Origin of the sequence: Kitasatospora sp. NPDC101447 (assembly GCF_044767225.1) — a bacterium.
Lineage (GTDB): Bacteria > Actinomycetota > Actinomycetes > Streptomycetales > Streptomycetaceae > Kitasatospora.
The window spans coordinates 143,216-256,366 of sequence record NZ_JBIWNL010000009.1 but is presented as its reverse complement, the minus strand read 5'-3'; the positions used below and the strand labels follow the sequence as shown (position 1 = coordinate 256,366).

Genomic DNA, 113,151 nt, shown 5'->3' with positions numbered 1-113,151 from the left:
GGCGTCAGGCGTCAGAACGTGACGTCGGTGCAGGAGTAGAAGGCGTTCCCGGTGTCGGCGATCTCCCAGACCGCGACGACCACCTGGTGGCCGGTGCGCCCGCCCGGGACGGTCGCGGTGTGGCTGAGCGTGCTCGGCACCTGCTTCCCGCCGTACGGGACGGTCAGGAAGGGCGTCAGCTCCAGGCTCGCCCGGGTGACCGGTCGGCTCGCGTCGTAGCCCGGCTTGGTCAGGTAGTACGTGAAGTTCGTGGTGGCGTGCCGGGCGGTGAACCGCCAGGTGAAGGTGAGCTGTCGGCCGGCCGTCACCGGTGTGGTCGGCCAGGCGCCGCCGTGCGGATCGTCCAGCTCGGCGAAGCGCGCGTTGCCGCCGGCGCAGATGGTGCCGTCTGACGGGCCTGCCGACGGGAAGCCCTTCGGCCCCTCGACGCTCTGCGGCTCCCACTGGATGTCACCGCAGTCCCAGGCGACCGCGTCCGCGGCGCAGAGCGCGGCCCGGCTGGGCGGGGTCGAGATGTACCCGTGCGAGGACGCCGGAAGGGCGAAGGTGAGCGGGATCGCCAGTGCGGCGACCGCCGCCCCGACGATGTGACGTGTGCGCATGGTGCTCCTCCGTGGGGGTGGATGGAGAGTGCACCGGGGCGCGGACGCGCACGTGGGGGTGCGGGCCCGGACGGGGAGGTCCATGGCATGCCCGCGCCGGCCCGGTGCCCTCACGGTAGGAGCCACCGCCACCACCCGTCAATGGTCTGAACCACTTTCGGATCCGCCCAACTCGCCTGCCGGACAAGCCCGTTGAACGCAAAAGGCCCCGCCCCGGCGAACCGGGTGGCGGGGCCTGCTCGCCCTCTCGGGCGCGCTGCTCGGGCTTACTTCTTGCCCTGGTTCTTGACCGCCTCGATGGCCGCCGCGGCGGCGTCCGGGTCGAGGTAGCGGCCGCCCTTGGTGACGGGCTTGAAGTCGGCGTCCAGCTCGTAGACCAGCGGGATGCCGGTCGGGATGTTCAGGCCGGCGATGGCCTCGTCGGAGACGCCGTCGAGGTGCTTGACCAGCGCGCGCAGGCTGTTGCCGTGGGCGGTGACCAGGACGGTCTTGCCGGAGGCGAGGTCCGGGACGATGGCGTCGTACCAGTACGGCAGCATCCGCTCGACGACGTCCTTCAGGCACTCGGTGCGCGGACGCAGCTCGCTCGGGATGTCGGCGTAGCGGGCGTCACCGGCCTGCGAGTACTCGGAGTCGTCGGCCAGCACCGGCGGCGGGGTGTCGTAGGAGCGGCGCCACAGCTGGAACTGCTCCTCGCCGAACTCGGCCAGGGTCTGGGCCTTGTCCTTGCCCTGCAGCGCACCGTAGTGCCGCTCGTTCAGGCGCCAGCTGCGGCTGACCGGGATCCAGTGGCGGTCGGCCTTGTCCAGGGCGATCTGCGAGGTGCGGATGGCGCGGCGCAGGAGCGAGGTGTGCAGCACGTCGGGGAGCAGACCCTCGGCGGCCAGGAGCTCGCCACCACGGGCGGCCTCCTTCTCACCCTTCTCGTTGAGGTCGACGTCGACCCAACCGGTGAACAGGTTCTTCTGGTTCCACTGGCTCTCGCCGTGACGGAGCAGGATGAGTCGGTACGTCGTGTCAGCCATGGGCCCCAGCTTAGTGGAGGGCCCGAAAACCCCTGGTGGGGACCTTGCCGAGCTGTGTAACGTGTGCTCCGCGCATCTGCCACTTACATGCGTCGGCTGACCGGGCCTGCCCGCGCCGCTCAGCGGACGCCTGCCCTCGGGAGCCCCCACATGCTCGTCGCCGCCCGGTTCCGACGAATGATCCAGGAGACGGCGGGCGGACTGCCGCGCCGGTTCTGGTGGCTCTGGGTCGCGACCCTGGTCAACCGGCTCGGCGCCTTCGTCGTCACCTTCCTGGCGCTCTACCTCACCAGCAGCCGCGGGTACTCCCCCGCCTACGCGGGCCTGGTCGCCTCCCTGTTCGGCCTGGGCTCGGCGGCCTCCTCGATCGTCGCCGGGGTGCTGACCGACCGGATCGGGCGCCGGCCCACCCTGCTCGCCGCCCAGCTCGGCACCGCACTGTTCACCGTCGTGCTCGGCTTCACCGACGGCCGGGTGGCGATCGCGGTGGTGGCCTTCCTGGTGGGGTTCTGCAACAACGCCACCCGGCCGGCCATCTCGGCGATCATCGCGGACATCGTCCCCGCCGCCGACCGGGTCCGCGCCTACTCGCTGAACTTCTGGGCGATCAACCTGGGCTTCGGCCTCTCCTCGGCGGTCGCCGGCCTGATCGCCAGCCACGGCTACCTGATGCTCTTCCTGCTGGACGCGGTCTCCACGGTGCTGTGCGCCGTGGTGATCTTCCTCAGGATCCCGGAGACCAAGCCCGACACCCCGGCGGGCGCCAGGGCCGACGAGCCGACGGTCGGCCTCGTCACGGTGTTCCGCGACAGCCGCTTCATGGCCGTGGTCGGCCTCACCCTGCTGCTCGCCCTGGTGCTGCAGCAGGGCGCCACCACCCTCGCGGTGGACATGGACCGCCAGGGGATCACGTCCTCCGAGTACGGCCTGGTCATCGGACTGAACGGACTGCTGATCGTGCTGCTGCAGATCCCGCTCACCCGGTGGGTGGAGAGCCGCAGCCGCTCGGCCATGCTCGCGGCGGCCTCGCTGTTCATCGGCTGGGGATTCGGGATGACGGCCCTGGCCGGGTCGTCCGCGTGGTTCTACGCCTTCACGGTGGCGGTCTGGACGGTCGGCGAGATCCTCTACACCCCGACCCTGATGGGCCTGATCGCCGAGTTGTCGCCGACCCACGCCCGCGGGCGCTACCAGGGCGTCTACGGGCTCTCCTGGTCGCTCGCCTCGTTCCTCGGCCCGGCCGTGGGCGGTGTGCTGCTGGAACGGGCCGGCGGCGGGGCGCTGTGGGGCGCGTGCGGGGTCGTCGGCACGGTCGCCGCGGTCGGCTACGTGACGATGGGCGGGCGGACCGGTACCGCTGTCGCCGCCCGCTCCGGCGAGGTCGTCGCGGTCGCGGCTCCCACGACGGAGGCCGTCCCGGCACCTGCCGCGGAGCCCGCCTCGGAGGCCGCGAAGGCCCCCGCGGGCGCCTGAGCCCCGGCGGCCGACCCGCCGTCAGCCGGCGGCCGGGGCGGAGCCCGGAGCGCCGTCCCGGGTGTCCGGGGCGGCAAGGTGGGCGAAGGCGGCCAGGTTGCGGGTGGACTCCCCGCGCTTGGTGCGCCACTCCCACTCGCGCCGGATCGCCGAGGCGAAGCCCAGCTCCAGCAGCGTGTTGAAGGGCTCGTCGGCGTTCTCCAGCACCGTCCCCAGCAGCCGGTCCACCACCACCGGGGTGAGCGCCTCCAGCGGCAGCCGGCCCGCCAGGTAGACGTCGCCGAGCGCGTCGACCGCGTAGGCCACGCCGTACAGCTTGGTGTTGCGCTCCAGGAGCCAGCGGTAGACGGCCTCGTGGTTCTCGTCCGGGCGGCGGACCACGAAGGCGTTCACCGACAGGGTGTGGTCACCGACCCGCAGGGCGCAGGTGGTGCTCAGCTTCCGGGTGCCCGGGAGGGTCGCCACCAGCGTGTACGGGTCGGTGGCGGCCGGCTCCCAGGCCACCCCGGCGTCGTCCAGGGCGGTGCGCAGGAGGGTCAGGGCCTCGTCCTTGGTGCGGATTGCCATGAAGGTGACGTTACTCGCCGGTACCGGGCGGGCGCAGCCTCAGGTGAGCCAGTCCGGGCGGACGCAGCCTCAGGTGAGCCAGTCCGGGCGGGCCCAGTCTCAGGTGAGCCGGCGCCGGGCGGCGGCCAGCCGACCGGCCGGGCGGGCCAGGCTGCCGGCGTACACCTCGGCGGTGGTCGCGGCGGCGGTGTCCCAGCCGAAGCCCGCCGCGTGCCGGGCCGCCGCCGCACCGCGCCGGGCCACCAGCGCCGGATCGGTGACGTACGGCTCCAGCGCGTGCGACCACTCCAGCGGGTCGTGGCCGCGCACCAGGCTGCCGGTCTCGCCCTCCCGCACGGCGACCGGCAGGCCGCCGACCGCGGCCGCCACCACCGGGGTGCCGCAGGCCTGGGCCTCCAGCGCCACCAGGCCGAAGGACTCGCTGTACGAGGGCATCACCAGGGCCGTCGCCGCGCGGTACCACTCGGCGAGCCGCTCCTGGCCGACCGGCGGGTGGAAGCGCACCACGTCGGAGATGCCGAGCTGGGCGGCGAGCTTGTGCAGGCTCTCCGGCCGGGCGAGCCCCGTGCCGGACGGCCCGCCGACGACCGGCACCACCAGGCGCTCGCGCAGTTCGGGGCGGCGGGCCAGCAGCGCGGCGACCGCCCGCAGCAGCACGTCCGGGGCCTTGAGCGGCTGGATCCGGCCGGCGAAGAGCAGCACGGCGGCGTCCTGCGGCAGGCCCAGTCGGGCCCGGGCGGCGGCCGGCGCCGCGGCGCCGGCGGGGCGGAAGACGTCCAGGTTGACCCCGGGGTGGACGACGGCCAGCTGGTCCGGCCGGGCGGAGTAGTGCAGCGCCAGCTCGGCGGCCTCCTCGGTGGTGTTGGCGATCAGCCGGTCGGCCGCCTCCACCACCTGGGTCTCGCCGATCACCCGGGCCACGGGCTCGGGCGTGTCACCCTCGGCCAGCGCGGCGTTCTTGACCTTCGCCATGGTGTGCATCGTGTGCACCAGCGGGACGCCCCAGCGCTGCGCGGCCAGCCAGCCGACCTGGCCGGAGAGCCAGTAGTGCGAGTGCACCAGGTCGTAGTGGCCGGGGCGGTGGCCCGCCTCCGTGCGCAGCACCCCGTGGGTGAAGGCGCAGAGCTGGGCCGGCAGGTCCTCCTTGACCAGGCCCTCGTACGGCCCGGCGGTGACGTGGCGGACCAGCACGCCCGGCGCCAGCTCGACCGTCGGGGCGTCGTCCGAGCAGATCGCCCGGGTGAACACCTCGACCTCGATGTTGAGGTCGGCCAGGCGCTTGGCCAGCTCGACGATGTAGACGTTCATCCCGCCGGCGTCCCCGGTGCCGGGCTGGTGCAGCGGCGAGGTGTGGACGCTGAGCATGGCTATCCGGCGCGGCCTGCGGCGGCCCGGGACGAGCGACTGGAGCCGGCCGCGCGCGGGCACGGCGGACTGGGCACGGCGTACCGAACGGACGGGGTGCTGGATCACCTGGCTGAAGCCTCCTCTGTGCGGCCCGTCTAAGCGGTCCGCGCCGGGCCGCCCGTTGTCCGGTGTGCGCTGCCCCGTCCGGGCACACATCACCACCAGTGTGCCAACCACGCGGGCGGCGCCCGGCATTCCCGCTTCGGCCCACGAGCATCACCGGACCGTCCGGCCGGCCGAACGGACCGGCATCACCCCAGGTCAGCACGGTGCCGCCGGGCCCCGACTACCCTTCTGGGCATGGCTGCCTCCTTCGACCCCGCGACCGCCGCGCCCTCCCGCGGGCGGACCGGGCGCCCGGTGGGGACCGTCACCCGGGGCACCACCAACACCAACCGGCTGCGCCGGATGGACCGCTGGATCGCCCACACCCTGGGCCGCACGCTGCGCGCCGCCGCGCTCCCGCCGGTGGCGGTGGACCTCGGCTACGGCGCCGCGCCGTGGACGGCCGTCGAGCTGGCCGCCCGGCTGCGCGCGGTGCGGCCGGACGTCCGGGTGGTCGGGATCGAGATCGAGCCGGAGCGGGTCGCGGCCGCGCTGCCGTACGCCGAGCCGCCGCTGCTCACCTTCCGGCGCGGCGGCTTCGAGGTGCCGCTGGACGGCGCGCCCGCCCGGCTGATCCGGGCGGCCAACGTGCTGCGGCAGTACGACGAGGCGGCGGTGGCCGGGGTCTGGGAGCGGCTGTGCGCGCGGCTCGCTCCGGACGGCCTGCTGGTCGAGGGCACCTGCGACGAGATCGGGCGGCGGCACGTCTGGGTCGCGCTCGGCCCCGAGGGGCCCCGGACGGTGACCTTCGCGGCCCGGCTCGGCGGCCTCGGGCAGCCCTCCGACCTCGCCGAGCGGCTGCCGAAGGCGCTGATCCACCACAACGTGCCGGGCCGGCCGGTGCACGCCTTCCTGGCCGACTTCGACCGGGCCTGGGCGGCGGCCGCGCCGTACGGGGCGTTCGGGGCCCGGCAGCGCTGGGTGGCGGCCTGCACGGCGCTCGCGGGCAGCTGGCCGCTGGTGGACGCGCGCGGGCGGTGGCGGCAGGGCGAGGTCACGGTGCCCTGGTCGGCGCTCGCCCCGTAGGCACCGCGGCTGCCCGTGGCGGTCGCGGTGGTGGCGGCCGCGGTCGCGGTGGTGGGTGTGGGCGTGGGGCCGCGGTGCCGGCGGGAGCTGGTGAGCGACCCGATACATTCACTCGAACGAGTTATCGAATATCTCTGGCGTGTTGACGCCTCGTCACGCCACGATGGACCCGACCGAGCGGCGACACCACACGCCGCCCGGTGCGCACCACGCCCCGCCGTCAGCCGTCAGTCGTCCCGCCCGAGCAGCTCCCGCCGGGCCCGCTCGAACACCTCGTACATGTCCGACCCGAACAGCACGAACCGCGCCTCCACCGGCTGCGCGCCCGCCTCCGCGTCACCGCTGTCCAGCACCTCCGCGACGGTGCCCAGCGCGATCCGGGCCGCGTCCGCCGGCGGCCAGCCGTAGATCCCGGCCGACACGGCCGGGAAGGCCACCGTGCGCGCGCCCAGCTCCGCCGCGACGCGCAGCGACTCGCGATAGCAGGAGGCCAGCAGCTCCGCCCGCTCCTCGTACTCCTCCGCCCGGTACACCGGCCCGACGGTGTGCACCACCCACCGGGCGGGCAGCCGTCCGGCCGTCGTCGCCACCGCGCGCCCGGTGGGCAGCCCCTTGCCCCAGTGCGAGGCGCGCAGCCGGCGGCACTCCTCCAGGATCTGCGGCCCGCCCCGGCGGTGGATCGCACCGTCCACCCCGCCACCTCCCAGGAGGGACGAGTTCGCGGCGTTCACCACCGCGTCCACCTGCTGTTCCGTGATGTCACCCTCGACCAGGGTGATCCGTGTCACCACCGTCTGCCCCCTTCTCCGCCCCGCGCGGCAGCCGCCGCACCGGGCATCCGAGCCGTCGTCCGAGTCCGATCACCACACCGCCACCGGCGTGGCAATAACCACAACGGCGCCGGTCGGCCGAAGAAATCCCCGGAGATCACGTTATGGTCGCGAGAAGTTCCCCGACGCACGGTGCCAGCCGGGCACTGCGGACGGACGTCGACCGTTACGCAGTCGGGGAAAGGGAGGAACCACCGATGCCCGCAACGGGAGACGGGCGGGCACCTGGTGCCGCGGACCTGCCGGGCGCCCACGGCGCCCCCGTCGGCCATGCCCGCAAACGCCCGGCCACGACCGGCCCGGTGACGGCTCCCCCGATACCTCACCCCCGCTCGCAGGCGCTCCGGGCCGCGCACGCCGCCCACCCCTCCCACATCGCCGAGGTGGCCCCCGCACCGGGCCCGGAGGGCCCCGCCGACGGCGCCGCGCCGCTGCGGCTGCTGGTCATCGAGGACGACGCCTCGGACGCCCAGCTGATCAAGGCGGCGGCGGCCGACAGCGGCACCTCGATCGAGATCCACTGGGCCCGCGGGCTCGACCAGGCCATCGCCCAGCTGGCCCGGCCCGCGCTCGCGAACCGGCGCGGCCGCTCCCGCGGCCCCGAGTTCGGCTGCGTGCTGCTCGACCTCGCCGCACCGGCCGACCTGCCGCACCCGTCCGACTCCTCCGACGGACTGGAGGGCCTGCACGAACTGCTCCGCCGGGCCCCGCACATCCCCGTCGTGGTGCTCACCGACGCGGCCGGGGCCGAACTCGGCGCGGCCGCCGTCGCCGCCGGCGCCCAGGACTTCCTGATCAAGCACGAGACGGACGGCCCGCTGCTGGCCCGCGCCCTGCGCTACGCCGTCGAGCGCAAGCGCGCCGACGAGTCGCAGCGACGCCTCGTCGAGGCCGAGCTGCGCGGCCAGGAGAACGCCCGCCTCCAGCGCCACCTGCTGCCCACCCCGCTGCTGGACGGCGCCGGCCTCTCCTTCACCCGGCGCTACCGCCCCGGCCGCCGCCGCGCCCTGCTCGGCGGCGACTTCTACGACGCCGTGCGCACCGACGACGGCACCGTCCACGTCGTGATCGGCGACGTCTGCGGGCACGGCCCGGACGAGGCCGCGCTCGGCGTCGCCCTCCGGATAGCGTGGCGCACCCTGGTCTTCGCCGGCCTCACCGGCGAGACCCTGCTCACCACCCTCCAGCACGTGCTGGAGCACGAGCGGCGCAGCGACGAGATCTTCGCGACGCTCTGCATGCTCGTCATCGCACCGGGCGGCTCCGACAGCGCGCTCGACTCGCTCGGCACCGGCGAGACGGCCCGGCTCTACCTCGCCGGGCACCCGGCCCCGCTGCTCCTCGGCCGCGACCACGAGCCGGTCACCCTGCCCGCCGACCTCGCCGGGCCCGCGCTCGGCCTGCTGCCGTGCCACGACGGGCAGGCCGCCTGGCCCGCCCACGAGGTCGAACTCCGGCCCGGCTGGCGGCTGTTGCTCTACACCGACGGCCTGATCGAGGGCCGGGTCGGGGCCGGCTCCCGCCGGCTGGGACAGGACGGGCTCGCCGGGCTGGTCGGCGACCACCAGGCCGCCGGGCTGACCAGGGGGCGGCTGGTCGACAGCGCCATCGCCGAGGTCGAGGAGCTGAACGGCGGCGCACTGACCGACGACGTCGCGGTGCTGCTGCTGGAGCGCAACCCGGTGCAGCTGATCCTCGGCTGACGGACCGACAGATCGACAGGCCGGCAGCTCGACGGACCGGCAGACCGGCGGACCGACGGGGCACCGGACACGCAGCGGCCCGGGCGGGTGAACTCCCCGCCCGGGCCGCTGCGTTGTCGCTTTCCGGCCTACCAGGGGCCGTACGGGCCGGTGTTGCTCCGGCCGCCCCGGCCGCCGCCACCGGTCAGCGCCCGGATCGCGGGGCGGACGTCCACCACGTAGACGATCGAGGCGACCAGACCGGCCAGCGTGCCGATGCCGGTGAAGAAGTTCACCCCGAACAGGAAGTCCCAGCCGAAGGAGATCGCGAGGATCGCGACCCAGAACCCCTTGGTCTTCTTGTCCGCCGCCCGGTACGCGTCCTCCCGGCGGGTGGCCGCGTCGACCAGGGCGAACAACTTGTAGGCCAGGATGGCGATCGTGGCCCACCAGATCGGGTTCAGGTAGGAAAAGGCCAGAATCTGGAGCACTCCGACCATCACGATCTCCTCAGTCTCTCGATTCCGGCGTCACGACCGCCGTCCATCCTGGCACGGCGGCCACCCGCGCGGGTGTCAACGTTCCGTGGCCACCGGATGTGCCCTCCGTGGAGGGCCGTGCTCACTCCGCGTCGGCGGCGACGGACTTGCGAGCCCGGGCGGACTTCTTCGGCGCCGGCTCGGCGGCCCCGTCCGCCACCGGTTCGGCCTCGACGACCGGCTCGTCCTGCACCGGCTGCGCGGCCGGTTCGGCGGCCTCGGCCGGCGCGGCCGGGCGGGCCTTCTCCACCACGACCTTGCCGCGCTCGGCCAGCTCGTCGTACGTCTCCTTGGCCTTCACCGCCAGCTCGACCGCGCGGCCCACCTGCTGCAGGGCGAAGCCCTGGGCGCGCTCCTGCAGGGCCTTGAGGTCGGTGGGCAGGGCGTTGACGGCTTCGCCGACCTTGGCCGGAGCCCCGATCAGCAGTGACTGCGCCTCCTGGAGCCTGGCACCGGCCTTCTCCTGGGTGCCCTTGCGGTCCGCCGCCAGCGCCTCGACCTTGCCCGGCACCTCGCGCAGCTTCTCGTACGCGAGGTCGCCGGCGCCGGCCAGGGCGTACAGCGGGGTCGGGTCGCTGAGGGTCTTCTTGATCTCGTCGGTGATCGGCATGGTTACCGGTCCTCCCGGTGGGTGTTCTGGGTGGCTGAGCCGTCGGTCGTCGCACCGGGGACCGGAGCGGCGTTCTCCTTGAGGAAGGCGTCGTAGACCGCGAGCAGCGCCTGCTTCTGCTGCTCGTTGATCAGCGGATCGGCCAGGATCGAGGCCCGCAGTTCCAGGCCCTCACCCCGCCGCTCCTCCAGGATCCCGGCCTGGACGTACAGCGTCTCCGCCGAGATCCGCAGCGCCTTGGCGATCTGCTGCAGGATCTCCGCGCTCGGTTTGCGCAGCCCGCGCTCGATCTGGCTGAGGTACGGGTTGGACACGCCGGCGGCCTCCGCCAGCTGCCGCAGCGAGTACTGCGCGCTGCGGCGCTGCTCCCGGATGTACTCGCCGAGCGAGCCGACGTTGAGTGAGGCCATGCGGACAGCGTGCAGCACCCTGCTTGCAAATGCAAGCAGGGTGCTAGCGCGAGCAAACGTGTCGGGCCGGCGGGCCGGTCAGGACAGGTGGGCGAGCAGCAGCTCGGTGAGCCGTTCGGGGGTGCGCAGCGGGAGGTAGTGGTCGGCGGCCGGGACGAGGTGGCCCCGGGCGCCCGGGATGTCGGCGGCGAGCCGCTCGGCGATCGCCGCGATCTCGGGGTGGTCCCGGTACCCGTGGACGACCAGGGTGGGGGCGCCGACCTCGCCGAGGCGGGACTCCGCGGACCGCTCGGGCGCGCCGGTCAGGTGGCGCTCGCTGACGATGCGGCGGGCCGCGTTCTCCTCGACCATCGCCGCGATCAGCTCGCCGCCCGGCGCCGTCCGGCCCATGGCGGCCCAGACGGACAGCTCCAGTTCGGCCAGGGCCGCCGCGTCGCCCCGTCGGCGGGCCTCGGCGTAGGCGGTGGTCCCGGGCGACGCTGGCCAGTCGTGGCCGCTGACCGAGGCGCCGACCAGCGCCAGGGCGGTCACCCGGCCCGGATGGGCGAGGGCGAAGTCCAGCGCCGTCTCCCCGCCCATGCTGAGGCCGACCAGCGCGGCGCTCGCCAGGCCGAAGTGGTCCAGGACGGTGCGCAGGTCCTCGACGTCGTCGAACGGCCGCTCCGGCTCGGTCGAGCGGCCCAGCCCGCGGGCGTCGTAGCGGATCACGTCGTGGTGTCGGGCGAGTTCCGGGAGGACGGCGTCCCACAGCCGGGAATCCATGCCGGAGCCGTGCAGCAGCACCACCGGGCTGCCGGAGCCGTCGCGCGCCGCCCACATCCGGCCTCCGCCGGGGGCGGGGACGTGGACCTCGGACCCGGGGCGACCGGTGCGCTGGCTCATGCGGCGATCCTCTCAGAGCTCCGCGCGGCCGGACCGGTCCGGCCGGGCGCCCCCGACCGGGCAGGCAGGCACGCATGCAGAGCCTGACCGGACCGGTCAGGCGGGCTCGGGGAGCCGGATGGGCATCAGGACGGAGAAGGTGCCCTCCCGGCCTGGGGTGCGGATCGCCAGCGGGGCGATGGGGCCGCCGAGTTCGAGCCGGAGCTGCTCGGGGCGCCCGGCGTCCAGTGCGTCGAGGAGGAAGTCCCGGTTGACGGCCACCCGGAACCCCTCGGGGGCGTCATCGTCGGCGACGGCCAGCCGGCCGTCACCGGTCAGGGTGAGGACGGTGACCTCGCACTCGGCGCCGTGCGGGCCGGAGGGCAGGGTCCGCGTGGCCCCGGCCTCGACGGCGGCGCGCAGGTCGGCGGCGGGGAGGGTGATCCGGTGCTCCGGTTCGAACCTGGTGACGGCCCGGTGGTCGGGATAGTCGAGGTCCGGGGCGGCGCCCTCGATGCGGTGCCCGCCCGTCTCGGCGCGGACCAGGCCGCCGCCGAGGGTGAGCGCGACCTCGGCGTCCCCCGGGCCCAGCAGGGCGCGCAGCGCGTCCACCAGTGGGGTGGGGACGATCGTGCCGGCCACGGGCTCCTCCGGCACGTCGCCGGAGGCGGGCACCTCGGCGAAGGCCATCCGGTAGCGGTCGGTGGCGACCAGGCGCAGTACCGGGCCGTCCGGCTCGAACAACACCCCGGCGAGGGAGGGCAGCTCGGGATCGCCGCCGACTGCGAAGCGGACCGCGTCCAGGGCGGCGGCCAGCGCACCGGCCGGGACGGTGAGGCGCGGGGCGGCGGGGCCCGGGGTGGTGGAACTTGGGGCGGTGGAGCGGTGGTCGGCGGGGTCGGTGGTCATCGGCTGCTCCCTCTGGTCGATCATCGCGCGGATCAGGGAGAGCTCGCGGCGGGCGTCGGCAAGGCCGTCCTCCAGCCGGCGCAGGTGCGCGTCGAGCACCCGGCGGGCGTCGCCGCTGCCGGGTGCGGCGCCGAGCACGGCGCGGATGCCGGCCAGCGGCAGGCCGACCCGGCGCAGCCGGGCCAGCAGCCGGGCGTCGGCGAGCTGGCCCGGCCGGTACCAGCGGTAGCCGGTCTGCGGGTCGACCCAGGCGGGCGCGAGCACCTCGGCACCGTCGTAGTAGCGCAGGGTGCCGACGCCGAGGCCGCTGGCGCGGGCCAGCTCGCCGATGCTGTGCAGCTCGCTCTCCATACCGGTGACTCTGCGGGCTCGACCTGGTCGAGGGTCAAGCCCGCTCGGCGCCGGTGCCGGGGACGGCCAGGTGGGTCAGCTTCTGCGGGTTGCGGACGGCGCGGATCGCGGAGATCAGGAGCGTGCCGTCCGTCCCCGCGACGAAGTCGAACACCGAGACGGAGTCGACCGCGCCGTCCACGGTGACCAGCAGGCCGGGCTCGCCGTTGACCAGGACCGGGTGCACGGCGGCGTCCTCGCCCAGCTGGCGGAGCACGCCGAGGGTGAAGCGGGCCACGTTCTCGGCACCGGTGACCGGGCGCAGCGCGGCGCGGATGACGCCGCCGCCGTCGCTCCAGGTGGTGACGTCCGGGGCGAGCAGTTCCAGCATCCGGTTGAGGTCGCCGCCGACGCAGGCCGCCAGGAACCGGTCGGTGGCGCGCCGGCGCAGCTCGGGCGGGGCGTCGTAGCGGGGCCGGCGGGCGCGGACGTGCGCCCGGGCCCGGCTGCCGACCTGCCGGCAGGCGGTCTCGGTGCGGTCCAGGGCCTCGCCGATCTCCTGGTAGGAGAAGCCGAAGGCCTCCTTGAGGACGAACACCGCCCGCTCCAGCGGGGACAGGCTCTCCAGCACCACCAGCAGGGCGAGCGACACGGTCTCGGCCCGCTCGACGCCGTCGGTCGCGTCCGGCTCGGCGACCAGCGGCTCGGGCAGCCACGGGCCGACGTAGGACTCGCGGCGGACGACGGCCGAGTCCAGCCGGTTGAGGGCGAGGTTGGTGACCGTACGGGCCAGGAAGCCGCCGGGGCTGGCGACCTCGCCGGTGACCCGGCTCCAGCGCAGCCAGGTGTCCTGGACGAGGTCCTCGGCGTCGGCGACGCTGCCGAGCATCCGGTAGGCGATGCCGAAGACCATCCGCCGGTGCCGCTCGAAGTCGGCCAGCCGGGTGTCGGCCGGCCGGCCGCCGGACGGCCGGGTGTCGTTGCTGTCGGTCACCCCCGGGACGTTACCGCACGGTAGCGGCGGCCCTCAGTCCCGGAAGGCCTCGTACGCGGGGGCGAGCAGGACGGCGAGGTCCCGGCCGTGGACGGTGATGCCGGAGCGGCCGAGCCGGCGCGGCGAGGGCTCGTCCGGCCGGTCCGGGCCGTCCTCGGGAGGGGCCGGGTTCAGGGTGAAGTCGCCGCGCCAGTAGGCGGCGACGTTGACCACGGGGGCCGGCTGCTCGGTCACGCGTCCTCCTCGGTCACGGAACCCCGGGCTGCGCTGTCCCGAGCTGCGGCGCCCCGGGCCGGGGCGCCCAGGGCTGCGGCGCCCAGGGCCGGAACGTCGAGGGCCGGGGCGTCGTCCTCGGCCACGGCGTCCTCCCGGGCGAGGGCGACCAGTTCGCGCAGCGCGTCGGTCGGCAGGTCGGTGAGCCAGTGCTCCCCCTCCCCCACCACCGTCTCGGCCAACGACCTTTTGGCGGTGAGGAGTTCGTCGATCCGCTCCTCGACGGTGCCGACGCAGACCAGTCGGCGGACCTGGACGTCCCGGCGCTGGCCGATCCGGAAGGCGCGGTCGGTGGCCTGCTCCTCGACCGCCGGGTTCCACCAGCGGTCCACGTGGATCACCTGGTTGGCGGCGGTCAGGTTGAGACCGGTGCCGCCGGCCCGCAGCGAGAGCAGGAACACCTGCGGCCCGTCCGGGGATTGGAAGCGCTCGACCAACTCCTCGCGACGCGCCCGGGGCACACCGCCGTGCAGGTAGAGCACCTCCTCGCCGAGCCGGCGCTCCAGGTACGGGCGGAGCATCGCACCGAACTCGGCGTACTGGGTGAAGACCAGCGTCCGGTCACCCTCGGCCGACGCCTCCTCCAGCAGCTCGGCCAGCCGGGCGACCTTGCCCGAGCGCTCGCCCAACGCCGAGCCGTCGTGCAGCAGTTGGGCCGGATGGTTGCAGACCTGCTTGAGCTTGCCGATCGCCGCCAGCACCGTGCCGCGCCGCTCCACGCCCCGGATCCCCTCGACCCGGCGCAGCAGGTCGGCGACCACGGCCTGGTAGAGGCCGGCCTGCTCGGCGGTGAGGTTGCACCAGACGGTCATCTCCTGCTTCGCGGGCAGCTCGGCCGCCACCGCCGGGTCGGACTTGAGCCGCCGCAGCACGAACGGCGCGGTGCGGCGCCGGAGTTCGGTGGTGCGCTCGGGGCTGCGGTGCAGCTCGACCGGGATCGCGTAGCGCTCCTTGAAGCGCTCGGCCGGGCCGAGCAGACCGGGGTTGGCGAAGTCCAGGACGGCGTGCAGTTCGGAGAGCCGGTTCTCCACCGGGGTGCCGGTGAGCGCGATCCGGTGGCGGGTGACGGGCAGGGCGCGGATCGCCCGGGACTGCGCGGTGCCGGTGTTCTTGATGTGCTGGGCCTCGTCGGCGACCACCCGGCGCCAGCGGATCGCCCGCAGGGCGGCTAGGTCGCGCTGGACCAGCCCGTAGGTGGTGATGACGAGGTCCGCGGACCGTACGGCGTCGGCGAGTTGCCCGGCGCCCAGGCGGCCGGCGCCGTGGTGGACGTACCGCCGCAGGGAGGGGGCGAAGCGCTCGGCCTCGCGCTGCCAGTTGCCGACCAGGGACATCGGGCAGACCAGCAGGGTGGGGCCGGCGCTGCCCCCGGACGGCTCGGCCTGCTCGGCCCGCCCGGCCCGCTCGGCTTGCTCGGCCTGCTCGACGGCCAGCAGGGCGAGGGTCTGGACGGTCTTGCCGAGCCCCATGTCGTCGGCCAGGACGGCGCCGAGGCCCAGCCCGGACATCGTCCGCAGCCAGGCCAGCCCGCGCTCCTGGTACGGGCGCAGCACGGCCCGGAAGTCCGGTGGCAGCACCGGTGCGGGCGCGGCGTCGGCGCGCCCGGCGAGCAGGTCGCCGAGCGGGCCGTCGAGCTGCACGGACACGACCGGCAGCCCGGCGACCGAGGCCTGCGGGTCGAGGGCGAGCCGCAGGACGTCGGCGGTGGCGGGCACGCCGTCGCGCCGGTCGGCGAGGAAGGCGAGCGCGGCGGCGATCTGGGCCGGGTCGGCCTCCAGCCAGGTGCCGCGCACCCGCACCAGCCCCTGCTTGGCGGCGGCCAGTTCGGCCAGCTCCTGCTCGGTGAGCGGGGCGCCGTCCGGGCCGAGCGCGGCCTGCCAGCGGAAGGCGACCACGGTGTCCCGGTCGACCTGGGCGGAGACCGCGAGCGAGCCGGGCGCGGGTGGGGTGGTGGCGCGCAGGGCGAGCCCGAGCCGGGGGCGGCGGCGCCACCAGGCGGGCAGCAGCACACCGAAGCCGCCCTCGGCGAGTTCGGGCGCGCCGGTGCGCAGGAAGTCCAGTGCGCCCGCCCGGTCCAGCGGCAGCGCGGACGGGCGGGAGCGGTGGCGCAGGGCGTCCAGGGCGGGCCAGCGGTGGGCGGCGCGGGCGAGTTCGGCGACCAGGACGTCGGCCGGGTCGTCGGCCTTGCGGGCGAGGGCGGCGTGCGCGGCCCCGCCCTCGTGCAGGTCCGCGGCGCGGACCAGCAGGGACGGCTCGTCCACCGCCTGGAGCAGGAACTCCAGCCGCCAGGCGTCGTCGGAGGGGCTGCCCGCGGGGTCGTCGGGGTCGGGGCCGAGCGGCTCGACCAGGCGGAAGCAGAGCCGCAGCGCGGGGTCGGTGGGCTCGGCGGCGGCGTACCAGGCGGCGACCCGGCGGCGCAGCTCGGCGAAGCCCTCGGCCGGGACGTCGCCGAGAAGGCCGTCGGGGGTGGTGAGGGCGTGCAGCCAGCGCTCGGCGACGGCTTCCCGGGGGGCCGTCCCGCCCTTGCCCGGGAGGAGGGGCGGCGCGGAGGCCAGGGCGGCGCGGGCCTCGGCGTCCACCAGCGCACCCAGCGCGGCACCCAGCAGTGCCTCTCCGGTGCCGGCGCCGTGCGGCCACTCCCCCAGCAGGACGGGCGGGCAACCGGCGGCGAGCGCGGCGGCCTCGCGGCGCCCGGCCGGGGTGGGGTCGGGCCGCCAGCGGGCCTGCGGGCGGCTGTCGGCCAGGACGGGCAGCGGCAGCACCCGGCCCCGGCCGACCGCCCGCCAGGCGAGGTCGTGCACCCCGGTGAGCCAGCGCAGTGAGGGGCCGTGGACGACCTCGACGCGCCCGGCACCGGCCAGGTCGGTGCTGGTGACGGCCCAGTGCGGGTCGAAGACCTCGCCGAGCAGCTGGGCGGCGGCGCCGGCGTCGAAGAGCAGGGCCGGCACCCGCCAGGGGGCGAGCACCGCACCGCCGCGCGGCGGGGTGACGGGCAGGTCGGGCGAGGGCGCGGGGGCCGAGCCGACGGTGGGCAGCAGCAGGGTGGCCCAGCGCTCGGGGGCCTGTCCGGCGAGCCAGCCGAGGCCGGGGCCGATGCCGCCGAGCACGGCGGCCAGTTCGCCGGGCGGGCAGGCGTACGGGTGGGCGCGCGGGAGGGGCCGGTCGGGCGGCGACTCGGCGGTGCCGGGGTGGGCGGCGGCACCGGGGTGGGCGGTGCCGGGGTGGGCGGTGCCGGGGTGGGCGGTGCCGGGGTGGGCGCGGGCGTCCTCGGCCCAGAGCGCCAGCTGCCCGTCCGTCCGCCAGAGCGCGTGCAGGACGAACATCGGGGGCCTTCCGGGCGGGTGGGGACCGTCCTTCGCAGCCTAGTCGGGAGGGCTGACAGAGCCGGTCCGCTGGGCCGTTCGGATGAAGTCCGGGACTCGCCCGAGACTCATGGTTGAAAGTTGAACGAAACTGCCCTACGCTGGAGCCAACAAGTTGAAGCCTAAACAAATGGCTTCGGACCCGAGGAGGAGCCATGGGCCTTTTCAACCGCACCAAGACCGCCGTTCCCGCCACCGCCGCCGCTGTCCAGACCCCGGCCGGCACCGACCTCGCCCACCTCACCGGCGACTGGGCGGTCGACACCACGCACAGCGAGATCGGCTTCTCGGTGCGCCACGCCATGGTGACCAACGTCAAGGGCCGCTTCACCGAGTACGACGGCAAGCTGCACCTGGACGGCACCACGCCGCACAACTCCTCGGCCGACCTGGTGATCAAGGTCGCCAGCATCGACACCAACCAGACCCAGCGCGACGAGCACCTGCGCACCGGCGACTTCTTCGCCGCCGACGCCCACCCGGAGATCCGCTTCCGCAGCACCTCCGCCGAGCCGCTCGGCGACCACGCCTACCGGATGACCGGCGAGCTCACCATCAAGGGCACCACCCGCCCGGTCGTCCTGGACCTGGAGTACACCGGCAGCGCCACCGACGCCTACGGCGCCGAGCGGGTCGGCTTCGAGGGCAAGGCCGTCGTCGACCGCACCGAGTTCGGGCTGACCTACAACGCGGCGCTGGAGACCGGCGGCGTGCTGATCGGCGAGAAGGTCAAGCTCAACTTCGACATCTCCGCCGTCAAGGCCGCCTGACCCGGGCCCCCACCGGCGGGCCCAGCCCGCCCCCGTACGCCGCCCCTGCCCCTCCCCCCGAGGCAGGGGCGGTTCCCTTGTCCCGGTCGGGGCCCGTGCCCCCGTGCCCCTGCCGACTCCCTCGTGCCCGCCGGCCCCCGTGTCCCGGTCGGATCCGGCGCGGGCCGGCTCCCCGCGACAGGCCGAGCCGCGTCACCCGGCCGGGAGCAGCGCCGCGTCGGCGTCCGGCAGCCAGCTGCCCGGCGGGCGGCGCAGCCAGCCCTCGACCGCGCCCAGTCGGGCGGCCGCGTCGGCCAGCGCGCGCAGCCCCGGGTGGTGCTCGTCGGGCCGGTGCACCAGGCTGACCAGGCTCAGCGGCACCGGGTCCACCAGCGGCACGTTCACCGTGCCGGGGATCCTCGGCCCGCCGACCGTGGTCAGCATCGGATCGCCGTGCCGGGCGAGGTAGCGGGCGGTCTCGTCCACGCCGACCGGCGGGACGTACGGGTCCGCCGCCGTCAGGCCGTGTTCGCGCAGCAGCCGGGCGCCGAGGTCGGCCCACTCGGTGGTGGCCGGGTTGCCCGCGCAGATGTCGACGGGGTGCCCGACCAGGTCGGCCGGGCGCAGTGCCGGGCGGTCGGCCAGCGGATGGGTGTCCGCCATCATCACCGAGACCCGTTCCAACCGGACCGGCAGCTGGACGAGTCGGCCGCGCACCGGGGCGGGCAGCCCGGCGAACCGGCCGAACGAGGCGTCCAGCCGGTGGGCCAGCAGTTCGGCGGCGGCCGCGGCCAGGCCGCCGTGGAAGCGGGCCAGCAACTCGCCCTCGGGCCAGACGGCGCGGGCCCGTTCGAGCACCCGGTCCGCGGTGAGGTCCGGGCCGGTGACGTCGCTGTTGAGGTCGAGCAGCAGCGGCCGGGCCGCGGTGCCTCCGCCGGCGTCGGCGAGGATCTCGTCGTGCAGGGCGAGGAGCCGGCGGACCCGGGGCAGCAGTCGCTGTCCGGCCGGGGTGAGGTCGACGCTGCGGGTGGTCCGGGTGAACAGCGCGGTGCCGAGCAGCCCCTCCAGTGCGCGGATGTCCCGGCTGAGCGCCTGCTGGGCGATGTGCAGCCGCTCGGCGGCCCGGCCGAAGTGCAGGGCCTCGGCGGTCGCGACGAAGCCGCGGAGCAGGCGGGGGTGCAGGTCACGGGGCATGGGCGGCAGATTAACAACAGCGTGTTGTCAGTGCGGCGGAACAGGTGTTGGACGGCGCCCGTCCGCTGCCGCGAGGCTGTGGGGCATCCCCCCTTCTTCCTGTTCAGGAGCCCGATTGCCCCCGCGCGCCGTCCCCGCCGGTCCCCGCCCCGCCCGTACCTCCTACCGGCGGCTGTTCGCGGCCCCCGGCGCCGCCGCCTTCACCCTGGCCGGGCTGTTCGGCCGGGTCGCGCTGTCGATGACCGGCGTCTCGCTGGTGGTGCTGCTCTCCGAGCGGCGCGGCTCGTACGGGCTGGCCGGGACGGTCTCCGCGGCCGGACTGGTCACCGGCGCGATCGGGATGCCGCTGATCGGACGGCTCGTGGACCGGTACGGGCAGGCGCGGGTGACGGTGCCGGCCGCGCTGTACAACGCCGTCCCGCTCACCGGGCTGCTGCTCTGCGTCCGGTTCGGCGCGCCGGACTGGACGCTGTACCTCTGCTCCGCGGCCTGCGCCGCCACGCCCAACCTCGGCGGCATGGCCCGCTCCCGGTGGGCGCACCTGTACCGGGACGACCCGGCCGCCCGGCACCTGGCCAACTCCTTCGAACAGGCACTGGACGAACTCTGCTTCATGGCCGGGCCGGTGCTCGCGATGCTGCTCTGCACCACGCTCGCCCCGGAGGCCGGGCTGGTCACCGCCGGCACGCTCGGCACCGCCGGCGCCCTGCTGTTCGCCGCCCAGCGGCGCACCGAACCGCCGCTGCCCCCCGCCACGACCGCGCGGCGGACGCCGGCCGGGCAGCGGCACGGCTCTCCGCTGCGGGTGCCCGGGCTGCGCGTCCTGGTGCTGACCTTCCTGGCGACCGGCATGGTCTTCGGCGCGACCGAGATCACCACCGTGGCGTACGCCGACGCGCTGGGGCACAAGGCGGCGGCCGGCGCGCTGCTGGGCCTGGTCGCGGCGGGATCCTGTGTGGCGGGGCTGCTGTTCGGGTTGCTGACGCCGCGCCGGGCGCCGGGCACGCGCTTCCTGGCGGGGGCGTCGGCGATGGTCGGGGTGCTGCTGCTGCCGCTCGCCGCCGGGCTGGGCGGGGCCGGGCTCGGCGTGCTCGGGGTGGTGCTGTTCGCGGCCGGCACGGCCACCGCGCCGACCATGGTGACCGGGATGACGCTGGTCCAGGAGCTGCTGCCGCAGCGGCAGTTCAACGAGGGGATGGCGATGGCGGTGTCCGGCATCGTGGTCGGCATCTCGGCCGGCGCGGCGCTCGCCGGAACGATCGCCGAGCACGCCGCCCCCGGCACCGGCTACGCGCTGCCCGCCTCGGCCGCCGGGCTCGCGTTGCTGATCGCGCTCGCCGGTCGGCGACACCTGCGGACAGCCCGGCCGTCGACGGCGGCTCCGGAGGACTCGGCCCCGGAGGGCGCGACTCCGGGTCGCGCGGCTGACGCCGCGACGAAAAATCCCGAGCGGGTTGTCAGTGCCTCCGTCTAACTTCGAGTCATGGCGGAAATCACCTACGTCCGAGGCGATGCCACCACGCCCCTCGGCAAGGGCGTGAAGGTGATCGCGCACGTCTGCAACGATCTCGGCGGCTGGGGCAAGGGCTTCGTGCTCGCGCTCTCCAGACGCTGGCCCGAGCCCGAGGCCGCGTTCCGACGCTGGCACCGGGAGCGGGCGAAGAACGACTTCGGCCTCGGCGCCCTGCAGTTGGTGCAGGTCGAGCCGTACGTCTGGGTGGCCAACCTGGTCGGCCAACGCGGCATCCGGACGGGGCGCTCCTCCGGGGTGCCGGTCCGGTACGAGGCGATCGACACCGGGCTGGCCGCCCTGGCCGAGCACGCGCTCGGGCTCGGCGCCTCCGTCCACATGCCGCGGATCGGCTGCGGACTGGCGGGCGGGCGCTGGGCGAAGGTCGAGCCGCTGGTCACGGCCCGGCTGACGGCGCGCGGCGTGCCCGTGACCGTCTACGACGTCGACTGACCACCCCGCTCGGGGCCCTTCCCGACCCTGAGCCCCGTCCCTGAACTCCCGAACTCCGCCCCTGTCTCCGGCGGCCCGGCTACGACTCCGACCGACCCGGCCAGGCGTACACGTACTCGGGCAGCAGGAAGCCGCCCGGGAAGACACCCTCCTGCGCCCGGACCCGCACGGCGCCCTCGCGCTCGTAGAAGGCGATCGCGCGGGTGTTGTCGCGCAGCACCTCCAGGAACAGCTCCGCCCCGGGGTGGCGCTCGGCGACGAAGGCACGGGCCGCAGCCAGCAGCACGCGGCCGATGCCGCCACCGGTCAGACCGGGGCGCACGTGCAGGTTGTCGATCAGCACCCGGCCGTCCGGCTGCGGGACGAGGTAGACGAACCCGGCCGGCTCCCCGTCAGTTTCGGCCACCAGCAGTTCGGGCGTGTTCTCCGGCTCGCCGTAGTCCGCGTCCAGGCGCAGCTCCCACAGTTCGCGCCGCTGGCCGACCATCCCGTCGCCGAGCGCCTCCTCCGGGACGATCCCCAGGTAGGCGGTACGCCAACTGTGGGCGTGCAGCTCGGCGATCGACTCCGAGTCCTGCGTCCCGCCGCGCCGGATGACGACCTCTCCTGCCCTGATCATGTGACCACCCTCCCACACAGATGGAGTTGAACATGTTCAACCGAAGCGTCTACAGTTCTGCCAACCTTTTGAACGTGTTCGAATCACGGGGGGTGGTGGTCGTGGCACCGGGTACGGAGGGGACACCCGGTGCCACGAACACCGACACCGGCTGGAACCTGGTCTCCGGCTAGGCTCGTTCCCGTGGACGACCTGGCAGCGACGAACCGAACGGACGGCGAGAACGGTACGGCCGAGGACTCGGCCGCGCCCGGCACGGAGGGCGGGCCCATGCCCGGCGGCCGGGCGCAGCCGAAGACCGACAAGAGTGAGGCGACCCGGGCGCTGATCCTGGAGACGGCCATGCGGCTGTTCCAGGAGCGGGGCTACGAGAAGACCACCATGCGCGCCATCGCCACCGAGGCGGGCGTGTCGGTGGGCAACGCCTACTACTACTTCTCGGCGAAGGAATTCCTGATCCAGGGGTTCTACGACCGGATGACCTACGACCACGCGGAGGACGCCAGGCGTCGCATGGCCCACACCCGGGACTTCTCCGAGCGGCTGCAGATCGCGCTCACCTCCTGGCTCGACACCGCCGCGCCGTACCACGAGTTCTCCGCGCAGTTCTTCCGCACCGCCGCCGACCCGACCAGTTCGCTGAGCCCGTTCTCCAACGAGTCCCACCCGGCCCGGGCCACGGCGGTCGCACTGTTCCGCGAGGTCCTGCAGGGCTCGGAACTGGCGCCCAAGCTGGACGCCGAACTGGTCGAGCTACTGCCCGACGTGCTGTGGCTGCACCTGATGATCGTGGTGCTCTACTGGGTCTTCGACCGCACCCCGGACACCGAGCGGACCAGGGAGTTCGTCCGGCGCTCCACGCCGCTGGCGGCCCGGGTGATCAACCTGTCGCGCTACCGGGTCTTCCGGCCGATCGTCCGGGACGCCAAGGGCCTGATCCAGGACTTCATCCTGCCGACCATCGGCAAGACGGCCGTCAAGTAGCGGCCGACGGAGGCGAATCGGAGACGACGGAGGCCGGCCCCACGACGGAGGCCGGCCCCACGGCGGGGCCGGCCTCCGTCGCGTCCCGCCGGATTCCCGGGATGTCGCGTCCCGGCGGATCGGGGGTGATCGATGCGGCTCAGAAGTTGTCCGGGTTCCAGGCCTGCAGCGGAGTGCGCAGCAGCAGGTCCGCTGCGGCGGCCGCCCCCGGGCGCAACTCGGTGACCAGCGCAGCAGCGGCCAGTCTCGGGGCCGTCTCCGCGCCGAGGTAGAGCGAGCCCAACTCCGTCGCCCCGAGGGCGAGGTCGGCGTCGTCCGTGGTGCGGGTGCAGCGGCCGGTGCCGTCCGCAGCGGCCTCCAGCGCCCAACGGCCGGACGCGAAGCCGAGCTTGTCGTCGACCTCCAGCACCACCCGGCCGGGGGCGGCGTACGTCCGGGCGGCGAAGGCGGCCTCGACGTCCAGCACACGCAGCCACAGGTAGTCCGAGCTCTCCTCGTGCGGGGTGGCCGCGCGCCGGTCCCGGAGCAGCAGCGGCAGCGGGTCGTCCGGGGAGGCGTTGGCCACCGCGATCCGGGCCACCCAGTCGACGGAGAACAGGAAGCGCCAGAGCTCGACCGTGGTGGGCAGGTCGAGGGCGGTGAACTCCTCGACGGTGAGCGTGCAGTCGGGGTAGTCGCCGTCCCACTTGTCGTCGACCCGGTAGACCACCAGACCGGTGACCGCGCCGTCGGCGTCCCGGTGGACGGCCGCGAACGGCTCCTTGAAGTCGAAGCCGGGCACCCGGAGCTCGCCGGTGCTGCGCTGCCACCACAGCTCGTCGCGGTCGATCGCGCCCGGCTGGGTACGCCGCCAGCGGTCGTGCAGGCCGGGGCCCAGTTCGCGCAGCTCCGCCATGGTGACGAAGTCGATCCGGCCGCCGGGGACGCCCGGCAGGCCCTCGCGCAGGCCGCGGGCGCGGCGCAGGTCGACCCGGAAGCCGGCGCCGCGGGTGGCCGGGCCGAAGCCGAACCGGCCGTAGATGCCGTACTCCGCGGCGATCAGGATGGCGACGGCCGTACCGCGCCCGGCGGCGGCCGCGAGGTCCCGGCGCATCATGGTGCTGAGCAGGCCCCGGCGGCGGTGGGTGGCACTGACCGTGACGTGGCTGATGGCGTCGGCCGTGATGACGGCCCCGCCGGGGACGGTCAACTCGGCGTCGAAGCTGCGGAAGGTGGCGATCTGACGGTCGCCGTCGAAGCCGGCCAGCAGCCGGCCCGGCTGCCACTGCCGACGGCGCACGTCCGCCGCGCTCGCCACGTGCGGGCGCAGGAATCCGAGGGCCAGCGCGCGGTCCCAGGCCGGCACCTCGTCCTCGGAGACGGCCCGAACCCGGAGCCCGTCCACGGTGTCGACGGTCGCGTGATCGATGCTGTTGCCCATGGGGCCACGGTACGGCGGCCCCCCGGCGGCAGCACCCGATTTATTCCGTGTCCGACCCGACGTGCTCCCCCGGCACCACCACCCAGTGGTTGGTCCGCAGGACCCGGTCCGCGAAGCCCAAGTCCCGCTCGCCGAGCAGCCGGAAGCCCAGCGCCCGGCAGATCCCGTTGGACGGGCCGTTGGCCACCCCGGGGTTGGCGTGCACCTCGCCCCAGCGGCCGTCCGCGGCCGCGGCGTCCAGCACCCGGCGGACGGCCCGCTTGGCGAGCCCGCGGCCCTGGTAGGCGGGCAGCACCATCCAGCCGATCTCGGAGACCGTCTCGCCGTCCTCCTCGCCCGACCAGAGGTTGACCGTGCCCGCGGCCTCGCCGTCCCCGGAGCCGTCCGGGACGATCATCTTGACCCAGCAGCGGTCCGCCGCCGCCTCGACCACGTCCTTGCGCAGCCGCTCCTCCACCCTTTCCCGGGGCAACGGCCCGCCCAGCTCGGCCATCATCACCGGGTCGCAGCGCATCCGGATGTAGGCCTCGACATCCTCCGCCCGAACATCGCGCAGCAGCATGACGCCTCCTCAGAACGGTCGAGCGACCACGCTAACCCCGACCACCGACATTGGTGGCGGGGATCGCCTTCCTGCCATCCTCGTGCCCTCATCCACGTGACGGACGGACGATCTCCCGAGGGGGGAGCCATGGACGACGAGTACCTCCGCAGGCTGAAGGAGTACGAGGGCCGGAGCACCACCGTGAAGGCGCTGGGCGCGCTGACGGTCGCCGGCTGGCTCTGGGCGGCCTGGCTGCTCCTCTCCTCGGCCGGCGGGGACTGCGGCTCCCCGGCCTTCTACGCGCCGGGCAGCTTCCACCTGCAGGAGGTCTGCGACTCCGAGGTCATCGGCCGGATCGGCGGGGCGGTCGCGGTCGTCCTGCTGACGCTCCCGCTCTGCGCGGCCTGGATCTGGACCGGCCTCGGGCTGCGCGCCCGCCGGGAGGAACTGGGCGTCCTGCTCGACCGATGACGCGCTCGGTGATCACGGTCGGTGCTCACGGCCGGTGCTCACGGCCGGTGCTCACGGCCGGTGCTCACGGCCGGGCGTAGAAGTCCGGGGTGCCCATGATCCAGAGGCTGGCCTGCTTGATCGGCATGCCCGCCCGCGGGGCCTCGATCATCTGGTCGTCGCCGATGTAGAGCCCCACGTGGTAGATGTCGGCGGCCTGTCCGGTGTCCGTCCAGAAGACCAGGTCCCCGGGACGCAGCTGGCGGTAGCCGATCCGGGTGCTCCGGGCGTACTGGTCGGCCGCGAAGTGGTTGAGCTGCCGGCCGCCCTCGCGCCAGGCCATCATGGTCAGCCCGGAGCAGTCGTAGCCGCCCGGCCCCTCGCCGCCCCAGACGTAGGGCAGGCCGATCTTGGACTTGGCGAAGGCGACCGCCGCGGCCGCGCCCTCGGCGGACCACGGCCGCTCGGCCGGCGGTTCGGCGGACGGCATCGCGGACGGCTCGGCGGAGAGCTCGGCGGACGCCGGTGCGGGCGGAACGGCGGGCGCCGGTGCGGGCGGCTCGACCGGCGGCACGGCGGAGGCCTTGGCGGCGGCTGCCGCGGCGTCGGCGGCCTCCGCCTCCCGGGCGGCCTGCTCGGCGGCGGCTCGGGCGGCGGCCTCGGCCCCGCGGGCGGCGATCGCCTCCAGCGCCTCGCGGCGCCTGCGTTCCAGCTCGACGGTGGTGTTCCGGGCGCCGGCCAGCTCGGTGAGCAGCTGCTCGCGGTGCCGGGTGGCGGCGGCCACCTCGCCCTGCTGGGCGGCCAGCCGTTCCTCGGCCCGGGCCCGGGCCGCGCCGACCTCGGCGGCGGCCTTCTCGGCTGCCCCGGTGGCGGTGCGGGCGGCGGCGGAGGCGCTCCGGGCGACGGCGGCCGTCGAGGTGGCGGCGTCCAGGACCTGCCGGGTGCGCTCGCTGGCCTGGCGGACCGCAGCGGCGCGGTCACCGGCCTCGCGCGCGCCGTGGGAGCCGAGCAGCGCGTTGAGCGCGGACAGTTCGGCGCCCGCGCCCTGACGGTACGTCTCGGCGGCGAGCCGGGCGGCGTCCTCGGCGGCGGCCGACCGTTCGGCCTCGGCGACGGCGGCGCGGCGCGCGGCGGCGCTCTCCTCCGCCCGGGCCCGGGTGAGGGCGAGCCGGGCGCCGTTGTAGGCCTCGACGGCGTGTCCGGCGCTGCGCCCGGCCCGGTCCAGGTCGGTCCGGGCGGCGGTGAGCGCCGTCTCCAGAACGGCGACCGAGGAGGCCTTGCCGTCGGCCTCGGCCCGGGCGCGGTCGATCGCCTCGGTGCTCGGGTACGGCTCCTCGCCCCGGGCCCGGCCGACCGCCGGATCGCCGTCGGCCGCGACGGCCTGGGCGGTGGGGAGCAGCCCGAACAGGGCGGTGAGCGACAACAGGAGGGTCGGCAGGAGCCTGCGCGCCACGCGACGTCCCTTCTCACGGGTCCGGAGGGGGCGGCGGCGGACGGCGCACGGCGCACGGGCGGCGGGCGGCCGGCCGGCAGGAGTCCGACGAATCATCCCCTCATGTGACAGAACAGTCACATGGCGTCATGTTCTCAATTCCGGCGGCCTGCGCATCGGCAAAGCGCTCCGCCGGTCGAGTGACCATCAGATGATCCGATCCGAAGGCGACTCCGACCGGACGCCCGCGGTGCACGAACTACCGGCGGACCCGGCGGGTGTGCGTCCGCAGCCGGGGGTGTCGCTCGGGGCGGCGCTCCAGCCCGGTCGGACCGACGGCGTAGGTCCGGCTGCGCCCGGCCCGGACCGTACGGCGGCGCTGCTGCGCCCGGTGGGTGCGGACCGGACCGGCCGTGGACGTCTGGCCGTCCCCGGTCGGGGGCTTGGCCGTGGCGCCGGCGGCGGCCGCCGAGCGGCGGTCGGCCAGCCTGGCCCGGCGGCGGGCCAGCCCCCGCGCGGCGTGCGCGTCGAGGTGGGCGGTGGCCCGGGCGGCCATCCGCTCGGCGACCCGGTGGGCGGCGGGGTGGTTGGCGGGCACCTTGTCGGGGGCGCCGGCGATCAGGTCGAAGAGCCAGGTGCGGGCCCGGTCGGCGCGCCGGTGCAGCAGGCGCTCGCGCCGCAGCGCGCGCGCCCGGCGGCGGGGGCGCGCGGAGTAGCGCCAGCGGGCCCAGGGGCTGCTCGGCCGGGCCAGCCGGATCGCGCCGATCCAGGACAGACCGGGGACCATGATCCCGAGCAGGCCGGTCCACATCTTCCCCTTGATCAGGGTGATCACCGAAGCCAGCGCGTTCACCGAGATGACCGTGATCAGGCCCCACCTGGTGTCCTCGCCGGGCAGCGCGCCGAACGGCACGTACCCGATCAGCAGCAGGGCGGTGAACAGGATCCCGAAGATCACCGCGTCCACCGACTTGCGGCCCTGCTCGCTCCAGTACACGTCGTCCAGGTGCAGGATCAGCGCGAACTCGTCCAGCACCAGGCCGCAGCCGATGCCGAAGGCCAGCCCGAACCAGTCCATCCATGGCTGCCCGCCGTAGGTCGCGAACACCCCGATGCCGCCGAGCAGCAGGAAGCCCAGGCCGAACACCATGTGGTGGATGTGCAGGCCGCCGGGGGTCACGTTGCCGGGCCACCAGCGCACCTGGGCGCGGATCATCCGGACGCTGAACCGGATGAAGACGAACGACGTGATGAAGCCGACCAGCAGCAGGAACAGCGGTTGCTTGTGCGCGTTGACGATGTGCTCGCGGTAGCTGTCCAACAGTGTGGTCATGCGACTTACCTTCGTTCCTGGTCCTGCGTCCTGCCTGCGGTGACATGGCCCGGGGCCCAACGGGCCTCCAACACGGGTCAACGCACGGTCAGAACCCCCGGGTGCGCTTGGCCGCCCGGCGCGGCACCGCCGGGTAGAGCGACGGGAGCTCGGCACCCACCGGCAGCTTCAGGAACAGCCGGGCTATCTCCCCGCCGAGGTTCACCCCGACCGCCAGCGCCATCGCGATCGCCGCCGCCCGGAAGACCGACACCAGACCGGCGCTGGAGTGGCCCTGCGCGAAGGCGAGCATCCCGAGGTAGAGCGCCGAACCCGGCATCAGCGGGCCGATCGCGGCGGTCACGTACGGCAGCGCCGAGCCGTTGCGGTAGCGCGCCATCAGCTGCCCGAAGAGACCGACCAGGCCGGCCGCCACGCCGGTCGCCGCGATCGGGTTGACGCCCGCGTTGTAGACCAGCGCGCCGTAGCTGGCCCAGCCGATGCCGCTGTTGGCCGTGACCAGGGCGAGCGTGCGGCGGTCGGTCTGCAGCAGCATCGCGAAGGCCAGGGTCAGCACCATCGCGGCGACCATCTGCACCGGCGGGTAGCTGATCCCGACCAGGCTCTCGTCCGGCCGGAGCTTCGCCTCGAAGCCGACGCCCAGGTAGAGGATCACCATGACGCCGATCACGATGCCCGCGACCAGGTAGATCACTTCCAGCAGGCGGGCCGCGGCGGTGATGTAGAAACCGGTCAGGCCGTCCTGCACGGCGGCCACCAGGGCGCGCCCGGGCAGCAGGGCGAACAGGCCACCGGTGATCACGACCGAGCCGCGCAGGCCCCAGTCGTTGAAGGACAGGATGATCCCGGAGGCGGCGGCCGGCATCGCGGCCGCCACGAACTGGTAGAACTCCGGCAGCCGGCGCCGGGCCAGCCCGGAGGCCATCCGGTCGCCCAGGACGGCCGCGATGAAGGCGCTGGCGAAGACCAGCCAGGCCTTGTCGTCGAGCCGGCCGCCGACCAGGAAGGTCGCCGCACCGGCCAGCAGACCGGTGGTCAGGGCGAGCAGCCAGGCCGGGTACGGGTGCCGGTTGCGGCGGATCAGGGCGAGCCGGCGGTAGGCGTCGTTGACCGACGTCTTCTCCGCGGTGATGTCCGCGACCAGCTCGTACACCGCGTTCAGCCGGGTGTAGTCGGAGGTGCGCCGACGCACCACGCGGTCGGCGGTGACCGGCGGCTCGACCAGCGAGGGCTGGTGCGAGATGCCGATCAGGGTGAAGGTCACCTGCGGCTCGCAGCGGTCCAGCCGGTAGGCGTGCGCGATGCCGAGCATCGCCGCCTCGACGTCCTCGGCGGCCTCACCGCTGGCCAGCAGCAGCTCGCCGAGGCGCAGGGTCAGGTCGAGGATGCGGGGGACGTTGCGGGCGGTGCCCGCCGAGGGGTGCAGCTCGCGGGCGGTCCGCTCGAAGGACGGGCGCTCGGACATCGGGGTGCGCAGCAGCGTGCGCATCCGGTCCGGCCAGGGCGCCTCGCCGGGCGCGCCGGCGGTCAGGTCGGGGATCGGGATGCCGGTCGGCGGGGTGTACCCGGCCGCCCGCCACTCCTCGGGCGTGAGGGTGTCCTCGGCGACCGAGCGGCGGCGGGCCGGGCGGGCGGCGCTCCCCGGGGCGGCCTCCCCGGGAGCCGCGGCCCGGTCGGCCGCCTCCCGGGGGCGCACGTCGACGGTGAGTTCCGGGTGCGGCCCGGCGGACGCCGGGGGCCCGGGGAGCGGCGCGGGCTCGACGGGCGGCGCGGGCTCGACGGGCGGGGCGGGCTCGACGGGCGGGGTGGGCTCGGGCGCCAGCAGGCCCTTGGTCTCCGGGACGGGCGGGAGGAGCGGGACGACGGTGGTGTGCTCGACGGGCGGAGCGGGGTGGCCGAGCAGGCCCTCGGTGGGCGGGGCGTCGGCGGGGTGCACCGGCTTCGGGGGTGTCTGCCGTGCTTGGCGGACCGCCCGGCCTCCCCTCGCCCGCTTGCCCGCACCCGGTCGGCCCCGCTTAGGCACTTCCGCTCCTTGCCGCCCCTGGGGGCCACCGGCCACCCACCGCTCGATCTCGGGTTACACCTTGCCTGATCGAACAGCCGGACGCACATGTACGCGACGTCCCGTGGCCCGGGCCACGGGCGCCTACCCGGCGCGGTGGCGGGTGGCGGGTGCCGTGCCGGACCGGCGGGCCCGCAGCAGCTCGATCGCCACCGGGACCACAGAGAGCAGCACGATGCCCACCAGGATCGCCTCGATGTTGTCCCGGACGAACGGGATCTGCCCCAGGAAGTAGCCGAGCACGGTGACCCCGCCGCCCCACAGCACGCCACCGACCAGGTTGAACACGACGAAGCCGCGGTAGTTCATCCTGCTCACCCCGGCGACGATCGGGGTGAAGGTGCGGACGACCGGCACGAAGCGGGCCAGCACGATCGCCTTGGGCCCGTGCCGGTCGAAGAAGGCGGCGGCCTTCTCGACGTTCTCCTGCTTGAAGACCCGCGAGTCGGGGCGGCGGAACAGGCTCGGGCCGACCTTCCGGCCGAAGAGGTAGCCGACCTGGTCCCCGGCCACGGCCGCGGCCACGATCAGCACGCAGACCAGCCAGAGCGGCTGGTGCAGGTAGGTGCCGCCGGCCACCAGTAGACCGGTGGTGAACAGCAGCGAGTCGCCGGGCAGGAAGAACCCGATCAGCAGGCCGGACTCGGCGAAGACGATGGCCAGGATGCCGAGCAGGCCGAAGGTGGAGATCAGGGTGGTCGGATCGAGCCAGGACGGGCCGAGGGCGAGGCTGGTCACGGTGCGGGCACTCCCGGAGGTCGAGTCTTGGCAATGCAACGGTAAAGCATTGACAAAGACTCGGGTGGGGGCCGGATAGTTCCCAACGGAAGCCAGGCCAGGACCGCACGACGGAGCCCGGCGCCGGAACCGCCCGGCGAAGGCCGGAGCCGGGAATGCCCGCGGCCCCGGCGGGGCCCCGGAGGGCCGGCCCGCCGGGGCCGGGTGGTCGTACGGAGTCGAGCGGAGTCGTGCGAAGTCGTGCGACGTCGGTACGACGGGTCAGAGGCCGTAGCGCTCGACGATCTCCTCGTGCCGGGCGACGTCCGCGCCGGCCGCCTCGGCCAGGGTCGGCCAGGCGAGCGGGTGCGGCCAGTCGCCGGTCAGCCGGTGCAGCAGGGCGTCGGCCTCGGCGGCCGAGGCGGTCGGCGGCACACCGACGGCCGCGTAGATCCCGGGCAGCGTCGCGTCCTCGTCCCCGTCCGCCGGGTCGGTGATCCGGTAGTGGTCCCCGCTGTACGCCCACAGCGCGTAGCCGGACTCCTGCAGCCGCTCGCGCAGGGCGCCCCACGGTTCGTCGCCGGGCCAGCCGCCGTCGATCCAGTAGGTGGTGTACCCCGCCGGGTCGAGCATGGTGAGCAGTTCGAACACCGGGCGCCAGCGCCGCTGCTCCTCCTCCGGGGCGTCCTCGGCCGGCGGGCGCTCCAGCAGGGCCGGGGCGAAGACCACCACGTCGCCGTGGTTGAGCGTCAGGTCGTCGCCGAGCACCGGCAGGATGCGGGCGGTGGCCGGTCCGGTCCGCACCGCGGGCAGGTCGACCGTCGCACCGTTGGTCCGGGCCGCCCGGACGGTGACCAGCTGCCACTCCTCGTCCACCGGGCCCTCGGGCTCGTCGAACTCGATGTCGAGCAACGCCCCGGCGGAGCGCACCACGGCCCAGTCCCGGTTGGCACTGGCCGCGGTGATCAGGTGCCAGAGGTCGGGCTCCCGGACCACCCGGTGGTCCTCGTCGTCCGGGGCGCCCTCGGCGGGCAGCGCCCGCTCCAGCAGTTCCTGGTAGAGCCGCTGCGCACCGGCGTGGTCCCCCAGCTCGGTGGCGGCCCGGGCGGCGAGGCGCCGGGTGTTGAGCACCTCGTCGTCCAGCGCCAGGATCGCCTCGCACCGCTCCAGCACTTCCGTCCACCGGCTCTCGGCGGCGGCCCAGCGGGCGCGTATCCAGTGCCCGTCGGCCGGTGCCGTGGCGGCCAGCCGGTCGGCGAGGCGGCGCACGCCCTCGGCGTCCCGGGCGGCGATCAGCAGCTCGCCGAGCGTGCCGGTCAGCTCCCGGTCCTCCGGGTCCGTCTCCAGCCGCTGCCACAGCAGGTCGGCCGCGGCCCGGGCGTGGCCGAGGCCGCCCAGCACGGTGGCCAGGAGCACCGTCAGCCCGGTGGCGCCGGCCTGCTCACCCCGGTACCGGTCCAGGGCGACGGAGAGCAGGTCGGCGCCGGTCTCGAACGGCACCTCGGCCTCGGCCAGGTACGCCGTCAGCTCGCCCGGCGGCACGGGCAGCCCGGGCTCCGGCAGCGCCTCGGCGGCCGCGCGCAGGGCGGCGACCTCCGCGGACACGCCGTCGGTGCGACGCAACCGGGTGAGCTTACGCTCTCCGGTCGTGGCCAGCGTCAGCGCCACCGTGCGGGCGCCGCGCGCGACGGCGAGCCGACCCGCCGCCAGCAGCAGGTCCACGCAGGGGCGGTGCGCACCGGCGTCGTCCAGGTACCCGACCCAGCCGGCCAGCACGGCGCCCAGCTCTGCGTCGTTCTCCCACGCGCCGGCCGCGACCAGCAGCTCGACCGTCTGCGTCCAGGTGGGCCGCAGGTCGGCGTGCTGCTCGGCCTCGGCTCGCTCGGGGAGCAGGGCGAGCGCCTCGTCCGTGCGACCGAGTGCGGCGAGCGCGCGGGCCCGCAGCAGGGCACCCCAGCGCTGGTCGCGCTCGTCCAGCTGCTGCCCCGGCTTCTGCTCGGCCCGCTCGGCGGTGTCCAGCAGCTCCAGCACCTCCTCGTACCGGCCGAGCAGGTGCAGGGTGCCGGCCCGGGCCTGGTGGAAGCGGAGCGAGACCCGCTGGCCGGCCGCGCGCATGCGGTTGGCGGCGCCGTCCAGGTGGTCGAGCGCCTCGGCGGCCCGGCCGTCGTCCTCCAGGGCGTCGGAGTACTCGCGGGAGAGGCAGTCGTAGCAGGCCCGGCCGGGCTCGATCCGCTCCAGCGTCTCGCCGACCACCTCCAGCCGCTCGGTCACGTACCCGGGCCCGTCGACCCGGGCGTGGCAGATCGCGAAGTCCTGCACCACGCAGACGGACTGCGGGCAGCCGGCCGTCTCGTCCCGGTGGGCGAACTCCAGCAGGTCGATCACCTCGGGCATGACCGCCTCGCCCTGCTGGCGCTTGTTCAGCAGGTTCTGCATCCGCCAGTGCCGCAGGTAGACCTCGACCCAGGGCAGGTCGAGCGACCGTGCGGCGGCGACCGCCTCCGGGTACAGCGCGTCCAGCTGGTCGTTGCGGCCCTCGGTGGCGTGCTCGGGCAGCTCGACGATGGCGTCGGCCAGCCGGTGGTGGCCGGCCTCGACCAGCTGCCGGTGGGCGTCCCGCACCCAGGACCAGATGTCGGTGGTCATGCTCGTTCCCCCTGCGTCGTGCTGATGAGTTGTCTACCGCGGACCACTGACAATCCGTCCGTCACGCTTCGTCCGACAGCGCGCCGGGGCTGTCCGGGACGTCCGGCAGCCCGGCCGGGACGGCGGCGGTGAGTGCGGAGACCGCCGTGCCGATACCGGTCAGCGCGGCGGTGAGGTCACCCTCGGCGGGGCCGGAGGAGGCCGCGGCCATGATCACCTTGAGCGAGCGGAGCAGCCCGGCCGCGGTGGCGCTGCCGGTGTGCCCGCTGCGGTAGGCGGCGAGCAGGTCCTCGACCGCCGGGCAGGCCAGGTTGAGGTAGAGCCGGGCCTTGACCTCGCCGTCGGTGCGGGCGGTGAAGGCGCGGGCCAGCCGCAGCGCGGCGGACGGGATCCGGGCGTCGGCCTGGTCGTCCTCGATCCGGGCCTTCAGCTCGGCCTCGCGGTCCGGGACGAGCACCAGCGGCAGGCCGGGCGGGTCGAAGCGGGCCGGGACGAGCTGCTCGCCCGGGTCGGCGAGGGCGGCGGCCAGCCAGGCCTCCTCGCCCTCCGGCAGCGGCCGCTCCGGGTCGCGGAACAGCTCGCGGTTGCCCTGCTCGCTGCCCAGCTCGACCAGTCGGCAGCCGCGCAGCCCGGCGTAGCGGCGCAGGAAGGGCAGCACGGCGTAGCGGTCGCCGCGGGCGATCGGCACCCGCATCGCCCGGTAGAGCATCTCCTCGAAGCCGCCGCCGGTGCCGAGCGCGACGTGCACCGCTCCGCCTCCCGCCGCGCGCAGCGCGCCCGCGGTGAGGTCGCCCTGCGAGGTGGGCACCGGGACGTCGTCGGCGAGCAGGGTGAACAGCCGGTCGTCGCAGAGCGCGGCGCCGAGCAGGTCCTGGCCGTGCCGGGTGAGGATGCGGCGCCAGGCGGCGGGCCGCAGCCGGGCCGTCTCGTAGAGGCCGTCCACGATGGCGTCGGTCAGGGCCTTCTGGAGCGCGCGGTAGTGCTCGTCGCGCTGGAGGTCCTCGCGGCTGGCGGTGGGGGTGAGCCGGCCGGACTCGACCACGCCGCCGATGAAGCCGGCCCAGCCGGGCAGCAGGTCGCGGGCGTCCTCGGCGAGCAGCATGCCGCGCAGGTACACCGCGAGGTCGCGGTTGTCGCTGCTGCCGTAGGTGCCGCCGTCCTGGACCCACAGCAGGCCGATCGCGTCGGTGGCGCCGTCGACCGGCTGCACCGGGAAGGCGGTGAGCGGCTCGAAGCGGCGGCCGAAGGCGGTGGCGAAGCGCATCCGGGCGGCGTGCTGGTCGCCCCCCACCGCCTGGCGCCAGGGCACCTCGACGGAGTTGACGGGGTGTTCGTCGTCACCGACGTGGACCGGGATCGGGAGCAGCACGCAGTACCGGGCGAGGACCTCGCGCAGGGTGTCCTCGTCGGCGAGGTGGGAGTGCTCGGCCTTGAGCGCCAGCTCGACCACCGTGCCGGGGCGGGGCCGGGCGGGCACCGGCTCGACCCGGTACTGCTCGCCGCCGCGGCTGCGGTAGCGGTGGCCGAGCTGCGGCTCTCGGTGCGAGGTGGTGGTGACGGTCACCTCGTCGGCGATCGAGAACGCGGACAGGAAGCCCAGCCCGAAGGCGCCGATCAGCTCCTGGTTGCCGGTCAGTTCGCGCAGCATGCGCGTGTAGCCGGTGCCGACGGTGGCGAGGTAGGAGTGGATCTCGGGCTCGGTCAGGCCGGCCCCGGTGTCCTCGATGGCGACGGTGCGCCGGGCGGCGTCCGCGCGCACCCGGATCAGCGGGCGGTGCTCGCCCTCCGGGTCCTCCAGGAGCCGTCGGGTGTGCGAGTCGTGCGCGTTCTGGACGAGTTCGCGCAGGGCGACCAGCGGGGTGGAGTAGAGGTGGGTGGCGAGGACGTTCACCAGGCCGCCGAGATCGACCTCGGTCGTCCGCAGTTCCTCGACGGGGGTGGGCTCGGACTGGGCACCTTCAGACATGGGTCCTCAGTGTGCCAGTGCGACAATCTGCCCACCATTTCTTTCTTCTCGACGGAATGACGGATTGCGGTCAACTCGCAATTGACCGGGCCTCCACCATCGGAGGAATTGCCACCCGTTCGGTGGAGTTCGCGCGATCACTGGTGAATGCTGACCGGGCGACGTCAGGCAACGGCGCTCCGGAGCGGCCACTCCGGAACGCGCCACAATTCGCACGTCCAGTCAGGGAGATCAGCGTGTCCCGTATTCGCGCAGCCGCCGCCGTCGCCGCCCTCGGCGCGTTCCTCCTCGTCGGCTTCGGTGCCGCCACCGCGCACGCCGACAACGGCGCCGGCGCGATCGACCACTCCAACGGCAGCGTGGTGAGCAACGTCGGCTCCGGCAACGTCATCGGCACCGTGAACGGCAACGTGGTCGACACCCAGCAGACGGCCACCGGTTCGGGCGCCGCCAACCAGAACAACGGTCTCGCCGTGGCCGGCAACGGCGGGAACGTCGGCGCGCTTCAGGGCAACGGCAACGTCGACGCCCGGGTGTACTACCCGCACGTCCTGTACTAACCAGGGCCCGCAGCTCCGGCACCAGGGCCTGCCCGCCGGGCCGGGTGCCCGTCCCGTCACGGCGGGGCGGGCACCCGGCCCGTTCCGCGTCTCAGGACAGCCCCAGCACCGCCCGGCCGAGGCGCAGCAGGCAGTCCTCAAGGTCCGGCCGGGCGCTGTGCGGGCGGTTCCGCACCCCGTCGTTGACCAGCGCGAACAGGGCGTGCACCCGGATCCGGGCGGTGGCCGCGTCGCACTCCGGGCGCACCTGCCGCAGCAGACCGACCCAGGTGCGCAGGAAGTCCCGCCGGAAGTCCACTGCGGCCCGCCGGTCCGGCGGCGCCAGCCGGTCCGTCTCGCTGAGCATCGCTCCCAGGTAGTCGCCGTTGCGCAGCGCGAAGCCGACGTACGCGCCCAGCCCGGCCGCCAGCGCCGCACCGGGCCCGGCCGCGGCGGTGATCGCGCCGTCCACCTCGTGCCAGAGCCGCTCGCGGCTGCGCACCAGCGAGGCGGCGAGCAGGTGGGCCTTGCTGTCGAAGTGCCGGTACACGCTGGGGCCGGAGATGCCCACGGCGGCGCCGAGTTGGTCGGTGCTGACGTTGTCGAAGCCGCGCTGGTGGAACAGCCGGACGGCGGCCGCGAGCAGTTCCTCCCGGCGCGCCTGCGGCCTCGGCCCCGGCACCGGTCCGGCTGCGGGCACGGACTCGGGCTCGGCCCGGGACTCGGGCCGGGGCACGGGCACGGTGGCCGTGCCGGCCGGCGTGACCGCGAGGACGGCCGCGACCAGCTCGCGCAGCAGCGCCTCGGCGCGACGGGGCTGCGGCGCCGCCGACTGGTAGGAGAGCCCGGCGCAGGCCGAGAGCGCCGCCCAGCAGAGCAACTCGGCATCGGCTGCCGGGAGTTCGGGGCGCTCCGCGCGCAGTACGGCGGTCATCAGCGCGACGTCGGCGCGCAGCTCGCGGCGCAGCGCGGCGCGCCGGGCCGGCGGCAGCAGCCGGGCGTCGCGCTGCACCAGGGTGCCGAGCGGGCGGTGGCCGACCGCGACGGCGGCCAGCACGGCTCCGACCTCCTTCGCGGTGCCGGCCGCACGCAGTCCGCCGGCGAGCTCGTCGAGCCCCAACCGGACGGCCCGGTCGAGCAGTTCGGGCTTGCCGCGGAAGTGCCGGTAGAGCGCGGGCGCGGTGATGCCGACCCCGGCGGCGACCTCGGTCATCGACACCTGGTGGTAGCCGCTGCGGTGGAATCGGTCGGCGGCCACGGCGAGGATCTGGGCACGCCGCCCGGGCGGCCGTCGGACCACCATGGCGCACCTCCCTCCCGTCCGGCCGGGTACCCGCCGCCCGGTACCGGCCGAGCGCCGATCCGGGCCTCGATCCGCGCGTCGAGCGGCCGCCGAACGGGCATCGGAACCGGTGTGTCACCGCCCTCGAACCGGCGTCGAACCGGCGTCGAAGCGGCATCGAAGCGGCGTCGAACGAAGGCTAGCAAGGATTCACTCGGCACCGCCGCCGACCGTGTCCCCCATGCCCGTCGACTCTGGACAGCCGAAGCTACCCGGGATTAACTTGTGGGGCCATCACCTGGCACGTTCCGCCCCGCCGGCAGCTCCGGCCGGCACCGTCGAAGGGAGCGCCGCCGTGCGCCGCACCGTGTTCAACGAGGACCACGAGGCCTTCCGGGAGACCATCCGGGACTTCATCGCCAACGAGGTCGTCCCGGTCTACGAGGGCTGGGAGGCCGAGGGCCACCCGCCGCGCGACTTCTACCGGCAGCTCGGCGCGCTCGGCGTGTACGGCATCGAGGTCCCGGAGGAGTACGGCGGCGCGGGCGAGAACGGCTTCAAGTACCAGGCGGTGATCGCCGAGGAGACCGCCCGGGCGGGTGTCAGCTTCGGCTCCTCCGGCGTGCACACCGGGCTGGTGCTGCCGTACCTGCTGGAGTACGCGAACGACGAGCAGAAGCGGCGCTGGCTGCCCGGCTTCGTCTCCGGCGACATCATGACCGCGATCGCGATGACCGAGCCGGGCGCCGGCTCCGACCTCGCGGGCATCACCACCACGGCGCGGCTCTCCGAGGACGGCACCCACTACGTCCTGAACGGCGCCAAGACCTTCATCACCGGCGGCGTGCTGGCCGACCTGGTCCTGGTGGTCTGCCGCACCGCCCCGTACGACCCGGCCGACCGCCGGGCCGGCCTGTCCATCCTGTGCGTGGACACCACCTCCCCGGGCTACACCGTCGGCCGCAAGCTGCAGAAGATCGGCCTGCGCACCTCGGACACCGCCGAGCTGGCGTTCAGCGACGTCAAGGTGCCGGTGGAGAACCTGCTCGGCGAGGAGGGCAGGGCCTTCGCCTACCTGACCCACAACCTGGTGCAGGAACGCCTGGCGATCGCCGTCGGCGCGTACGCGGCGGCCGCGGCGGCGGTCCGGTTCGCGGTGCAGTACGTCAAGGACCGCAAGGTGTTCGGCAAGGCCGTGGCCGAGTTCCAGAACACCAAGTTCACCCTGGCCGACTGCGAGGCCCAGGTGGTCGCGCAGCAGTCGATGGTGGACCGCGCGCTGGAGCTGTACCAGCGCGGCGAGCTGACCGTGGCCGACGCGGCCGCGGCGAAGCTCTTCTGCACCGAGTCGGCCTCCACCGTGATCGACAAGTGCCTCCAGCTGCACGGCGGTTACGGCTACATCCTGGAGTACCCGATCGCCCGGCTCTACACCGACAACCGGGTGTTCCGGATCTACGGCGGCACCAGCGAGGTCATGCGCAGCATCATCGCCAAGTCGATGGGGCTGTAGGCCCGTCCGGGCAGGACGGCGCGGCGGGCCGTACCCCCATGGCGGCCCGCCGCGCCCTTGCCGGCCCGGTCAGTTCGGCGAGGCCTGCTCGGCTCGCCAGGCATCCCAGCCCGCGGCGGACGCCGCCTTCGCCCCGTGGTACGCCCGGTGGGCGATCGCGGTCGGCGGCGCGTCCATGTTCCGCATCCAGTTGCGGCCGGCCGTGGCCAGCGCCGCACACACCATCACGGTCCCGGCCGCGCCGAGCGCCGCACCGATGCCGGTGAGCACCACGCCACCGGCCAGCAGCGAGCGGTTGACCTGGAACCCGCTGAAGAAATTCTCGTTGGTCGCCATGCCTCCACGATGAGCGCAGTGGGCGCGGGCTGCACGTCGAGCGCCTCCGGGTGCGCGACCCGGGTGCGTCCGCGACCCTGGCAGCAAGGGTCAGGAGGACGCGCGATGTCCGATCTCGAACAGCTCGCCGTGGAGCACGCCGCCCTCGCGGCCGAGAGCCCGCACGGGCGCAGCGCCCACCTGGTGCTGCACGACGGCGTCCTGCGGCAGACCGTGATCGCGCTGACCGCCGGGACCGCGCTGGACGAGCACAACCCGCCCACCGCCGGGAGCGTCCAGGTGCTGCGCGGCCGGGTCTCGCTGACCATCGCCGGCCGACGGCTGGAGCTGTCGGCCGGGCGCCTGGAGCCCGTACCGCAGGAGCGGCACGGGCTGCTGGCGCACGTCGACTCGGTGGTGCTGCTCACCGCCGTCACGACCTGACCCCCCGGCGGGCGGCTCAGCCGGGGTTGAGCACGCTGCCGCTGACCAGCCGCAGCCCGCGCAGGAAGTCCTGCCCGCTGGGCGCGAGGTCGGGCGCGGCCAGCCACTGGGCGGCGTAGCCGGCCAGCAGGGTCTGGTAGAAGGCGCCGCGGACCTCCTCCTCCTCGGAGTCCACCACCTCGGGCAGCCCCTGGAACAGGGCGGAGAGCCCCAGTCGGCCTTCCTTCTGCGCCCCCGCGAAGGCCTGCGCCAGTTCGGGGGCGTGCGCGGCCTGCGCGAGGGCCTCGAACTGGGCCGCCCAGAGTCCGCGGTGCTCGACGAAGACGTCGCGGAGGCCTTCCCAGACGGCGGCGAAGCGCTCCTCCGGGTCCTCCGACACCTGGTTGGCGGCCACCACCACCTCGCCCAGGGACGCCCCCATCTCGCCGATCGCCTCGATCATCGCCGCGTTGAGCAGCGCGTCCTTGGAGCCGAAGTGGTAGCCGATCGCGGCCAGGCTGACACCGGAGGCGGTGGCGATGTCGCGGGCGGTGGTGCGCCCGTAGCCCTTCTCGTACAGGCAGCGCTTGGCGCCGGCCATCAGGTCTTCGCGGTTTCCCATGCCCCAGATCCTACGGAAGGACTGGACAGATGTCTTGCACGATCGTCTTGCACGAGCGATTTACACATCTGTACTAGACAAGCGTCTGACACGCCCGTACTGTCTTCCTCATGACCGCAACCACCGGCCGCGCAGGCCGTCGCGAATGGATCGGCCTGGCCGTCCTCCTGCTCCCGACCCTCGTCCTCTCCATGGACATGGGCGTGCTCTTCTTCGCCGTCCCGTTCATCTCCACCACGCTGGCACCCAGCGGCACCCAGCAGCTGTGGATCATGGACATGTACTCGTTCCTGCTGGCCGGACTGCTCATCACGATGGGCTCGCTGGGCGACCGGATCGGCCGCCGCCGGCTGCTGGTGATCGGCGCCACCGGCTTCATCGGCGCCTCGCTGCTGGCCGCCTGGTCGCACGACGCCAACCAGCTGATCGCGGCCCGCGCCCTGCTCGGCGCCGCCGGGGCCACCGTGATGCCCTCGACCCTCGCGCTGATCCGCAACATGTTCCACGACCCCAAGCAGCGGCAGGTCGCCCTCGGCGCCTGGGGCGGCGTCCTCACCGCCGGGGCCACCCTCGGCCCGGTCGTCGGCGGCCTGCTGCTCGAACACTTCTGGTGGGGCTCGGCCTTCCTGCCCGCCGTCCCGGTGATGGCCCTGGTGCTGCTGTCCGCGCCCGTCCTGCTCCCCGAGTACCGCTCCACCGCCCGCACCGGCCGCTTCGACCTGCTCGGCGCCGCACTCTCGCTGGGCGCGATCCTGCCCCTCGTCTACGGGGTCAAGACCATCGCCGTCGACGGCTGGAGCCCGCTGCCCGCGCTGGCCGTCGCGGCCGGCCTGCTGCTCGCCGCCGCCTTCGTGTGGCGCCAGCGCACCGCCGCGAACCCGCTGCTCGACCTGAGCCTGTTCAAGATCCGCACCTTCAGCGGCGCCATCAGCGTCAACACGATCGCGATGTTCGCGATGATGGGCTTCTCCCTCTTCACCTCGCAGTACCTGCAGCTGGTCAAGGGCATGAGCCCGCTGACCGCCTCGCTGTGGTCCCTGGTGCCGAGCGTCGGCGTCGGCGCGGCCGTCGGGATCAGCTCCGCGCTGGCCGGCAAGGTCCGCCCGGCGGCCCTGATGGGCGGCGGGTTCCTGATCGGCGCGGCGGGCTTCGCGATGATGACGCAGGTCGGCGCGCACTCCCCGCTGGCGCTCATCCTCACCGCGGCCGGCGTGCTGGCCGCCGGGACCGTCGGCACCATGACGATGACCGCCGAGATGGTCGTCTCCGCCGCCCCCGTCGAGCAGGCCGGCGCCGCCTCCGCCACCTCGGAGACCGCGGTCGAGCTCGGCAGCTCGCTCGGCATCGCCCTGCTCGGCGCGGCCGGTGCCGCGGTCTACCGCCACCAGCTCGACGGTGCCGCCCTCCCGGCGGGCGTCCAGGGCGAGGCCGCCCACGCGGCCCAGGACACCCTCGGCGGCGCGGTCGCCGTCGCCGCCCAGCTGCCCGGCCGGCTCGGCGCCGACCTGCTGGAGACCGCCCGCACCGCCTTCACCGACGGCCTGCACGTCGCCGCGGGGGTCGGTGTGGTCCTCGCCCTCGGTGCCGCACTGCTGGCCTACCGCCTGATGCGCCACCTCCCGGCCGCCGCTCCCGCCCCGGCCCCCGAGGCCGAACCCGCCACCGTCTGACCCCGTCCCGGCCCGATCCACGCGAGTCATCGAGAGCCCCCGCCCATCCCGGGCGGGGGCTCTCCGCCGTTCGGGGCACTCCGGGCCCCGAGGCGCCGCGGCAGACCCCTGCGACGGTCGCGGGGCACGGCGGCCACCCGGCACTCGCCCGCGACGCCGTGCCCCGGTCCGGCCGGCCTTCTTCCGTCGACTCGCACCCGTCGCGGGCCCGGCGTGCCAGGGTGGGCACATGAGTGCTGATCGGGCGCGGGTGCGCGGGAGTTACGACACGGTGGCCGAGGAGTACGCGGGGCGGATCGGGGGTGAGCTGGCGCACAAGGCGGTGGACCGCGCGCTGCTGGGGGTGGTCCTGGAGGAGGCGGCCGGCGGGGTGGTGGCCGACCTGGGGTGCGGGCCCGGGCACGTGGCGGGGTGGCTGGCCGGGCACGGGGCCGAGGTGGTCGGGGTCGACCTCTCGCCGCGGATGGTCGAACTGGCCCGGCGCGAGCAGCCGGAGGCCACGTTCCGCACCGGCGACCTGCTGGCGCTGCCCGCCGCCGACGGGGAGTTCGCCGCCGCCGTCGCGCTGTACTCGGTGATCCACCTGGAGCCGGACGAGCTGGCGCCCGCGTTCGCCGAGGTACGGCGGGTGCTGCGGCCCGGCGGGGTACTGCTGGTCTCCTTCCACCTCGGCACCGAGGTGCGGCGGATGGAGGAGTGGTGGGGCCACCAGGTGGACGTGGACTTCCACTTCCTGGAGACCGGGGCCGTCGCCGACCACCTCGCCCGCGCCGGATTCGGCGTCGAGGTGCGGATGGAACGCGAGGGCCTGCCCGAGGAGGCCCCGACCCGCCGCGGCTACCTGCTGGCGCGACGGACGGAGTGACCGTCCACCCGGGGGTGGACGGAGCCGCGTCCACCCCCGGGTGCGTGCCCCGGCGGCCCCGGGGAAGGACCGTGAAGGGGTCCCTCCGACCGACGGGAGCCGCCCCGTGTCCCTGCCCGCCCTCCTCTCCCTCCTCGGCGTCCTGTGCTGGGTCGCCTACGAGTTGCTGCTGCGCCGACGCGAGGACGCCGCCGCCGGCACCTGGCGAGCGGACCGCCGCGACCGCGGCTCGACCCGGCTGCTGCTCGGCTGCTACCTGGCGTCGGCCCTGGTCGTGGTGGTGTTCGACCGCGGCTCGATCGGCCGACTGCCGCTCTGGGCAAGCTGGTTCGGTGTCCCACTGGTCGCCGCCGGGCTGGCCCTGCGGGCCTGGGGCATGCGCACCCTGGGCGCGTACTACACCCGCACGCTGCGCACCGTGGACACCCAGCACGTCGTGCGCACCGGCCCGTACCGGCTGATCCGCCACCCCGGCTACGCCGGCAGCCTGCTGGTCTGGATCGGCTACGCCCTCGGCACCGGCAGCTGGGCGGCCGCCCTGGTGGTCGCCGGGCTGCTGTTCGCCGCGTACGGCTGGCGGATCACCGCGGAGGAGCGGCTGCTGCTGGCGGCGCTCGGGAGCGAGTACGCCGAGTACCGCCGGGCGACCAGGCGACTCGTGCCGTTCGTCCACTGATCGCACCGGGGCGGGCCTCGGAGGCCGACTCCGACCGGCCCCGGGCCGCCGACCGTCCTCGATCTCGCGGCCCGCTTGAGCGGCACCTGGTTTTTGGCCAGCGTTTCCCGGCCGGTGTATCCGTTCGCCGTGAGGGCCAGGCATACTGGCCAACACGGGCGCGCGCGCCCGCCATGACTCTCGACAAGAAGGGACCGGTGGCCAGGGATGCTGCGGAACGGTCTTGAGCCCTGGCACATCTTCGTGGTGCTGGCGGTCGTAATCCTGCTGTTCGGATCGAAGAAGCTGCCGGAGATGGCTCGTGGCCTGGGCAAGTCCATGCGCATCCTGAAGGCCGAGACCAAGGCCATGCGCGAGGACGAGACCCCGGCGGACGCCGGCACCGCCCAGAGCACCGCCGCTCCCCAGCAGAGCGCGGACCGTCCGGCCGTCACGCCGACCAACGTGACCAAGGCCACCGAGAACAAGCGGCCCGAGACGACCGCCTGAGTCTCCCCTTCCTTCGGAACGCCCCCGGTGAGCCCACCGGGGGCGTTCCGCTGTCCGGGGGCTCCTCCGTCGTCCGGGCCCTCGCGTTCCGACGGCTCCCGCACTCCGACGGATCCCGCACTCCGACGGATCCGCGCCCCGTCGGCCGCCGGGCCGGTTCGTCCGGTCGGCGTAGGCGGGCGGGCGCCCGGGGCTCCGTCGGCACAGGCTGGGCGGGATGTCCGACAACTCGCCACCGTCCGCCGACGTACGGGCCTGGTGCTGGCTGCTGCTGGCATTCACGCTGCTGATGGTCGGGTACTTCACGCTGCCGCTCGGGTGGTTGGGCGATCGCCACCCGGTCGTCAGCTGGACGGCCTTCACCTGCGCGCTGGCCGGACTGACCTGGCTGATGCTGGCCAAGATCGTCGGGGTGATGCAGGGGACGGCGAAGCGGCCGGTGGTCTGGCTGGTGTTCCTGATCGGACTGACGGCGACCATCTTCTCCGCCACGTACTACGCGATGGGCGCCCACAAGTCGGAGTTCGCCGGGCTGGAGACGCGCCTGGACGCGCTGTACTTCACCGTCGTGACGATGTCGACGGTCGGGTACGGGGACATCACCCCGGCGGGGCAGTCGGCACGGCTCGTGGTGATCCTGCAGATCCTGTACAACTTCGTGATCCTGGCGGCGGCCGCCGGGACGGCGTCCCGGGCGGTCCGCAGCAACGTGGAGCGACGGATCAAGCGCCAGGACTGAACCGGCGCGGGCGCACAGGATTCTCCACAGGCTGTGGACGACGCAGCCCGCCGACCCACCGACCGACCGGCCGGAGGCCCGACGCGATCGGACCGGGAGTCAGCAGGCCGCCGCTGCCGCCGTCCGGGCGCCACCGCCGGGCCCGGGAACGCACCGGTCCCCCGCCGGCAACGGACGGGGGACCGGGTGGAGCGTCAGGGAGCCGGTCGGTCCCGGATCGTGGCGTGGCCGACGACCGTGGTGCCGGACCGCGGCACGGGCCCGTCCCGGACGGTGCCGGCGGATGTCGCCCCGGGGGCGGCGGCCGTCAGCCGTCCTGGAGGTCGGCGGCGGTGTGCAGGGTGGCGAACAGGGCGGAGAGCCGGGCGTTCCAGTTGGCGCTGGTCGGCGGGTTGATGGCGTGCCGCTTGGCCATGTCCTTGACCACCTTCTGGGCGCTCTTGAGCTCCTGCGCGGCGGCGTCCGGGTCCCCCGCGTCGAGGCGGGTGGAGGCGGTGTCGAGGAGCTTGAGCAGTTCCGCCTGCTTGTCCCGGTCCTTGCCCACGTCGGCCTGGGCCACGGCCTGCCGGAACGACTGGAGCTGCAGCTCCGCCGGCTGGTTGCGCGGGACGGCCTGGGTGGGCGTCGGGGGCGCCGACGGGGTGGCGGGGGCGGCGGAGGTGGCGGTCGCGGCGGGCTTCGGGCCGGTGGCGGGCGTCGTGACGGGCGCCGTGGCCGGGCCGGAGGACACGGCCGGTCTGGCGGCCGACGGGTTGCCCGCCGGGCCGTCGAAGGCGGTGAGGGCCAGTGCGGCGACGCCCGCCAGGCCCGCCACGCCCAGCGCGCCGAGCACGAGGGGCTTGCGGCGGCCGGTCCGGGCCGGCGCCTCCGGCCCGGGCCCGGCCGGCGGGGCCGCGGGAACGGGCGCCATCACGGAGGTGGCGGCCGGGGGCTGCGGCGGGAGCAGGGTGGTGTGCTGGTGGTCCGAGGACGCCGGGGGCACGGCCCGCGGGAGCGCCTGGGTGGCCGCCGCGGTGGTCGCGAGGAGTTCGGCCGTCGGATCGCCGACGATCAACCCCGGTACGGTGGCGAGCAGTTCGGCCCGGGCGGCGGAGGCGTCGACGGGCCGCCCGGCCGGGGCCTTGGCGAGCAGGCGCAGCACCACCGCGTCCAGGGCGGGCGGCAGGCCGGGGCGCCGCGCGGACGGCGGCAGGGGCTGCTCGTTGACGTGCTTGAAGGCGATCGCCACCGGGGTCTCGGCGGTGAACGGGGCCGCGCCGGTGAGCATCTCGGTCAGCACGCAGCCGACCGCGTACAGGTCGGTCCGCCCGTCCAGGGCCGAGGCGGTGGCCTGCTCGGGCGAGAGGTAGGCGGCCGTGCCGAGCACGCTCGCGGTCCGGGTCAGGTTGTCGGAGGAAGCAGCCCGGGCGATGCCGAAGTCGACGACCTTCACCCCGCCGTCGTCGGTGATCATGATGTTCCCGGGCTTGATGTCCCGGTGCACCAGCCCCGCGGCGTGCGCCACCGCCAGCGCCTCGCAGACCGCCGCCGCGATGCCGACGGCCCGTTCGACGGGCAGGGCGGGCTGCTGCGCCAGCACGGCGGCCAGCGAACGTCCGCTGACCAGCTCCATGACGATGAACGGGGTGCCCTCGTCCACGCCCGAGTCGAAGACCATGGCGATCCTCGGGTGCACCAGCATGGCCGCGTGCTGCGCCTCGCGGCCGAAGCGCTCGGCGAAGCGCGGATCGTCGGCGAGACCCCCGTTGAGGACCTTCACGGCCACCTGGCGGCCCAGCACGCGGTCCACGGCGCGCCAGACGGTGGCCATGCCGCCGACGCCGAGCATCTCGACGAGTTCGTAACGCCCGTTCAGCGCCCGTCCGATCACCTGGAGCTCCCCTCACGTGCCCTGCCCGGGGTTCCGGGCCGCCTCGTGCACCTGTGCACGATAGCCGTACGGCCGTGCGACCCGGCCGGGGGCGGAGGGGTGGCGGTCGGGGGACCGGGCAGCGGTCCCCCGGCCGCCGGCGCGGGGGGGGGGGGCCCCGCCCGGGGGGGGGGGGGGGGGCCCCCCACGTTTCCGGGCCGGCCGGGCCGGCGGCGCGTCCGGGGTGACGCCTTGCCGGTCCGGCCGGGGCCGGCCGGGTGGACGGTGGGCACGGGGGAGCCGACCGGCCACCCGGGGTCTTCGGGTGGTACTGCTTCCTGCTGTCCCGCGGGTGGTGGTGCGTCCCGCGGGTGGTGCGATCCGGGTGGGCGGCGAGCCCGGGGGGAGTCGCTCGCCGCTCACCCGGAGTTCTCGGGGTTACCTCTCGGTGTTCTGGTCGTCGGCGTGACCGGGCTTGCTCGCCCGGACGTCGGGTACCAGGGGTGTGGCGGGCACGGCCGGTACGGGCACCCCGCCCTTGCCGGGCTTGACGACGCCGCCGGTGTCCTCACCGTTGCTGCCGCCGTTGGCGTTGCCGCCCCCGCCGTTCCTGCCGTCGGTGTTGCCCTTGCCGGGGCCGGTGCCGGGCGCGGCACCGGTCCTGGCGGGGTCGCGCGGCTGCGCGCCGGTGCCCTGGTGGTCGTCGTCCCCCGCGCCGGCGGCGCCGGCGCAGAAGTCCGCCACCCGGTCCGCGCCCCCGGCCGCCGCGACCAGCGGGCCGTAGACCGGATCGGTGACCAGCCGGGCCTGGCGCTCGCCCTTGGCCGTCCGGTCGGCGAAGCTCCGGCACAGGCCGAGCAGCGCGGGCGGGACGACGGGACGGTCGCCGCGACCCTCGGCCGACGGGGTGCCGGGGGTCGGGCTGCCGGACGGGGCGACCGTCTGCGGGCCCGCGGAGGCACCGCCGGACGGGCGGGACGACCCGGACCCCGGGGCGAACGGGGCAGCGCCGTGCGAACCGGCGGCCGACGCGCCCGGCGAGCTGCCGGAGGCGCCCTGGGCCCCGAGCGTGTGCTCCGGCTCGGCGAGTCCGCCGCCCAGCGCGGACGACAGGTTGCCGGTGCCGGCGGCGACCGCGACCCCGCACAGCGCGGTGGCGCCGAGCACGACGGCAGCGGCCTTCGTGCTGAAGGCCCTGGCCAGCGCGGCGGTTGCCATCGATCGTCTCCGGACGGGGGTCACTACGGGTGCGGGCGTGAGACTCGCCTCCCGGAACGCGGCCAGCGCGGCCTCCTCCCCGGCCAGTTCGCCGACCGTCGCGGGAGCGGCGGCCGCGGCGAGCACCCGGGCGAGCTGCCCGGGACCTCCGTCCGGTCCGGTGAGCGAGGCGCCCTGCCCGGCCGACGGGGCGGCCACGGCACCGCCGAGCAGCTGCTCGGCGGTATCACGGTCGATCCGACGGGATCGGTTGGTGCTCATCTCATGTCCTTCAGCGTCGCGGCCCGGCGTTCTGTCACACCCTGCGGAGAAATTTTTTTCGGCGGTTTCCCCGCGGGTTGTCCGGAGGCCTTCCCGACGCTCCCTCCGGCGGTCCCGCCGGGGGCCGGATCCCGGCCCCCCGGCCGCGCGGCCGGGATCCCGCCCCCGGACGCGAAGGGCTGCTCCAGCAGCTTGGCCAGCCGGCGCAGCCCCCGGTGGGCGGCCATCCGGACGCTGCCGGCCCGCTTGCCGAGCACCCGGGCGGCGCTCTCCGCATCCAGCTCCATGACCACCCGCAGCAGGACCGCCTCGGCCTGGTCGCGCGGCAGCCGGGAGATCAGTGCCAGCGCGTCGGCGGTGCCGACCGTGGCCAGCGCGGCGCCCGCGGTGTCGTCCCCGGCCGCCAGCTCGACGAGGTACTCGAAGGGCAGGTCGGCGACCGGACGGCGGCGGCGGGCGCGCAGGTGGTCGAGCGCCCGGTGGCGGGCGATCGTCGCGGCCCAGCCGCGGAAGCCGTCCCCGTCGCCGGAGAAGCCGCGCAGGTCGCGGGCGATCTGCAGCCAGGCCTCCGAGGCGATGTCCTCGGCGTCCTGCATGTCCTCCGGCCGGCCGCCGACCAGCACCCGCAGGTAGCGCAGCAAGCCGGGCTGGACGGTCCGGAACAGCAGCCGGAACGCCTCCTCGTCCCCGCCCTGCGCGGCTCGGACCGCCTCGGTCAGATCGACGGGAGCGGCGACCGGTCCCGGGGGTGGGCCGGTGGTCGGTACTGGTCCGGACCGGCCGATGTGGCTGCCGGTGCCCGCTCCGGGGCGCTCTGCACTCTGCACCCGCCACATGATGCGCCATTCGGACGATCAGGTCGGCTCCGACCGAAGGACCGGACCACCCCGGGGCCGGGCTCCCGCGCACTGCTGCCCTTCGTCCGCAGCCCCTGCTGGCCTGCCCCGCCCGTGCCGTCCGTGGACGAATCAGTCCGGGCCGCCGCCTCGGCCGGGGGCGGGGCGCCGGAAGCCCGGTCCGGCCACGCGCCCCCGCGTGCTGCGACCCGCCCGCAGCGCCCTGCCCGCCGGGGTCCGCCCGCAGCGCCCCGCCCACCGGGATCCGCCTGCCGGGATCCGCCTGCCGGGATCCGACGCTCCCCGCCGCCGGCCGGGTGCCGCCCGCCTTCGCCCCCCCAGCCCGGTCCGGTCCGCCGCTGCCGACCCGACGGCCGCCCGCCCTGCCCGCCGGGGACGAGCGGTTCGGCACCGTCCGCCGCCCGGCCCCGTGCGCCACGAGCAGTGGACCTCCCCCCGGTGGTCGGCCGGAAAACCGCAGGTGGGGCGGGGTCTCACGGCGGGCGCCATGACAACTGTCATGCGGATCCCGCAACGGACGGCACTGCTCCGGCGGAGGGCCGGACGGAAAGACTGGAGGCACGACGCGGGCAGCAGCCCGCGGCCACCAGCCGGGGAGGAACCCACCGTGAGCCAGACCGTCAGCGCCGCCGCCGTCACCGTCGCCGCTCCCGCGCAGGCCGTCACCGCCGGCGCCGCCCACGCCAAGGCCCCCAACCCGCTGGCCTCCGGCCTCCGCCCGCTGGCGCTCGACGTCGCCGCACCGCTGGCCGGCTACTACCTGCTGCACTCGGCCTGCGGCCTGAGCGAGTTCGCCGCACTGGCCTGGAGCAGCGCCTTCCCGGCCGCCCGCACCGTCGTCGGCCTGCTGCGCGAGCGCAAGCTCAACCTGTGGGCCACGCTGATGCTGACCGTCAACCTGGCGGGCCTGGCGCTGACCTTCGTCACCGGCGACGCCCGGCTGATGATCGCCAAGGACGGCGGACTGAGCGGCACCGTGGCGCTCGCGATCCTGGTCTCCGCGCTGATCGGCAGGCCGGTGATGAGCCCGATGCTGATGCCCTTCGTCACCAAGGGCAAGCGGGACCGCGCCGCCGCCTGGCAGCGGCTGGCCGAGGGCCGGGCGGCCGCGTCGCGGTCCTTCCGCCGCCACGAGCGCCTGTTCTCGGGCATCTGGGGCACCGCCCTGCTGGCCGAGTGCGTGGCCCGGGTGGTCGGCGCCTTCACCCTGCCGGTGTCGACCATGGCCTGGCTGTCCACCGTGTTCCTGATCGGCGCGATCGTGGCCGGTTCGATGCTCGGCCGGATCGCCGTCGAGCCGATGGAGAAGCTGGTCGGCGCCGAGGCCGAGGCCCCGACCGCCGCCTGAGCACCCGCCCCCCGACCGGCACGTGAACAAACGGTTCCGGGCGCTCGAACGGCCAGGAACCATCCGGATCGCCCGGGAGTCCTTACATAACGAGGGGGTAACGGGACCCCCGGCGAGGAAACGGGGAGCCCCATGCACCGGACGACGGACGCGCTGACCACCATCGAGGACCGCACCCTCGTCTGGGACGGCTGCCTGAACGTCCGCGACCTGGGCGGGCTGCCCACCGCCTCCGGCCGGCTCACCGCCCGCCGCGCGATCGTCCGGGCGGACAACCTGGACCGCCTCACCGCCGAGGGCTGGGACGCCCTCCTCGACCACGGCGTCCGCACCGTGATCGACCTGCGCAACACCGAGGAGTACAAGCCGCTCCTCCCGCTCCCCGACGGCGTCGACCTCGTCCGCGTCCCGCTGGACGAGCTCGCCGGCCCCGCCTGGTGGGAGGCCCACGGCCGGCTGGACGGCACCCCGCTCGCGCTCCGCCCGTACCTGGACCACTGCCCGCACGCCGCCGCCGCGCTGATCGCCGCGATCGCCGGCGCCCGTCCCGGAGGCGTGGTCGTGCACTGCGGCGCCGGCCGTGACCGCACCGGCCTCGCCGCCCTGCTGCTGCTCGCCCTGGCCGGGGTCGACCGGGCCGCGATCGCCGAGGACTACCTGCGGAGCGCCCCCAACGTCCGCCCGCTGTACGGGATGCTGGGCCTGCCCGACCCGTACCGCAGGATCGACGCGGTGCTCGCCGAGGCCGGGACCACCGCCGAGGCCGCCCTGGAGGCCGCGCTCGACGGGTTCGACCCGGCCGGCTACCTGCTCGCCGCGGGCGTCACGCCGGCCCGGATCGCCGCCGTCCGCGGCCGGCTGCTGCCCGCCGCCTAGGACGGCCGCCGGACGCCGCACCGAGCGGGCCGCCGGGAACTCCACGACAATCGTCAACCGATGGTTGACGGCCCCCGGGTCGACAACCTACGGTTGACGCATGGAGAATCCCGTTGTTCCCAACACCACTCCGCTGCGCCTCGACGACCTGATCGCGGCGATCAAGCAGGTCCACACCGACGCGCTGGACCAGCTCTCCGACGCGGTCATCGCCGCGGACCACCTCGGCGAACTCGCCGACCACCTGATCGGCCACTTCGTCGACCAGGCCCGCCGCTCCGGCGCCTCCTGGACCGACATCGGCCGCAGCATGGGCGTCAGCAAGCAGGCCGCCCAGAAGCGCTTCGTCCCCAAGGACCCGGCCACCCCCAACGACCTCGACCCCAGTCAGGGCTTCAGCCGCTTCACCCCCCGGGCCCGCAGCGTCGTGGTCGCCTCCCAGGAGGAGGCCCGAAAGGCGGCCAACGCCGAGATCACCACGGCCCACCTGCTGCTCGGCCTGCTCGCCGAGCCCGAGGGCATCGGGATGAAGGCGCTCGCCGCCCAGGGCGTCACCTCCGAGGCCCTGCGGGCGGCGGCCACCGCCGCCCTGCCGGCCGCCGCCGACGAGCTGCCCGCACTGATCCCGTTCGACGCGGGGAGCAAGAAGGTGCTGGAGCTGACCTTCCGCGAGGCGCTCAGGCTCGGCCACAACTACGTCGGCACCGAGCACGTCCTGCTGGCACTGCTGGAGCAGGACAACGGGCAGGACGTCCTCACCTCGCTCGACGTGGACAAGTCCGAGGCGGAGACCTTCGTCTCGGAGGCCATCGCCGCCCTCGTCGCCGCCCGGAACACCGAGTCCGAGCAGCAGGGCTGAGGACCCGACGCCGCGCCCCGGACGGAACTCCCGACCGGGGCGCGGCACTTCCTCCCGAAAACCGGATCCAGTCAGAAACCGGATCCGGCCGGAAACCGGATCGGATCAGAAACCGGAGACGTTGGTGGTGACGATCCGGACCCGGCCGTCCTCGGCCGCCTCCAGGGCCGCCCGCAGCCGGGCCGAGCGGGCGGGGCCGAGCAGCTCCAACGCCTCCTCGACCGGGGCCCAGCGGTGGTCGTCCAGTTCACCGGCCGGGACGGTCACGGGGGTGCCGTCCGGGACGGTGCCGAAGTCGAACATGAAGTGCTCGGCGGGGTGGTCGAGTTCGCCCGACGGGTGGGTCCAGGAGATGGCCAGCAGCTCGCCGGCCTCCCCGACGATCCCGGTCTCCTCCTTCAACTCCCGTACGGCGCACTCGACCGGGCCCTCGCCGAGGTCGATCGTGCCGCCGGGGAACTGCCAGTGCTCGCGGTACCCGGCCTTCACGATCAGGACCCGGCCGGACTCGTCGCGCAGCAGGCAGCCCGCCGCCGCGTAGATCCTGGGCAGGGACGCCAGCCATTCCTCGCGGGACTTCAAGGGCTCTGTCGTCACGGTGGTCCTCCTGGGGCGCATGGGTTCGACGACCCCACTCTGCCACCGGATTTCGGGCCGGACCGATGAGTCGGCGCCCTCACGCCGGTCCAACCCGCATGACGACCGCCACCGGGACGACACCCGGCACGACGCCCGGCCCCACACCCGCCGCGACCGTACTGACCTGCGACCTGGGCGCGCTGAGCGCCCCCGACCTCGCCGTCGTCGACGCCCTCGCCAGGCTGAGGCTCGCCGCCGCCCGGCACGGGGTGGGCGTGGTGCTGCTGAACGCGAGCGGCCAGCTGCGCGAACTGCTCGCCTTCAGCGGGCTCGCGGCGCTGCTGCCGGACGCGGCCGATCCGCTCGACCCGACCGATCCGCTCGACCCGGCCGGACTACGCGACCCCGCCGGACCACTCGGTGTCGCCCTCCTCGGCGTCCAGCCGGGGCGGCAGGCCGAACAGCGGGAAGAGCACGTCGGTGTCCAGGAAGTTGGTGAACCCGGTGATCCGGCCCCCTGACACCTCCGGCACGATCAGCGCCCACGGCTCGTGCCCGCCCGCCGGGCTCGGCCGGTACTGGGCGAACGCCGGCCCGCCGTTGGCCGTGACCGGGAGCAGCCGGGAACCGCGGCAGCCGTTCCCGGGGCCCAGCATCCAGGCCCTGATCTCGTCCTGCCCCTGCAGCCACATCGCGAACGGCGGCATGTTGAGCGTGACGTCCTCGTGCAGCAGCGCGGCCAGGCCGTCCATGTCGTAGGCCTCGAAGGCGCGGACGTAGCGGTCCAGCAGCGCGCGGTGGTCCTCGTCCAGCGCGGGGGCGGGCCGGGCGGCCGGGGCGTCCGAGGCGAGCACCGCACGGGCCCGCTGCAGTGCGCTGTTGACCGAGGCCACCGTGACGCCGAGGAGTTCGGCCACCTCGGCGGCCTTCCAGCCGAGCACCTCGCGCAGGATCAGCACCGCGCGCTGCCGGGGCGCGAGCCGCTGCAGCACGGCCACGAAGGCCAGCTTCACCGATTCGCGCTGGGCGGCCACCTCGGCCGGGTCCCCCGTCTCGGGCAGCACCCGGCCGTCCGGGGCGGGGCCGATCCACGTCACCTCGGGCAGCTGCGTGCCGTGCGCCGCGGCCACCGTGACCGGGCCCGCCAGGTCCATCGGACGGGCCCTGGCGTTGCGGCCGTTCAAGGCGTCCAGGCAGACGTTGGTGGCGATGCGGTACAGCCAGGAGCGCAGCGCCGCCCGGCCCTCGAAGCCCCGGTGCCCGCGCCAGGCCCGGACCATGGTCTCCTGCACCGCGTCCTCGGCCTCGAAGACCGAGCCGAGCATGCGGTAGCAGTAGCCGGTGAGTTCGGTCCGGTACCGCTCCAGCTGGAGCTCGACCGGCTCCTCCGTGATCACGTCGGCCATGGTGTGCCCCCGTCGTCCTGCCGTGCGTGCTGAACGGGACGAACCTAGCGCAGAGCACCGACAGTCCGGTCCGCCGCGCTCCGGCCGCCCCCCGCAACGCCCCTGACCGCACATCAGGGGCGGGCGCCGACGGCCCGGCGCCCGCCCCTCGGCGGAACGGCGCGCCGGGCGGCCGCTCAGTGCGCGGAGTGCTTCTCCGCGCCGCGGTGCCGGTGGCCCTTGAGCTCACCGTGCATCGCGGGGGCGGCGTGGACGGCGGTGGTCGGCGCGTCGCGCCCACCGTGGCGGAACGCGTCGCCGCTGCCGTAGCCGGTGCCGGCCGCGGACGTCGCACCGGTGCGCAGCTTCGGCGCGATCCGGGTGGGTGGGCTCGCCATGCCGCGGCGTTCGAGCAGTTCCTGGGTGCCCTGACGGAGCTGGGCGGTGCTGCCCGGGGCTCGCTTGGTCATCGTCGGCCTCCCTTCGGCGGTCACCGGCCGGACGGCTGTCGACCGGAGGGGCCGCGCGGTCGCTATGTCCGGATTTTATCCGGCTTGCGCGCCCGTGCCACCGGGGGCGGCCCGCAACCCGCGACCCGTGCGAGGGCCCGCCCCGGCCCACGGCCTCCCCCGGCCCACGGTCTCCCTCAGCCCACGGCCTCCCTCAGCCCATGACCTCGTGGACGAAGCACCAGCGCCAGTCCTCCCCCGGCTCGTACGAGCGGATCACCGGGTGGGAGGTGTTGTGGAAGTGCGCGGCGGCGTGCCGTTGCGGCGAGAAGTCGCAGCACCCGACGTGGCCGCAGTCCAGGCAGATCCGCAGGTGCACCCAGTCCCTGCGGCCCTGCGCCAGGCACTCGGCGCAGCCGCCGGCGGGCGGGAGCGGCTCGATGTCCTGAGGGGCCAGAGCGAGGTCTTCGCAGGCACTCATGAGTGCAGGCTAAGCCGCTCGGGGCCGCTCCGCCCGCTCAGGGACGGGCCGCTCAGGACGCCTCCGACGCCCCGGAGGGGCCGGCCGCCCCGGCCGCCCCGGCCGGGGCCGTCCAACTCGCCAGCAGGGCCAGCTTCTGCGCGGTCGGCGACCCCACCGGGGCGGTGTAGACGACCAGCAGTTGGTCCGGCGAACCGTTGACGCCCAGGGTCTCGTAGCCGAAGTCCAGGTCGCCGACCAGCGGGTGCCGGACCAGCTTGCCGCCGTGGGTCTTCTCCCGGACCAGGTGGTCCGCCCAGAGTCGGCCGAACTCCTCGCTGCGCACCGACAGTTCGCCGACCAGCGCGCTCAGCACCGGGTCGTCGGGGTGCAGTCCGGCGTCCCGGCGCAGGTAGGAGACGGTCTCCGCGGCGACCGCGTCCCACTGCCGGTAGTACTCCCGGGCCGCCGGGTCGAGGAAGGCGTGCCGGGCCTGATTGGGCGGGCCGTCCGCGCCGCCGTCCGGACGCGTGGAGAAACCGTTCACCGCCTCGCCCAGGGCGTTCCACGCCAGGACCTCCATCCGGCGGCCCAGGACGAAGGCCGGCACCCCGGTCATCAGGTCCAGCATCAGCCTCGTCCCCGGCCGGACCTGCTGCCGCGCCCGTCCCCGGCCGGCGGCCGTCCCGGCCGGGGCCTTGGGCGGTCGGGCGAGCGAGCGCAGGTGCGCCGTCTCCACCTCGTCCAACCGCAGCACCCGGGCCACCGCGTCCAGCACCGCGTCCGAGGCGCTGCCGCCCCGGCCCTGCTCCAGCCGGACGTAGTAGTCCACGCTGACGCCCGCGAGCTGCGCCACCTCCTCCCGGCGCAGGCCCTGCACCCGGCGGCGGCCGTGCGAGGGCAGGCCGACCTCCTCGGGCAGGATCCGGGCCCGGCGCGAACGGAGGAAGTCCCCCAAGGTGTTCTCCATGCCCGGCAGGTTAGTCGCGTGCGGCGGAGCGAGGGTGGTACTGCCGTTCCCAGGAAAGGCCGTCCCCGGAAGGGAGTTCCCAGGACGGCGGTACCCGGGAAGCACACGGCCCTGGGTCGGCCGTCGCGGTCCGCGCAGAGTGGTCGACGTCAGCCCGACCGCACCAGGAATCCGGAGCCCCCGATGAGCCTCGCCCCCCTCACCGCCCGCACCGCCGTCGTCACCGGAGCCGCCAGCGGCATGGGCGCCGCCACCGCCCGGACGCTCGCCGCCCAGGGCGCCCGGGTCGCCCTGCTCGCCCGCCGCACCGAGCGGCTGGACGCCCTCGCCGCCGAGATCGCCGCGGCGGGCGGCCAGGCGCTCGCCGTCACCGCCGACATCACCGACCAGGCCTCCGTGGACGCCGCCGCGAAGGCCGTCCACGACGCCTACGGACAGGTCGACCTGGTGGTCAACAACGCCGGGGTGATGCTGCCCAACCCCCTGGCCGACGGCCGGATCGACGAGTGGACCCGCATGGTCGACACCAACCTCACCGGCGCGCTGCGGATCGTCCGCGCCTTCACCGCCGACCTCACCGCGGCCGCCGCCGAGGGCCGCACCGCCGACCTGGTCAACGTCTCCTCGATCGCCTCGCACGTGGTCTTCCCCGACTACGCCGTGTACGGCGCCACCAAGGCCGCGCTCACCCAGCTGTCGGCCGCCCTGCGCAGCGAGCTCGGGCCGCGCGACGTCCGGGTCAGCGCCGTCGAGCCCGGCCTGACCGACACCGAACTCGGCGGGCACATCGACAACCCGGTGCTGCGCGACCAGCTCGGCGGCATGTTCGCCGCCATCCCGGCGCTCGCGGCCGAGGACATCGCCGACCTCGTCGCGTACACCGTCAGCCGCCCCCGGCACGTCAACCTGCGCCACCTGGTCGTGCTGCCGACCCGGCAGGCGTGACCGGCCCACCGGCGTCCCCGCTCCGCGTCCACGGGTGGCATGGGAGCATGCCACCCGTGGCGATCGTGACGGGGAGAACGAACGGCGACACCGACGGTGGCGACACCGGAGGTGTGCCTGCGCAGCGCAACGGCGGCGCGGGGGCGCCGGACAGCCGGGCTGCGGGCAGTGGCGCTGCAGGTGGTGGCGCTGCGAGCAGCGGTAGGGCGGGCGGTGGCACTGCGAGCGGTGGCGCTCCGGGCAGTGGCCCGAGAGGCGCCGACGCGAGTGGCACCGACGCGAGGGGTGCCGCCGCGAGTGGCACCGACGCGAGTGGCACCGACGCGAGGGGTGCCGACGGCATACCCGGGCAGCCCGGACCGGCCCGGTTCCTGGCCCGGACGATGCCCGCCACCGGTCGGCTGCGGCAACCCGTCGCCCTGATCCGGCTGCTCGGCGGCCTGCTCGCCATCGCGCTGACCCTGCTGCTCGCCGACTACGCCCGCGCCACCACCGGCGGCATCGCCGCCGACGTCGCCGAGGCCGCCGGCCTGGTGCCGCGACCGCTGGCGAGCCTGGCCGGCGGTCTCACCACCGCCGCCGTCCTGCTGCTGCCGGTCGGCCTCGCCGTCCGGCGCCTGTTCGGCCCCGACCGGCGGCGGGCCCTCCAGCAGGTCTCCGACGGACTGCTCGCCGCCGTCCTCGCGTACGGCGCCACCCTCGGCGTGGACCTGTGGGCCGACAGCCTCGCCCCGCACTCGCTGCTCACCGCGCTCACCCAGCCGCTGCCCGGTGACGTCCTCGGGCGCACCGAGCCGGTCTACGGCTACCTCGCCCCGGTCCTCGCCTTCATGACCGCCTCCGGCAGCCGCGAACGCCGCCTGCCCTGGACCGTCCTCGCCCTCTCCGGCCTCGCCGGACTGGCCTGCGGCTTCGCCACCCCCACCGCGCTGCTGCTCGGCCTGCTCATCGGCTGGACCGGCGCCCACGGCACCCTGTACGCGGTCGGCAGCCCCGACCCCTGCCCCCGGCCCGGCGAGATCCTGCGCGCCCTGCGCGAGAGCGGCCTGCGCCCGGTCGAGGCCCAGCCGACCGGGCCCGACCGCTACCGGGTCCGGCAGACCGACGGCCGCCCCGACCTCGACGTCCAGCTCCTCGACCGGCAGGCAGTCACCGCCGCCGCCGTCCAGCGGGCCTGGCGCCGGCTGCGCCTGCGCACCGCCCCCGACCCCCGGGCCCTGCGCTCCCCGCGCACCGGGCTGGAGCACGAGGCCCTGGTCACGTACGCGGCCCTGGCGGCCGGCGTCCGCACCCGCGACATCGCCGCCACCGCCGGCCTCGGCCAGGACACCGCCCTCATCGCGTACGAGCGGCTGGACGGCCGCACCCTGGACCAGCTCGCCGACGAGGAGATCACCGACGAGCTGCTCGTCGACGCCTGGGGCCAGCTCGCCCTCCTCCAGCGCCGCGAGATCGCCCACCGCGCCCTCGTCCCCTCCTCCCTGCTGGTGGACGGCTCGGGCGCGGTGCACCTGGTCGACTTCGCCGACGGCGACATCGCCGCCACCGAACTCGTGCTGCGCTGCGACGTCGCCCAGCTCCTCACCACGCTCGCCCTGCGCACCGGCGCCGCCCGCTCCGTCCGCACCGCCACCGCCGTCCTCGGCCCCGACCCGATCGACGCCGTCCTCCCCCTCCTCCAACCCATGGCGCTCACCCACACCACCCGCCGCGCCCTCAAACACCACGGGAAACCCGCCGAACCGGCCCCGGCCCACCCGGAGCCGTCACCCGCGGACGCGGGCTCCCGCCCCAGCGCCGGCAACCGTGCGAAGACCGTCACCGCCACACTCACCGCCACATCCGCCACCACATCCACCGCCCCGGCCGACGGCCCCGGCCGCCCGATCGCCGGCTCCGGCAGCGACGGCGCGCAGGCCGAGCACGCTCCCGCGCCCGGTGGGCTGCTGGAGGAGATCCGGGCCGAGGTGCTGCGGGCACGCCCGCAGGTGGTGGGCCGGCCGGTGCGCCTGGAGCGGCTGCGGCCGCGGACGCTGCTGGCCGTCGTGGGCGGGGTGGTGGCCGGGTGGCTGCTCATCCCGCAGCTGTTCGCGGCAGAGGACAATCCGGTCTCCGCCCTGGCCGACGCCGATCCGTGGTGGCTGCTCCTGGCACTGGCGGCAGCAGCGACCAGCCACGTCACGGCGGCGATGGGCTTCGTCGGCTTCGTGCCGGAGCGCCTGGACTTCCGCAACGCGGTGCTGGCGCAGGTGGCCGGGTCGTTCGTGAAGCTGGTGTCACCCGGCGGGGTCGGCGGGGTGGCGCTGAACACCCGGCTGCTGCAGAAGGCGGGCATCCCGACGGCGCAGGCGCTGTCCAGCGTCGGCGTGGGGACGATGATCGGGCTCGTACTGCACCTCCTGCAGCTGGGCGCCTTCGTCTACCTGCTGGACCTGCAGCCGGGCGGCTCCGAGCTGGACGCGCTGCCGGCGGTGGTGGGCGGACTGGCGGGCGCCGCGGCCCTGCTGGCGGTGGTGTCGGCGATCCCGGTGGCCCGGCGGTGGCTGGCCGCGCGGCTGCGACCGCTGACGACCGAGGTGCTGCCGCGACTGCTGGACCTGCTGCGCAGCCCGACCCGCCTGGCGGTGGGCGTGACCGGTCAGCTGCTGGTGTCGATCTGCCTGATCTCCTGCCTCTACTGCTGCGCCCGGGCGATCGGCCGCGAGCCGTCCTTCGCCTCGGTCGCGGTGGTGTTCCTGGTGGGCAACGCGGCGGGCAGCGCGGCGCCGACCCCGGGCGGGGCCGGCGCGGTGGACGGGGCGCTGATCACGCTGCTGCAGCAGACCGCGTCGATGGAGAAGGGCGGCGCACTGGCGGCGGTGGCGCTGTACCGGCTGCTGACGCTGATCCTGCCGGTGCTCCCCGGGTGGGCCGCGATGGCCTGGCTGCAGCGCCGCCGCGCGCTGTAGACCCCGGGGGCCACCGCCCCGGGGACCACCGCCCCGGCGGCTACTCCCGGTACTCGTCCTCGTCGAGCTGGACCACCCGGGACTGCTCCGCGGCGTCCGCGACGTCGGTGGCCGGGTCGGCGCCGAGGGCGCGGCGCTCGGCGACCTCGTCGTACTCGTCGACCTGCGGCGCCTCCTCGTCCGGCTCGACGGTCTCGACGGTCTCGTCGATCAGGTACTCCTCGTGATCCTGCGGCATGGCGTCCGTCCTCACTGTTCGGAGGCTCCCACGGGCTCGGGTGGCGTACTGGAAGTATCCGCCGCCCGGCGCCCCGACGCGAAGCGCCGGTCCGCCCCGGCGTGTTGCCGGAGGCCGCGCGACGCCCGGCCCGGTCGCGGCCCGGACGCGGCCCGGGCCCGGCCCGGGCCCGGCGCGCGAACCCCCTGATTGACCCGCGGATCATGCGCCCGAATGACCCTGATGACGGGTGCACTCCGTCCCTAGGGTCGTGGTCATGACGACGAACGAGACCACCGGATCCCCCGCCCGCCTCGACTACGCCCGCACCGTCCCGAAGGTGTTCCGCGCGATGATCGCCCTGGACGCCGCCGCCCGCGAGGGCCTGGACCCGGTGCTGGTCGAGCTCGTCCAGATGCGCACCTCGCAGCTGAACAAGTGCGCGTACTGCCTGGACATGCACACCAAGGACGCCCGCAAGGCCGGCGAGAGCGACGAGCGGATCTACCTGCTGCCGGTCTGGCCGGAGGCCCCGGCCGGGGTGTACGGGGAGCGGGAGCGGGCCGCCCTGGCGCTCGCCGAGGCGATCGCGCGGGTCGGCGACGGGGTGACGGACGCGGTGTACGCCCGGGCCGCCGAGCACTTCGCCGAGGCCGAGCTGGCGCAGCTGATCTCGGTCTGCTTCACCATCAACGCCTGGAACCGCCTCAACGTGGCCACCCGCAACCTCCCCGGCGCCGCCTGAGCGGAGGGCCCGCCGTCCGATCCGCCCCGGGGCCCGCCGCAGCGCCGCCGCAGCGCCTGCCGGCCCGCCCGCCCGGAACGCCGCCGAGGCCGCCGGGGGTACGATCGGTGCCGTACAAAGGGCTTACCCACACCCACCCGGTGGCCCCGAGGCCCATACGAACGACGGGGAAAGCATGTCCGGCTCGCACTACTTCACCGGTGCACCCGAGGTCGCCAGCGACCGCCGGCCGATCACGGTCTCCCTGCCGGACCTCACCCTGGAACTGACCACCGACACCGGGGTGTTCTCCCGCAGCCGGCTCGACCCGTGCACCCGGATCCTGCTGGAGCACGCACCCGCGCCGCGGGTGCGCGGCCCGATCCTGGACATCGGCTGCGGGTACGGTCCGATCGCGCTCACCTGGGCGAGCCGGCGCAAGCGCCTCCCGGTCTGGGCGGTGGACGTCAACGAGCGCGCCCTGGAGCTGGTCCGGCTGAACGCCGAGGCGCTGGGGCTCGGGAACGTCCACGCCGCCCTGCCCGACGACGTCCCCGAGGACGTCCGCTTCGCCACCATCTACTCCAACCCGCCGATCCGGATCGGCAAGGCCGCGCTGCGCCGCCTGCTCACGCACTGGCTCGGCCGGCTGACCCCGGACGGCTCGGCGTTCCTGGTGGTGCAGAAGCACCTGGGCTCGGACTCGCTCCAGAAGTGGCTGAACGAGCAGGGCTACCCGACCAGCCGGGTCACGTCGGTCAACGGGAGCCGGATTCTGGAAGTGCGGCCCCGCCCCGAGGCGGGCGAGGGCTCCGAGAGCGGACGAGGGACGACGACGTGAAGCAGCTGCGCGGGACCGAACTGAAGCGACTGCACCGATCCTGGCGGCGCAGCAACGCGTTCCGGCTCGCGATGATCCTGGAGAACCTGCAGTCGCCGTTCAACGTCGGCTCGGTGGTCCGGACCGGTGCGGCGATGGGTGCCGAGAAGCTGTACCTGACCGGGGACACCCCGTCGGTGCGCTCGTCCGGCGCGCAGAAGGCCGCGATGGGCACCGACAAGTACCTGAAGGTGGAGCACTTCCCGACCGTCGCCGAGGCGGTGGCGGCGGCGAAGGCCGACGGTTTCAAGGTGGTCGGCCTGGAGCTGGCGGACGAGGCCGTGCCGATGTTCGCCGCCGAGCTGACCCCGGCGGTGGCCTTCGTGCTCGGGCACGAGGACCGCGGGATCACGCCCGACGCGCTGGCGCTCTGCGACCAGGTGGTGTTCGTGCCGCAGCTGGGCCGGGTCGGCTCGCTGAACGTGTCGGCGGCCGCGACGGTGGCCTGCTACGAGGCGCGCCGGCAGGGGTACGCGATCAGCGGCACCCCGGACGGCGACCTCGCGGGCGACCTCGGCGACTTCGGCGGCGACGAGGACTGAGTCGTGTGAACGGCGGGAGGGGTGTGCCGAAAGGCCCACCCCTCCCGCCGTTTCCGCCCGGAAACCCCGCGCATCTCTGCCGAACGGCAGATGTGCGAACGGGCCCCGCCCGGAAGCATTCCGGTCGTGACCGAACTCCGGATCCTCGACCTGACCAAGAAGTACCGCGGCGGCAAGCGCGCGGTGGACTCCTTCTCGCTGACGCTACGGCCCGGCGTGCTCGGCCTGCTCGGCGCCAACGGCGCCGGCAAGTCGAGCCTGATGCGCATCCTGGCCACGGTCACCCGGCCCACCTCGGGCCGGGTGCTCTGGGAGGGCGTCGACACCGCCCGCCGCCCCGGGCCGCTGCGCCGTGCCGTCGGCTACCTCCCGCAGGACTTCGGCGTGTACCCGCAGCTCACCGCCCGCGAGTTCCTCGGGTACCTGGCCGCCGCCAAGGGCATGCGGCGCCGCCCCGCGAAGGCCCGGATCGACGAACTGCTCGACCTGGTCAACCTGTCGGGCGCGGCCGGGCAGCGGCTCGGGGCGATGTCCGGCGGGATGCGCCAGCGGGTCGGCATCGCCCAGGCGCTGCTCAACGACCCGGCACTGCTGATCGTGGACGAGCCGACGGTCGGGCTGGATCCGGAGGAGCGCCTGCGCTTCGGCAGCCTGCTGAGCGCGCTCGGCGCCGACCGGATCGTCGTGCTGTCCACCCACATCGTCCCGGACGTCGCCGCCACCGCGGACCGGATCGCCGTCATGGGGCACGGCCGGCTGCTGCACCACGGCACTCCGGAGGAGCTCCTTGGCCGCGCGGAGGGCTCGGTGTGGGAGCTGACCGTCGCCGCCGACCAACTCCCGTCGCTGCGTTCGCGGTTCCTGCTCGGCGGCACCACCCGCACCCCGGAGGGCGTCCGGGTTCGGGTGCTGTCCGGGGGTCGGGCCGCACCGGAGGCGCAGCCCGTCACGCCCCGGCTGGAGGACGCCTACCTGCTGCTCACCGCCGCGCCGGCCGGGGCCTCGGCGTCGGCGTCGGCGTCGGCTTCGACCTCGGCCGCGGCCTCGGCCGAGGAGGTGGCGGCGTGGTGACGCGCGTCGGGGCGCTCGCGCTGGCCGACTTCCGGGAGCGCCGGCGGCGGCCCGGGTACCTGGTCGTGCTGCTCGGCACGCTCGCCCTCGGGCTGCTGGCCGCGCCGGTCGGCGACTCCCGGTGGGAGGTGTTCCAGGTGACCGACCTGCACGGCCGCTACACCAGCGGCTACGTGGGGACGGTGACCGCGCTCGGCGGCGCGGTCTGGCTCTCACTGGCGGGCTTCGGCATCGCGCGCGGGGCGATCCCCCGGGACGAGCAGAGCGGCGTGGGCCGACTGCTCGCCGCCACGCCGACGGGCCGGATCGCCTACCTGGCGGGCAAGTTCGGCAGCAACCTACTGCTCTTCGGCTCGATGCTGCTCGCCCTGGCCGGGACGGCCCTCGGGGTGCAGCTGCTCAAGGGGGACTCGGACCGGGTCGACGTGGTGCGGCTGCTGCTGCCGTACGTCCTGATCACGCTGCCGCTGCTGGCGGCGGTGGCCGGGTGCGCGGTGCTCTTCGACACCGTGCCCGGGCTGCGCAGCGGGCTGGGGTCGATGGTCTGGTTCGCGGTCTGGCTGGTGTTCGTCCTGGGCGCGCAGACCACCGGCGGGCTGGACCTGCTGGGCATGCGCCGGATCACCGCGTCGATCCGGGAGGTGCTCGCGGCGGGCGGACGGCCGGTCGACAGTGTGGAGTTCGGGGTCGGGCTGACGGCGGACAACCGGGTGCTCGGCACCTTCGACTGGCCCGGTCTGGGGCCGGGCGAGGCGGGCGGGCCGGCCGCGACGGGGCTGCTGCTGATCGCGGCGGCGCTCGGGCTCGCGCTGCTCGGGGCGCTGTGGTTCCGGCGCTTCGACGGGCCGGAGGCCCGCCCGGCCCCGACGGGGCTCCGCCCGGGCGCGACGGGGGTGCGTCCGGGCGGATGGGGCCGCAGCGCGGCGCGGGACGGCGAACGGGCCGGCACCGCACCGGAGCCCGGAGCGGCCGCCTTCGCCCTGGATCCGGCCCGGCTGACCCCGGCCCGCCAGGGCCGAACGGTGGCCGCCGCGCTCACCGGAGAGCTGCGGATCCTGGTGCAGGGGCAGCAGTGGTGGTGGGCCGCGGCCGCCGTCATCGCCGCGGCGGCACTGAGCGTCGCGCCGGACGGTCCGAGCCACGCGGTGCTGCCGTTCGCGATGCTCTGGCCGATGCTGCTCTGGTCCCGGATGGGCCACCGGGCGGACGGCGGCAGCACCGCCGAACTGCTCGGCGCCTGCCCGTCCCCGCTCCGCCGGGGGCTGGCCGCCCTGCTCGCCGGGATCGTCCCGGCACTCGCGGTGGTGGCCGGATCGGTCGTCCGGCTGCTCGGCGCCGGGGAGCCCCGCGCCGCCGCGGGCGCCCTGGCCGGCGCACTGCTGATCCCCGCCCTGGCCATGCTCTGCGGCACCGTCACCCGCGGCCCCCGGCTGTTCCAGACCGTCTACCCGCTGCTCTGGTACGGAATGATCAACCACGTCGGCGGGCTGGACTTCCTCGGCGTCTCCGGGGATCGCGCCCCGGCCCCCGCAGCCGTCGCCGGCCTCGCCGCGGCACTGGCGCTGGGCGTGCTCGCGGTGGACGCGATACGCCACGCCACCCGCTGAGCCGCCGGGCGGGCGCGAGCGCACCCATCCGAACGCGCGCCCGGCGCCTCCGGCAACAGGGAGTCCTCGCACCCGCCCGGGTCCACAAAGCTGCCGGTCAACCGGCAGATTGGGCCCGGACCGGGGCCGGAGCGCCGGAGTACGATGGCCCGGTCCCGGAGGCGCCGAACACCCGAGCGCCCCGGCAGGCCCGCCCCTCGCCGAAGCGATCCTCCCGGCACACGGTGGGCCAGGGCCGCGCGCGCCCCCAGGAACGTCAACCGCACCACAGCACCAGGCAAGGCCCAGAACGACGGCCCGTCGTGCTGCGCAGGCAGGGCGACTGGCCGCGCCACGCCCCGATGCCCGTCTGTGAGGACGCACCCATGACCCCTGCCCTGTCCAGCACGAGCCCGGACACCGGCGGACGCCCGACCGGGATCACCGACTCCTCCGACTCCTCCGGCTGCTCCGACCCCACCGCCCCCATCGACCCCGCCGAACTCTCCACCTACAGAAGACTGTTGGGCCTCCTGGCGACCAACCCCGCCGCCTACCGCACGATCTGCCACGAGCCGGAGGGGAACACCGCCCTCGCCAGCGAACTACGCGGCCACCCACTGGCACAGGCCGCCAAGTCCATCGTCCTCCGAGCCAAGCGAACCAAGCAGGACGGCGGCGGCCGCTACGCGCTCGCCGTGGTGCCGGGCGACCGCCGGGTCGACCTGGACGCCGTCGGCCACGCCCTGGGATCCGACCGGGTCGGCTTCGCGGACCGCACCACCGCCGAACGACTGAGCGGCTGCACGAGCGGCTCGATCATCCCCTTCTCGTTCCACCCCGACCTCGAACTCCTCGTGGACCACGACCTCTTGACCCACAGCCACCTCTACTTCAACGCAGCACGACTCGACCGCTCGATCGCCCTGTGCACCGCCGCCTACCGAACCCTGGCCCACCCCCACATCCTCGCCATCGCCGCCTGACCCACCCATCCGCCCGTCCGCCCGCCCACACCCCCACCGGCCCACTCCCCCGCCCGCGGACGCAAAAGGCCCAGGCCGGACGACCCCCGGCCTGGGCCCCACCCCGATCAACCCCGGCCGGGTTCCCCGAACAGCGGACTTCGACGTGGTCGACCTCGACGGACCTCTGTGGTCGGTCATCCAGGTCAAGAGCAAGGTCGCAGGCGGCGCCATCAGCGGGGCGACGACAAGCACCCTCGCCCGCTTCATGATCACGGCACACCCGGGCACCCCTCGGGCACTTTTCGCAGCCGACGCATCACCAGCCAATTGCCCGAGCGCACCCACGAACGACAAAAGGCCCAGGTCACGGGCTACGTGACCTGGGCCTTCACTGAGCCGCCTGCGGGATTCGAACCCGCGACCTACGCATTACGAGTGCGTTGCTCTGGCCAACTGAGCTAAGGCGGCACCGTTGCCGTGTGTGGCGGCAACGCGGGCCAGTCTACACAGGTTCGCGGGTGATCCGTACTCGGATACCAGGGGGGTGGGTCAGGCGGAGGAGACGGCGAGCTTGGCGGCGAAGCCGGCGAAGAGGACGGCGACGCCGCTGGTGAGGGTGGCGGAGAGGCGCTTGCGGCGGCGGAAGGCGGTGGCGAGGGTGGTGCCGGCGAAGATCAGCAGGGAGAGGTAGAGGACGCTGAAGGTCTGCAGGATGCCGCCGAGGAGGACGAAGGAGAGGGCGGGCCGGCTGTAGGAGGGGTCGACGAACTGGGTGAAGAAGGAGAGCAGGAAGAGGATGGCCTTGGGGTTGAGGAGGCTGACCACCAGGGCGCGACGGAAGGGGTTCTCGGTGGACTCGGGGGCCGTCTCGGTGGCGGGGTCGGCCGCGGCCCGGCGTTCGCGCCAGAGCTGACGGGCGGCGCGGAGCATGCCGTAGCCGATCCAGAGCAGGTAGGCGGCGCCGCCGAACTTGACCACCGCAAAGACGGCCGGGTTGGCCTTCAGCAGGGAGGCCGCGCCGATCGAGGTGAGGCTGATCAGGGTGAGGTCGCCAACGAAGACGCCGGCTGCGGCCCGGTAGCCGGTCCGGATGCCCTTGCGGGCGGCGACGGACAGCACGTACAGGGAGTTGGGGCCGGGCAGCAGGACGATGACGAGGGCGCCGAGGACGTACGTCGCCAGGTTGTCGACTCCGAGCACGATGCGCTCCTGTGGGGGAAGGGCGGCAGAGGGGGGCGCTCATCGTAACGTCGCACCGGTAATCGATTGAAACGAAAACTACCTGCCGGCCGCCCGGCGCCCCCGCCCCTACCGGTCGCAGCGCTTGCCCTGCTCAGGGGCCTCCCCGGTGAGCAGGAAGCGGTTCACCGCGCCGTCCACGCAGGCGCTGTGCCGGCCGTAGGCGGTGTGGCCGTCCCCGTCGAAGGTGAGCAGGCGACCGGACTCCAGCTGTCCGGCCAGGGACTGGGCCCAGGCGTACGGGGTGGCCGGGTCGCGGGTGGTGCCGACGACGATGATCGGGGCGGCGCCCGCCGCCCGGATGGTGTGCGCCGCGCCGGTGGCCCGGACCGGCCAGTACGCGCAGGTCAGCGCCATCCAGGCCATGTCCCGCCCGAAGTGCGGCGAGGTCTGCTCGAAGTCCGGCACCGCCCGCTGGACGTCCTCCGGCCCGCTGAACGGGGCGGGCAGGTCCAGGCAGTTCACCGCGGTGTTGGCGAACATCAGGTTGGGGTACGAGCCGTCCGCCTCGCGCCCGTAGTAGGCGTCGGAGAGCTTCAGCAGCCCGGTGCCGTCGCCCGCCGCGGCATCGGCGAGGGCGGCGCGCAGCTTGGGCCAGAGGAAGTCGGCGTACATCGCCTCGATGACGCCCGTGGTCGCTTGGGCCTCGGTGAGCCGCCGCCCGTTGTCGGTGGTGGGCAGCGCGGCGGTCCGGATGGCCGCGAACAGGGCGGTGAGCCGCTCGCCGGCCTGCTGCTCGGTACGCCCGAGCGGGCAGTCCTCGCGCTTGGCGCAGTCCTTGGCGAAGGCGGCCCAGGCCGTCTCGAAGCCACCGGCCTGGGTGCGGTTGCCGGTGACCGAGTCGAGCGCCGGGTCCATCGCTCCGTCCAGCACCAGTCGGCCGGCCCGGCTCGGGAAGAGCCCGGCGTAGGTGGCGCCGAGGAAGGTGCCGTAGGACTTGCCGACGAAGTTGAGCTTCTCGTCGCCGAGCAGGGCGCGCAGCACGTCCATGTCCCGGGCGGCCTCGACGGTGCTGAGGTGGCCGAGTGCCGGACCGGCCTGCTTCCGGCAGCCCTCGGCGAACTCTTTGTCGGCGGCGACCAGTGCGTCGATCCCGCGCTGGTCGCCGGGGGTCAGGTCGACGGCGGTGAAGGCGTCCATCCGGTCGCCGCTGAGGCAGGTGACGGGGCTGCTGCGGCCCACCCCGCGCGGGTCGAGGCCGACCAGGTCGTACCGGGCGCGCACCCCGCTGTCGAACGTCCGGGCGGTGGCCTCCAGGTACTCGACCGCCGAGCCGCCGGGCCCGCCCGGGTTGAGCAGCAGCGACCCGAGCCGCGGGTCGTGGGCGCCGGCGCCGGGAACCGCGCCGGCGTCGGTGACCGCCCCGGCCGCGGCGGGGTCGGCCACCGAGCGGGCGGCAGCGAGGGTGAGGTCGCCGTCCCCCGGGTGGTCGTAGTCCAGCGGCACTCGGAACGTCGTGCACTCGAACCCGCCGTCGCACGACTGCCAGGCCGGCCGCTGCGCGTAGTACGGCGCGAGCCCGGCCGGGACGTCGGCGGGCAGCGGCTCCAGCGGCGTGGCCCCCGACGTGCCGGGGCCCGGGGCGGAGGACCCACCGGGGCGGGCCGAGTCGGACGAGGCCGCCCCCGGCACCCCGGGCGGGCCCGAACTGCACCCGCCCGCCAGCAGCCCGACGGCCACCGCCGCGGCCGACAGCCGCACCGCGGCGGCCGGTACCCGAACCCGCCCGAAGGCCCTCATCCGGTTGCTCTCCTCAGAAGGGGTCGAAGGAACGAAAACGCGATGACGTGATGACACGAAGACACGAAGACAGACAGGAGGACGGGAGGACAGGGAGACGGGAGGGCTGGGGGACGCGGGGGACCCGGGGGGATGCGCCGCTGCCCGGCACCCACCCCGGGGTACCGGGCAGCGTAACGCCCGCTCGGCGCTCCCTCAGGACGACTTGGCCAGCGCCTCGGCCAGGAACTGCGCCGCCTGCCGGACCAGCCGCAGCCGCTCCCGGTCGGGCGTGAAGTCCTGCACGTTGTCCGAGATCCGCACCTCGGCCTTGGCCGCCGGACCGGGGCCCGCCTTCAACGAGGCCTGGAGCTTGCGGGCCGCGTCCAGCCCGGCGGCGTCGGCCTTGGCGGCGGCCAGCAGCAGCTTGGCCGCGCTGCCGGTCGGGGCCTCGGCGCCGGTCTGGGTCAGCGCGGCGGCGTCGTACCGGCCGGAGACCGCGGCGGCCGCGCCGTACAGGTCGGGGCGGGCCAGCCCGGCGGCGGCCGCGCACGGCGCGCCGCCCTCGACGCCGAGGGCACCCCACGAGGCCGGGCCGGGCGGCAGGGTGCGGAAGGAGGCCGCGATGGTCGTGCGCAGCGCCGCGTCGTCGGCGACGGCGGCCGGGGCGGCGGCGACCAGCTCGCAGGGGTGGGCGGTGCCGTTGGGCGCCTCGGGGGCGACCAGGATGAACGGACGGGACTTGCCGGTCTGCAGCGCCGAGCCGATGCCCTCGAAGACGTCGGGCACCTCGGCGTCGGCGGTCTTGCGCGGCGCGGCCGCGTGCATCACCACGACCGGGAAGCGCGCGTTGGGCTCCTTGGCGTACTGCGGCGGCAGCCATACCCGGACGTTGCGCGGACGCCCGTCGGGGCCGAGCACGGCGGACTGGAGCAGCTCGCCGCCGCCCGGGTGGCCGACACTGTCGAAGCGGCTGGCCACCGCAGGGGCCGTGGTGGCGGCGGCCGTGCCGGGGGCGGCAGCGGCCGACTCGGTGGCCGCGGGGGGCACCGCCTGCTGCCGGACGGCCGCACCGCCCGCTGCCCCCGCGTCCGCGCCCGCCGTGTCCACGACGGGCTCCGACCGGTCCGGTTGCCGGTCGCCGCGACCGAGGCCGCCGAAGGCGCCGAGCGCGGTGAGCAGCGTCAATCCGGTGACGCACACCCCGCAGACCATCGCGCCGCCCGCCCGCACCAGCATCGGCCACCGGTCGCCGGCCAGCTCGTAGGTCTCGGCGGCCCGCAGGTCGCGCCAGCGCTGGAGGGCCCCGCGGGCGAGCCAGATCCCGCCGAGCGCGGCGGCCAGTAGGGGGATGACGAGGAGCGAACGAACCATGCGACGCACCGCCTCGGAGGAGGGCCGGCGCCGGACCGGACCCGGCGCGTACGGGAGGCGACCGGCCCGTCCGGGCGCAGTCGGCCCCCAGCGTGCACAACCGGCGGACGGTCACACGCGGGTGTGCCCGGCGCGTATCGCTCGTTCACTCGAAGGTGGGACAGCGCACCGGCTCCGGCAGGCGTACGGCCGTCAGCCGGTGGAGCGGTCGGACCGAGCCGGTCAGGCGGAGCGGGCCCGCAGAGCGCGGCGGAGCAGAGCGGGCCGGCGGACGACCGGCGGACGCACCGCGGTCGGCTCAGCCCGCGCGCAGCGCCACCGTCATCGCCTCGACCGCGAGCAGCGGGTCCACGTTGCGGTCCAACGCCTCGCGGCAGGCCAGCACCGCCTCGATCCGGCGCAGCGTGCCCTCCGCCGGACCGGCCTGGGCCACCCGGTTCAGCGCCTGCCGCTGGTCCTCGTTGGCGAGCGCGCCGCTGGAGCCGAGCTGGATCGCGAGCACGTCCCGGTAGAAGCCCAGCAGGTCGAGCAGGGCCACGCCGAGGGTCTCCCGGCGGGTACGGGTGGCGCGGCTCTTCTGCCGCTTCTCCAGCTCCTTGACCGCCCCGGCCATGCCGCGCGGGGCCTTGCTGCCCTCGGCGGCGCCATAGGCCGCCTTGAGGTCGTCGGTCTCCTTGGCGTCCTGGGTCTCGGCGAGCGCCTCGGCGTCGGCCTTGGCGGTGTCGACCAGGCGCTGGGCGGCGGCCAGGCAGCCGCCGATGTCGCCGACCTCCAGCGGGATCCGCAGCACCTCCGCACGCCGGGAGCGGGCCTGCTCGTCGACGGCGAGGCGGCGGGAGCGCTCGATGTCGCCCTGCCCGGCGAGCGCGGCGAGCCGGGCGGTCTCCGGGTCGACGCCGTCGCGGCGCACCAGCGTGTCGGCGACCGCCTCGGCGGCGGGGGTGCGCAGCACCAGCAGGCGGCAGCGCGAGCGGATGGTCGGCAGGACGTCCTGGACGGAGGGGGCGCAGAGCAGCCAGACGGTGCGCGGGGAGGGTTCCTCCACGCCCTTGAGCAGCGCGTTCGCGGCGGCCTCGGTGAGCCGGTGGGCGGCGTCCACCAGGATCACCGACCAGCGGCCGCCGGTCGGGTAGCTGGAGGCGCGCATCACCAGGTCACGCATGTCGCCGACGCCGATGGACAGGCCGTCCGTCCGGACGTACTTCACGTCGGCGTGGCTGCCGGCGAGCACGGTGTGGCAGCCGTCGCAGAATCCGCAGCCGGGCGTGCCGCCGAGCGCGAGGTCGGGGCTGGTGCACTGGAGTGCGGCGGCGAAGGCCCGCGCGGCGGTGACCTGACCGGCGCCGGGCGGACCGGTGAACAGCCAGGCGTGCGTCATCAGCGAGGCGTTCCCGCCCTCGACCGGTGCTGCCCCGCGACCGGCCTCGACCGTCGCCCCGGCCGCCCGGGCCGCGGCGGTCAGCTGCTCGACCACCCGCTCCTGGCCCACCAGGTCGTCCCAGACGGCCACTGCTGCTCCCAAGCTCCGTACGGCAGCGCCCACGGCGCCTCTTCCCCGCCGTCGAGCATACGTCTCCGCCCTGACAGCCATTGCTCCGTCCGGGTCACGACGGACGGGCCCGGAAGCGGACGGCAGCACGCGGAGACACCGCTGGAGAGCACCGGGGGACGGCACGGGCGGACGGCACCGGCGGACGGCACGGGCGGATGGCGGGACCACCACCGGCCGACACCGACACCGACGCCGGCGCCCGCCGACAGCAAGGCGGCGCCGCCGGGGACCTGCCCCGGCGGCGCCGCCCGCGTCGTGTCCGGTCAGCCCCGGCGGCCCCAGCGACGGCCCTTGCCCTTGCCGTCGCCCTTGTCCTGCTTCTCCTGCTTCTCCTGCGTGTCCTGCCTGTCCTGGCCCTCCTGGCCGAACCCGTCGCGCGGGTCCGCACCCTGCTGCGGAGCGCCCTGCGCCGGGCTGCCGTGCTCCCAACGCGTCCACTCGTCGTGCGAGCCGAGCAGGGTGTCGGTGAGGCTCGGCAGGTCGTCCATCGGCGTCTCCTCGGCCCACTCCGGCCGCGACCGCTCGGCGGCCGACGGGGGCTCCGGCTGGGCCTGAGGCTGAGGCTGGGCCTGAGGCTGCCGGCCCTGGGGCTGCGGCTGGCCCTGGGGCCGCTGCGCGGTCGGCTCCCCGCCGACTCGCGGCAGCTCACGCGTACCGTCCACCGGGCGGTCCGACCCGACCCGCGGCAGCACGGCCGTCCGGTCGGCGGCCTCCGCCGGGACCTTCGGCAGCACGGCCGTCTGGTCCACCGCCGGCACCACCGGCAGCTTGGCGGTCTCGTCGACCGCCCCGGCGGCTCCGGCCGCCTTGCGCGCCTCGGCGGCATCGGCGGCCCGGACCGCGGTCTGCCGGTCCCGCAGCGACAGCTCGCGCGTCGCCTCGTCCCCGAGCCCGTCCGTCGGGCCCTGCGCCGACTCCTGCGGCACGTCGCGAACCGGCACGTCCCGAACCGGAGCACCCTGCTCCGAAGCGCCCTGGTCCGAAGCGTCCCGAACCGGAGCGTCCTGCGGCGTCTCCCGGACCACCCGCAGCTCCGTGGTCACGGCGTCCCCGCCGGTCGACCCCGGCCGCCCGGCCGCCCGGTCCGCCGCCGTCTCGGCCGCCTCGGCCGCTGCCGCCAGGGCGGCGGCCTGCGCCAGCCGGGCCTCCTCGGCCCGCTGCAGCGCCTCCTCCGCCCGGCGACGCTGCTCCTCGCGGGCGAGCTCGCGCTGGCGCTGCAGCTCGGCCTGGGCGGCCGCCTCGTCGGCGATCCGCTTGCGCTCGGCGGCCTCGGCCGCCAGCCGGGCCTCCTCGGCGGCGCGGAGCTTGGCCTCCTCCGCCGCGCGGCGCTCGGCTTCCGCCGCCGCCCGACGGCGCGCCTCCTCCTCGGCCTTGCGCCGGGCCTCGGCGGCGGCCCGCTCGGCCTCCTCCTTGGCCAGCCGTTCCTTCTCCGCCTGCTCGGCGCGCAGCTGAGCCAGCACTTCCTGCCGCTTGCGCTCGGCGGCCTCCTCCTCGGCCTTCTTGCGGGCCTCCTCCGCGGCGCGGCGCTCGGCCTCCTCACGGGCGAGGCGCTCCTGCTCGGCGCGGGCGGCCTTCTCCTGCTCGGAGAGCGGCAGCTCGCGGTCGAGCCGGTGCCGGATGGCGGTGGTGACGAAGCCGGGTGCCTGGCTGCCGTCCACGACCAGGTAGCGCGCCGGGTCGGCGGCAGCGAGGGCGAGGAAGCCGGCCCGGACCCGCTGGTGGAACTCGGTGGGCTCGGACTCCAGCCGGTCCAGCGCCTCGGTGAAGCGCTCCCGGGCCCTGGTCGGGTCGACGTCCAGGACGACGGTGAGGTCGGGCAGCAGCCCGCCGGTGGCCCAGCGGGAGATCCGGGCGACCTCGGTCGCGGCCAGGTCGCGACCGGCGCCCTGGTAGGCGATGGAGGAGTCCATGTACCGGTCGGTGATCACCACGGCGCCGCGCGCGAGGGCCGGGCGGATGACGTTCTCGACGTGCTCGGCGCGGTCGGCGGCGTAGATCAGTGCCTCGGCGCGGTGCGACAGGCCGGTGTTGCCGACGTCCAGGACGAGGCCGCGCAGCCGCTGGCCGACCGGGCTGCCGCCGGGCTCGCGGGTGAGCACGACCTCGTGCCCCTTGCCGCGGATCCACTCGGCGAGCGCCTGGGCCTGGGTGGACTTGCCGGCGCCGTCGCCGCCCTCCAGGGCGATGAAGAAGCCGGTGCCCGCGCCCCGGTGCGGCACCGGGCCGGCCGCGCCGCGCAGCGCGTCCACCAGGTCCCGGCCGAACGGCACGGTGCCCCGGCGGTCGTCGGTGCGCAGCAGCACGACGGCGGCGAGCACCAGCGTGAGCAGCCCCGCGGTGGCCACGGCGAGGGCCGCGCCGCCGTGGATGAAGGTGAACGAGCCGGGCTCGGCGGTGCCGTAATCGACGTCCCCGTAGGCGGCGGCGATCAGCGGGACGACGACCAGCGCGGCGGCGACCACGATCCGCAGCACCGCGTACAGGTGCTCGGTGACCTTCGGCAGCCGGGCCTCCTCGACCTCCTGGGCGAGCAGGGTGCGCCCGGCCGAGAGGACGATCCCGGCGGCCAGGGCGGCCAGCACGGTGAGCAGCAGGACGAGCACGAAGTCCAGCACCAGCCCGGCCAGGATCAGCGCGACGCCCTGGGTGAGCAGCGCCAGCGCGAGCAGCCGGCGGCGGGAGAAGGTGGGCAGCGTGGCCCTGGTGAGCCGGGCGCCGAGGGCGGGCGCCCCGGTGGCGGCGAGCACCACCAAGCCGTAGCCGATCGGACCGGCCCGGTGCTCGGCGGCGGTCAGCAGCGCGAGCGCGGCGACGCCCGCCATCGAGGCGAAGGCGGCGGCGACGGCGAAGGTGAAGTAGGGGGCGCTACCGGTGCGGCCCTTGCTCAGCGCGGGGCCGGGGACCGCATCGGTCGGGGCGCGCAGGCCCTGCAGCGGGGAGACCGGGGCGACGGCCACCGGACCGCCGGGCAGCTGCTGGAGGTAGCCGCGGGCGGCCGAGGCGGCGAACAGGCCGGCCGCGCCGAGCGCCGCGAAGGTGAGCTGGTGGGCGCGGAGCCAGTCCGAACCGGCCGCCGCGCCGATGTTGTTGAGCAGGGTGAAACCGACCAGGCCGACGGCGGCCAGCGGCACGGTGACCCAGCCGGTGAAGCGGTCGATGACCCGGACGGTCTCCAGGTTGGCGGCGGCGGGCCGCCGCTCGGCGGCCGGGGCGTAGGGGTCGGCCGCCGGGAGCAGGCCGGGGACGGCGGCGGCCCTGGCGATCTCCCGGACCCGCTCGACCGCGCCGGTGACGAACACGGTGGCGAGCAGGACGTAGGTGGCGGCGCCGGAGGGCTTGGAGCCGGAGCTCAGCCAGACGGTCCACCAGGGCGCGAGGCCGACCAGCAGGGCGCGCAGCGCGTCGGCGCCGAACAGCGTCCAGCGCCGGTCGAGCTTGCCCGCGACCAGCTGGTGCACCGGGCCGAGCAGCGCCACGCCGACCAGGCCGGTGGCCACCACGCGGACGGCGAGGACCGCGGCGAGGGCGAAGGAGAGGCTGCGCGGCAGGTCGCCGAACTGGCCGCCGAGGGCGGCGGCGATCACGGTGAGCGCGAGCAGCACCAGCAGGCCGAGCCGGTCGGCGGTGCCGCCGATCAGCTGGGTGGTCCACAGACGCCGGTAGGCGCGTGTCCGCAGCAGTGCCCGGGCCCGGTCCACCGGGGTACCGGCGGGTGCGACCTCGGGCAGGTCGGACGCCCAGGCTCTGGCGGCCGGGGCGGCGCTGGGGGTGGGCTGCTCCTCGCTCGTCATACGGTCAGCGTAGCGGGCGGGGCTTGGCCGGAATGTGGTGAACGGGCTTCCGGATCCCGCTCATCACCGGGTTGTGACGTTCCCCGCACAGATCCCGATCGTCTCGCCGCTCGGCTGAGGCCGACCCGGCCCACCGCTCGCCCGCGACTCGCCCCGCGACCCGACCTCCGCTCGCCCGCGACTCGCCCCGCGACCCGCCCTCCGCTCGCCCCGCCCGCTCGCCCCGCGACCCGCCCTCCGCTCGCCCCGCCCGCTCGCCGCGCGACCCGCCCTCCGCTCGCCCTGCCCGCTCGCCCCGCGACCTGCCCGCGACTCGCCCGACCGCTCACCCGGCTGCCGACAGCGAACGGGCCCGCAACCCCCGGGATCGGGGGCGCGGGCCCGTCGGCGGTGACCGGCGATCAGCCCTCGTCGGTCGCCGTGGTCTTGCTCGCGGCCGTCTTCTTGGCCGCCGTCTTCTTCGCCGCCGCCGTCTTGGTGGTGGTGGTCTTCTTGGCGGCGGTCTTCTTCGCGGCCGCGGTCTTGGTCGCCGCGGTCTTGGTCGCCGTCGCCTTCTTGGCCGCCGTCTTCTTCGCCGGGGCCTTCTTCGCCGCCTTCTTCACCGGCCCGCGCGCCCGCTTCTCGGCGAGCAGCTCGTAGCCGCGCTCCGGCGTGATGGTCTCGACGTCGTCGTCCTTGCGCAGCGTGGCGTTGGTCTCGCCGTCGGTCACGTACGGGCCGAAGCGACCGTCCTTGACCACCACCGGGCGCTCGCTGACCGGGTCGTTGCCCAGCTCCTTGAGCGGCGGGGCGGCGGCGGCCCGGCCGCGCTGCTTGGGCTGGGCGTAGATCGCCAGCGCCTCGTCGAGGGTGATCGTGAAGAGCTGGTCCTCGCTGGTGAGCGAGCGGGAGTCGGTGCCGCGCTTGAGGTACGGGCCGTAGCGGCCGTTCTGCGCGGTGATCTCCGCGCCCTCGGCGTCGGTGCCGACCACGCGCGGCAGCGAGAGCAGCCGCAGCGCGTCCTCCAGGGTGACGGTGTCCAGCGACATCGTCTTGAAGAGCGAGGCGGTGCGCGGCTTGACGGCGTTCTTGCCGGTCTTGGGCGTGCCCTCGGGCAGGATCTCGGTCACGTACGGGCCGTAGCGGCCGTCCTTGGCGACCAGCATGTTGCCGCTGACCGGGTCCGGGCCGAGCTCGAAGTCGCCGCTGGGCTTGGCCAGCAGCTCCTCGGCCAGCTCGATGGTGAGCTCGTCCGGCGGCAGGTCGTCCGGGATGTCGGCGCGCTGGCCGGGCTCGCCCTCGACGACGGAGGCGCGCTCGACGTACGGGCCGTAGCGGCCGACCCGCAGGGTGAGGTCGTCGCTGATCCGGAACGAGCTGATCTCCCGGGCGTCGATCGCACCGAGGTCGGTGACCAGCTCCTTCAGGCCGCCCAGGTGGTCGCCGTCGCCGTTGCCGGCCTCGGCGGCGCCGCCCGCGGCGTGGCCCTCGCCCTCGCCGAAGTAGAAGCGCTTCAGCCACGGCACGGACTGCGCCTCACCGGCGGCGATCCGGTCGAGGTCGTCCTCCATCTTCGCGGTGAAGTCGTAGTCGACCAGTCGGCCGAAGTGCTTCTCCAGCAGGTTGACCACGGCGAAGGACAGGAAGGACGGGACGAGCGCCGTCCCCTTCTTGAACACGTACCGGCGCTGGATGATCGTGTCGATGATCGACGCGTAGGTGGAGGGACGGCCGATCTCCCGGTCCTCCAGCTCCTTGACCAGCGAGGCCTCGGTGTAGCGGGCCGGCGGCTTGGTGGCGTGGCCCTCGGGGGTGATCCGCTCGGCGCCCAGCGGGTCGCCCTGGGTGACCTGCGGCAGCCGGCGCTCGCGGTCGTCGAGCTCGGCGTTCGGGTCGTCGGCGCCCTCGACGTAGGCCTTGAGGAAGCCGTGGAACGTGATGATCTTGCCGGAGGCGGAGAACTCGACGTCCCGGCCGTCGGCGGAGTTGCCGCCGACCCGGACGGTGACGGACTGGCCGACCGCGTCCTTCATCTGGGAGGCGACGGTGCGCATCCAGATCAGCTCGTACAGCCTGAAGTCGTCACCGGTCAGGCCGGTCTCGGCGGGGGTGCGGAAGCGGTCGCCGGAGGGGCGGACGGCCTCGTGCGCCTCCTGCGCGTTCTTGACCTTGCTGGCGTAGGTGCGCGGGGCGTCCGGCAGGTAGTCGGCGCCGTACAGCTGGGTGACCTGGGCGCGGGCGGCGGAGATCGCGGTGTCCGACAGCGTGGTGGAGTCGGTGCGCATATAGGTGATGAAGCCGTTCTCGTACAGCTTCTGGGCCACCTGCATGGTCCGCTTGGCGCCGAAGCCCAGCTTGCGGCTGGCCTCCTGCTGGAGCGTGGTGGTGCGGAACGGCGCGTACGGCGAGCGGCGGTACGGCTTGGACTCGACGCTGCGGACGCTGAACGCGGTCTGCTCCAGGGCGGCGGCCAGCTGCCGGGCGGCCTGCTCGTCCAGGTGCATGGTGTTGGCGCTGCCAGCCTTCAGCTGGCCGTTCGAGCCGAAGTCGCGGCCGCTGGCGATCCGCTTGCCGTCGACCGAGGCGAGCCGGGCGCCGAAGGTCTCCGGGTTGGCGGCGTCGGCCGGGGTGCGACCGGTGCCGAAGGTGCCGACCAGGTCCCAGTACGAGGCGGTGCGGAAGGCCATCCGCTCGCGCTCGCGCTCGACCACCAGCCGGGTGGCGACGGACTGGACGCGGCCCGCCGAGAGCTTCGGCATGACCTTCTTCCACAGCACCGGCGAGACCTCGAAGCCGTAGAGGCGGTCGAGGATGCGGCGGGTCTCCTGGGCGTCGACCAGGCGCTGGTTCAGCTCGCGCGGGTTGGCCACGGCCTCCTGGATCGCCGACTTGGTGATCTCGTGGAACACCATCCGGTGCACCGGCACCTTGGGCTTCAGCACCTGCTGCAGGTGCCACGCGATGGCCTCGCCCTCGCGGTCCTCATCGGTGGCGAGGAAAAGCTCGTCGGACTCCGCGAGCAGCGACTTCAACTTGCTGACCTGGGACTTCTTGTCCGCGTTGACCACGTAGATGGGCGCGAAGTCGTGGTCGACGTCCACCCCGAGGCGGCGCACCTCGCCGGTGTACTTGTCCGGCACCTCGGCCGCGGTGCTCGGCAGGTCGCGGATGTGCCCGACGCTCGCCTCGACGATGTAGCCGGGGCCAAGGTAGCCCTTGATCGTCTTCGCCTTGGCCGGCGACTCGACAATGACGAGTCGCTGTCCGTGCGCGGTCTCGCTGCTCGGGGACACCTTCGCTCTTCTCTCCCGGTCCTTATGTGGCTGGTCGGCGCGGCAGCACGGGCTGCGCTCCGCCCGACCCCTCCACCGTCCCGGGGTCGCCGCTTCACGACACCCCACCAGCGGAGTGTGACCGTACCCCGGCCACCCTTGTCAAACGGACGGATCCCGCTTTTTCACTTGCCGGGCTCACCGACGCCACTCGAACGGTAACCCGATGACGGAGGTTCGCGCCCCGTGGAGGCCGGGCTTCGGCAGGTTCCGGAGGATGGAATGACGGATTTCAAGATCTGTCAATGGAAAATCGACGGCCGGGCGGGGGAGCTCGCCGAGGGCGCGGTCAGGACGTCGGCGGGCGGGTGAGCGGGAAACTGCGGCGCGCGGGTCGGCGGCGCGCGGGTCGGCGGGAACGTCCGCACGGGTGGCTGGAACCAACTGCTCGCGGGCGGCCGGGGACGACCGCGCGCCGGTGGGCGGACCGCTCAGCCGCCGACCGCGGCCAGGAGGCCGGCACCCGCCGCGAGACAGGCCACCCCCAGGGCGCTCCACAGCAGGTCGGCGACGGTGGCCCGGTCGATCTCCCCGGCCGCCAGCACCACCCGGCTCGGGCGCTGCGGGTCGTAGCAGATCCGTACCGGGGCACCGGGCGCGAAACGGGCCGGACGGCGCAGCGGGGTGTGCCCGCGCGGACGGGCGAGCACGAGCCCCGCCACCCGGCACGCGCCGGAGCCGCCGACCGAGGGCGGTACCGAGAAGGAGAGCAGCGGTGAGCTGTCCAGCTGGCCGTGCGCGTCGTCGTCGGCCACCACCGTGGCCACCACCGCCACCCCCCGACGGCGCACCCGGTGGCGGAGGCGCACTTCGGCGGCGCACCAGAGCAGCAGTACGCCACCGAAGAGGGCGAGCACCAGCCCGGCCACCGTCGCCGTCGTCGTGTCCACTCCTGGCCCCCGGCTCCCCAGCTCTGTCCACAGCCTGTGGACAGAGCCTCACAGCGGATGACCAACGCGGGGCAGCCGTTCGGGGACCACTGGACGAACCAGGGGGTACGGACGGGTGAACCGGGGGCGCGATGCGGGCGGGACCTCAGCGAACGGGTTCGATGAACCCCTGCTCGGTCAGCAGCCGCAGCGACTCCGGCACCCGGTCCCGCAGGACCACCCGGTCCTCGCCGAGCAGCTGCGCGATGGCATCCACGATCTCGCCCGCGGACAGCGTCCCGTCGCAGACGCCGACGAAGCCGGCGCCCACCGTGTCCACCTTGGTGGCCCGCCGCATGCCGCGGTTGTGACGCAGGATCACGTGCTCCGGGTCCTCCGCGCCCGGCTCGCCGACCTGCTCCTGGACCACCTCGTCGGCCAGCACGTAGCGGGCCGCGAGCAGGCCCGCGTCGTCGTGCGTACGGAGGAAGTCCTGCCGGTCGAACCAGGCCTCGATGTGCGGGCCGAGCGGCTGCTCCACCGGGTGCGGCCACTCCTCGACCCGCACGGTCGGACGCTCGGCACCGCTCGCCCGCAGGGTGATCCACCCCATCCCGATGCCCTCGACCCCGCCCGCCTCGAAGGCGTCCAGCCACTCGCCGTAGCGGGCCTGGTAGTCGCCGCCGGGGCCGCGGTGGTCGCCACCGTCGCGCAGCCACAACTCGGCGTACTGGGCCACGTCCTGGACCTCGCGCTGGACGACCCAGGCGTCCAGGCCGGTGCCCGCGACCCAGCCGGCCAGCCGCTCGTGCCAGTCCTCGCCCTTGATGTGCTGCCAGTTGGCGAGCAGCTGGCAGTAGCCGCCGGGCTCCAGGTGGTCGGCGGCGGAGCGGACCAGGCTGCGGCACAGGTCGTCGCCGGCCATGCCGCCGTCGCGGTAGGTGAACCGGCCGGCGGGCGAGATGACGAACGGCGGGTTGGAGACGATCAGGTCGAACTTCCGCTCCCCGACCGGCTCGAAGAGGCTTCCGGAGAGCACCTCGGTGTGGTCGAAACCGGACAGCGCCAGGGTCAGTTCGGTGAAGCGCAACGCGCGCGGGTTGAGGTCGGTGGCGGTGACCGTGCCGGCGTGCCGGGCCGCGTGCAACGCCTGCACGCCGGAGCCCGCGCCGAGGTCCAGCGCGGCCCGGACCGGACGGCGCACGGTGATGTTGGCCAGCGTGGTGGAGGCACCGCCGACACCCAGCACCAGGTCCTGCCGGGCCACCCCGTGCGCGGTCTCGCCGGAGCCGATTCCGCCCGCGCCACCCACCGCGCAGCCCAGGTCGGAGACCACCCAGGCGTCCGAACTCGGCATCCCGGCGACCTCGTTGGCGTACGGCCGGACGTCGACGGTGGCGCGCACCAGCTCCCCGTCGGGGCGCAGCCAGCCGTCCGCCAGGCAGTCCTCCACCGGCAGCGCGGCGGCGGCCGCCCGGTACGGCACCGGCTGCTGCAGCAGGAACAGCCGCACCAGCGTCTCCAGCGGACTGCCACCGCGTGTCGCACGCAGCGCCGGAACCGCCTCGCTGCGGGCCAGCGCCGAATAGCCGGTGGGCCCGAGCAGGTCCAGGCACCCGTCGGCGGTGAACGAGGCGGCGAGCAGCGCCTCGCGCAGCTTGGCGAGGCGGGTCGGGTCGAGAACGGGGCTACTGATCACCCCGCCATTGTCCCCCGCCGATCCCCCGCCGCCGCCCGCCCGCGGGCCCGGACGCCCCGCGCTGCGAGGTCCGCCTCCGGGCCGGCCGACCGCGAGCATCCCGTCGGGAGCCCGAGCCTGGACGCGCGCCCCACCGGGCTTCCACGCGCCCGGTCGCACGCCCCGGAGCCCGGGCGCGGTTGGTTCCTGCCGGGCGGCGGCTCGCTGTTCGGCGCTCCTCGGCCTTGGCCGAGCCCGAGCCTGCGCCTGCGCCTGCGCCTGCGCCTGCGCCTGCGCCTGCGCCTGCGCCCACGATGCGCAGCAGCCGGTGCCGCTCACAGGAGCGGCACCGGCTGCTGCTTTCCCTCCCCTGGCGGGAGGGCGGGATCACCTGCCCGGTCAGCTCGCGGTGGGAGCCGGGGTGCCGGCCGGGGCTGCCGGGGTGGTGGCGCCGGCGGCGGGGCTCGCGGTGTCGGTCGCACCGGGCGCGGGCGTGGCGGCGGTGCCCGGGGTGCCGCTCGCACCGGGGGTCGGGGTCGCGCTCGCGCCCGCGGGAGCCGGGGTGCCGCTCGCGCCGCCGGTCGGGGCACCGCTCGCACCGCCGGTCGCGCCGCCCGTGGGGGCGCCGGCCGGGGACGGCTTGCAGCCCTCCTGCTTGGCCATCGCCGCGCCGAGGTCGCCGCGCTGCAGCTTGCTCTGCGCCTGGGTGGAGAGCGTGGCCAGCTGCTGCACCTGGTCGGCGACGCTGCGCAGCCCGTCGGCGAACTTGGCCTGGTCGTCGTTGGGCAGCGCGTCCAGCTTCTTCTGGACCTCCTGGTAGCCGTCGGCCGCCTTCTTCAGCTCGTCGACGGTGTCCTTCTGCAGGGCCGCGCCGTCCTGCACCTTGGGGGCACCGGCCGAGTCGATGGCAGCCGCTATGTCCTGGTTGGTCTTGGCCAGCCGCCCGATGTCCGTGGAGAGCCGCTTCTGCAGGTCCGCCGGGACCTCGCCGGTCTTCACCTGACCGGTGTCCGCGAGCGCGGTCCGGGACTGGGCGATCGGGTCCTTGGCCGCGCCGCAGACGTTCGACGCCCAGGACTCCAGCTGCTTGCTGTTGTCGTCGCCACCGCCGCAGCCGACGGCGCCGAACGCCAGCAGCACGCCGAGGGCGGGTACGGCCAGCAGTCGCTTGTTCACCGGGAGAAGCCTTTCGGTTTCGGTCGTCATCGGTCGTCGAACCTACACGGCCGCTTCCCACCGCCCGGTTCCCGGTTCCCGCCGCCGACCTCCCGTCCGGCCCGCCCACGTCTGCGGCCGCAGCCACGGCTCAGGCCCGCTCGACCCGGATCGGATCACCCGGCCGGACGGTGCGCAGCACGGCGGCGTCCCCGTCCAACGCGCCCAGGACGTTGCAGGGACCGGCCAGCCGGCACTCGCCGTCGCGTGCGATCGGCGTCGGCCCGTACGGCAGCGCGAGGCTGTCGCCGTCCGTCCAGAAGGCGACCGTGCCCGGCTCCACGACCTGCCGGGCGTCGTTCTCGCGCGGCACGCTGACGGGCGTGCCGAAGTAGACCTCCTCGCCCCAGGTGCTCGCCGACGAGCTGATCGGCAGCTCGGCCCAGAGCGCCTCGGCGGTGAGGGTGGCCGCCAGCGTGGCAGTCGCCTGCCCGGCCGGCCACAGGATGCGGATCCGCATGGAATTCCTTCCGCGACGAGGTCCGATCAGCGATCGGACCCGGTCGTGCCGGAAGCAGCGAACCGCGAGGCTCAACAGTTTGTCAACACATGCCCGGGGAGCGGACCCCGCGCGCGTCGAAGGTGCCTCAGACCGAGACGGAGGCGACCGAGACCGGCCAGCTCATCCGGATCAGGCCACCGTCCGTGCCGTTGGTGACCTCCAGGTCCTCGACCAGGCCGGTGATCACGGCGATGCCCAGCGTGTCGTCCTCCGGCTCGCCGCCGTCGGCGGCGCCCGAGTCCGGGACGGCGACGGGGCCGGCCTCGTCCTCGACCTCGATGAGGAAACGCTTCTCCTGATCGGTCAGCGCGACCCTGACCGTGCCGCCGATGCCGCCCCGCTGGTGCAGGCCGACCGCGCGGGAGCACGCCTCGCCGACCGCGAGCCGTACCTCGTCGAGCACCGACTCGTCGACCCCGGCCCGTCTGGCGACGGCCGCGGCGACCAGGCGGGCCGTCCGCACGTGCTCGGGAAGCGCGCTGAATCGAAGTTCGACGGTTGCCATCTCTCCCCCTCGGGGTGCTCCGACCGGGGCCGGAAGTACGGCCCCTACGGGCCGGCAGGGCCGGCCCAGAGGCGACCGGGACGCGCCGGGCCGCGGGGGCCCAGGCACCCCGGACGCGAGGAAACGGGGCGGGCCGGCCACGAGGGCCGGCCCGGCCGCGTCAGTCGGTCGCGTTGACCGCGTCGTCCACCGAGGTGTGGATCGGGAAGACCTTGGTCAGGCCGGTGATGCGGAAGATCTTCAGGATGCGCTCCTGGTTGCAGACGAGGCGCAGCGAGCCCTCGTGAGCGCGCACCCGCTTCAGACCGCCCACCAGCACACCCAGACCGGTCGAGTCCAGGAAGTCAACGCCTTCCATGTCGACGACGAGGTGGTACTTGCCGTCGTTGACGAGCTCGACCAGCTGCTCGCGCAGCTTCGGGGCGGTGTACACATCGATCTCGCCGCCAACCTCGACGACCGTGCGATCGCCGACTGAACGGGTCGACAGGGACAGGTCCACGGAACCTCCAGCACCTTGCCTTGCTACGTCATGTGCGATCCTCGGCCGGACGGCCGCCACCGCATGGTCGCGAGCCCGGACGCGCCCAGCCAACGCGTGGCAAGCCTCAGCGCTGCGACCCACGGCCGTACGGCCGTCACGGCCACATTCAACCACCTGCGACCATGCCCGCACGATGGCTTACGACGATTCTCCGTCACGCCGGTGACACACTGGGTCCTCATGCCGCCCCGACACAGCCCGCCCGAGGCACTGCTGACGACCCTGACCACTGATCGGGGGCGGTCCGACCGGCTCACCCATACGGAGCACCTTCCCGCCCGACCTGCGCGTTATTCACCCTGGCCCGAGTCGATCCGTCCGGAGATCGTGGACGCGGCACTCGCGGTCGGGGTCGAACAGCCCTGGGCACACCAGGCAGAAGCGATGAACCTGGCGAAAAGCGGTCAGACTGTGGTGATCGCCACAGGCACCGCCTCGGGCAAGTCGCTGGGCTACCTGGCCCCGGTGCTCAGCGACCTGCTGGACGGCACCGAGGCCCGCAACGGCCGCGGCGCCACCGCGCTCTACCTGGCACCGACCAAGGCCCTCGCCGCCGACCAGCGCCGCCGGGCCGCCGAACTCGCCCCGCCGAGGGTCCGCGCCGCGCTGTACGACGGCGACACCCCGCCCGAGGAGCGCGAGTGGGTCCGCCAGTACGCCTCCTACGTGCTCACCAACCCGGACATGCTGCACCGGGGCGTCCTGCCCGGCCACGCCCGCTGGTCCTCCTTCCTCAAGGCGCTGCGCTACGTGGTCGTCGACGAGTGCCACAGCTACCGGGGCGTGTTCGGCTCGCACGTCGCCCAGGTGCTGCGCCGACTGCGCCGCGTGTGCGCGCGTTACGGTTCGTCACCGACCTTCCTGCTGGCCTCCGCAACCACCGCCGATCCGGCCGCGACCGCCGAGCGCCTCACCGGCCTGCCCGCCGTGGCCGTCACCGAGGACGCCTCGCCGCGCGGGCCGATGGTCTTCGGCCTCTGGGAGCCGCCGCTGACCGAGAACGTCGGCGAGCACGGCGCGCCCGTCCGCCGCACCGCCACCGCCGAGGCCGCGCACCTGCTCACCGACCTGGTCGAGCGGGGGACCCGCACCGTCGTCTTCGTCCGCTCCCGCCGCGCAGCCGAACTCGTCGCCCTCCAGACCCAGGACCAGCTCGGCCGACCGCTCGCCGAGCGGGTCGCCGCCTACCGCGGCGGCTACCTGGCCGACGAACGCCGGGCCCTGGAACGCGCCCTGCACAGCGGCCGACTGCTCGGCCTCGCCTCCACCTCGGCCCTCGAACTCGGCGTCGACGTCTCCGGCCTCGACGCCGTCCTGATGGCCGGTTACCCGGGCACCCGGGCCTCGCTCTGGCAGCAGGCGGGACGGGCGGGCCGCGAGGCCCAGGGCGCACTGGCCGTCCTGATCGCCCGCGACGACCCCCTGGACACCTACCTGGTGCACCACCCGGAGGCGCTGTTCGCGGCGCCCGTCGAGGCCACCGTGCTCGACCCCGACAACCCGCACGTGCTCGCCCCGCACCTGTGCGCGGCCGCCGCCGAACTGCCGCTCGCCGAAGCCGACCTGGAGCTGTTCGGACCCTCCACCGCCCCGCTGCTGCCCGTCCTGGAGCGGCGCGGTCTGCTGCGCCGACGCGGCGACGGCTGGTACTGGACCCGCCGTGAGCGCGCGGCCGACGCCGTGGACCTGCGCGGCAGCGGCGGCAGCCCGGTCCAGATCGTCGAGGCGGACACCGGCCGACTGCTCGGCACGGTGGACGCCGCGGCCGCGCACACCACCGTCCACACCGGGGCCGTCCACCTCCACCAGGGCCGCACCTACCTGGTCCGGGACTTCGACCTGGAGAACTCCGTCGCCCTGGTCGAACCGGCCGATCCGCCGTACACCACGGCCGCCCGCGACATCACCTCCATCTCCGTCCTCGACACCGACACCACCGTCGACTGGGGCGAGGGCCGGCTCAGCTTCGGCTCGGTGGAGGTGGTCAACCAGGTGGTCGGCTACCTCCGGAAGCGGATCTCCACCGGGGAGATCATGGGCGAGACCAAGCTCGACCTGCCGCCCCGCACGCTGCGCACCCGCGCGGTCTGGTGGACCGTCACCGAGGACCAGCTGCTCGACGCGGACATCCCGCTCGACCAGCTGCCCGGCGCCGCCCATGCCGCCGAGCACGCCTCGATCGGCCTGCTGCCGCTGTTCGCCACCTGCGACCGGTGGGACATCGGCGGCGTCTCCGTCCCGCTGCACCCGGACACCGGGCTGCCGACCGTGTTCGTCTACGACGGTCACCCGGGCGGGGCCGGCTTCGCCGAACGCGGCTTCCGGCGGGCGGCCGAGTGGCTGACGGCCACCCGCGCGGCGATCGCCTCCTGCGAGTGCGAGCGCGGCTGCCCGTCCTGCGTGCAGTCGCCCAAGTGCGGCAACGGGAACGACCCGCTGGACAAGGCGGCCGCGGTCCGGCTCCTGGACGTCCTGCTGGCCGGAGCACCGGGGGCCGGGGAGGCGGAGGCCGAGGCCGGCGCGGGGGCCGGGGCCGGGGCGTCCGAGTCGCGGGAGGTCGGGTCGGGACCGGACGGTGGGGCGCCGAGCGCGTCATGAGGCCGCCTCCGCACCGCCCGGGGCGCCGTCGAGGCCGTCCTCGGCGGCGGTGACCGCAGCCCGTACCGGCCCGGCCCGGGCCCTCGCCCGCGCCGGGCCGACCGGCAGGCGCACCGGAAGCCGGCCGACGTCCACCTCGGCCACCACGTCGACGGCGTCCGCCGACCGGTCCATCGCGCAGGACACCAGAACGGCGCCCTGGGCGGCGGCGATCCCCGCGGCCCGGGCGCAGCCACCGTCCGGGTCCAGCAGCAGCCGGTCCGCCGCCGCGAGGGCCGCGAGGTCGGCGGCCGACTCGGCCCGGTGCCGGGCGGCGACCACGGCGCCGATCGCGAGCGTCGCGGCGAACACCGCCGTGCCCAGCATCGCCAGGGCGAGCAGCCAGACCGTCGCCGAGCCGGCGTCCGGCCCCCGCCCATCCGCCGCCGCTCGTCCCGCACGGGCCCGGGCAGCCCGTTCCACCGCCCTCCGCAGGCCGGACCGGACGGGCGGCCCCGCGAGGGAGGCGGGCCCGGGCCCGACGATCGGCCCGGCCGGACCCATCGGCGCGGTCAGGGCGGGCGGCGCGGTCAGGGCGGGCGGAACGGGTAGGACGGGCGGAACGGGTAGGACGGTCACGGCGGCCATGCGGAGCCACCTCCCTCCGCGGCTCGCGCCAGCACGTCCTCACGCGCTGCCACGGCCGCCGCCCCGACCCGTACCGCGAGCAGTCCGCCGAGCCTGCCCGGCGCCGCGCACGGTGCGTCCACGTCCACCCGTACGGTGTCGGCCGCCGGGGTCACCCGGACGCGCGCGCCCGCCGGGGCGGCCGCACGGGCGAGTCCGGCGGCGTCCGCCTCCCCGCGCGCGGCCGCCCTGGCCCCGACCCGGGCGGCGTCCACGCAGCGGATCTGGGCGGCCGCCGCGAGCACGCCCCAGATCAGCATCGCCGCGAGCAGGACGAGCGCCGGCAGGGCCACCGCCGTCTCCGCCGTGACGAAGCCGCCGTCACCCCGCCGCCCCGACCGGCCTCCTCCCCGCGTCGCCCCGGAGCGCGGACCGACGCCCGGGCCCGGACAGCGGGTTCCGGGCCCCGTCCTCGGCCCCCGGTGGTCCGCCCGGCGGGCCGGCGCGGCTGCGCCGGAGCGCACGCCGAGCACGGCGGAGGACGGAGGCGTGTCCCGGCCGGCGAGGCAGGGCGCCTGCCCTGAGGGCGCCTCCCGGCCGCCGGGGCGCGGGAGCGGCGGTGGGCCCACGACGGTCCGAGGACTGGAACTAGGCCGCATGAAGAGCACGTTGGATCGTGTCGGTCAGCGCGCCGAAGACGGCTTCGCTGGTCACCACCTTGTACAGCACCGCGGCGAGGGCGCACGCGCCCAAGGTCCCGACGGCGTACTCGGCCGTGGTCATCCCCGCGTCCGAGCGGCCCCGGCGCCGGGCCACCCCCCGCATCCGGCAACCCGCCCAGTGGCTCTTCCTCCGCCACGCCCCGAGCAACCTCCGGAGCGGGCGCCCACTGACGGGCCTGATCGCGATCACTGCAGTCATGGATCCCTCCTGATCTCTCGATGTCCACACTTCTGATGTCACGTCACATCACTTGCCGGAAGCGGCCGGCGAGGCCGACGACCACCGGAACCACCCCGATCAGCACGAAGGCCGGCAGGAAGCAGAGCCCGAGCGGGGCGGTGGCGAGCACCGCGGCCCGGCGGACCCTGGCGTGGGCGGCTCGGGCCGCCGCCGTCCGCAGCCCCTGGGCCAGCCCGATCAGCGGCTCGGCGGCCGGAGTCCCGCCGAGGCTCGTCCGCACCAGGCAGCGCGCCATCGACGCCAGCGACGGGTGCTGGTCGCCGAGTCGGTTCCAGCACAGCTCCGGCGGAGCGCCGAGGGCCAGCTCGGCCCCGATCGCGGCCAGCCGCGGGCCCATCGGCGCGCCCACACTCCGGCCGACCGCCGACACCGCCTCGGAGGGCAGTGCCGCCGAGCCCAGGCAGGCCGCCAGGAGTTCGGCGCTCAGCGGGAGTTGCCTGGTCAGCAGCTCCTCCTCCAGCGCCGCCCGGCGCTCCGCCGGTGACCGTGCCCCGGCCGACCAGCGGTGGACGGCCGCCGCCGCCAGCGCCCCGGCGACGAGCCCGGCGCCGCCACCGATCAACAGGGCCGCCGCGATCCCCGCTCCGACGGCCGAGGCCGTCCGCCGTCGGCGTCCCGCGCCCGGATTCGTCGGCCCGGCCGACGTCCGTCCCTCCTCCCGCTCACGGGCCCCGGCGATCGCCCGCCGCCGCCTCGCCCTTTGCCGCACCAGCGCCCGCGCCCGCACCACGGCGGCCGCCACCGCTGGAACTCCGGCCACCGCCCACTCGGCTCCCCGCATCACCCGGTCACCGCTTCCGCGCCGAGTGCCCGCTCCCGCAGTCGCGACAGCCCGCAACTCCGTCCGCCCGGGCGGGATGCGGACGGTGGACCGGCGGGAGCCCGGCGGGGCCCACCGCGCCCCGGAGGCGCCTCCAGCGCGCCCCGGGCCGCCGACCGGACGATGCGCGCCGTCCAGAGCACGCCCAGCCCCTCCAGGACCGCCCCCGCCACCAGGCAGCCCAAGCCGACGGGCGTGTGCAGCAGGACGGCCAGCGGGTCGGCCCCGAGCGCGGCACCGAGGAACAGCCCGGCTCCCGGCAGCGCGGCCAGGACGGCGATCGTCGTCCGCGGCCCGGCCAGCTCCCCGGCGATCTCCTCCGCCAACGCCTGCTCTCCGCGCAGCGCCTCCGCGACGCGGTCCAACGCGGCGGCCAGCCCCGCCCCGCTGTCCGCGGCGACCCGCCAGCAGGCCGCGAGGGCCGCCGCGCCGCTCCCGCCCGGCAGTTCGGCCAGCAGGTGGAACGCTGCGGGCACGTCCCCGCCGTAGCGGCCCGCCGCGAGCCGGGCCACCGGCTCCTCGCCGAGCCTGCGCCGCCCGGCCGGGTCGCCGGCGAGCCGACCGGTGACCACGTGCAATGCCCGCTCCGGTGTCGCTCCGCCGCGCAGTTCCCCGGCCAGCCCGGCGCAGAGCTCCACGACGGCGGCGGCCCGCTGCCGGGCCTCGGCCGCCAGGCGTCGCCGCAACCGCCAGCGGCGCAGCGGCAGGACGGCCAGGGCTGCCGCGAGCACCGGCACCGGAGAGGCGGTGGCCTGCCCGGCCGCCAACCCCACGGGCAGGGCAAGGAGTTCCGGCACGAGGACCTCCGATCGCCGGAGCCCGAGCCGGACTCGGATTCGGGCTCGCAGCCACCTCGCCCGAGCCCGGCCAGGTGCCCGCCCGGGGGGCCCGCTTCCCGCAAGCACCAGCCTGGAACGCCGCCCGCCCGGCAGCCGATCCTGCAGCGCTCGCCACCCGGCGAAAGCCACCAGGCACAGCGCCAGCGTCCAGCAGAGCGCGAGCTGGTCCCTCGCCGCCATTCCTACCTCCACGGCCATGTCGCCGTCACTCCTTTCTTCTCCAGTCCCCGAGCAACGCCAGGGCACCGGCGGCGCAGCCGCCGAGCAGCAGGACGAAGGCGAGTTCGACCGCCCGCGCCCACGCGCCCGCCGTCACGACGGGCCTCCGGGCCCGGTCCCGAGAGGCCCCGGCCCGAGCGCCACTCCACGGGCCGCCAGCAGCCCGACCAGTCGCTCCCAGCCCGCCCCGGGAACGAGCCCACCCGCCGCCGGGAAGGCCACCGCCGGAGTGGTCACCGCCAACCCGGTGCGGTCCCCGGTCAGGGTGTGGATCTCCGCCACCCGGCGCCGCCCCGAGCCCGGATCCCGGACCAGGTGCACCACCACGTCCAGCGCGGCCCGCAGTTGGCTGTGCAGCGCAGGCCGGTCGAGCCCGGCGAGTGAGCCCAGTGCCTCCAGCCGGACCGGCACGTCAGCCGCCGTGTTGGCGTGGACCGTGCCGCAGCCGCCTTCGTGCCCGGTGTTCAGCGCGGCCAGCAGGTCCGACACCTCGGCACCGCGCACCTCGCCGATCACCAGCCGGTCCGGGCGCATCCGCAGCGCCTGCCGGACGAGGTCCCTGAGCGTGAACTCGCCCAGCCCTTCCTGGTTGGGCGGCCTGCTCTGCAGCCGGACCACGTGCGGATGGGCCGGTTGCAGCTCGGCGGAGTCCTCGGCGACCACGACCCGCTCGTCCGGCCCGACCAGCCCGAGCAGCGCGGCGAGCAAGGTGGTCTTGCCCGAGCCCGTCCCACCGGAGACGAGCAGCGACAGTCGTGCCCGCACGATGCCGGCCAGCAGGTCGGCGCCCTGCGGCGGCAGCGCCCCGCCCGCCACCAACTCGTCGAGCGTGAACGGCCGGGGCCGGCACACCCGCAACGAGATGTGCGTGCAGCCGGCCGCGATCGGCGGCAGTACGGCGTGCAGCCGGGTGCCGTCCGGCAGCCGGGCGTCCACCCAGGGCCGGGCGTCGTCCAACCGCCGCCCGGCCGCGGTGGCCAGCCGGTGGGCCAGCCGCCGCACCGCCTCGGTGTCGGCGAAGCGGACTCCGGTGGCCCGTTGCAGGCCGCCGCCACGGTCGACCCACACCTCCTCCGGACCGTTCACCAGGACGTCCGTGACGTCGGGCGCCGCCAGCAACCGGTCCAGCGGGCCCGCACCCACCAGTTCGGCGCGCAGCGAGCGCACGGTGTCCAGGACCTCGTCGCCGCCGAGCGGTGGGCGGGTCGCCCGGAGCGCGGCGGCGACCGACCCCGCCGTCGGGGCGGCCCCCGACTCGGCCAGTCGCAGCCGCACCGCGTCCACCAGGGCCGCCGCCCGCTGCTCACGGGCCGTCCGGCCGTACGGGCAGGGCCCGTGCTCGGCCTCCGGCGGCCCGTCGGGCGGCGGGACGCTCCGGAGCGGCCGGTGCTCCCGCGCACCGGCGAGCGGACCGGGCTCGCCGCCCCGAAGGCTTGTTCTGCGCAGACGGACCATCAGTACACACCTCCTCCGACCGCCGGAACCGGCGGCAGCACCTCGTCCAGGAAGGTCGCGCAGAAGCGCGCGAGCGGGCCGCTCTCCCGGATCCCGGGCGGGACGCCCTTCTCGACGTCCGATGCCAGACCGGGCTCCGGCTCCAACTCCCCCGCCAGCGGCAGCCGTAGCCCGCGGGCGATCCGGTGGGCCGGGAGCCCGCCGGCCCGGACCGGCCGGACCACGGCCCGGACGTCCCCGAGCCGCATCCGGGCCGCCGCGGCGACCCGGTCGGCGGCGGCCACCGCCCGCAGCTCGGCCGGCACCACCAGCAGTGCCAGGTCGGACTGTTCCAGCGCCTGCCCGGCGGCCGCGTCGAGATGGCGGGGCACGTCGACCACCACCAGTCCGCCGCGCCGCCGGGAGGCGGCCAGCACGCTGCGCATGGCCTCCGGCGGCACCGTCAGGGTGTCGCCGCGGTCCCAGGAGAGGCAGGCCAACGCGGAGAGCCGTTTGAGCGCCGGCAGTGCCCGGGCCAGTTCGGCCCCGCTGACCCGCCCGCGCGAGCCGGCCAGATCGGGCCAGCGCAGCCCGCCCGCCGTCTCACCGCCGAGGAGGACGTCGAGGCCGCCGCCCAGCGGGTCACCGTCGATGAGCATGGTCCGCCGGCCCGCCCGCGCTGAGGTGACCGCCAGCGCGCAGGCCAGCGTCGAGGCTCCGGCCCCGCCGCGGCCGCCGAGCACCGCGACGGTGACCGCCGGGGGCCCGCCGCCCTCCGCGGCGTCGGCGATCCGGTCGAGGAGCCAGGCCTCCGCGTCGGGCAGGAAGAGCACGTGCTCGGCGCCGAGCCGGACGGCCCGGACCCACACGCCGGGGTCGTCGAGGTCCAACCCGAGCAGCAGGACCCCGCCGCGCCGTCCCAACTCGGCGCAGTGGACGGCCTGGTCGTCCCCGACCAGGACCAGTGAGGCCTCTTCCCAGAGCTCCCGCGTCGGCGGCGCGCCGCGGATCAGCCTCGGTTCGGTGCCCGCCGCCGCGCAGAGCCGCAGCAGGTGCTCGGCCAGGCCGTCGTCCTCGGTGACGACGAGCGGCCCGGCGGAGCCGGGGCCCTCGGCGGTGACGTGGTCGGCGATCGGCGTCGACATGGTGGTCTCCCCTCCGCGTCGCCGGCCACCGGGGCGGCCGGCGACGCACGTCGGACGGTTCCGGCGGACGGCCGCCTGGCAGACCCCTGGGAGAGGAAGGGGGATGGGGCCTGCCCGGCGACCGCCGCCGACCATCACGGTGGGGGGAGATCCGGATTCCGTCATCCACGTTGCGATTGCCTGTGGATAACTCGTGGGCTGTGGATGAAAACGTTCACCCGGGCGGGGGGCTAATCGGCGAAGAATTGACGAAAGGAGGTCACGGAGATGAACCGGCGACTCGTCGCGACGGGATCGGAGGATCTTCCGACGGCCCTCACTCGGGTAACGGCACCCCGCGGACCGGTCCTGCCCCGCCGATCGGAACCAGCCGTTCGCTTCCCGGCAGCCATGAGCAAACAGCAACACAGAGTGACCGAAGACGGTCGGCGGGCCGAGGTGTCGACACCCCCTGTAGACCGTCGGCGCGGCGCGGACGGAATGCGCCCCCAGGCGCCTTCAAGCCCCGAAAATGGCCCCGGACGTGCGACGACCCCCGCCGGGGGGGAGAGCGGGGGTCGTCTATCCACAGCCCGACTCGGGGGGGAGGAGCCGGACCGGGTTAGCACGGTCGCGAACGATCCGTGACTTCCATGGTGTACCCGAGCGGCCAGAAACACAAACCCGCACGCCCGCGAGTACGCCGAATGGCGGGCTGTTTTGTGGCTCCCTCTATCCTCGGTTCCCGTGGACACCACCGAGAACGCCGACGACCACGCCGACGAGTCCCAGGGCGGCACCAGCGGGCCCGAAGAGCTCCGCGCACCCGCCCCCGCCCGGTCCGGCGGGCTGCGCACGGCGGCCTTCTTCGACCTCGACAAGACCATCATCGCCAAATCGAGCGCACTGGCCTTCAGCCGCCCCTTCTACCAGGGCGGCCTGATCAACCGTCGGGCCGTACTGCGCAGTGCGTACGCGCAGTTCGTCTTCCTGGTCGGCGGCGCGGACCACGACCAGATGGAGAAGATGCGCGAGTACCTCTCCGCGCTCACCCGGGGCTGGAACGTCCAGCAGGTCCGCGAGATCGTCGCCGAGACCCTGCACAACCTGATCGACCCGATCATCTACGACGAGGCCGCCTCGCTGATCGAGCAGCACCACGCGGCCGGCCGGGACGTGGTGATCGTCAGCAGCTCCGGCTCCGAGGTGGTCGAGCCGATCGGCGCCCTGCTCGGCGCGGACCACGTGATCGCCACCCGGCTGAAGGTCGAGGACGGCTGCTACACCGGCGAGATCGAGTACTACGCCTACGCCGAGAACAAGGCCGCCGCCATCCGGGAGTTGGCCGCGGTCGAGGGCTACGACCTCGCCGCCTCCTACGCCTACAGCGACTCCTCCACCGACCTGCCGCTGCTGGCGGCGGTCGGCCACCCGTCGGCCGTCAACCCGGACCGCGCCCTGCGCAAGGAGGCGCAGGCGCGGGAGTGGCCGGTGCTGGTCTTCGACAAGCCGGTGGAACTGCGGCGGCGGCTGCCCGAGTTCTCCGCCCCGAGCGGTTCGGTGCTGACCGCGGTGGCGATCGGGACGGCCGCCGTGACCGCCGGGGTGATCTGGTACCTGGCCCGTCGGCGCCGCCCACTGGCCTGAGGACCCGCCCCGGGCCCCCTTCGGACAAAACGGGCAATCGGCACAGACTTCTTGTTTCGGGTTCCCCTTTCGCCCGAAACGCGATACAAATGAAGCACGGCCCGCGAGACCCGGTCAGGACCGAAGAGGTCAAACCGACAACGCAGTTCAGGCCCCACGGACCGCACGTACAGGTATCCGAGCACCCACATGCAGCCGACCCGCTGTCGGGCCGCCGGACCAGACGAACGGGCAGGATCCCCGTCTGATCGGCACTTCCGGTGCATGCATGGTCACCCGGTACCTGCACCAGCGGCGGCACCCTGCAACACCAGGTGCCGCCGCATCCGTGTGTACGGGCCCGCACACGGGCCCTTCCACCGCTCCGGCCGCTCAGGCCATGCCGCGCTGCATCGCCTCGCAGACCGCCGTGCTCTCCCGAACGCCGAGCCGCAGCGCCGCACCGCAGTGCGCGATCCAGGCCGCCATCCCCTCGGGCGTGCCCGCGAGGTAGCCCGCGAGGGCCCGCCGGTAGGTGCCGGTGCCGAGCTCCGCCAGGCCGACCTCGGCCGGGCAGATCGCCTTCGGGTCGAGCCCCTCGGCGATCAGCACGATCCGCTGGGCGGCCCGCGCGATCACCCCGTTGTGGGCGCCGAACGGCCGCAGCGCGAGCAGTTCGCCGTGCACCACCGAGGCCACGACGAGGGCCGGCGTGCCCACGCCCTGCCCGTCCGCGCGCGCCACCAGCAGCCGGGAGAGCTGGTCGAGCCGGGCCGCGACCTCCTCCGCGCCCGACGCGGGCGGCAGCTCGGGCAGCGGCCCGTCCACGGCCTCGACCCGGACGCTCTCCACCGGTTCCAGCTCCAGCGGGAACAGCGCCTCCGCGCCCTCCCCCGCCCGGCGCGGACGCCCGGCGGCCGGGTCCCCGTCGCCGACCGCGAGCAGGTGCAGCCGGGCCAGCACCTGGAGCGGCGAGTGCCGCCAGATGCTGAGCAGCTGGCCGGCCTCCGCGGCGATCCGCAGGGACGCGCCGACCGTGCGGGACTCCGCGTCCGCGCCGAAGTCGGTGCGGCGGCGGACCTCCTCCAGCGGCCAGTCGGCCCCGGCCAGGGCCGCCGACGCGCGGGCGCCGCGCAGTGCGGACTCGGAGGTGACCTCGGCCGCGCGGCGGCGCATCACCCGGTGGCCGTAGAGCCGGTCGACGGCCTTGCGCACCTCGGCCACCGCGTCGGGCACCCCGGGGAGCTGGGCCAGCGGGGCGAGGGGATCTGTTCCAGTGCTCACCTACCCGAGAGTAATGAACGGGCCGCCCATCCCGGAACAGCAACCCCGCATCACCCGTTAGAGGCAATCCTCACTTCCCTCCCCCGGCGACGCCCAAACCCCGGCTAGCATGGCCGCTATCGGAGACGATAACGATTTCCAACTAGGGCGCGCCCCCGTCACACGCGCCCCTGGACAGGCGGCCCCGAGCGAGGGCCCTGAGCGAGAGCCGGAGTCCCCAGATGAAGATCGCCTTCGTCGGCAAGGGCGGCAGCGGGAAGACCACGCTGTCCGCACTGTTCATCCGCCACCTGGCCGCCGCCGGCCGGCCGGTCATCGCCGTGGACGCCGACATCAACCAGCACCTGGGCCCCGCCCTCGGACTGACGGACCGCCAGGCCGCCGACCTGCCCTCGCTCGGCGCACACCTGCCGGAGATCAAGGAGTACCTGCGCGGCAGCAACCCGCTGATCCGCTCCGCCGAGGAGATGATCAAGACCACCCCGCCCGGCCGCGGCTCGCGGTTGCTGCGGATCGTCGAGGAGAACCCGGTCTACGCCGCCTGCGCCCGCCCGGTCGCCCTGGACGAGGGCTCGGTCCGGCTGCTGGCGACCGGCGCCTTCACCGAGGAGGACCTCGGGGTGGCCTGCTACCACTCCAAGGTCGGCGCGGTGGAACTGCTGCTCAACCACCTGCTGGACGGCCCCGACGAGTACCTGGTCACCGACATGACGGCGGGCTCGGACTCCTTCGCCTCCGGCCTGTTCACCCGCTTCGACCTGACCTTCCTGGTGGCCGAACCGACCCGCAAGGGCGTCTCCGTCTACCGCCAGTACCGGGACTACGCCGCCGACTTCGGCGTCCAGCTGCGGGTGGTCGGCAACAAGGTGCAGGGCCCGGACGACCTGGCCTTCCTGCGCCGCGAGGTCGGCGACGACCTGCTCACCACCTTCGGGCACTCGGACTGGGTGCGCCGGCTGGAGCAGGGCGCCGAGCCGCCGCTGAAGTCCCTGGAGCCGGCCAACCGCGCCGTGCTGGAGCAGCTGCGGGCCGAGGCCGACGCGGCGTACGGACGGCGGGACGCGCACCGCTACACCGAGCAGGCCGTGCTCTTCCACCGCCGCAACGCGGAGAGTTGGGCCAACGCCAAGGTCGGCATCGACCTGGCGACCCAGGTGGACGAGGGCTTCGTGCCGGGCGGGTTCGCGGACGACCGCGAGCAGCCGACCCCGGCGGGCGCCCACGCCTGACGCACGCGCCACCGCGCCCGGACGGGCCGCAACCTCCCTCCACCCCGGGAAGGCCGCGGCCCGTCCGCCGTTTCCGGCACCGCCGCCCGCCCGGCCGCCCACCGACCCCACCAGCAGATTCCCTGCGGTTCGGACACCACCCATTGGGGTGAACCAGGGGGTTTTCCGCTTCCCACCCGCAACCACGCTGTGCAAAGCTTTCATTACCCTCGGTTTACCGAGTCTTGATGGTCCGTCCCGACGGCCCTCGGCGAGACGTCCCGCACCTCGCCCGGGCTCCTGGCGGGCCCGATGGTCAACGCCGGCCGGTGACACCCGCACTCCCCGCCGCGCCACGCCATCCCGCCACGCCGTCGCGACCCACGACAGCCGATCCGCCCGGAGCCCCACCCCGGACTCACCGCCGGACCTGACTGCGTTCGTTCCCCCGGACAGACGGGAAGACAATGACCCTCGACATCTCCAGCGCCCCCATCGCCTCCGACACCACCGACCACGCACCACCGGGCCCCGGCGCCCGGATCCGCTGGGCCCAGGACCTCTCCGCCTCGCTCGTGGTCTTCCTGATCGCCGTGCCGTTCTCCCTCGGCATCGCGCTGGCCACCGGCGCCCCGCTCACCGCCGGGCTGGCCGCCGCCGCCGTGGGCGGCATCGTGGTCGGGCTGTTCGGCGGCACCGCACTCATGGTCAGCGGCCCCTCGGCGGCGCTGACCGTGATCACCGCCGGGCTGATCACCCAGTACGGCTGGCGGGCCACCTGCGCCATCACCCTCGCCGCCGGCCTGCTCCAACTCCTGCTCGGCGCACGCCGGGTGGCCCGAACGGCGCTCGCCGTGTCGCCCGCGATCGTGCACGGCATGCTGGCCGGGGTCGGCCTCACCATCGCCATCGCGCAACTGCACGTCGTGCTCGGCGGCTCGCCGCAGAGCTCCGCGATCGCCAACCTCCTCGCCCTGCCCGGGCAGTTGGCCGGCCCCCACCCGCCCGCGCTGCTGGTCGGCGCGGTGACGGTGACCGTCCTGCTCGGCTGGCCCCGGCTCGGCCGACTCCCCGGCCGCGCCGGCCGGCTGGGCGCCCGGGCGGCCAGGCTGCCGGGCCCGCTCGCCGCCGTCGCCCTGGCCACGTCCCTGGCGCTCGCCCTGGACCTGCGGCTCGCCCACATCGAGCTGCCCGCGTGGCAGCCGCACTCCCTCGTGCCCGCCCTGCCGCACGGTCCGGCCCCCGGCCTGATCGCCGCCGTCCTCACCGTCACCGCCGTGGCCAGTGTGGAATCGCTGCTGTCCGCCGTCGCGATCGACCGGATGTCCCGCCGCACCGGCGACCTCGACCGCGAGCTGCGCGGCCAGGGCCTCGCCAACCTGCTGAGCGGCCTGGCCGGCGGGCTGCCGATCGCCGGCGGCGCGGTGCGCAGCACCGCCAACGTGCAGGCCGGCGCGCAGTCCAGGTGGGCCTCGGTGCTGCACGGCGTCTGGGTGCTGGCCGCCGCGCTGGCGCTGACCGGCGGGCTGCGCCGGATCCCGCTGGCCGCGCTCGCCGCGCTGGTCCTGGTGGTCGGGCTGCAGATGGTGAGCTTCGCGCACATCCGCAACGTGCACCGGCACCGGGAGTTCCCCGTCTACCTCACCACCGTGGTCGCCGTGGTGGGGGCCGGGGTGCTGTGGGGCGTCGCGATCGGGGCCGGCACCGCCGTCCTGCTCGCGCTCTACCGGCTGACCCGCGCCCACGTGGACGTCGAGACCGGGCCGGACGGCTCGGTCACCGTCCAGACGCACGGCCCGCTCACCTTCACCGCCGTGCCCCGGCTCAGCCGGGCACTGGCCGGCATCCCGGCCGGAGCCGGGGTCACGGTGATCCACGACGGCTCCTTCCTGGACCACGCCGCGTACGAGACGCTGCACACCTGGCGCGCCGGACACCAGGACGCGGGCGGCCGTGTCTCGATGGTGACGAGGCGCCAGGACGACGAGGTGCTCGATCCCGACGGCACGGTGCGCGCGGGGAGTTCACCGGGGCCGCACCGCTGCCGGGCCTGGACGCCCTGGGTCGGCCACCACTGCATCGACCAGCAGGAGGACCCGCACGGTCGGCTGCTGGACGGGGTCCGGGTGTTCCAGCTGCACACCGCCCCGCTGATCAGGCCCGAACTCGCCCGGCTGGCACGGGAGGGGCAGACGCCCTCCCAGCTGTTCCTGACCTGCGCGGACTCTCGGATGGTCACCAGCATGATCACCAACAGCGGCCCGGGCGACCTCTTCACCGTCCGCAACGTGGGCAACCTGGTGCCGGCCCCGTTCGAGCCCGGCGCGGCCGACGACTCGGTGGCCGCCGCGGTGCAGTACGCGGTCGAGGTGCTGGAGGTGCGCTCCATCACGGTCTGCGGCCACTCCGGCTGCGGCGCGATGCAGGCCCTGCTGGACGGCGTGCACGAGCGCCCCGGTCCACCCACCCCGTTGGCCCGCTGGCTGCGCAACGGCCGCGGCTCGCTGGACCGGCTCCGACGGGTGCCCGCGGAGTTCGCCACCCGGCCCGTGGTGGACCCGGTGGAGCAGCTCTGCATCACCAACGTGGTGCAGCAGTTGGACCAGCTGATGGCGAACCCGGCCGTGGAACGGCGGGTCCAGGAGGGCACCCTGCGACTGGTCGGGATGTACTTCGACTTCGCGACCGCCCAGGCCTACGTCCTGGACCGCGCCGCCGGGACGTTCAGCCCGGTCGAGGCCCGCGCCGGGTCCGGAACAGGTGCCGGTTCCGGGTGTGGCCCCGGTCCCGGATCCGGGACCGGCGAGGGCTCCGCCGAACGGGTGAATGAGGGCGGTCTGGTTCCGTCCGGCGGCGGCGGGAAGGGCCCCCGGCTGGCCGCCTGAGAGCCGGGCCCGTGTCCCCGCCGGGCGGGCCGGGGCACGGGCCCACCAGCCCCCGGACGGTCTTCCGCTCCCGGGCGGCGAACCGTGCGGGTCTCAGCCCGCCCAGCAGCCAAAGGTCTACACCAATTCCAGGGAGCCTCTTGTCAAGTGCCCCATTCGCCTGGTGAGCTGTGCGCTGGGACACACGGGACAATCCCCACGCACGGGATCGTCCCCGATCATGACTCGATGAGGAGTGCGTGTTGAGCAACGAGAGCCTGGCCAACCTGCTCAAGGAGGAGCGGCGCTTCGCTCCTCCGGCAGAGCTCGCCGCAGCGGCCAACGTCACCGCGGCCGCGTACGCGCAGGCCTCCGAGGACCGCCTGGCGTTCTGGGCCGAGCAGGCCCGCCGCCTCAGCTGGGCCGTCGAGCCGACCGAGACGCTGGACTGGTCGAACCCGCCGTTCGCGAAGTGGTTCGCCGACGGCAGCCTCAACGTGGCCTACAACTGCGTCGACCGCCACGTCGAGAACGGCCTGGGCGACCGGGTCGCCATCCACTTCGAGGGCGAGCCCGGCGACGGCCGCTCCATCACCTACGCCCAGCTCAAGGACGAGGTCTCCCAGGCCGCCAACGCCCTGCTGGAGCTCGGCGTCCGCAAGGGCGACCGCGTCGCCGTCTACCTCCCGATGATCGCCGAGGCCGTCGTCGCGATGCTGGCGTGCGCCCGGATCGGCGCCACCCACTCGGTGGTCTTCGGCGGCTTCTCCGCCGACGCCGTCGCCTCCCGCATCCAGGACGCCCAGGCCAAGCTCGTCATCACCGCCGACGGCGGCTACCGCCGCGGCAAGCCCTCCGCGCTCAAGCCCGCCATCGACGAGGCCCTCACCAAGGCCGACGGCGTCGAGCACGTCCTGGTCGTCCGCCGCACCGGCCAGGACATCGCCTGGACCGAGGGCCGCGACGTGTGGTGGCACGAGATCACCGCCCGCCAGTCCACCGAGCACACCCCCGAGGCCCACGAGGCCGAACACCCGCTGTTCATCCTCTACACCTCCGGCACCACCGGGAAGCCCAAGGGCATCCTGCACACCTCCGGCGGCTACCTCACCCAGGCCTCCTACACCCACCACGCGGTCTTCGACCTCAAGCCGGAGACCGACGTCTACTGGTGCACGGCCGACATCGGCTGGGTCACCGGCCACTCGTACATCGTCTACGGACCGCTGTCCAACGGCGCCACCCAGGTCATCTACGAGGGCACCCCCGACACCCCGCACCAGGGCCGGTTCTGGGAGATCGTCCAGAAGTACGGCGTAACCATCCTCTACACCGCGCCGACCGCGATCCGCACCTTCATGAAGTGGGGCGACGACATCCCCGCGAAGTTCGACCTGTCCAGCCTGCGGGTGCTGGGCAGCGTCGGCGAGCCGATCAACCCCGAGGCGTGGATCTGGTACCGCGAGCACATCGGCGCCGGCAAGACGCCGATCGTGGACACCTGGTGGCAGACCGAGACCGGCGCCATGATGATCAGCCCGCTGCCCGGCGTCACCGAGACCAAGCCCGGCTCCGCGCAGCGCGCCCTGCCCGGCATCGCGGCCACCGTCGTCGACGACAACGCCGTCGAGGTCCCCAACGGCTCGGGCGGCTACCTCGTCCTCACCGAGCCCTGGCCCTCCATGCTCCGCACCATCTGGGGCGACGACCAGCGCTACATCGACACCTACTGGTCCCGCTTCGAGGGCCGCTACTTCGCCGGCGACGGCGCCAAGAAGGACGAGGACGGCGACATCTGGCTGCTCGGCCGGGTCGACGACGTCATGCTCGTCTCCGGCCACAACATCTCGACCACCGAGGTCGAGTCCGCCCTGGTCGGCCACCCCTCCGTGGCCGAGTCCGCGGTCGTCGGCGCCACCGACGCCACCACCGGCCAGGCCATCGTCGCCTTCGTCATCCTGCGCGGTGGCGTCACCGAGAGCCCCGAACTCGTCGACGAGCTGCGCGCCCACGTCGGCCGCACCCTGGGCCCCATCGCCAAGCCCAAGCAGATCAAGGTCGTCGGCGAGCTCCCGAAGACCCGCTCCGGCAAGATCATGCGCCGCCTGCTGCGCGACATCGCCGAAGGCCGCGAGGTCGGCGACACCACCACGCTGGCCGACAGCTCGGTCATGAGCCAGATCCAGGCCCAGCTGCCGCCCTCGGAGAACGGCAACGGCTGATCCGACTGATACGGCGACTGTGCCCCGGGCGGTGGTCACCGCCCGGGGCACAGTCGCGTCGGCAGGGGCAGCCGCCGTCGGCAGCCCAGTCGTCGGCCGGGGGGCGGCCGGGGAACCGGCAACGGTCACGCCTCCTGGCGTGGGGCGGGGCTCCTCCGCGTTCACCCGGGTGCAGGCGACCGGGGCCGTACGGGCGCCGGGCCGCTCGTCCTCCGGAGTGCAGGACCGGCCCACAGGGCTTAAGTCCTTTATCAAGACAATCCGGATGTCACCCGAACACCCCGCTAGACTGTTAACGACGCATCAAGATCCCCTCGCCGGGGATCCAGGCGTCACAGGGCGAGCCGGGAAGTCTGGTCGGCAACTGCACCACCCGTGCATCCGTTGCCGCTCCCCGCCCCAGGAGGTCCCGCGTGACCGACCAGCCGCCCGTCCAAGAGCCGACGACCCGCCGCCGGCAGTTCCTCGGCCGGCTGCCACTGCCCGAGCGCACCTTCATCGCCGACGCCCTGCGCACCGAGACGGTCGGCGGTGTGCTGCTGCTCGGCGCCGCCGTCATCGCGCTGATCTGGGCCAACGTCTGGCCGCAGGCGTACCAGAGCATGCTCGACTACACCATCGGCCCCTCCACCCCGCTGCACCTCGACCTCACGCTGGCCACCTGGGCCAAGGACGGGCTCCTGACGGTCTTCTTCTTCGTCGCCGGGATCGAGCTCAAGCGCGAGTTCGTCGCGGGCGAGCTGCGCACACCGAGCGCCGCGGTGCTGCCCGTCATCGCCGCCGTCTGCGGGGTGGCACTGCCCGCGATCCTCTACGCCCTGGTGAACTCCGGCAGCGGCGGACACCCCGGCGGCTGGGCGATCCCGACCGCCACCGACATCGCCTTCGCCCTCGGCGTGCTGGCCGTGGTCGGCAGCCACCTGCCCTCGGCGCTGCGCGCCTTCCTGCTCACCCTGGCCGTCGTGGACGACCTGATCGCGATCCTGATCATCGCGATCTTCTACAGCTCCGGCATCAAGTTCTGGGCGCTCGGACTGGCCCTCGCCGGGCTGGTGCTGTTCTGGTTCCTGCACCGGCGCGGGGTGCACGGCTGGTACCTGTTCGTACCGCTGGCGCTGGTGACCTGGGCCCTGATGCACGAGAGCGGCATCCACGCCACGGTCGCGGGCGTCGCGATGGGCCTGATGCTGCGCTGCCACCGGGAGGGCGACGAGCAGCACTCTCCCGGCGAGCACATCGAGCACCTGGTCCGCCCGCTCTCGGCCGGCCTGGCCGTCCCGCTGTTCGCGCTGTTCTCGGCCGGGGTGACGATCTCCGGCACGGCGCTGCGCGAGGTGTTCACCCAGGCCGTCCCGATCGGCATCGTGATCGGTCTGCTGGTCGGCAAGTCTGTGGGCATATTCGGCGGCACCTGGCTGACCGCCCGGTTCACCCGGGCCGAGCTGAACCCGCAGCTCAAGTGGGCCGACATGATGGCCGTCTCGGTGGTCGCGGGCATCGGCTTCACCGTCTCGCTGCTCATCAGCGAACTGGCCTTCCCGGACGACCCGACGCTCGCCGGCCGGGCCAAGACCGCCGTGCTGGTCGGCTCACTGCTCTGCGCGACGGTCGCCACGGTGCTGCTGAAGCTGCGCAACCAGCACTACCGCGCGCTGTGCGAGGAGGAGGAGCGGGACGTGGACGAGGACGGCGTCCCGGACGTCTACCAGGAGGACGACCCGGCCTGGCGGGCTCGGGTCTCGGAGCGGGCCCGCGGCTCGGAGCAGGCCCGGGGCTCGGAGCAGGCCCGGGGCTCGGAGCAGGCCCGGGGCTCGGAGCGGGCCCGACCGCTGCCCGACGAGGCCTCCGGCGCTCCCGGGGCCTCCCAGGATTCCGAGGACTCCCCGGACTCCCGGACCTCCGGGGACTCCTCGGCGGAGCACTGACGGTCCCTCCGGGACCCCACACAACGGACCCCGGAGCCCACCCCGGCGCTCCCGCCGGAACTCCCGCCGGAACTCTGACGGGAGCCCCGCCCCGGAACCTTCCCGGAATCCCTCCGGCAGCCCCCTCCGGCAGCCCCCTCCGGGAGCCCCCGGAGGCCGCAGGCGGCCGGACACGTCCCTCCGGCGGGGCCCCGGAGTGGTGTCCGACTGACCGGTAGAGGCATGATTCTGAGCTGTCGACAATCCACTGACGCCCCGGGACCCCCCACCGGCCCCCCGGAACCGCAGACCCGCGGTGGCGTCACGCCGCACAGCCGCAGAGGAGAACCGCTGATGCCCGCAGGAGCCGCAGACCCGTCCAGCAACGGCCGGGCGCCCTACGAGGGCGAGCGTTCGGTGGGGCAGCTGTTCGCGGCGGCCACCGCCGACCTGTCCGCGCTGGTCCACGACGAGATCGCACTCGCCAAGGCCGAGATCCGCGCGGACGTCAAGCGCGGTGTCTCCGGCGGCGTCTCGCTGATGGTCGCCGGTGTGGTGGCGCTGTTCTCGATCCCGATGCTGAGCGCCGCGGCGGCCTTCGGCATCCACGCGCTGGGTCTGTCGCTGGGCTGGTCCTTCCTCATCGTGGCGGGCGCCTACCTGCTGCTCGCGGCGCTGCTCGGGGTGCTGGCGTACCGCTCGTTCAGGAAGATCGAGCCGCCGCACCGCACCATCGAGGGCGCCCAGAAGACCGCCGACGTGCTGAAGAACGCCCGGCCGCGTCCGGCCACCAAGGAGGAGATCGACCGGGCCCTGGGCCGCATCCCGTAAAGCACCCGCGTCAACGGACACCCCTGGGCGCCCCCCGACAGTGAGTGCCGGGCACGTGTCCGGTGCGCGGATGTGACACGCTCTCGGTATGCCGCTTGACCAGAAGCCCGTACCCGCGCAGCCGTCCGCCGGTTCCGGACCCGACTCCGGGCCAGACTCCGGGCCCGGCCCCGTCCCCGAGGGCCCCGGCCCGACCGCCGGACGGGAGACCGCCGGAGCGGCCGTCGAGGCGGGCACCGGGGCCGAGCCGGCAGCCGCGGGCGGGGGCGCTTTCGGGGCCGGGGCCGGGGCCGGGGCCGGGGCCGAGGCGTGGAGCATCCGGCAGGCCGGCCCGTGGACGCACCGCGACCTCGCGGCCAACGGCGCCCGCTTCCACATCGCCGAGCTGGGCTCGGGCCCGCTGGTGCTGCTGGTGCACGGCTGGCCCGAGTACTGGTGGGCGTGGCGCCACCAGCTGACCGCGCTCGCGGAGGCCGGCTACCGGGCGGTGGCGCTCGACCTGCGGGGCATCGGCGGCAGCGACCGCACCCCGCGCGGGTACGACCCGGGCAACCTCGCCCTGGACATCACCGGCGTGATCCGCTCGCTCGGCGAGCGCCGGGCACACCTCGTCGGGCACGCCTCCGGCGGCACCCTGGCCTGGGTGGCGGCGGTGATGCGCCCGTCCGTCATCCAGAGCCTGACCGCGGTCTCCGCCGCACACCCGAGGGACCTCCGCCGGGCCCTGCTGACCGACCGCCGCCAGTTCGCGGCCTTCGAGCACGTCCTGGGCTTCCAGCGGCCGTGGATACCGGAACGCCGGCTGGTGGCCGACGATGCCGCGCTGGTCGGCCGCTACCTGACTTCCTGGACCGGCCCGAACGGCCTGGACGAGGCCGCGGTGCACGCGTACCGGCAGGCGATCCAGATCCCCAGCACCGCGCACTGCTCGATCGAGCCGTACCGCTGGCTGATGCGGTCGATGGCCCGGCCGGACGGCATCCAGTTCGCCCGGCGGATGAAGAAGCCGATCACCGCGCCGACCCTGCACGTGCAGGGCGCGGCGGACCCGGTGCTGCTGTCGCACACCGCGCTCGGCGGCGGCGAGTACGTGGCCGCGCCGTACCGCTGGCGGCTGCTGCCGGGGGTCGGGCACTTCCCGCACGAGGAGGCGCCGGAGGAGTTCACCGCCGAGCTGCTGGACTGGGTCGGGCGCCACAAGGAGTGACGGACGGGGGCACCCGGGGCGGCCGACCGTGCGACGTCGCGGAGGGGCCCCCGGGTCCAACTTCCCTGACGCTGAGTTCATATGACAATCGCATAGGCCAATTTCGGCACAGCCCGGACGGTTTCCCCCACCGGCCCAGGGGCATCCATTCCGGTATGAGTTGGATGCCCGATCGCGGCGCCGCCCCGCGCGGCCGACGCCAGAACAGCCCCCAGCGTTCCGCCCACCGCCCCGACCGGGCGGACGACCTCGGCTTCGACGGCCTCGACGGCCGTCCGCGCGCGGAACGGCGGGAGCTCGGCATCCCGCGCATCCTCGGCCGGCGCGCCCGCTGGGTGGGCGCACGGCTGCGGCGCGAGACCTGAGGCCTCGCGCCGCATCTGTCCGGAGGTGGCGGGCGGCCGTCGACGGCCGCCCGGCCCGCGCCGCTCAGTTCGTGATCGTGATCGGCGACAGCGCCGTGAACCAGAGCAGGACGAAGGTCGCCACCGACATGATCGGCACCAGCACCTTGGTCTCCACGTTGTTGCCGCTGCGCTTGATCAGCACGACCTCGTAGCGCTCCTTGTGCGGCCAGAGCAGCGGCGCGCCCTTCTTGGTCAGGCAGTCGCCCAGCAGGTGCGCCAGCGTGCCCAGCGCCACCGCGTACGGCAGCCAGCCGGGCGAGTTGGGCATCCAGGTGTTCATCCCGAAGGTGCCCAGCGCGGACAGCCCGATGACGGTGATCCACGCCTCCGGGCCGTTGCTCGGCGGGCAGAGCCGCAGCGCCCGGATCGCGAGCGCCAGCAGGAAGAAGGTCAGCGCGAGCGTGAAGTTGCGGCCCAGGTAGGTGACGCCCGCCCACGTGCCGGCACCCATCAGGGCGACGAACAGCAGCGAGTGGGTGGCGTGCCGGTGGCCGCCGGAGGCCCAGGCCACGACGCGGCAGAGCGCCTTGGAGACCGGGCCGAGGAAGTTGGCGATCGAGCCGTCGTGGTGGTCGAGGTCCGGCAGCAGGGCGGCGCCCGCGCACAGCACCGTGCCCATCAGTATGTCCGCCGGCTTCAGCGTCGTGTGCAGCAGCAGCGGGGGCAGGAAGGGAGCCGAGGCCGCGTACAGCATCGCCCCGCTCACCGCGTGCGAGTGACCCATCATCGGACTGCCAGAACCTCCCCGTAAGGCCCACTCCGGGACGGCGCCCGGTTGAGCCGAACGGGTGAGCGCGGCCGACGCTACCAGGGCGGGCTGACGGTGCGACGGATATCGCACGGCCCGGCCCGGCGCGTCCCGTCGCGCCCCGTCCTGCCGGCCCGACCCGGGGCCCGTCCGGCCTGCACGCGCCCCGTCGCCCCGCCCCGGCCCGGGGCGCCCCTGTCAGAGCGCGCAGCCCTGGGTGTCCACCCGGGCGGTCGCGGCGCCGCCCTGCTGGGCGTCATCGCGGACCTCGGCCGCGGTCAGCACGTACCCGGTGTCGGCGCTGTCCAGGGACTTGGCGAACACCACGCCGTACACCTGGCCGTCCGGGGTGAGCAGCGGGCCGCCGCTGTTGCCCTGGCGGACGGTCGAGCGCACCGAGTAGACGTCGCGCACGACCTGGCCGCGGTGGTAGATGTCCGGGCCGTTGGCCTGGATCCGGCCGCGGATGCGGGCGGGCTGGACGTTGAAGGCGCCGTTCTCCGGGAAGCCGGCCACGATCGCGCTGTCGTTGGTCTTCGCCTCGCCCGCGAAGGTGAGCGCGGGCGCGTTCAGCTTGGGCACGTCCAGGATCGCGATGTCGCGCTGCCAGTCGTAGCGGACCACCGTCGCGTCGTACAGCTGGCCGACGCCGCCGATCTGCACGGTCGGCTCGTTGACCCCGCCGACCACGTGGGCGTTGGTCATCACCCGGTGCGGGGCGAAGACGAAGCCGCTGCCCTCCAGGGTCTTGCCGCAGGAGGGCGCGGTGCCGACCACCTTGACCAGGCTCTGCTTGGCCCGCGCCACCGCCGGGCTGGCGGCCAGCGCCGGGTCCGGGGTGTCGACCTGGGTGATCGGCTCGTGCTCGAAGGGGTTGAAGACCTGCGGGAAGCCGTTGCGGGCGAGCACCTTGGAGAAGTCCGAGAACCAGTTCGGTGCGTCGGACGGCAGCGCGTTCTGCACGCCGCCGAGGATCGCCGAGGAGCGGACCTGCTTGGAGACCGTCGGCAGCGAGGCACCGGCCAGTGCCGAGCCGATCAGCCAGGCCACCAGCAGCATCGAGAGCACGTTCACCACCGCCCCGCCGGCCGCGTCCAGCACCCGGGCCGGACGGCGGTCGATGTGGCCGCGCAGCTTCCAGCCGAAGTGCGCGGTGATCGCCTGGCCGATCGCCGCGAAGACGATCACCACCACGACCGCCACCACCGAGGCCGTGGTGCCGGGGCTCAGGTGGTCCAGCAGCAGCGGCAGCAGCTCGACGGCCAGCAGGCCGCCGCCGAGGAAGCCGACCAGCGACAGCACGCCGACCACGAAGCCCTGCCGGTAGCCCGACACGGCGAACCCCACGGCGGCGATGATCAGCAGGACATCCAGGACGTTCACCACGACACCCTCCCACGGCCCGGCGGCCGGGTGTACCGACGGCCTGTCACGGGGCGCTGCCGGCTCACGGGGCGCCGCCGGCTCACGGGGCTCCGGCGTCGCCGCCCGGCAGGACGCGGGAGTGTTCGAGGTCACCCTGGACCAGGGCCAGCGCGTCGTCCGAGAGGTCGACGATCCGGGACGGGTCCCAGGGCAGCTCCAGACCGCTGTGGTGCAGCACCCGGTCGATCACCCCGGCGGTGAAGCCCCAGACCAGCCGCCCGGCGACCGCGAAGGCCGGACCGATGTGCCCCGACGGGTGGCGCAGCCGCACCCGGTTCGCCGGATCGGCCAGGTCGGCGATCGACACCCGGAACACCGCGCCGGTCTCGCCCTGGTCCACCGGGTGCACCGGCGACTCCTCGCGCCACCAGCCGAGCACCGGGGTCACGACGAAGCGGCTCACCGGGATGTACAGCCGCGGCAGCGCCGCGAACACCTGCACCCCGGCCGGGTCCAGTCCGGTCTCCTCCCACGCCTCGCGCAGCGCCGCGGCGATCGGGCCCGGACCGTCCGGGTCGCCGTCCTCCGGGTCCAGCGCGCCGCCCGGGAAGGACGGCTGGCCGGCGTGCGAGCGCAGTGAGCGGGCCCGCTCGATCAGCAGCAGGTCCGGCCCCTCCGGGCCCTCGCCGAACAGCATCAGCACGGCCGCCGCCCGGCCGCCGTCGGCCGGCGGCAGGAAGCGACTCAGCTGCTCCGGCAGCACCCGCTCGGCAGCCTCCCGGACCGGCTCCAGCCAGGTCGGCAGGTCGTTCCGCTCGATCCCGCGCGTGATCATTCCGCCACCGCCAGGTCCGCGACCTGCCCGTGGTGGGCGGCGGCGTCCGCCCGGGCGGCCGCCTCGCCGGGGTAGTCCGCCGGGGGCCTCAGCCGTTGCCCCGGCTGGCCGCCCATCTCGTACTTGAGCAGCTTGCGCGCCTTCTCCGGGTCGGTCACGCCCTCGCCGTACGCGGGGCAGAGCGGCGCGATCGGGCAGGCGCCGCAGGCCGGCTTCTGGGAGTGGCAGATCCGGCGGCCGTGGAAGACCACGCGGTGCGAGAGCATCGTCCACTCCGACTTCGGGAAGATCTCCGCGACGGCCGCCTCGACCTTCACCGGGTCCTCCTCGGTCGTCCAGCCGAACCGCCGGGCCAGGCGGCCGAAGTGGGTGTCGACGGTGATCCCGGGGACCCCGAAGGCGTTGCCCAGCACGACGTTGGCGGTCTTGCGGCCGACGCCCGGCAGGGTCACCAGATCGGCCAGGCGGCCGGGGACCTCTCCGCCGAACTCGTCACGCAGCGCGATCGAGAGGCCGAGCAGCGACTTCGCCTTGTTCCGGAAGAAGCCGGTCGGACGGATGATCTCCTCCAGCTCCTGCGGGTCCGCCGCCGCCATGTCCTCCGGCGTCGGGTACTTCGCGAACAGCGCGGGGGTGGTCTGGTTCACCCGGAGGTCGGTGGTCTGCGCCGACAGCACGGTGGCCACCAGCAGTTGGAAGGGGTTGTCGAAGTCCAGCTCCGGATGCGCGTACGGGTACAGCTCCGCCAGTTCACGGTTGATCCTCCGGGCCCGCCGCACCATCGCCAGGTGCGACTCGGGCTTCCTCGGCTTCACGGCGGGCCGCTTCGCCGCCCGCTTCACCGCGGGCTCGGCCTTCGGCGCCGCCGCTTTCCGGACCTTGCTCTCTGCCATGCACGAAGGCTACGCCGACCGACGGGTGGCCCGGGGGCGATCATGCGCGGAAGCGGGCCCGGCCGGGGCGAGTTCCTCGGCGGGATTCCTCGGGATTCCTCGGGATTCCTCAGGATTCCTCGGCGGGAGCGATGAGTTTCGCGGCGGGCGCCGGTCTACCCCTGTGACCGGCTCGTACGACGACAGAAGGAACTCCCATGAGCACCGTGGTCTCCACCGACGGCACCACCATCGCCTGCACCGTCACCGGCTCCGGCCCGGCCGTCGTGCTGGTGGACGGGGCGATCGGCCACCGGGCCTTCGACCCGGGCGTCGCCGTCGCCGAGCAGCTCTCGGCCCACCACACCGTGTGGGCGTACGACCGGCGCGGCCGGGGCGGCAGCGGGGACACCGCGCCGTTCGCGGTGGAGCGCGAGATCGAGGACCTGGCCGCGGTGATCGCGGCGGCCGGCGGCTCGGCCGCCGTGTACGGCATCTCCTCGGGCGCCGCGCTCGCGCTGCGGGCGGCCGCCGCGGGCGTCGGTGTGCGCCGACTCGCCGTCTACGAGCCGCCGTTCAGCACCGCGGAGGGGCAGAGCGCGCGTTTCGTCGGGTACGCCGGCGAACTGGAGGCGGCGCTCGCCGAGGGACGCCGCGGGGACGCCGTGGCGGCCTTCATGACCTTCGTGGGGATGCCCGCCGAAGCGGTGGACGGGATGCGCGCCGCCCCGGTGTGGCCGCTGTTCGAGGCGGTCGCGCCGACGCTGGCGTACGACGCGGCGGCGCTCGGCGCGCGGACCGGGGGGACCGTCCCGGTCGACGTGCTGGCCCGGATCGCGGTGCCGACCCTGGTGCTGGACGGCGGCGCCAGCCCGGAGCTGCTGCGGGCTCCGTCCGCCGCGGTGGCCGCGGCCGTGCCGGACGCCGAGTACCGGACGCTGGCCGACCAGACCCACGAGGTGGCGGCCGGGGCTCTGGTGCCGGAACTGGTGGAGTTCTTCGCCTGACCACCGGTCCGCGCCCCGCCCCGCGGTCACTAGTCTTCCGACGAACCGATGAATCGTCGAACTGACGAAGCGACGAACCGACGAGCGGAGAACGAGGGAGCATGGACGCGGACTTCAAGGACATCCCCACCACCACCCTGGCCGACATCCTGGGCCGCGACCGGGTCATGGACATCGGCCTGCGTCCGCTCTGGGACGGCATGCCCCGGGTGGCCGGCCCGGCCTTCACCGTGCAGTGCCCGCCCGGGGACAACCTAATGCTGCACGCCGCGATCCACCGGGCCGAGCCCGGCTCGGTGATCGTGGTCGAGTCCGGCGACCTGGACTACGCGCTGGCCGGCGGCAACGTGTGCGCCGTGGCGCAGCGCCGGGGTGTGGTGGCCTTCGTGGCCGACGGCCTGATCCGGGACCTCGGCGAGGTCCGGGAGGCGGGCTTCCCCGTCTTCGCCCGCGGGGTCATCCCGATCCCCGGGGCGAAGAAGGCGCTCGGCACGCACGGCGCCCCGGTGCGCTGCGGCGGCGTGCTGGTGGCGGCCGGCGACATCGTGGTGGCCGACGAGGAGGGTGTCGTGGCGGTGCCCGCCGCCGAGCGGGACCGGGTCCTGGAGGCGGCCCGGGCGAAGCTGGCCAAGGAGGCCGCCCAGACCCTGGACGAGTGGGCGGCGGAGCACCGCGACCGGATCGAGCGGACCCTCGCCGAGCTGGGCTTCCAGGGCTGACCCGCGGCGGCCGGCCCACGGCAGCGCTGCCGGACGTCGGCCGCCGTGGGCCGTCCGCCGTCAGCCCCGGTACAGCCCGTCCAGCTCCCCGAAGCCCAGCGCCCCGTCGAGCTGCGTCAGCGTCCCGGCGCCGAGCAGCTCGACGGCGGCGCGGCGGGCCGCGGTGTACGCGAGCTGGGCGAGGCCGGTACCGACGCTGATCCGCCGCACGCCCGTGGCGGCGAGTTCGGCGACGGTCGGCCCGCCCGGGACGGCCATCGCGTTCACCGGCAGCGCCGAGCGCCGGCACAGCTCGGTGAGGACGTCGAGGTCCAGCAGCCCGGGGACGAACAGGCCGTCGGCGCCCGCCTGCGCGTAGGCCTCGGCCCGGACCAGCACGTCGTCGAGCCCGCCCAGTCCGAACAGGAAGACGTCCGTCCGGGCGTTGACCACCAGCTCCGGCAGCCCCGCGGCGGCGGCCGCCGTACGGGCCGCGCGCAGCCGCCCGGCCTGCTCGGCCACCGGGAAGAGCGGGCCGCCGACGGCCGTCGAGTCCTCCAGGTTGACGCCGACGGCGCCCACCCCGACCAGCGCGGTCACGGTCTCGGCCACGTCGGCGGGCAGCGGCCCGTACCCGCCCTCGGCGTCGACGGTGACCGGCAGGTCCACCGCGGCGACGATCCGGCGGGCCGCCTCGACCGCGGCCGCCCGGCCGAGGCGCTGGCCGTCGCCGTGCCCGAGCGACCAGGAGACGCCGCCACTGGTGGTGGCGACCGCCCGGGCGCCGGCCGAGGCGATCACGGCGGCACTGCCCGCGTCCCAGGCGTTGGGCAGGACGAGCCCGCCGTCGGCGACCAGTTCGCGCAGCCGCAGCGCCCGCTCGCGGGACTCGGGGGTGGTGGACATGGGTGTCACCGGCTTTCGTACGGATCGGTGGGGACGCAGGCATCCTGCGCCCGGCTCCCCCGCCCGTACCAGTGATTAAGCTGAGGCTGAATCTTTCCCGGAGGGGGCCGCATGCGATCCGAACTGCACTTCTCCGCGCAGGACTTGGCACTGACCCGATTCGCCGTCTCCCCGATGCAGGAAGTGGTGACCAGCCTGCGCGCCCTCGCGCGGCACCCCGCGCCGGCCCTGCACCGCCGCTGGGCCGCGGAGGTCCGCGGGCGGCTGGCCGCCGCCGCGCCGACCATGGACCGGCTGGCCGCCCTGGTGCCGCCCACCGGCCACCTGCCGGACTTCCTCAACCCCGCCCCGGCCGGCCACTCCCCCACGCTCGCCGAAGAGCTGGCCGCGATCACCGCCACCGGCGCCGAACAGGTCCGGGCCGACCTCGACATCATGGCCGCCGAGGCGGGCGGCCGGCTGCCCGCCGTCCTCGCCCCGCTGCGCCGCGACCCGGCCGCCCAGCTGCCCCGGCTGGCCGCCGACCTCCGGGCGTACTGGGAGCTGGCGCTCGCCCCCTACTGGGCCCGGATCCGGGCGCTGCTCTCGGCGGACGTCTTCCACCGCTCCCGGCAGGCCGCCGAGCACGGCACCGCGCGGATGCTGGACGAGCTGCACGACACGGTCCGCTGGGACGGCACCGCACTGCTGCTGGAGCAGCGGCACTGCGCGGTCACCCGGCTGACCGCCGGCTCCGGGCTGGTGCTCCTGCCCTCGGCCTTCGCCTGGCCCCGGGTGCTCACCCGGGTGCTGCCGCCCGACCCGCCGCAGCTGATCTACCCGGCACGCGGCACGGCCGCCCTGTGGGAGCGCCGGGCGGGCACGGCGGCCCGCACGGACGCGCTGGCCGGCGTCCTCGGCCGCTCCCGCGCCCGGCTGCTGGCCGAGCTGGACTCCCCGGCCTCGACCACCGAACTGGCCGACCGCACCGGGCTCTCCCCGGCCGGGGCCTCGCAGCACCTCACCGCGCTGCGCACCGCGGGCCTCACCAGCGCCCACCGGGCGGGCCACGCCGTC

Annotated in this window: 99 protein-coding genes, 1 tRNA gene and 1 pseudogene (1 of these 101 running past the window's edge); 40 read left to right on the top strand and 61 right to left on the bottom strand. The window is 74.9% G+C overall.

From position 1 onward, the window contains the following. Positions 1-11: 11 nt before the first annotated feature. The gene (locus ACIRST_RS16655; protein ID WP_350521683.1) at positions 12-602 is read right to left on the bottom strand and encodes a lytic polysaccharide monooxygenase; all 591 of its coding nucleotides are present in this window, start codon (positions 600-602) and stop codon (positions 12-14) included. A 266-nt stretch (positions 603-868) separates the two neighbouring features. Next, a complete protein-coding gene (locus ACIRST_RS16650) occupies positions 869-1,627 on the bottom strand; it encodes a phosphoglyceromutase (RefSeq protein ID WP_350521684.1) in 759 nt (252 codons plus the stop codon). Positions 1,628-1,777: 150 nt separating this feature from the next. Here ACIRST_RS16650 and ACIRST_RS16645 point away from each other — a divergent pair, with 150 nt between their 5' ends. Beyond that, positions 1,778-3,100 carry an MDR family MFS transporter gene (locus ACIRST_RS16645; protein ID WP_402802891.1) on the top strand — a complete coding sequence of 441 codons (1,323 nt, stop codon included), beginning with the start codon at positions 1,778-1,780 and terminating at the stop codon, positions 3,098-3,100. Between the two features lie 21 nt (positions 3,101-3,121). Here ACIRST_RS16645 and ACIRST_RS16640 read toward each other — a convergent pair whose 3' ends face one another. Both ACIRST_RS16640 and mshA read right to left on the bottom strand, forming a co-directional pair. Next, the gene (locus ACIRST_RS16640) at positions 3,122-3,667 is read right to left on the bottom strand and encodes a YbjN domain-containing protein (protein WP_402802890.1); all 546 of its coding nucleotides are present in this window, start codon (positions 3,665-3,667) and stop codon (positions 3,122-3,124) included. Between the two features lie 99 nt (positions 3,668-3,766). Further along, entirely contained in the window at positions 3,767-5,137 is a 1,371-nt protein-coding gene (gene mshA, locus ACIRST_RS16635) for a D-inositol-3-phosphate glycosyltransferase (RefSeq protein WP_396545225.1), read from the bottom strand. Between the two features lie 237 nt (positions 5,138-5,374). Here mshA and ACIRST_RS16630 point away from each other — a divergent pair, with 237 nt between their 5' ends. Next, positions 5,375-6,205 carry a class I SAM-dependent methyltransferase gene (locus ACIRST_RS16630; protein WP_402802889.1) on the top strand — a complete coding sequence of 277 codons (831 nt, stop codon included), beginning with the start codon at positions 5,375-5,377 and terminating at the stop codon, positions 6,203-6,205. 227 nt (positions 6,206-6,432) lie between these two features. Here ACIRST_RS16630 and ACIRST_RS16625 read toward each other — a convergent pair whose 3' ends face one another. Then, a complete protein-coding gene (locus ACIRST_RS16625; RefSeq protein ID WP_402802888.1) occupies positions 6,433-6,993 on the bottom strand; it encodes an O-acetyl-ADP-ribose deacetylase in 561 nt (186 codons plus the stop codon). A gap of 239 nt (positions 6,994-7,232) precedes the next feature. Here ACIRST_RS16625 and ACIRST_RS16620 point away from each other — a divergent pair, with 239 nt between their 5' ends. Further along, the gene (locus tag ACIRST_RS16620) at positions 7,233-8,738 is read left to right on the top strand and encodes a SpoIIE family protein phosphatase (RefSeq protein WP_350521689.1); all 1,506 of its coding nucleotides are present in this window, start codon (positions 7,233-7,235) and stop codon (positions 8,736-8,738) included. A gap of 128 nt (positions 8,739-8,866) precedes the next feature. Here ACIRST_RS16620 and ACIRST_RS16615 read toward each other — a convergent pair whose 3' ends face one another. The 8 genes from ACIRST_RS16615 to ACIRST_RS16580 all read right to left on the bottom strand — a co-directional run bounded on the left by ACIRST_RS16615 (position 8,867) and on the right by ACIRST_RS16580 (position 16,966). Further along, positions 8,867-9,217 (bottom strand): DUF2516 family protein, encoded by a 351-nt coding sequence (locus tag ACIRST_RS16615; protein ID WP_350521690.1) that lies wholly within the window; start codon positions 9,215-9,217, stop codon positions 8,867-8,869. Between the two features lie 121 nt (positions 9,218-9,338). Beyond that, the gene (locus ACIRST_RS16610) at positions 9,339-9,866 is read right to left on the bottom strand and encodes a hypothetical protein (RefSeq protein ID WP_402802887.1); all 528 of its coding nucleotides are present in this window, start codon (positions 9,864-9,866) and stop codon (positions 9,339-9,341) included. Positions 9,867-9,868: 2 nt separating this feature from the next. After that, positions 9,869-10,276, bottom strand: a complete 408-nt coding sequence (locus ACIRST_RS16605) for a helix-turn-helix domain-containing protein (RefSeq protein WP_396544817.1) — start codon at positions 10,274-10,276, stop codon at positions 9,869-9,871. Positions 10,277-10,354: 78 nt separating this feature from the next. Then, positions 10,355-11,158: an alpha/beta fold hydrolase gene (locus ACIRST_RS16600; RefSeq protein WP_402802886.1), complete on the bottom strand. Its 804-nt coding sequence runs from the start codon at positions 11,156-11,158 to the stop codon at positions 10,355-10,357. Between the two features lie 96 nt (positions 11,159-11,254). Next, positions 11,255-12,397, bottom strand: a complete 1,143-nt coding sequence (locus tag ACIRST_RS16595; RefSeq protein ID WP_402802885.1) for a MerR family transcriptional regulator — start codon at positions 12,395-12,397, stop codon at positions 11,255-11,257. 34 nt (positions 12,398-12,431) lie between these two features. Further along, a complete protein-coding gene (gene sigJ, locus ACIRST_RS16590; RefSeq protein ID WP_402802903.1) occupies positions 12,432-13,289 on the bottom strand; it encodes an RNA polymerase sigma factor SigJ in 858 nt (285 codons plus the stop codon). Positions 13,290-13,403: 114 nt separating this feature from the next. After that, positions 13,404-13,604 carry a hypothetical protein gene (locus ACIRST_RS16585; protein ID WP_402802884.1) on the bottom strand — a complete coding sequence of 67 codons (201 nt, stop codon included), beginning with the start codon at positions 13,602-13,604 and terminating at the stop codon, positions 13,404-13,406. Further along, positions 13,601-16,966 (bottom strand): SNF2-related protein, encoded by a 3,366-nt coding sequence (locus tag ACIRST_RS16580; protein WP_402802883.1) that lies wholly within the window; start codon positions 16,964-16,966, stop codon positions 13,601-13,603. The genes ACIRST_RS16585 and ACIRST_RS16580 overlap by 4 nt, the downstream gene beginning before the upstream one ends. A 194-nt stretch (positions 16,967-17,160) precedes the next feature. Here ACIRST_RS16580 and ACIRST_RS16575 point away from each other — a divergent pair, with 194 nt between their 5' ends. Then, the gene (locus tag ACIRST_RS16575) at positions 17,161-17,775 is read left to right on the top strand and encodes a YceI family protein (protein ID WP_350521697.1); all 615 of its coding nucleotides are present in this window, start codon (positions 17,161-17,163) and stop codon (positions 17,773-17,775) included. 192 nt (positions 17,776-17,967) lie between these two features. Here the strand turns inward: ACIRST_RS16575 and ACIRST_RS16570 are convergent, their stop codons facing one another. After that, complete coding sequence (locus tag ACIRST_RS16570) at positions 17,968-18,948, bottom strand: LysR family transcriptional regulator (protein WP_402802882.1); 981 nt, start codon at positions 18,946-18,948, stop codon at positions 17,968-17,970. A gap of 115 nt (positions 18,949-19,063) precedes the next feature. Here ACIRST_RS16570 and ACIRST_RS16565 point away from each other — a divergent pair, with 115 nt between their 5' ends. Continuing rightward, positions 19,064-20,422, top strand: coding sequence for an MFS transporter (locus ACIRST_RS16565; protein ID WP_402802881.1), 1,359 nt, complete (start codon positions 19,064-19,066; stop codon positions 20,420-20,422). 9 nt (positions 20,423-20,431) lie between these two features. Then, on the top strand, positions 20,432-20,911 hold the full coding sequence (locus ACIRST_RS16560) for a macro domain-containing protein (RefSeq protein WP_402802880.1): 480 nt from the start codon (positions 20,432-20,434) through the stop codon (positions 20,909-20,911). Between the two features lie 79 nt (positions 20,912-20,990). Here ACIRST_RS16560 and ACIRST_RS16555 read toward each other — a convergent pair whose 3' ends face one another. Then, complete coding sequence (locus ACIRST_RS16555; protein WP_402802879.1) at positions 20,991-21,530, bottom strand: GNAT family N-acetyltransferase; 540 nt, start codon at positions 21,528-21,530, stop codon at positions 20,991-20,993. A gap of 183 nt (positions 21,531-21,713) precedes the next feature. On the opposite strand from ACIRST_RS16555, the gene ACIRST_RS16550 reads away from it, so the two are divergent. Next, a complete protein-coding gene (locus ACIRST_RS16550) occupies positions 21,714-22,514 on the top strand; it encodes a TetR family transcriptional regulator (protein ID WP_350521702.1) in 801 nt (266 codons plus the stop codon). Positions 22,515-22,653: 139 nt separating this feature from the next. Here the strand turns inward: ACIRST_RS16550 and ACIRST_RS16545 are convergent, their stop codons facing one another. Next, entirely contained in the window at positions 22,654-23,934 is a 1,281-nt protein-coding gene (locus ACIRST_RS16545; protein ID WP_350521703.1) for a GNAT family N-acetyltransferase, read from the bottom strand. Between the two features lie 40 nt (positions 23,935-23,974). Further along, positions 23,975-24,496 carry a GNAT family N-acetyltransferase gene (locus tag ACIRST_RS16540; protein ID WP_350521704.1) on the bottom strand — a complete coding sequence of 174 codons (522 nt, stop codon included), beginning with the start codon at positions 24,494-24,496 and terminating at the stop codon, positions 23,975-23,977. Between the two features lie 129 nt (positions 24,497-24,625). On the opposite strand from ACIRST_RS16540, the gene ACIRST_RS16535 reads away from it, so the two are divergent. Continuing rightward, positions 24,626-24,949 (top strand): hypothetical protein, encoded by a 324-nt coding sequence (locus ACIRST_RS16535; RefSeq protein WP_350521705.1) that lies wholly within the window; start codon positions 24,626-24,628, stop codon positions 24,947-24,949. A 64-nt stretch (positions 24,950-25,013) separates the two neighbouring features. On the opposite strand, the gene ACIRST_RS16530 is transcribed toward ACIRST_RS16535, so the two are convergent. The 6 genes from ACIRST_RS16530 to ACIRST_RS16505 form a co-directional block, all read right to left on the bottom strand. After that, the gene (locus tag ACIRST_RS16530) at positions 25,014-26,381 is read right to left on the bottom strand and encodes a C40 family peptidase (RefSeq protein WP_402802878.1); all 1,368 of its coding nucleotides are present in this window, start codon (positions 26,379-26,381) and stop codon (positions 25,014-25,016) included. Positions 26,382-26,619: 238 nt separating this feature from the next. Beyond that, positions 26,620-27,693 (bottom strand): hypothetical protein, encoded by a 1,074-nt coding sequence (locus ACIRST_RS16525; RefSeq protein WP_350521707.1) that lies wholly within the window; start codon positions 27,691-27,693, stop codon positions 26,620-26,622. Positions 27,694-27,781: 88 nt separating this feature from the next. Further along, the gene (locus tag ACIRST_RS16520; RefSeq protein ID WP_402802877.1) at positions 27,782-29,629 is read right to left on the bottom strand and encodes a threonine/serine exporter ThrE family protein; all 1,848 of its coding nucleotides are present in this window, start codon (positions 29,627-29,629) and stop codon (positions 27,782-27,784) included. A gap of 210 nt (positions 29,630-29,839) precedes the next feature. Next, complete coding sequence (locus tag ACIRST_RS16515) at positions 29,840-30,493, bottom strand: VTT domain-containing protein (RefSeq protein ID WP_350521709.1); 654 nt, start codon at positions 30,491-30,493, stop codon at positions 29,840-29,842. Positions 30,494-30,754: 261 nt separating this feature from the next. Further along, positions 30,755-33,118 (bottom strand): hypothetical protein, encoded by a 2,364-nt coding sequence (locus ACIRST_RS16510; protein ID WP_402802876.1) that lies wholly within the window; start codon positions 33,116-33,118, stop codon positions 30,755-30,757. Positions 33,119-33,179: 61 nt separating this feature from the next. After that, positions 33,180-35,084, bottom strand: a complete 1,905-nt coding sequence (locus ACIRST_RS16505) for an ATP-binding protein (RefSeq protein WP_402802875.1) — start codon at positions 35,082-35,084, stop codon at positions 33,180-33,182. Positions 35,085-35,320: 236 nt separating this feature from the next. On the opposite strand from ACIRST_RS16505, the gene ACIRST_RS16500 reads away from it, so the two are divergent. After that, positions 35,321-35,644, top strand: a complete 324-nt coding sequence (locus ACIRST_RS16500; RefSeq protein WP_350521712.1) for a hypothetical protein — start codon at positions 35,321-35,323, stop codon at positions 35,642-35,644. Positions 35,645-35,735: 91 nt separating this feature from the next. Here ACIRST_RS16500 and ACIRST_RS16495 read toward each other — a convergent pair whose 3' ends face one another. Next, on the bottom strand, positions 35,736-36,926 hold the full coding sequence (locus tag ACIRST_RS16495; RefSeq protein ID WP_402802874.1) for a TetR/AcrR family transcriptional regulator: 1,191 nt from the start codon (positions 36,924-36,926) through the stop codon (positions 35,736-35,738). Between the two features lie 334 nt (positions 36,927-37,260). Here ACIRST_RS16495 and ACIRST_RS16490 point away from each other — a divergent pair, with 334 nt between their 5' ends. After that, on the top strand, positions 37,261-38,418 hold the full coding sequence (locus tag ACIRST_RS16490) for an acyl-CoA dehydrogenase family protein (RefSeq protein ID WP_402802873.1): 1,158 nt from the start codon (positions 37,261-37,263) through the stop codon (positions 38,416-38,418). 69 nt (positions 38,419-38,487) lie between these two features. On the opposite strand, the gene ACIRST_RS16485 is transcribed toward ACIRST_RS16490, so the two are convergent. After that, positions 38,488-38,754 (bottom strand): hypothetical protein, encoded by a 267-nt coding sequence (locus tag ACIRST_RS16485; protein WP_350521715.1) that lies wholly within the window; start codon positions 38,752-38,754, stop codon positions 38,488-38,490. Positions 38,755-38,859: 105 nt separating this feature from the next. Between ACIRST_RS16485 and ACIRST_RS16480 the strand changes: the two genes are divergently transcribed. Further along, positions 38,860-39,177 carry a cupin gene (locus tag ACIRST_RS16480; RefSeq protein WP_350521716.1) on the top strand — a complete coding sequence of 106 codons (318 nt, stop codon included), beginning with the start codon at positions 38,860-38,862 and terminating at the stop codon, positions 39,175-39,177. A gap of 16 nt (positions 39,178-39,193) precedes the next feature. Here ACIRST_RS16480 and ACIRST_RS16475 read toward each other — a convergent pair whose 3' ends face one another. Next, entirely contained in the window at positions 39,194-39,778 is a 585-nt protein-coding gene (locus tag ACIRST_RS16475) for a TetR/AcrR family transcriptional regulator (RefSeq protein WP_396544860.1), read from the bottom strand. Positions 39,779-39,888: 110 nt separating this feature from the next. Between ACIRST_RS16475 and ACIRST_RS16470 the strand changes: the two genes are divergently transcribed. The 5 genes from ACIRST_RS16470 to ACIRST_RS16450 all read left to right on the top strand — a co-directional run bounded on the left by ACIRST_RS16470 (position 39,889) and on the right by ACIRST_RS16450 (position 44,217). Further along, positions 39,889-41,448: an MFS transporter gene (locus tag ACIRST_RS16470; protein ID WP_350521718.1), complete on the top strand. Its 1,560-nt coding sequence runs from the start codon at positions 39,889-39,891 to the stop codon at positions 41,446-41,448. A 229-nt stretch (positions 41,449-41,677) separates the two neighbouring features. Beyond that, a complete protein-coding gene (locus ACIRST_RS16465; protein WP_402802872.1) occupies positions 41,678-42,313 on the top strand; it encodes a class I SAM-dependent methyltransferase in 636 nt (211 codons plus the stop codon). Between the two features lie 106 nt (positions 42,314-42,419). Further along, the gene (locus ACIRST_RS16460; RefSeq protein ID WP_402802871.1) at positions 42,420-42,989 is read left to right on the top strand and encodes a methyltransferase family protein; all 570 of its coding nucleotides are present in this window, start codon (positions 42,420-42,422) and stop codon (positions 42,987-42,989) included. Between the two features lie 207 nt (positions 42,990-43,196). Next, the gene (tatA, locus tag ACIRST_RS16455; RefSeq protein ID WP_350521721.1) at positions 43,197-43,478 is read left to right on the top strand and encodes a Sec-independent protein translocase subunit TatA; all 282 of its coding nucleotides are present in this window, start codon (positions 43,197-43,199) and stop codon (positions 43,476-43,478) included. Between the two features lie 217 nt (positions 43,479-43,695). Then, positions 43,696-44,217, top strand: a complete 522-nt coding sequence (locus ACIRST_RS16450) for an ion channel (protein WP_350521722.1) — start codon at positions 43,696-43,698, stop codon at positions 44,215-44,217. A 307-nt stretch (positions 44,218-44,524) separates the two neighbouring features. Here the strand turns inward: ACIRST_RS16450 and ACIRST_RS16445 are convergent, their stop codons facing one another. The 3 genes from ACIRST_RS16445 to ACIRST_RS16435 all read right to left on the bottom strand — a co-directional run bounded on the left by ACIRST_RS16445 (position 44,525) and on the right by ACIRST_RS16435 (position 48,381). After that, on the bottom strand, positions 44,525-46,087 hold the full coding sequence (locus ACIRST_RS16445) for a protein kinase (RefSeq protein ID WP_402802870.1): 1,563 nt from the start codon (positions 46,085-46,087) through the stop codon (positions 44,525-44,527). Between the two features lie 417 nt (positions 46,088-46,504). Further along, on the bottom strand, positions 46,505-47,545 hold the full coding sequence (locus tag ACIRST_RS16440; protein ID WP_402802869.1) for a hypothetical protein: 1,041 nt from the start codon (positions 47,543-47,545) through the stop codon (positions 46,505-46,507). Further along, complete coding sequence (locus ACIRST_RS16435; protein WP_402802868.1) at positions 47,542-48,381, bottom strand: RNA polymerase sigma factor; 840 nt, start codon at positions 48,379-48,381, stop codon at positions 47,542-47,544. The genes ACIRST_RS16440 and ACIRST_RS16435 overlap by 4 nt, the downstream gene beginning before the upstream one ends. Before the next feature lie 628 nt (positions 48,382-49,009). On the opposite strand from ACIRST_RS16435, the gene ACIRST_RS16430 reads away from it, so the two are divergent. The 3 genes from ACIRST_RS16430 (at position 49,010) to ACIRST_RS16420 (ending at position 51,485) form a co-directional block, all read left to right on the top strand. Next, positions 49,010-49,750, top strand: a complete 741-nt coding sequence (locus tag ACIRST_RS16430) for a VC0807 family protein (protein ID WP_402802867.1) — start codon at positions 49,010-49,012, stop codon at positions 49,748-49,750. Between the two features lie 132 nt (positions 49,751-49,882). Then, positions 49,883-50,626: a tyrosine-protein phosphatase gene (locus ACIRST_RS16425; protein ID WP_402802866.1), complete on the top strand. Its 744-nt coding sequence runs from the start codon at positions 49,883-49,885 to the stop codon at positions 50,624-50,626. Between the two features lie 100 nt (positions 50,627-50,726). Next, positions 50,727-51,485 (top strand): Clp protease N-terminal domain-containing protein, encoded by a 759-nt coding sequence (locus ACIRST_RS16420; protein WP_350519846.1) that lies wholly within the window; start codon positions 50,727-50,729, stop codon positions 51,483-51,485. A gap of 105 nt (positions 51,486-51,590) precedes the next feature. On the opposite strand, the gene ACIRST_RS16415 is transcribed toward ACIRST_RS16420, so the two are convergent. Further along, entirely contained in the window at positions 51,591-52,082 is a 492-nt protein-coding gene (locus ACIRST_RS16415; RefSeq protein ID WP_402802865.1) for an NUDIX domain-containing protein, read from the bottom strand. A gap of 65 nt (positions 52,083-52,147) precedes the next feature. On the opposite strand from ACIRST_RS16415, the pseudogene ACIRST_RS16410 reads away from it, so the two are divergent. Continuing rightward, a pseudogene (locus ACIRST_RS16410) lies at positions 52,148-52,396 on the top strand (STAS domain-containing protein); the annotation flags it as partial. Positions 52,397-52,459: 63 nt separating this feature from the next. Here the strand turns inward: ACIRST_RS16410 and ACIRST_RS16405 are convergent. The 4 genes from ACIRST_RS16405 to ACIRST_RS16390 all read right to left on the bottom strand — a co-directional run bounded on the left by ACIRST_RS16405 (position 52,460) and on the right by ACIRST_RS16390 (position 55,328). After that, complete coding sequence (locus ACIRST_RS16405; protein WP_402802864.1) at positions 52,460-53,470, bottom strand: sigma-70 family RNA polymerase sigma factor; 1,011 nt, start codon at positions 53,468-53,470, stop codon at positions 52,460-52,462. A gap of 176 nt (positions 53,471-53,646) precedes the next feature. Further along, positions 53,647-53,919 (bottom strand): hypothetical protein, encoded by a 273-nt coding sequence (locus ACIRST_RS16400; RefSeq protein WP_350519842.1) that lies wholly within the window; start codon positions 53,917-53,919, stop codon positions 53,647-53,649. A 193-nt stretch (positions 53,920-54,112) separates the two neighbouring features. Continuing rightward, on the bottom strand, positions 54,113-54,379 hold the full coding sequence (locus tag ACIRST_RS16395) for a UBP-type zinc finger domain-containing protein (protein WP_350519841.1): 267 nt from the start codon (positions 54,377-54,379) through the stop codon (positions 54,113-54,115). Positions 54,380-54,431: 52 nt separating this feature from the next. After that, positions 54,432-55,328: a helix-turn-helix transcriptional regulator gene (locus tag ACIRST_RS16390; protein ID WP_402802863.1), complete on the bottom strand. Its 897-nt coding sequence runs from the start codon at positions 55,326-55,328 to the stop codon at positions 54,432-54,434. Positions 55,329-55,511: 183 nt separating this feature from the next. Between ACIRST_RS16390 and ACIRST_RS16385 the strand changes: the two genes are divergently transcribed. Further along, positions 55,512-56,273 (top strand): SDR family oxidoreductase, encoded by a 762-nt coding sequence (locus ACIRST_RS16385; protein ID WP_402802862.1) that lies wholly within the window; start codon positions 55,512-55,514, stop codon positions 56,271-56,273. Between the two features lie 383 nt (positions 56,274-56,656). Then, complete coding sequence (locus tag ACIRST_RS16380) at positions 56,657-59,221, top strand: YbhN family protein (protein WP_402802861.1); 2,565 nt, start codon at positions 56,657-56,659, stop codon at positions 59,219-59,221. A gap of 40 nt (positions 59,222-59,261) precedes the next feature. Here ACIRST_RS16380 and ACIRST_RS16375 read toward each other — a convergent pair whose 3' ends face one another. Next, the gene (locus ACIRST_RS16375) at positions 59,262-59,459 is read right to left on the bottom strand and encodes a hypothetical protein (RefSeq protein WP_350519837.1); all 198 of its coding nucleotides are present in this window, start codon (positions 59,457-59,459) and stop codon (positions 59,262-59,264) included. Positions 59,460-59,715: 256 nt separating this feature from the next. Between ACIRST_RS16375 and ACIRST_RS16370 the strand changes: the two genes are divergently transcribed. The 6 genes from ACIRST_RS16370 (at position 59,716) to ACIRST_RS16345 (ending at position 65,227) form a co-directional block, all read left to right on the top strand. Next, the gene (locus tag ACIRST_RS16370; RefSeq protein WP_402802860.1) at positions 59,716-60,183 is read left to right on the top strand and encodes a carboxymuconolactone decarboxylase family protein; all 468 of its coding nucleotides are present in this window, start codon (positions 59,716-59,718) and stop codon (positions 60,181-60,183) included. A gap of 175 nt (positions 60,184-60,358) precedes the next feature. Further along, a complete protein-coding gene (locus ACIRST_RS16365) occupies positions 60,359-61,003 on the top strand; it encodes a methyltransferase (RefSeq protein WP_350519835.1) in 645 nt (214 codons plus the stop codon). Beyond that, a complete protein-coding gene (locus ACIRST_RS16360; RefSeq protein WP_402802859.1) occupies positions 61,000-61,584 on the top strand; it encodes a TrmH family RNA methyltransferase in 585 nt (194 codons plus the stop codon). Before ACIRST_RS16365 ends, ACIRST_RS16360 begins: the two co-directional genes overlap by 4 nt. A gap of 126 nt (positions 61,585-61,710) precedes the next feature. Beyond that, positions 61,711-62,655 carry an ABC transporter ATP-binding protein gene (locus tag ACIRST_RS16355; protein WP_402802858.1) on the top strand — a complete coding sequence of 315 codons (945 nt, stop codon included), beginning with the start codon at positions 61,711-61,713 and terminating at the stop codon, positions 62,653-62,655. Beyond that, positions 62,649-64,262, top strand: a complete 1,614-nt coding sequence (locus tag ACIRST_RS16350; protein WP_402802857.1) for an ABC transporter permease — start codon at positions 62,649-62,651, stop codon at positions 64,260-64,262. Before ACIRST_RS16355 ends, ACIRST_RS16350 begins: the two co-directional genes overlap by 7 nt. A 365-nt stretch (positions 64,263-64,627) precedes the next feature. After that, positions 64,628-65,227: a YbaK/EbsC family protein gene (locus ACIRST_RS16345; protein WP_402802856.1), complete on the top strand. Its 600-nt coding sequence runs from the start codon at positions 64,628-64,630 to the stop codon at positions 65,225-65,227. Between the two features lie 376 nt (positions 65,228-65,603). Here the strand turns inward: ACIRST_RS16345 and ACIRST_RS16340 are convergent. The 13 genes from ACIRST_RS16340 to bldG form a co-directional block, all read right to left on the bottom strand. Then, positions 65,604-65,677 (bottom strand) — tRNA-Thr (locus ACIRST_RS16340). A gap of 81 nt (positions 65,678-65,758) precedes the next feature. Next, positions 65,759-66,409, bottom strand: a complete 651-nt coding sequence (gene leuE / locus ACIRST_RS16335) for a leucine efflux protein LeuE (protein WP_402802855.1) — start codon at positions 66,407-66,409, stop codon at positions 65,759-65,761. Between the two features lie 108 nt (positions 66,410-66,517). Further along, positions 66,518-68,188, bottom strand: coding sequence for an alpha/beta hydrolase (locus tag ACIRST_RS16330; RefSeq protein WP_402802854.1), 1,671 nt, complete (start codon positions 68,186-68,188; stop codon positions 66,518-66,520). Between the two features lie 195 nt (positions 68,189-68,383). Next, positions 68,384-69,541, bottom strand: a complete 1,158-nt coding sequence (locus tag ACIRST_RS16325; RefSeq protein ID WP_402802853.1) for a hypothetical protein — start codon at positions 69,539-69,541, stop codon at positions 68,384-68,386. A 298-nt stretch (positions 69,542-69,839) separates the two neighbouring features. Beyond that, entirely contained in the window at positions 69,840-71,051 is a 1,212-nt protein-coding gene (locus ACIRST_RS16320; RefSeq protein WP_350519855.1) for a DNA polymerase III subunit delta', read from the bottom strand. Between the two features lie 305 nt (positions 71,052-71,356). Next, entirely contained in the window at positions 71,357-74,884 is a 3,528-nt protein-coding gene (gene tmk / locus ACIRST_RS16315; protein ID WP_402802852.1) for a dTMP kinase, read from the bottom strand. A 401-nt stretch (positions 74,885-75,285) separates the two neighbouring features. Beyond that, on the bottom strand, positions 75,286-78,156 hold the full coding sequence (gene topA / locus ACIRST_RS16310; RefSeq protein WP_350519826.1) for a type I DNA topoisomerase: 2,871 nt from the start codon (positions 78,154-78,156) through the stop codon (positions 75,286-75,288). A 470-nt stretch (positions 78,157-78,626) separates the two neighbouring features. Beyond that, positions 78,627-79,085 carry a DUF3592 domain-containing protein gene (locus tag ACIRST_RS16305; RefSeq protein WP_402802851.1) on the bottom strand — a complete coding sequence of 153 codons (459 nt, stop codon included), beginning with the start codon at positions 79,083-79,085 and terminating at the stop codon, positions 78,627-78,629. Positions 79,086-79,230: 145 nt separating this feature from the next. Further along, a complete protein-coding gene (locus tag ACIRST_RS16300) occupies positions 79,231-80,763 on the bottom strand; it encodes a methyltransferase (protein ID WP_402802850.1) in 1,533 nt (510 codons plus the stop codon). A 378-nt stretch (positions 80,764-81,141) separates the two neighbouring features. Next, positions 81,142-81,918 carry a hypothetical protein gene (locus tag ACIRST_RS16295; RefSeq protein WP_402802849.1) on the bottom strand — a complete coding sequence of 259 codons (777 nt, stop codon included), beginning with the start codon at positions 81,916-81,918 and terminating at the stop codon, positions 81,142-81,144. Between the two features lie 130 nt (positions 81,919-82,048). Beyond that, positions 82,049-82,417, bottom strand: coding sequence for a cyclophilin-like fold protein (locus ACIRST_RS16290; RefSeq protein ID WP_402802848.1), 369 nt, complete (start codon positions 82,415-82,417; stop codon positions 82,049-82,051). Positions 82,418-82,544: 127 nt separating this feature from the next. Then, positions 82,545-82,964: an ATP-binding protein gene (locus tag ACIRST_RS16285; RefSeq protein ID WP_350519822.1), complete on the bottom strand. Its 420-nt coding sequence runs from the start codon at positions 82,962-82,964 to the stop codon at positions 82,545-82,547. A gap of 160 nt (positions 82,965-83,124) precedes the next feature. Then, positions 83,125-83,466 carry an anti-sigma factor antagonist BldG gene (bldG, locus tag ACIRST_RS16280; protein WP_049659132.1) on the bottom strand — a complete coding sequence of 114 codons (342 nt, stop codon included), beginning with the start codon at positions 83,464-83,466 and terminating at the stop codon, positions 83,125-83,127. Between the two features lie 222 nt (positions 83,467-83,688). On the opposite strand from bldG, the gene ACIRST_RS16275 reads away from it, so the two are divergent. Beyond that, positions 83,689-86,106, top strand: coding sequence for a DEAD/DEAH box helicase (locus ACIRST_RS16275; RefSeq protein ID WP_402802847.1), 2,418 nt, complete (start codon positions 83,689-83,691; stop codon positions 86,104-86,106). Here the strand turns inward: ACIRST_RS16275 and ACIRST_RS16270 are convergent. The 7 genes from ACIRST_RS16270 to ssd all read right to left on the bottom strand — a co-directional run bounded on the left by ACIRST_RS16270 (position 86,101) and on the right by ssd (position 92,132). Continuing rightward, positions 86,101-86,733 carry an Rv3654c family TadE-like protein gene (locus tag ACIRST_RS16270; RefSeq protein WP_402802846.1) on the bottom strand — a complete coding sequence of 211 codons (633 nt, stop codon included), beginning with the start codon at positions 86,731-86,733 and terminating at the stop codon, positions 86,101-86,103. The two genes, ACIRST_RS16275 and ACIRST_RS16270, sit on opposite strands and share 6 nt — an antisense overlap. Beyond that, positions 86,721-87,065, bottom strand: coding sequence for a TadE family type IV pilus minor pilin (locus tag ACIRST_RS16265; RefSeq protein ID WP_396544965.1), 345 nt, complete (start codon positions 87,063-87,065; stop codon positions 86,721-86,723). Before ACIRST_RS16265 ends, ACIRST_RS16270 begins: the two co-directional genes overlap by 13 nt. A 295-nt stretch (positions 87,066-87,360) precedes the next feature. Then, positions 87,361-87,633 carry a DUF4244 domain-containing protein gene (locus ACIRST_RS16260; RefSeq protein ID WP_402802845.1) on the bottom strand — a complete coding sequence of 91 codons (273 nt, stop codon included), beginning with the start codon at positions 87,631-87,633 and terminating at the stop codon, positions 87,361-87,363. Between the two features lie 43 nt (positions 87,634-87,676). Continuing rightward, complete coding sequence (locus tag ACIRST_RS16255; RefSeq protein WP_402802844.1) at positions 87,677-88,435, bottom strand: type II secretion system F family protein; 759 nt, start codon at positions 88,433-88,435, stop codon at positions 87,677-87,679. A gap of 20 nt (positions 88,436-88,455) precedes the next feature. Continuing rightward, positions 88,456-89,292, bottom strand: a complete 837-nt coding sequence (locus tag ACIRST_RS16250; protein ID WP_402802843.1) for a type II secretion system F family protein — start codon at positions 89,290-89,292, stop codon at positions 88,456-88,458. Between the two features lie 354 nt (positions 89,293-89,646). Further along, positions 89,647-91,008, bottom strand: a complete 1,362-nt coding sequence (locus ACIRST_RS16245; RefSeq protein ID WP_402802842.1) for a TadA family conjugal transfer-associated ATPase — start codon at positions 91,006-91,008, stop codon at positions 89,647-89,649. Continuing rightward, positions 91,008-92,132, bottom strand: coding sequence for a septum site-determining protein Ssd (gene ssd / locus ACIRST_RS16240; RefSeq protein ID WP_402802841.1), 1,125 nt, complete (start codon positions 92,130-92,132; stop codon positions 91,008-91,010). The genes ACIRST_RS16245 and ssd overlap by 1 nt, the downstream gene beginning before the upstream one ends. Before the next feature lie 828 nt (positions 92,133-92,960). Here ssd and ACIRST_RS16235 point away from each other — a divergent pair. Next, positions 92,961-93,758 carry an HAD-IB family hydrolase gene (locus tag ACIRST_RS16235; protein WP_350519854.1) on the top strand — a complete coding sequence of 266 codons (798 nt, stop codon included), beginning with the start codon at positions 92,961-92,963 and terminating at the stop codon, positions 93,756-93,758. 372 nt (positions 93,759-94,130) lie between these two features. On the opposite strand, the gene ACIRST_RS16230 is transcribed toward ACIRST_RS16235, so the two are convergent. Then, positions 94,131-95,021 carry an oxidoreductase gene (locus tag ACIRST_RS16230; RefSeq protein WP_402802840.1) on the bottom strand — a complete coding sequence of 297 codons (891 nt, stop codon included), beginning with the start codon at positions 95,019-95,021 and terminating at the stop codon, positions 94,131-94,133. Between the two features lie 221 nt (positions 95,022-95,242). Between ACIRST_RS16230 and ACIRST_RS16225 the strand changes: the two genes are divergently transcribed. From ACIRST_RS16225 to ACIRST_RS16195, 7 genes are all read left to right on the top strand, one after another. Continuing rightward, the gene (locus ACIRST_RS16225; protein ID WP_402802839.1) at positions 95,243-96,250 is read left to right on the top strand and encodes an ATP-binding protein; all 1,008 of its coding nucleotides are present in this window, start codon (positions 95,243-95,245) and stop codon (positions 96,248-96,250) included. Between the two features lie 446 nt (positions 96,251-96,696). Continuing rightward, positions 96,697-99,114 (top strand): SulP family inorganic anion transporter, encoded by a 2,418-nt coding sequence (locus ACIRST_RS16220; protein ID WP_402802838.1) that lies wholly within the window; start codon positions 96,697-96,699, stop codon positions 99,112-99,114. A 242-nt stretch (positions 99,115-99,356) separates the two neighbouring features. Continuing rightward, positions 99,357-101,315, top strand: coding sequence for an acetate--CoA ligase (gene acs, locus ACIRST_RS16215; protein WP_350519810.1), 1,959 nt, complete (start codon positions 99,357-99,359; stop codon positions 101,313-101,315). Positions 101,316-101,728: 413 nt separating this feature from the next. Next, positions 101,729-103,240 (top strand): Na+/H+ antiporter NhaA, encoded by a 1,512-nt coding sequence (gene nhaA / locus ACIRST_RS16210; RefSeq protein ID WP_402802837.1) that lies wholly within the window; start codon positions 101,729-101,731, stop codon positions 103,238-103,240. Between the two features lie 333 nt (positions 103,241-103,573). After that, positions 103,574-104,050, top strand: a complete 477-nt coding sequence (locus tag ACIRST_RS16205) for a phage holin family protein (RefSeq protein WP_350519808.1) — start codon at positions 103,574-103,576, stop codon at positions 104,048-104,050. Between the two features lie 88 nt (positions 104,051-104,138). Continuing rightward, positions 104,139-105,257 carry an alpha/beta fold hydrolase gene (locus tag ACIRST_RS16200; protein ID WP_402802836.1) on the top strand — a complete coding sequence of 373 codons (1,119 nt, stop codon included), beginning with the start codon at positions 104,139-104,141 and terminating at the stop codon, positions 105,255-105,257. A 164-nt stretch (positions 105,258-105,421) separates the two neighbouring features. Continuing rightward, complete coding sequence (locus tag ACIRST_RS16195) at positions 105,422-105,622, top strand: hypothetical protein (protein WP_402802835.1); 201 nt, start codon at positions 105,422-105,424, stop codon at positions 105,620-105,622. 64 nt (positions 105,623-105,686) lie between these two features. Here ACIRST_RS16195 and ACIRST_RS16190 read toward each other — a convergent pair whose 3' ends face one another. The 4 genes from ACIRST_RS16190 to nth all read right to left on the bottom strand — a co-directional run bounded on the left by ACIRST_RS16190 (position 105,687) and on the right by nth (position 109,505). After that, positions 105,687-106,391 carry a metal-dependent hydrolase gene (locus ACIRST_RS16190; RefSeq protein ID WP_350519805.1) on the bottom strand — a complete coding sequence of 235 codons (705 nt, stop codon included), beginning with the start codon at positions 106,389-106,391 and terminating at the stop codon, positions 105,687-105,689. 219 nt (positions 106,392-106,610) lie between these two features. Further along, positions 106,611-107,795: a MarP family serine protease gene (locus ACIRST_RS16185; protein WP_402802834.1), complete on the bottom strand. Its 1,185-nt coding sequence runs from the start codon at positions 107,793-107,795 to the stop codon at positions 106,611-106,613. An 82-nt stretch (positions 107,796-107,877) separates the two neighbouring features. Continuing rightward, positions 107,878-108,612 (bottom strand): CoA pyrophosphatase, encoded by a 735-nt coding sequence (locus tag ACIRST_RS16180; RefSeq protein ID WP_350519803.1) that lies wholly within the window; start codon positions 108,610-108,612, stop codon positions 107,878-107,880. Further along, a complete protein-coding gene (gene nth, locus ACIRST_RS16175; RefSeq protein WP_396544992.1) occupies positions 108,609-109,505 on the bottom strand; it encodes an endonuclease III in 897 nt (298 codons plus the stop codon). The genes ACIRST_RS16180 and nth overlap by 4 nt, the downstream gene beginning before the upstream one ends. Before the next feature lie 197 nt (positions 109,506-109,702). On the opposite strand from nth, the gene ACIRST_RS16170 reads away from it, so the two are divergent. Both ACIRST_RS16170 and ACIRST_RS16165 read left to right on the top strand, forming a co-directional pair. After that, positions 109,703-110,491 (top strand): alpha/beta fold hydrolase, encoded by a 789-nt coding sequence (locus ACIRST_RS16170; RefSeq protein WP_402802833.1) that lies wholly within the window; start codon positions 109,703-109,705, stop codon positions 110,489-110,491. A gap of 101 nt (positions 110,492-110,592) precedes the next feature. Then, the gene (locus ACIRST_RS16165) at positions 110,593-111,210 is read left to right on the top strand and encodes an RraA family protein (protein ID WP_350519800.1); all 618 of its coding nucleotides are present in this window, start codon (positions 110,593-110,595) and stop codon (positions 111,208-111,210) included. 60 nt (positions 111,211-111,270) lie between these two features. Here ACIRST_RS16165 and ACIRST_RS16160 read toward each other — a convergent pair whose 3' ends face one another. Further along, positions 111,271-112,095, bottom strand: a complete 825-nt coding sequence (locus ACIRST_RS16160; protein ID WP_402802832.1) for an isocitrate lyase/phosphoenolpyruvate mutase family protein — start codon at positions 112,093-112,095, stop codon at positions 111,271-111,273. Positions 112,096-112,206: 111 nt separating this feature from the next. Here ACIRST_RS16160 and ACIRST_RS16155 point away from each other — a divergent pair, with 111 nt between their 5' ends. Further along, positions 112,207-113,151 carry the 5' portion of a helix-turn-helix domain-containing protein gene (locus ACIRST_RS16155; protein WP_402802831.1) on the top strand. 72 nt of this gene lie beyond the right edge of the window, so the window shows 945 of its 1,017 coding nt (coding positions 1-945); the start codon lies at positions 112,207-112,209; the stop codon falls past the right edge of the window.

Excerpts from the sequence above, each read along its gene's own strand:
- ACIRST_RS16195 (WP_402802835.1), top strand. The coding sequence starts at position 105,422 with ATGCCCGATCGCGGCGCCGCCCCGCGCGGCCGACGCCAGAACAGCCCC.
- ACIRST_RS16620 (WP_350521689.1), top strand. The coding sequence starts at position 7,233 with ATGCCCGCAACGGGAGACGGGCGGGCACCTGGTGCCGCGGACCTGCCG.
- ACIRST_RS16190 (WP_350519805.1), bottom strand. The coding sequence starts at position 106,391 with ATGATGGGTCACTCGCACGCGGTGAGCGGGGCGATGCTGTACGCGGCC.
- ssd (WP_402802841.1), bottom strand. The coding sequence starts at position 92,132 with ATGTCGACGCCGATCGCCGACCACGTCACCGCCGAGGGCCCCGGCTCC.
- ACIRST_RS16435 (WP_402802868.1), bottom strand. The coding sequence starts at position 48,381 with ATGTGGCGGGTGCAGAGTGCAGAGCGCCCCGGAGCGGGCACCGGCAGC.
- ACIRST_RS16575 (WP_350521697.1), top strand. The coding sequence starts at position 17,161 with ATGGGCCTTTTCAACCGCACCAAGACCGCCGTTCCCGCCACCGCCGCC.
- ACIRST_RS16245 (WP_402802842.1), bottom strand. The coding sequence starts at position 91,008 with ATGGTCCGTCTGCGCAGAACAAGCCTTCGGGGCGGCGAGCCCGGTCCG.
- ACIRST_RS16180 (WP_350519803.1), bottom strand. The coding sequence starts at position 108,612 with ATGATCACGCGCGGGATCGAGCGGAACGACCTGCCGACCTGGCTGGAG.
- ACIRST_RS16165 (WP_350519800.1), top strand. The coding sequence starts at position 110,593 with ATGGACGCGGACTTCAAGGACATCCCCACCACCACCCTGGCCGACATC.
- ACIRST_RS16615 (WP_350521690.1), bottom strand. The coding sequence starts at position 9,217 with ATGGTCGGAGTGCTCCAGATTCTGGCCTTTTCCTACCTGAACCCGATC.
- ACIRST_RS16485 (WP_350521715.1), bottom strand. The coding sequence starts at position 38,754 with ATGGCGACCAACGAGAATTTCTTCAGCGGGTTCCAGGTCAACCGCTCG.
- ACIRST_RS16645 (WP_402802891.1), top strand. The coding sequence starts at position 1,778 with ATGCTCGTCGCCGCCCGGTTCCGACGAATGATCCAGGAGACGGCGGGC.
- ACIRST_RS16405 (WP_402802864.1), bottom strand. The coding sequence starts at position 53,470 with ATGGCCGACGTGATCACGGAGGAGCCGGTCGAGCTCCAGCTGGAGCGG.
- ACIRST_RS16370 (WP_402802860.1), top strand. The coding sequence starts at position 59,716 with ATGACGACGAACGAGACCACCGGATCCCCCGCCCGCCTCGACTACGCC.
- ACIRST_RS16160 (WP_402802832.1), bottom strand. The coding sequence starts at position 112,095 with ATGTCCACCACCCCCGAGTCCCGCGAGCGGGCGCTGCGGCTGCGCGAA.
- ACIRST_RS16560 (WP_402802880.1), top strand. The coding sequence starts at position 20,432 with ATGGCGGAAATCACCTACGTCCGAGGCGATGCCACCACGCCCCTCGGC.
- ACIRST_RS16385 (WP_402802862.1), top strand. The coding sequence starts at position 55,512 with ATGAGCCTCGCCCCCCTCACCGCCCGCACCGCCGTCGTCACCGGAGCC.
- ACIRST_RS16640 (WP_402802890.1), bottom strand. The coding sequence starts at position 3,667 with ATGGCAATCCGCACCAAGGACGAGGCCCTGACCCTCCTGCGCACCGCC.
- ACIRST_RS16275 (WP_402802847.1), top strand. The coding sequence starts at position 83,689 with ATGCCGCCCCGACACAGCCCGCCCGAGGCACTGCTGACGACCCTGACC.
- ACIRST_RS16605 (WP_396544817.1), bottom strand. The coding sequence starts at position 10,276 with ATGGCCTCACTCAACGTCGGCTCGCTCGGCGAGTACATCCGGGAGCAG.
- ACIRST_RS16555 (WP_402802879.1), bottom strand. The coding sequence starts at position 21,530 with ATGATCAGGGCAGGAGAGGTCGTCATCCGGCGCGGCGGGACGCAGGAC.
- ACIRST_RS16325 (WP_402802853.1), bottom strand. The coding sequence starts at position 69,541 with ATGGTTCGTTCGCTCCTCGTCATCCCCCTACTGGCCGCCGCGCTCGGC.
- ACIRST_RS16270 (WP_402802846.1), bottom strand. The coding sequence starts at position 86,733 with ATGGCCGCCGTGACCGTCCTACCCGTTCCGCCCGTCCTACCCGTTCCG.
- ACIRST_RS16220 (WP_402802838.1), top strand. The coding sequence starts at position 96,697 with ATGACCCTCGACATCTCCAGCGCCCCCATCGCCTCCGACACCACCGAC.
- ACIRST_RS16495 (WP_402802874.1), bottom strand. The coding sequence starts at position 36,926 with ATGGTGGTCCGACGGCCGCCCGGGCGGCGTGCCCAGATCCTCGCCGTG.
- ACIRST_RS16525 (WP_350521707.1), bottom strand. The coding sequence starts at position 27,693 with ATGACCACACTGTTGGACAGCTACCGCGAGCACATCGTCAACGCGCAC.
- ACIRST_RS16580 (WP_402802883.1), bottom strand. The coding sequence starts at position 16,966 with ATGTTCGTCCTGCACGCGCTCTGGCGGACGGACGGGCAGCTGGCGCTC.
- ACIRST_RS16505 (WP_402802875.1), bottom strand. The coding sequence starts at position 35,084 with ATGTCTGAAGGTGCCCAGTCCGAGCCCACCCCCGTCGAGGAACTGCGG.
- ACIRST_RS16535 (WP_350521705.1), top strand. The coding sequence starts at position 24,626 with ATGGACGACGAGTACCTCCGCAGGCTGAAGGAGTACGAGGGCCGGAGC.
- ACIRST_RS16465 (WP_402802872.1), top strand. The coding sequence starts at position 41,678 with ATGAGTGCTGATCGGGCGCGGGTGCGCGGGAGTTACGACACGGTGGCC.
- tatA (WP_350521721.1), top strand. The coding sequence starts at position 43,197 with ATGCTGCGGAACGGTCTTGAGCCCTGGCACATCTTCGTGGTGCTGGCG.
- ACIRST_RS16290 (WP_402802848.1), bottom strand. The coding sequence starts at position 82,417 with ATGCGGATCCGCATCCTGTGGCCGGCCGGGCAGGCGACTGCCACGCTG.
- ACIRST_RS16450 (WP_350521722.1), top strand. The coding sequence starts at position 43,696 with ATGTCCGACAACTCGCCACCGTCCGCCGACGTACGGGCCTGGTGCTGG.
- ACIRST_RS16365 (WP_350519835.1), top strand. The coding sequence starts at position 60,359 with ATGTCCGGCTCGCACTACTTCACCGGTGCACCCGAGGTCGCCAGCGAC.
- ACIRST_RS16200 (WP_402802836.1), top strand. The coding sequence starts at position 104,139 with ATGCCGCTTGACCAGAAGCCCGTACCCGCGCAGCCGTCCGCCGGTTCC.
- sigJ (WP_402802903.1), bottom strand. The coding sequence starts at position 13,289 with ATGGTCTTCGGCATCGCCTACCGGATGCTCGGCAGCGTCGCCGACGCC.
- ACIRST_RS16510 (WP_402802876.1), bottom strand. The coding sequence starts at position 33,118 with ATGACCACCGACATCTGGTCCTGGGTGCGGGACGCCCACCGGCAGCTG.
- tmk (WP_402802852.1), bottom strand. The coding sequence starts at position 74,884 with ATGACGAGCGAGGAGCAGCCCACCCCCAGCGCCGCCCCGGCCGCCAGA.
- nth (WP_396544992.1), bottom strand. The coding sequence starts at position 109,505 with ATGGCAGAGAGCAAGGTCCGGAAAGCGGCGGCGCCGAAGGCCGAGCCC.
- ACIRST_RS16420 (WP_350519846.1), top strand. The coding sequence starts at position 50,727 with ATGGAGAATCCCGTTGTTCCCAACACCACTCCGCTGCGCCTCGACGAC.
- ACIRST_RS16260 (WP_402802845.1), bottom strand. The coding sequence starts at position 87,633 with ATGACTGCAGTGATCGCGATCAGGCCCGTCAGTGGGCGCCCGCTCCGG.
- ACIRST_RS16375 (WP_350519837.1), bottom strand. The coding sequence starts at position 59,459 with ATGCCGCAGGATCACGAGGAGTACCTGATCGACGAGACCGTCGAGACC.
- ACIRST_RS16205 (WP_350519808.1), top strand. The coding sequence starts at position 103,574 with ATGCCCGCAGGAGCCGCAGACCCGTCCAGCAACGGCCGGGCGCCCTAC.
- ACIRST_RS16425 (WP_402802866.1), top strand. The coding sequence starts at position 49,883 with ATGCACCGGACGACGGACGCGCTGACCACCATCGAGGACCGCACCCTC.
- ACIRST_RS16400 (WP_350519842.1), bottom strand. The coding sequence starts at position 53,919 with ATGACCAAGCGAGCCCCGGGCAGCACCGCCCAGCTCCGTCAGGGCACC.
- ACIRST_RS16380 (WP_402802861.1), top strand. The coding sequence starts at position 56,657 with ATGCCCGCCACCGGTCGGCTGCGGCAACCCGTCGCCCTGATCCGGCTG.
- ACIRST_RS16395 (WP_350519841.1), bottom strand. The coding sequence starts at position 54,379 with ATGAGTGCCTGCGAAGACCTCGCTCTGGCCCCTCAGGACATCGAGCCG.
- ACIRST_RS16600 (WP_402802886.1), bottom strand. The coding sequence starts at position 11,158 with ATGAGCCAGCGCACCGGTCGCCCCGGGTCCGAGGTCCACGTCCCCGCC.
- ACIRST_RS16570 (WP_402802882.1), bottom strand. The coding sequence starts at position 18,948 with ATGCCCCGTGACCTGCACCCCCGCCTGCTCCGCGGCTTCGTCGCGACC.
- ACIRST_RS16470 (WP_350521718.1), top strand. The coding sequence starts at position 39,889 with ATGACCGCAACCACCGGCCGCGCAGGCCGTCGCGAATGGATCGGCCTG.
- ACIRST_RS16545 (WP_350521703.1), bottom strand. The coding sequence starts at position 23,934 with ATGGGCAACAGCATCGATCACGCGACCGTCGACACCGTGGACGGGCTC.
- ACIRST_RS16225 (WP_402802839.1), top strand. The coding sequence starts at position 95,243 with ATGAAGATCGCCTTCGTCGGCAAGGGCGGCAGCGGGAAGACCACGCTG.
- ACIRST_RS16330 (WP_402802854.1), bottom strand. The coding sequence starts at position 68,188 with ATGAGGGCCTTCGGGCGGGTTCGGGTACCGGCCGCCGCGGTGCGGCTG.
- ACIRST_RS16610 (WP_402802887.1), bottom strand. The coding sequence starts at position 9,866 with ATGCCGATCACCGACGAGATCAAGAAGACCCTCAGCGACCCGACCCCG.
- ACIRST_RS16170 (WP_402802833.1), top strand. The coding sequence starts at position 109,703 with ATGAGCACCGTGGTCTCCACCGACGGCACCACCATCGCCTGCACCGTC.
- ACIRST_RS16540 (WP_350521704.1), bottom strand. The coding sequence starts at position 24,496 with ATGCTGCTGCGCGATGTTCGGGCGGAGGATGTCGAGGCCTACATCCGG.
- ACIRST_RS16285 (WP_350519822.1), bottom strand. The coding sequence starts at position 82,964 with ATGGCAACCGTCGAACTTCGATTCAGCGCGCTTCCCGAGCACGTGCGG.
- ACIRST_RS16440 (WP_402802869.1), bottom strand. The coding sequence starts at position 47,545 with ATGAGCACCAACCGATCCCGTCGGATCGACCGTGATACCGCCGAGCAG.
- ACIRST_RS16595 (WP_402802885.1), bottom strand. The coding sequence starts at position 12,397 with ATGGAGAGCGAGCTGCACAGCATCGGCGAGCTGGCCCGCGCCAGCGGC.
- ACIRST_RS16630 (WP_402802889.1), top strand. The coding sequence starts at position 5,375 with ATGGCTGCCTCCTTCGACCCCGCGACCGCCGCGCCCTCCCGCGGGCGG.
- ACIRST_RS16390 (WP_402802863.1), bottom strand. The coding sequence starts at position 55,328 with ATGGAGAACACCTTGGGGGACTTCCTCCGTTCGCGCCGGGCCCGGATC.
- ACIRST_RS16345 (WP_402802856.1), top strand. The coding sequence starts at position 64,628 with ATGACCCCTGCCCTGTCCAGCACGAGCCCGGACACCGGCGGACGCCCG.
- ACIRST_RS16650 (WP_350521684.1), bottom strand. The coding sequence starts at position 1,627 with ATGGCTGACACGACGTACCGACTCATCCTGCTCCGTCACGGCGAGAGC.
- ACIRST_RS16475 (WP_396544860.1), bottom strand. The coding sequence starts at position 39,778 with ATGGGAAACCGCGAAGACCTGATGGCCGGCGCCAAGCGCTGCCTGTAC.
- ACIRST_RS16480 (WP_350521716.1), top strand. The coding sequence starts at position 38,860 with ATGTCCGATCTCGAACAGCTCGCCGTGGAGCACGCCGCCCTCGCGGCC.
- ACIRST_RS16655 (WP_350521683.1), bottom strand. The coding sequence starts at position 602 with ATGCGCACACGTCACATCGTCGGGGCGGCGGTCGCCGCACTGGCGATC.